This is a genomic window from Pseudomonas sp. PvP025, assembly GCF_017832155.1.
Taxonomy (GTDB): Bacteria; Pseudomonadota; Gammaproteobacteria; order Pseudomonadales; family Pseudomonadaceae; genus Aquipseudomonas.
In genome coordinates this window covers 5,455,870-5,566,799 of sequence record NZ_JAFIBJ010000001.1, presented here as the reverse complement: position 1 = coordinate 5,566,799, position 110,930 = coordinate 5,455,870, and the positions used below count along the sequence as shown (strand labels likewise).

Below are 110,930 nucleotides of genomic sequence, written 5' to 3'. Positions count from 1 at the left end.
GTGACGCGGGAACGCGGCCTCCACCTGCGGCCAGACGAAGGTCAGCAAGGTCAGCACATCCATGCGGCGCATGGCCTGGCCCTTGGGCGAGGCCACGGTGACGTCGGTGTCCCCCAGGCGCACGCGGCGGCTGCCGAGGGTGCCGGCGAGCATCCAGCCGGTGGGCCGGTCGAACAGGCGCGACACATTGTCGATGCGGAATTTGTGCTTGCCGATGCGCGGCCAGGCGGTCTCGACGCTTTTCCAGCCAGGCGGCAGCTCGAACACCAGGCGCGAGACCAGTTCGACACCGTCCTGCTGGTCCAGGTGCGCGGTCGGCACCAGGTCTTCACCGCGAAACAGAGCCCAGCTCGGCGTCATCCGCGCTTCATAGGTACCCGGCTTGCGCGCATGGCTCAGGCGCACGCGGTAAGTGAGGCTGGCCTTGTCGGCATCGGGTTGCCACAGGCCACGGCTGCCGGTGACCTTCCACTGGCCGTCGGCCTTGAAGTCGCTGTAGTCGCCCGCTTGGCCCAGCTCGAAATTCAGGCTGCGCACCGCCGCGCCGTGGGACAGGCTTACGCGCACTTCGGCCTGATCGCTCTGGGGCAGCAGCTTGACGTGATAGTCCAGGTCGACCTTTTTCGCACACCAGGCCGAGCTGCTCATTGTCAGCAGCGTCAGGGCGACCGCCAGCTTGATCACTTCCCTCATACCCACTCCTGGTTCAGCCCGCGCGGAAAATCAGGTAATCCTCCCAGTCATCCTCGGGCACGCTGCCTTCGCTGAGCATGCGCCCGGACTGGGAAATGCGTTCGTGGTGCACGGCGTCGCGGTCGCCGCAGACCAGGTGGTGCCACAACGGCAGGTCCTTGCGCTCGCTGACCAGCCGGTAGCCGCAGGTGGGCGGCAGCCATTTGAACTGGTCGGCCTGGCCGGGGGTGAGCTGGATGCAATCGGGCACCGAGGCCCTGCGGTTGGGGTAATCGGTGCATTGGCAAGTGTTCAGGTCGAGCAGTTTGCAAGCGATGCGCGTGTAATAGACGCTGTTGTCGTCTTCATCTTCAAGCTTTTGCAGGCAGCACAGGCCGCAGCCGTCGCACAACGACTCCCATTCTTCCTGGTCGAGGTGTTCAAGGGTTTTGCGTATCCAGAAGGGTTCGACTTTGGCGGCCATGGCTCTGCATCGGTATCGGTAGGTGAAAAGGCCGCCAGTCTAGTGCCCAAGCCGCCTGGAACCAAGCGCTGGCGACTGGCGGTGTTACAAAGCTTGTCAGGCCAACGAGTGCGCAGTAGCGTTGAGCGCCACATTGACGATCAGGAGCCCCCATGACACGTGTTGCCGATTACCCGATCCACCCGCAGTTCACCGAGCGCTGGTCGCCCCGCGCCTTCACCGGCGAAAGCATTCCACAGGAGACCTTGCTGAGTTTCTTCGAAGCAGCTCGCTGGGCGCCGTCCGCGTACAACTCGCAACCCTGGCGCTTTCTCTACGCGCGCCGTGACACGCCGGACTGGGAGCGTTACCTGGGCCTGCTCAACGAATTCAACCGTAACTGGGCGCAGCATGCGTCGGCGTTGGTGATCATCGCCTCGAAAACCGACTTCATTGCGCCCGGCGCCAGCGAGGAAACTCCGGCGCTGTGGCACACCTTCGACACGGGTTCCGCCTGGGGCCACCTGGCGCTGCAAGCCAGCCTCAGCGGCTGGCATACCCATGGCATGGCCGGTTTCGATCAGGCATTGACCCGCAAGGAACTGAAGATTCCCGAGGGTTACGCGCTGCACGCGGCGGTGGCCGTGGGCAAGCTGGGCGACAAATCGACCCTGCCGGACTACCTGCAGGGCCGTGAAGGGCCGTGAAGTGCCGAGCCCGCGCAAGCCGTTGAGCGAATTAGTGTCCGAAGGCGACTTCAGCCTGTAAGCAGGCGGGCAGCCAATGTGGGGAGGCACTTTCCCCACATTGGCGATGGGTCAATAACCGCGTTCGAAGTCCACTTCACCGCGCAGGGCTTCACGGGCCTGATACGCGCGCAGGTTCTGCACAAACAAATCCACCATCATCGACGGCGAGGTCGGCGCCGAGCTGTGCCCGGTCAGCAGCAGGCCCCACGCGGTCCAGAACGGATGGCGTTGCGGCAGCGGCTCCTGGCGACACACATCGATCACCGCGCCAGCCAGGTGCCCTTCTTTCAGCGCCTCGACCAGGTCGGCGTCGACCACCGCCACGCCGCGCCCGACGTTCATGAACACGCCCGTCGGTTTGAACTGCTTGAACAGCGCCGCGTTATACAGGTCGTGGGTTTGCGCCGTGTTGGGCAGCAGGTTGATCACGTAGTCTGCCTCTCCCACCAGCCGCTCCAGTTGATCAAGCGCGGCCACTTCAACGAACGGCGCCTGCTCCCGCGCGGTGCTGGCGATGCCGTACAGCTTCACACCGAACGGCACCAGGAACTCGGCAACACGCTGGCCGATATCGCCGGTGCCGACGATCAGCGCCGTGCGCCCCGCCAGGCTCTGGCCGGTGCGATTGTCCCACTTGCGCTCCACCTGGCTGACCAGACGCGCCAGCACTTCACGCTCGTGGCCCAGCATGTAGGTGAGCACGAACTCGGCCATGACCTGGCCAAAGATGCCCACCGCACGGGTCAGGCGATAGCCGCGCGGCAGGCCGTCGGCCAGCAGCGGCGTGATGCCGGCCCAGGTCGATTGCAGCCACTGCGGCTGATGCCCCTGGCGCAGCAGGGTCGCCAGCAGGTCCGGCTGGCCCAGCCATACCGGGCAATCGGCGGCCAGGCGCGAGAGCTCGGCCGAGTCGCCGCTGGTCAGCACCTCAAGGTCCGGCGCGGCGTCGCGCAACAGTTGGGCGTAGAGCGGGTGATCCTGTTCAGCAATCAGAACACGCATGGTTAAAACCTTTCAAAAACAGTGCAGACGGCCGCCCGCATCCTTGCGGCCACCGCCCACTCATTACGATTGCGTTGAAGAAAGTGCCCCGGCAGGGCACCCACCGATCACATCGGGTCGTTGCGGCGCAGCAGCTCTTCGGGCAAGTGTTCGATGTACTCGTCCTCGGCCGGCGGCATTTGCAGGTGGTAGCCCTGCTTGTCGAGGTTTTCCAGGACCACCAGGATATCTTCGCGCGACAGCTTGCGCTCCGGGCTCAGCACCATGTCGAAGGCGTGGTGCGGCTTGCCGAAGGCGGCCATCAGGGGCTCGGGCACGCGCTCGAGGGCATCGCTTTTGAGCACGTAGAGGTACATGCCGTCTTTTTTCAGGCTGCGGTAGATGGAGCAAATACGTTTCAAGGCTGTTCTCCGGCAGAGGCCAGGCTGTCGAGCAGCGCCTGGCCCATCAACGCGCGGCGCCAGCCACGCAGCGAGTCGGGCAATGTATAAGGCCCATCGGGGTAGCCACTCTTGACCAGGGCTTCGAGGGTTTTCTTGCGCAGCATCAGCTCCGGCGCCATGTCCAGGCGTTCGGCTTCGGCCTGGCCAAGGGCGCGCAACTGCTTGATCAGCGCGGCGGCGTCCACCGGCAGCGGCTCGGCCACGGCCGGTGGCCATTGGTCCATGGGCACGCTGGCGGCGCGCTTGATCAGGTCGAGCAGGAACGGACCGTCCTGGCGCACGGTGCGCGGGTGCATGTCTTCGATCTTGCCCAGCGCGACCAGATTGTCCGGCTGGGATTTGGCCAACGGCCACAGCGAGTGTTCGCGAATGATGCGGTTGCGCGGCAAGTCGCGGGCCCGCGCCTGCTGCTCGCGCCAGGCGCACAGTTCACGCAGCACGGCCAGTTGCGCGCGGGACAGTTTCCACGCCAGCTTGGCATCGCGGTACAGCTCGTAGGGGTCGATCTCGCGGCGCAGGTTGGCCACCAGTTCGGCACCGTCTTCCAGCACCCAGGCGTATTTATCGTCGGACAACTGCGGACGCAGACGGATGTAGACCTCGGCCAGGTGCACCGCATCTTCGGCGGCGTAGCTCACCTGCGTGTCGGACAATGGCCGCTGCAGCCAGTCCGAGCGGGTCTCGCCCTTGGGCAGCTCGATATCGAGCACGGCCTGCACCAGGCGCGAATAGCCCATGGAGAAGCCGAGGTTCAGGTAGGCGGCCGCCAACTGGGTGTCGAACAACGGCACCGGCAGGCTGCCGGTCAGGCGCAGCAGTACTTCAAGGTCTTCGCTGCAGGCGTGCACCACCTTGATCACCGCCGGATTTTCCAGCAGCGCGGCCAGGGGTTGCCAGTTGTCGATGGTCAGGGGGTCGATCAGGTAAGCGCGTACGCCATCACCGATCTGGATCAGCCCGGCGATGGGATAAAAGGTGTCGACCCGCATGAATTCGGTGTCGAGGGCGACGAATGGCAACTGCTGCCATTCGGCGCAATGCTGGCCGAGGCTATCGTTGTCGCAGATCCAGTGAATATCGATGGCCACACGGCTCTCCCTTGAAGAATGGCGCGCAGTATATATCGCGAAAGGGCCTTGCGAGCATTCGCAGTGCACAGGCAATCATGAAAACTCGGACAGTCACTGAAGAATAGTCCGACAGGCGGGAGTTATCCCCTCTTACGCAGTACGTAAACCCGCCAAAGCCGGGAGCCCGGCATGAATTCCTGATGTTTCAGGACCTTGAAGCCTGCCTGGCGAAATTCGCCTTCCACGAAGGTACGTGAGGGCACGGAGACAATCACGGTGTCGCGGCTGACCCGGTGAAACTCGCGCAGCAACGCCAGACGCCCTTCTGCGCTGGGCACATGGCGAAACAACTCCAGGCAGAAAATGCAGTCCACTGCATTCGCCGACAAGCCGATGGAAAACGCTGATCCCTGGAAGGTCTTGACCCGCTTGAGCAATGCCGCCGGGTGGTGGGTAAGCGCGTGGTCGAGCATGTCCTGGGAGTTGTCCGAGGCGAGGATCACGCGGTTGATGTGCTCGCCCAGCACCGGCCAGAATCGCCCCGAACCGCAGGCCAGGTCGAGGATCAGGCCCGGTTCGCCGGCCACTTTCAGGGCCTGGCGCACCAGCCATTCGTCGCGCCACATCGCCAGGCGCCGCCGCAGCCTGGGCGGATGCGGGTCGCCGCAGACCCGCGCGTGCTCCTGGTCATAGCGCTCGGCGAAGTCAATCTCGATGGAGGATGGAGGTTGTGGCGACATCATGGGCTCATCAGGGTGGAACGGAAGTGAACGACCTTGGTGGACAGCTTAACCAGTGCAACGTGAAAAAAAGGTTGAAAGCCGCAGGCGTCGCGTCAATGCTCGCGCCTACAAAAAAACTGCCCCAAGGACCCGCCCCCATGAAAGCTTCCCTGGCCCTGTGTGTACTGGCGTGCTCGGCAACCACCGCCCTGGCCGACCCCGCCCCGTCACGCCTCGATGAGGTGATCCAGCGCGGCACGCTCAACGTGTGCACTACCGGCGACTACAAGCCCTACAGCTCGTTGCGCGCCGACGGCCGCTATGAAGGCATCGACATTGCCATGGCCGAGTCCCTGGCCCAGAGCCTCAACGCGAAGATCAACTGGGTGCCCACCACCTGGAAAACCCTGATGCCGGATTTTCTCGCGCAACGCTGCGACATCGCCGTGGGTGGTATTTCGCTGTCGCTGGAGCGCCAGAAAAAAGCCTTCTTCAGCGAATCCCTCGGCGTCGACGGCAAGATCCCGCTGGTGCGGTGCGCCGATGTGCAGCGCTACCAGACCGTGGAGCAGATCAACCAGCCGCAGGTGCGGGTGATCGAGCCGGCAGGCGGCACCAACGAGGTGTTCGCCCGCGCCCACCTTGCCCAGGCGCAGATCCGCCTGCATGACAACGTGACGATCTTTGACGAACTGCTGGCCGGCAAGGCCGACGTGATGATCACCGACGCCAGCGAGGCGCGCTACCAGCAAAAGCTCAAGCCCGGACTGTGCGCGGTCAACCCCGAGCGGCAGATGCAATACAGCCAGAAAGCCTTCCTGCTGCCGCGCGATGATGTGGCGTGGAAAAGCTATGTCGACCAATGGCTGCACCTGAGCGTGGCGACCGGGGTGTACGACGGCATCGTCAACCAATGGCTGGCGGCGCCCTGAGCCAAGTCCGTCTACGCTGCTGTCACATCAATAATAAAGAGGGATGAAACATGAAGGCATTGCTGCGAATCACCTGGCTGCTGCTGATCTGCGCCAGCCAGGTGCATGCCGCGACGGCGCAGGAAGAAGACGCCGAGGCGGCCAAGGCGTTGCTGCAAAAAGCCGTGGCCTACTATCAGAGCAATGGTGACAAGGCCCTCGCGGCATTCAGCCGCCAAGGGGAGTTTGTCGACCACGACCGTTATGTGTTCGTGGTTGACACTAAAGGCGTACTGCTGGCCAGTGGCGGCCCGTCCTCGGCGTTGATTGGCCGTGATGTGTCCGAAGTGCTGGGCCCGGAGTTGCGCCAATCGTTCAAGGACGCGCTCAAGGTGCCGGAAAACCAGGGCGTGCAGCAGGCCGACTACCGCTGGCAGAACTGGAACGACGGCAAGGTCGAGCACAAGCATGTGTTTTACCAGCGGGTGGGCGAGCGCATTCTGGCGGTGGGCTATTACCTGCCACGGGCCACCCCGGAGCAGGCGCGGGCGCTGCGCAACAAGGCGGTGAACGCGTTGGTGAAGGATGAGGCGGGCACGCTCAAATCGATCAACTCGTTGCAGGGCGGGTTCCTGCAGGACGACCTCTACGTGTTCGTGGTCGACCTCAATACCCGGCGCTACGTGGCCCATGGCACCACCCTGCGGCTGATCAACACCGACTTCAGCAAGGTCAAGGACCCGGACGGCAGACCGGTGGGCGAGCCCATCCTCAAAATAATGGCCGAGCAAGACCAGGGCGAATACAAATACCGCTGGCAGAACCCGGTGACCGGCAAGGTCGAGAACAAGCATGCCTATGTGCGCAAGAGCGGGCACTTCATGGTGGCGGTGGGTTATTACAGCCCATGATCCGGCGCTGAAATGCAGTTCCTTGTGGGAGGGGGCTTGCTCCCGATGGCGGGGTGTCAGGCACAGGTGCTTTAACTGAAGCACTGCTATCGGGAGCAAGCCCCTTCCCACCTGTGGATCTTCGCTGATCAGTCAGCCGGCTTTGTCTTCGCGGCCGCGCAGCACCTGATTGGGCATCGCAATGGCCGCCGCCAGGCCCAGCAGCGACACCGCCGCACTCACCATCAGCAAATGCCGGAACGTCACCGCCAGCTCCGCGCGCAGGGCGTCCTGCGCCGGGCCGGGGGCGGCGTTGAGGCCGTCGAGCAGCACGCTGCCGGAACTGCCTTCGGCCGCCAGCGCGCCACTGGCCATGTGGACGAAGCTGGAATCCTGTAACAGCGCCAGCAGCAGCGCCGACATGCAGGCCACCCCCACCGCCCCGCCGAGGGAGCGGAACAGGTTGGTGGTGCTGGTGGCCACGCCAATGTCGCGTTGCGCCACCGAATTCTGCGTGCCCACCAGTGAGGTAGGAAACTGCATGCCGGCGGCGATCCCGCACAGCACCATGAACAACGCCGTCATCCCGACCGCCTGCGGCGCACTCAAGGCCATGCCGAGGATCGCCAGGGGGCTCAACAGCGCACCGCTGAGGATCATCGGTTTGTAGCGGCCGGTCACCGAGGTGAGGCGCCCGGCACAATAAGCGCCCATCGGCAGGCCCATCGCCAGCGGCAACAGGTGCAGGGCCGCGCTGTCGGCGCCGGAACCGGTCACGGTCTGGTAACGCAGCGGCATCAGCACGGTCAGGGAAATCGCCTGGAAGCTGGTGATGAAAATCGTGCACCAGCACAGCACCGCGCTGCGGTTGGCGAACAGGTGCATCGGCAACAGCGGCTCGCGGGCGCGGCGCTCGTGCCACACGAACACCGACAGCGCCACCAGCGCACAGGTCAGCAGGCCCAGCACCTGCGGGTCACGCATGGCATGGCCCTGGCCGATTTCGGTGATGCCCAGCAGCAACGCGGTGAGGCCGATGATCATCAGCACGGTGCCCAGGTAATCGATGATCGGTTTGCGCTGCGGCGCCGGCAGCCCGCGCAGGGTGCGATGGGCCACGTACCAGGCGCCGGCGCCCAACGGCAGGTTGATCAGGAACACCCAGCGCCACGACAGGTACTCGGTCATCAGCCCGCCCAGCACCGGGCCGGCCACGCTGGCCACCGCATACATGCTGCTGAAGTAGCCCTGGTAGCGCCCCCGCTCGCGGGGCGCAATGATGTCGCCGATGATCGCCTGGCTCACCGAGATCATGCCGCCGGCGCCGATGCCCTGAAGAATCCGCGCCAGCACCAGTTGCTCCATGCTTTGCGCCATGCCACAGAACAGCGACGCCACGGTGAACAGGCCCATGCCGATCAGCATCATCGGGCGGCGCCCGTACAGGTCGCCGAGCTTGCCGTAGATCGGCACCGCCACCGTCATCGCCACCATGTAGCCAGAGATCACCCAGGCCAGCAGGTCGACGTCGTGGAACCGCGCGGAAATGGCCGGCATCGACACGGCGACGATGGTCTGGTCGAGCGCGCCGAGAAAGATCGCCAGCATCAACGCGATGAGGATGCTGCGCACGGCGGGAACCGGTGGAACGGGCTGATTGAGCTGAGTCACGGCAGAACCTTCGAGCAGGGCCCGCAGGAAAGACGGCCTGCGGGAATGCTCGATACGATAGCAGGCTATTCGATAGCCTCGTAAGGAAGTCCGACGTAATTTTCCGCGATGGTCTGGCGGCCCGCGCGGGAGTGGATGAAGTAATCCAGTTCACTCTCGGCGATGCGTTGAGTGAAGCTGTCGGCCTCGGGAAACTGGTGCAACATCGAGGTCATCCACCAGGAAAACCGCTCGGCTTTCCACACCCGGCGCAGGCAGATGGCCGAGTATTGCTCCAGCAGGTCGACGCGCCCTTCGCCATACACCTTGAGCAGAATGCGATACAGCGTGCTCACATCACTGGCCGCCAGGTTCAGGCCCTTGGCGCCGGTGGGCGGCACGATGTGCGCGGCGTCGCCCAGCAGGAACAGACGGCCGTACTGCATCGGTTCGACCACAAAGCTGCGCAGCGGCGCGACGCTTTTTTCGAGGGAGGGCCCGGTAATCAGCGCTTCCGCCAGCTCAGTGGGCAGGCGTTTTTTCAATTCGGCCCAGAATCGCTCGTCCGACCAGTCGCTGACCGGCTCGTCAGCGGGTACCTGCAGGTAATAACGGCTGCGCGTTGGCGAGCGCATGCTGCACAGCGCAAAACCTCGCGGGTGCCTTGCATACACCAGCTCCGGGTGCACCGGCGGCGTGTCGCAGAGCATGCCCAGCCAGCCGAACGGATACACCCGTTCGAACACCTGCAGCGATTCGGCCGGGATCGATTGCCGCGCCACCCCGTGGAAACCGTCGCAACCGGCGATGTAGTCGCAGTCCAGGCGAAACATCTCGCCCTGATGCTCGAAGCTCAGCCAGGGTCGCTCGGTTTTCAGGTCATGGGGCTGCACCTCGCGCGCCTCGTACAGCGTGGTGGCGCCGACCGCAGCTCGGGCGGCCATGAGGTCGCGGGTGACTTCGGTCTGGCCGTAGACCATCACCGACTGGCCCCCCGTGAGTGCCTTGAGGTCGATATGGGTCAGCCGGCCATTGAGCGCCAGTTCGAAGCCATCGTGCACCAGGCCCTCGGCATCCATGCGTTGGCTCACGCCAGCCTCGCGCAGCAGGTCGACCATGCCTTGTTCCAGCACCCCGGCACGGATGCGGCCCTGCACATAGTCGGCGCTCTGGCGCTCAAGAATCAGGGTCTGGATGCCAGCGTTGTGCAGCAACTGGCCCAGCAGCAATCCCGAAGGACCGGCGCCAATGATGGCGACTTGGGTTTTCAGCGTCTTCATTATTTTTATCGCCCGCAAGTTCCACCTCGAACGGATCGGGTGAAAGCGTTGTCATTGATCGTGCTGCTGACATTTTTCACTTGAGTGGCCGCTACAAGAAGGTGAAAACTGCGCCAAAAGCTGCGCTTTTTACCAATCTGGGCGATTACCGCACCACTATCCTGAGTATCGGATTGAAACCATGAGCCAAACCGCGATTCCAGTCTTCAAGCTGTACGGGGAAAGCCTGCAGTGGCCTACCCCCGATTTGCTGCACTGCGAAACCATTTCGCGACGTAGTCGGGAATACCAGTGGGAAATCCAGCCCCACCGGCACGCGGATCTGTGCCAGTTGCTCTACGTGCACAAAGGCCAGGCACACCTGGAAATCGAAGGCCAGCGCAGCACCCTCAGCGAAGCGAGCCTGCAGGTGCTGCCGCCGTTGTGTGTGCACGGGTTTCGGTTTGCCGAGGATGTGGAGGGTTACGTGGTGACGTTGTCTGCGCCGCTAATCAGCCATTTGCAGGGGCAGTTGGGCGCGACGGTCGACGGCTTGCAGACCCTGGGCAGCTACCCGGCCGGTAAGGACAGCGACTACCTCAACAGCCTGTTCGTGCGCCTGCAGGACGAATACGTGAACGAGCAACCGGCCCGCGACATGATGATGCACGCCGTGGTCAGCGTGCTGCTGGTGTGGGTCAGCCGCCAGGCCATCCAGCGTCGCCACCCGCGTGCCCCGCGTGGGCGCGAGTATTTTCGGCGCTTTACGCAGTTGGTCGAGCAGCATTACCGCGAGCACCCCAGGATCGAAGACCTGGCCCACAAGCTGGGCATCTCGGTGTCACACCTGAACGGCACCTGCCGCGAACTGGGCGGGCAGCCGGCGCTGCAGATCATGCACGACCGCCAGTTGCTGGAGGCCAAGCGCCTGCTGACCTATACCAGCATGACGATCAACGAGATGTCGGACGTGCTGGGGTTTTCCGACCCGACCAACTTCTCGCGATTGTTTCGTCGGCGCGTAGGGTTTTCGCCGAAGGCGTTTCGCGAGCAACTCAAGTCGGATTGACTTGGCCAGGTTGGATCTTCGGTGCCTCGCGATCAGCGCAAGGCACTGAAACTGCCGGTGTGCGGCACGCATTGATCCTGGTGGCAACTGATCGCAAAGCTTGGCTGCATGCGCGTTTGCTCGACGCGGTAGGCCGCCGTGCCGTACAGCGCGCTGGCCAGGGCGCAAAGGGCGAAAATCGTCAGGTACTTTCTGGTTTTGAGGGTCATGGCACAGACCTCTGGATGACTGTTTGAAGCATAGGTCAGCCAGGGCGAGTTGCCATTATTGGGCGATATTCAAACCGTTTATGTCGACTTACAGACCGATGTCCCAGATCGGCTCTTCCGGAAACCGCTCCACCAGAAAATCCAGCAGGCTGCGCAGCGCTGACGGCATGTGTTTGCGCGAGGCGTACACCGCGTAAATGTTCATTTGTCGAGGCTCGGCCTCGGGCAGCAGGCGCACCAGCTCACCGCGACGAATGTAATCGCCAGCCTGATAGCTGGGCAGCATCGCCACCCCTGCCCCGGCCAGTGTTACCCGCAGCAAGGTGCTGGCCTCGTTGGAGGTGATCGTGCCCGTGATGGGCACCGAGACGTGCTCACCGCCTTCCTCGAAATGCCACAGACTTTTGCCGAAGTAGGAGTGGGTCAGGCAGTTGTGCCGGGCCAGGTCTTCGACTTTTTGCGGCGCCGGGTGCTCAAGCAGATAGGCCGGCGTGGCGCACACCACCGAGCGACAGACGGTGAGGCGCCGGGCGATCAGGTTGGGGTCCAGGTCATTGCTGGTGCGGATGGCCAGGTCGATGCGCTCGTCCACCAGGTTCACCGTGCGGTCGAGCATTTGCAGGTCGACGGTCACCAGGGGGTAGCGCTTGACGAAGGCGGCGATGGCGTCGGCCAATTGCGCCTGGCCGAACGAGGTGCTCACGCTCAGGCGCAACAGACCGCGCGGCGCGTCATCCGGCGTGCCGACGGCGGCCTGCATGTCGCTGCACAGTTCCAGCAATTGCCGGCAGCGCGGCAGGGTTTCACTGCCGGCGGCGGTGAGGCTGAGCTTGCGCGTGGTGCGATGCAGCAGACGCGCGCCGACGAAGTCTTCGAGTTCGGCCAGGTAGCGCGACACCACCGGGCGCGAGAGGTCCAGGTGATCGGCGGCAGCCGACTGGCTGCCCAGCTCCACCACGCTTACAAACACGCGCATTGCCTGAAGACGATCCATGATCTGCCCACTTTTAGAAACAAACTATGTCCCAGCATGGCATTTTTTGTGATGTTTCAGGCAACTAAGCTGTGCGCATCCCTTATCGAATGCAGGAGCTGCCCGATGTTCTCAACCTTCAAGCGCTTGACGCTGGTAACCGCCGCCCTGGCCTTTGCCGCCCACGCGGCGGCGGCCGAGCTGAAGCTCGACGTGTACAACCCCGGTGAAGCGGCGATTTTCCCGGTGAGTTCGGTGCTGGTCAGCGGCGCCAAGGACGCGATCCTGGTGGACGCCCAATTCGGCAAGGGCCAGGCCGAGCAGTTGGTGCAGAAGATCCGTGCCAGCGGCAAGCACCTGACCACCATCTATATCAGCCACGGTGACCCGGATTACTACTTCGGCCTCGATACCCTCACCGCCGCGTTCCCGGACGCCAAGGTAGTGGCGCCGCAGCCGGTGGTCGACCATATCAAGGCGACCGTGGCCGGCAAGCTGGCGTTCTGGGGCCCGAAAATGGGCGCCGACAAGCCGGGCAAGACCCTAGTGCCGCAGGTACTTGAGGGCAATAGCCTGACGCTTGAGGGCGAGGCACTGCAGGTGATCGGCCTCGACGGCCCGCAGCCGGACCGCAGTTTTGTGTGGATTCCGTCGATCAAGGCCGTGGTGGGCGGGGTGGTCGTCTCCGAAAACATTCACCTGTGGATGGCCGACACCCAGGGCGCGCAGTCCCACAAGGATTGGCTGACCACCCTGCAGCGCATTCAGGACCTGAAGCCGAACACCGTGGTCCCGGGCCATTACCTGGGTACGCCATCGCTGGCCTCCGTGGCCTTTACCGCTGACTACATCAAGGCATTCGACCTCGAAACCGCCAAGGCCAAGGACTCCACCGGCCTGATCGCGGCGATGAAAAAACGTTACCCCGACCTTGCCGACGAAAGCTCGCTGGACCTGAGCGCCAAAGTCGCCAAGGGCGAAATGAAGTGGTGAAGCGTTTCAATCCTTAACCGAACCGGAGAACATCATGAGCAAGATCGCAATCATCGGGGCCACTGGCCGTGCGGGCAGTCAATTGCTGGAAGAGGCGCTGCGGCGCGGGCACAGCGTAGTGGCCATTGCGCGCAACACTGAAAAACTCGCCGCGCAGCCTGGTGTCACCGTCAAACAAGTGGACGCACTCGACGCACAGGCCTTGCAACAGGCCATCAGCGGCAGCGACGTGGTAATCAGCGCCGCGCACTTCGCCAGCCTGCCCGCCAGCGCCGTGATCGGGCCGGTGAAACAGGCCGGAGTACACCGCCTGCTGGTGGTCGGCGGCGCGGGTTCGCTGCTGCTGCCGGACGGTGGACGGGTGATCGATAGCGCCGGTTTCCCTGAGGAATATCGCGCCGAAGCCAGTGCAGGGGCTGAGTTTCTGGAAGCACTGCGCCAGGAGAAGGAGCTGGACTGGGCCTTTTTGTCGCCATCGGCCGAATTCGTGGAGGCTGCGCGCACAGGTACATTCCGCCTGGGTCAGGATGAGTTGCTGGTCAGTGCCGCAGGACGCAGCTGGATCAGCTTTGCTGACTACGCCATTGCATTGATCGATGAGGTGGAAACCCCAAGGCACTCGCGCCAACGCTTCACCGTCGGCTACTGACACACCGCGGTTAAACATGTGGGAGGGGGCTTGCTCCCGATGGCGGCGGGTCAGTTGAGACGTCTTTGGCTGACACACCGCTATCGGGAGCAAGCCCCTTCCCACATTTTGATTGGCAGTGGCTCAGGCCGCAGTTTTTCAATAGCCCCAGTGATTTTCTGATTTGCCGCCCTCCCCCAGCACGTGGCCTGATTCGCCCTAGTTCATTCAAGGCAGGCTCATGCAAAACGTGCAGACGAAACCCTCCACCGCCGTATGGCTGGTGATCAGTGTGATCCTGATCGCCCTCAACCTGCGTCCGTCGATGGCGGCCGTGGGGCCGTTGCTGGCGTCGATTCGCGCCGATGTGCCATTGAGCTTCAGCGACGCGGCGTTACTGACCATGCTGCCGGTGATGACCATGGGCCTGGCGATGTTCGTGGGCATGGGCCTGGTCAGGCGCTTTGGCGAGCACCGCAGTGTTGTCGCGTCGTTGCTGCTGATTGGCGTGGCGACGTTGTCGCGGCTGTTCCTCGATTCCGCGCTGGAGCTGATTGTCAGTGCAATGGCCGCCGGTATCGGAATTGCGCTGATCCAGGCACTGATGCCGGCGCTGATCAAGTCACGGTTCAGCACGAATGTCTCGCTGTTCATGGGGTTGTACGTCACTGCAATCATGGGCGGCGCGGCGCTGGCGGCGTCGCTGTCCCCGTTCGTGCAAATGTACACTGGCAGCTGGCGCGCAGGCCTCGCGATCTGGGCCGTGCTCGCGCTGCTGGCGGTGCTGGCCTGGTGTGCACAACGCGCGGCGCTACCCGCCCTGCCCCAGGCGGGTTCCGACACGCAGCGAGGTTTTTTCGGCAACGCCCGGGCCTGGCTGCTGGCGCTGTTTTTCGGCCTCGGCACCGCCTCCTACACCTGCGTGCTGGCCTGGCTGGCGCCTTACTACGTCGAGCAGGGCTGGAGCGAACAGCACGCCGGGCTGCTCCTGGGTTGGCTGACCGCCATGGAAGTGGTGTCCGGCCTGATCACCCCGGCCATCGCCAATCGTCGCGAGGATAAACGCGGCGTGGTCGCGGTGCTGCTGGTGCTGATCATCCTCGGTTTCTGCGGCCTGATCCTCAAGCCTCAGCACCTGAGTCTGTTGTGGCCTTGCCTGCTCGGCCTGGGCATCGGCGGGCTGTTTCCGATGAGCCTGATCCTCGCCATGGACCACCTCGACCACCCGCGCCGTGCCGGCAGCCTCACCGCCTTCGTGCAGGGCATCGGTTACCTGATCGCCGGCCTGTCGCCGCTGCTCGCGGGGATGATCCGCGAACGCTCGGGCAGCTTCACGTGGGCCTGGTGGTCGCTGACTGCGGTGGTCGTGGTGATGCTGCTGATGGTCACGCGCTTCAATCCACGGCACTACGCCCGACATATTCGCTGAGGTCGTGTTGTGGACATTATTTGTCCCACGACAAACATAGAAACGCCCTACAGAACTTTCTATTGGCACGACCGTTCCGTTAAGCTTTTGCACTGTCGTGTACTGAGTTCGGTACCGAAGGTTAGCGGACGGAACCGATGCTAAACAGTAACTTGCTCAGAAAACTCGATATGCAGGACCTGATGGTGTTTATCGCCGTCTACGACCAGAGCAGCGTTACCGACGTGTCTGAGACGCTGTTCGTCAGCCAGTCCACCGTGAGCTACAGCCTGAAGAAACTGCGCACCAGTTTCGAAGATGAGTTGTTTATCAACACCCGCGCGGGCATGCGTCCTACGTCCAAGGCCACGACCATGTACGGCCATGTGCAGAGGATCCTCGAAAGCATCAACCTGTGCCACGCCGGCGACCAGCCGTTCGACCCTGCGCAGAAGGCCGTAACGTTCAACGTGTGCGCCCCGGAATACTTCGAGCAATTGATCCTGCCGCGCCTGTTGAAGGACTTCGACCGCGCCGACCTGCCGGTGATCGTCAATGTGCAGCGACTCGAAACCGACATTCCCGCCGACGACCTGCGCGACGGGCGCCTGGACCTGGTGATCTGCTTCGGCCCGCACTTTCATCGCGCACACAAGGACTTCAAGACCCAGATGCTGCTGGAGGACGACCTGGTGTGTGTGTTCGACAAACGCGCGGCGCCGCCGGAGCCGGCGTTCAGCCTGCAAGCCTTCGTGGCCCGGCGCCACGTGTTCCCTACGCCGTGGACCTCGGCCACCAACATGATCGACGGCTGGCTCGCGCGCCAGGCCCACAAGCGCCAGGTGGTCGCGCGCGCCAACAGTTACAGCGCCGCGTTGAAGATGATCACCGGCACCGACTTCATCGTTACCCTGCCGCGCCGCGTGCAGAAGCTGCTGGCTCCCGCCACGGTGTTCGGCCACTGCGAGGCGCCGAGCGGTTTGCCGGGGTTTACGCTGGATATGCAGTGGAAGGAAGCCGGCGCGCAGGACAGCGCCAACAGCTGGTTTCGCGAACAAGTGGTGAAGGCCTGCGCCGACCAGGGCTTGCTCTAGAGCGGCGCGGCCAACCCGCGATCGCTCATGAACGCCTCCAGCCGCGAGCGCACCCAGCGCTCGGCCGGGTCGGTGTCGACGTGGCTGAGCCAGACCATGGACAGGTCCAGGGTTGGCGTCTGAAACGGAAACGGTTCGCAGAACAGTTTGCCCGACACCGCCATGGCTTCGGCGGTGTAGTCCGGCAGGCTGGCAATCAGGTCGGTGCCGGCCAGCAGCGCCGGCAGCGCACTGTATTGCGGCACCGACAGCACCACCTGGCGCTTGCGGCCGATTTCTGCCAGCCACTCATCGGCAAACCCTGCCACGTTGGCGGTGTGGGACACCAGCACATGGGGACGTGCGCAATATTCGTCGAGGGTCAGCGGCGTTTGCGAGGCGTCGGCGCGCAGGATGCGCGGGTGGATATGGCGCAACAGCTTGCGCTTGGCATTGGCCGGCAGGCCGCGTGTCTGGGTGATGCCGACGGTGATGTCGCCGGACGCGAGCAGGTCGGGAATGCGCCAGTAGTCGACATGCTGCACCACAAACACCACCTGCGGCGCCTCCTGGCGCAGGCTGCGCAGCAACGGCGGCAGCAGGCCGAACTCGACGTCATCGGACAGGCCGATACGAAAGGTCATGGTGCTGATGGACGGGTCGAAATCGTGGGTCAGGCTCAAGGCCGACGATAAGGAATCCAGGGCCGGCGACAGGTGCTGGATGATTTCTTCGGCACGCGCCGTGGGCTCCATGCGGTGGCCCACGCGAATGAACAGCGGGTCATTGAACAAGGTGCGCAAGCGGTTGAGCGCCGAACTGATGGTCGGCTGGCCAAGGAACAGCTTCTCGGCCACCCGCGTTACATTGCGCTCGAGCATCAACGCTTCGAAGACCACCATCAGGTTGATATCGGCCTTGCGTAATTCATTGCGATTCATCGGCGCCTGCCCCTTCCCCACGACAAGCCGCAGTGTAGAAAGCGCCGGGGCCGGCGTCTATGTACGCGGCGCATTCAGCCCGAATCAAGGGCCGCCGATGATCAGGGTGAGGTGTGGGCACAGTAGAACGCGCCGAAAGCTCACATCCAGACGGGAACGGGCTTTAGGGGTGGCGCCGAGGATTGATAGCGAACGCACATCAATCTATCCAAATTTGTCACTTATCATTTCTAAATGTGTCAGCCACTATCTTGAGTCTTAAGCGAAACAAGCACTTTAAAAAGAACGCTGGAGACACAAAACCATGACAAGCCCTTCCCGGCCCGCCTCTGCCTCCTCGAAAGTTGGCGCGGTTTTTCGCGTTACTTCGGGCAACTTCCTCGAACAGTTCGACTTCTTCCTGTTTGGCTTCTACGCCACCTACATCGCTGCCGCGTTCTTCCCCTCTGCCAATGAGTTCGCATCATTAATGATGACCTTCGCCGTATTCGGCGCCGGCTTCCTGATGCGCCCGCTCGGCGCCATTATTTTGGGTGCTTATATCGATGACGTGGGTCGTCGCAAAGGCCTGATCCTGACCCTGTCGATCATGGCCAGCGGCACGCTGTTGATCGTGCTGGTGCCGGGTTACCAGACCATTGGCCTGTGGGCTCCATTGCTGGTGCTGCTGGGTCGCCTGCTGCAAGGCTTCTCGGCCGGTGCGGAACTGGGCGGTGTATCGGTTTACCTGTCGGAAATGGCCACACCGGGCCGCAAGGGTTTCTACACCAGTTGGCAGTCGGGCAGCCAACAGATCTCCATCGTGGTCGCCGCCGCATTGGGTTACGGCCTGAACGTGTGGATGGAACCTGCAGTGGTGGCCGATTGGGGCTGGCGCATTCCGTTCGCCCTGGGCTGCGTGATCATCCCGTTCATCTTCATCCTGCGTCGCAACCTGCAGGAAACCGAAGAGTTCGCCAACCGCACGCACCGCCCGACCATGCGTGAAGTGATGGCAACCCTGGTGAAGAACTGGACTGTGGTCATCGGCGGTATGTTGATGGTGGCCATGACCACCACCGCGTTCTACCTGATCACTGTGTATGCGCCCACCTTCGGTAAGACCGTGCTGCAACTGAGCACCTCGGACGCCCTGCTGGTGACCTTGCTGGTGGCCATCTCCAACTTTATCTGGCTGCCGATCGGCGGCACCTTGAGCGATCGCTTCGGCCGCAAGCCGGTGCTGCTGGCCATGACCGTGCTGACCGTGCTGACCGCTTACCCGGCGCTGTCCTACGTGGTCAACGCACCGAGCTTTGCGCACATGCTGGAAACCCTGCTGTGGTTCTCCTTCCTCTACGGCATGTACAACGGCGCGATGATTCCGGCGCTGACCGAAATCATGCCAGTGGAAGTGCGCGTGGCGGGCTTCTCCCTGGCTTATAGCCTGGCGACGGCGATCTTCGGCGGGTTCACCCCGGCAATCTCGACCTGGTTTATCCATATCACTGGTGACAAGGCCTCGCCGGCCTACTGGATGATGTTTGCCGCGCTGTGTGCGCTGTGTTCGACCCTGGCGCTCTATCGTCGCGCCAACGCCCGCGGGCAAGTGATGCAAGGAGCGGTGTAATGAAGTTTCTCGCTAAAACCCTGACCGCCCTGGCCCTCAGTGCCCTGGCGCTGACGGCCCAGGCCGAACAACTCAAGGTGATGACCTCCGGTGGGTTCACCGCTGCCTACAAATTGCTCGGCCCGCAATACGCCAAGCAAAGCGGCGACACCCTCGACACCATCCTCGGCCCGTCCATGGGCAAGGCGCCGGAAGCGATTCCCAACCGCCTGGCCCGTGGCGAACACGCCGACGTGGTGATCATGGTCGGCTATGCGCTGGATGAGCTGATCAAACAGGGCAAGGTCGACCCGGCCTCCCGTGTGGAACTGGCGGACTCGCGTATTGGCCTGGTGGTCAAGGAAGGCGCGGCAAAGCCTGTGATCAACACCGATGCGGACCTGAAGGCGGTGCTGAGCAAGGCCAAGTCCGTGGCCTATTCGGACAGCGCCAGCGGCGTGTATGTCGAGAAAGAGCTGTTCAAGAAACTCGGCATGCCGGCCAAGGGCACGATGATCGAACGCGCGCCAGTGGCCGAACAGGTGGCCAAGGGTGATTACGAAGTGGGCTTGCAGCAGGTGGCGGAATTGTTGCCGGTCAAGGGCGTAACCTTTGTCGGCAAGCTGCCGGAAGACGTGCAATCGGTAACGCGCTTTGCGGCCGGTATCCCGGTCAACGCCGAACACAAGGATGAGGCCAAAGCGCTGCTCAAATTCCTCGCCTCCCCCGAGGCGCAACCGGTGGTGCAATCCACCGGCCTGGACTCGGTATCACGCTGACCGAAACGGCATCTCCCGCACCAACCGTTCCAACTCCAGCGCCGCTGGCGGCAATGTCCGCCCGCGGCGTTTTATCAAGCCCACGTTGCGCATCACCTGCGGCTCCACCAGCGGCACACTCACCAGAATCGGGTGCTCGCACGCCGGCATCGCAATCGATGGCACCATCGCCACGCCCAATCCCGCCTCCACTAGCCCGATCATCGTGGTCACGTGGTGCGTCTCGCAGATGCTCGGTTTTTTCACCCGCACCCCACGCAGGGCCTGGTCCAGCAGGAAGCGGTTGCCCGAGGTCTTGTCCACCGTGATGTAGTCGTGCTCATAGGCTTCGGCCCAGCTTACGTTCGCGCGTTCGGCCAACGGGTGATCACGCCGGCAGGCCAGCACGTAGCGCTCCTGCAGCAGCAACTCGAACTCCACCTCATCGGCCAGGCTGCCGCTGAAACTCACGCCAAAATCCGCCTCGCCGCTTTCTACCGCATTGCACACCTCACCTGCACTGGCATCGAGCACCCGCAGGCGGATCTTCGGATACAGCTTGTGGAACTCGGAGATCACGTGGGGCATGAAGTAATACGCCGTGGACGGCACGCAGGCGATGGTCACGTGGCCCATGCGCGTGGAGGCGACATTGCTGATGCCCATCAGCGCGATGTCGAGGTCGTCGAGCATGCGCTCGACCTGCGGCAGGAACGCGCGGCCAACCATGGTCAGGCTGACGCGGCGCGTGGTGCGCTCGAACAGCTTCACGTCCAGCGCCGATTCGAGTTTTTCGATGCGCCGGCTCAGGGCCGGTTGCGAGATGCGGATGGCCTCGGCGGCGCCGCGAAAGCTGCCCTTGTCCACCACGGCGCGGAAGGCTTGGAGGTCGTTGAGGTCGAAGTTGATGATCACGGGTCGACTGCTGGCTCAGAGTGAATCGCGATACTACCTTACAGGCACGGTTCACGCGCAGTCAGCCCGGCCGGGCGTTGCCATTGGATTCGCTGAAAAACGTTCCGAGCAATGCAATTTAGTATAAATTGCCATCACTTTATTCATGGCTTAAAGGAGATTACCCGTGGCAACTCTGCAGGCAAAAACGGTCCGGGCATTGCAAGACAATCGCATTGACCTGCTCAACGAATGGACGCACAGCCTGGAGGCCACGGGCGCCACACGCAACCTCAAGGGGGACGACGTCAAGCAACAGACCGGCGAGTTCCTCAACCTGCTCGCCGACGCGCTGCACAACGGCGGCTCGCAAAACATCAATCACGAAAACTGGGCACAGACCCGGCTGTTCCTGGAGAAACTGTCCCACAGCCGTGCGCTGATCGGCCAGGATTCCCAGCAGACCGCCAGCTTCATTTTCGCCCTCAAGGGCCCGGTGTTCGCCCTGCTGCAGCGCGAATACGCCAGCGACGGCGCGCAACTGGCCGAACAACTGTGGGAAGTGTCGGAACTGCTCGACGGCCTGGGCATGCACACCATCCGCACGTTCCAGAAGTCCCGTGAAGCGGTGATCAAGCGTCAGCAGGAAGAACTGCTCGAGCTGTCCACCCCGGTGGTCAAGCTGTGGGACGGCGTGCTGGCCCTGCCGATGATCGGCACCCTGGACTCGCAACGCACCCAGGTGGTGATGGAATCGCTGCTGCAGCGCATCGTCGACACCGGTTCCGAAATCGCCATTATCGACATCACCGGCGTACCGACCGTCGACACCCTGGTGGCCCAGCACCTGCTCAAGACCGTTACCGCCATCCGCCTGATGGGCGCCGACTGCATCATCAGCGGCGTGCGTCCGCAAATTGCCCAGACCATCGTGCACCTGGGGCTCGACCTGCAAGGCGTGGTGACCAAGGCCAACCTGGCCGACGCTCTGGCGCTGGCCCTCAAGCGTCTGGGCGTCAACGTCAGCAAGGCAGTCTAAGCATGGAACGCATCCCTATTTTGCAGATGGGCGAGTTTCTGCTCGTGACCATCCAGGTGGACATGCACGACCAACTCGCGCTGACCCTGCAGGACGACCTGTCGGAACGCATCAGCCGCACCTCGGCGCGCGGCGTGTTGATCGATATTTCGGCGCTGGACATGGTCGACTCGTTCATCGGGCGCATGATCGGCACCATCTCGGGCCTGTCGCGCATCATGGACGCGCAGACGGTGCTGGTGGGCATGCAGCCGGCCGTGGCGATTACCCTGGTGGAACTGGGCATGAACCTGCCGGGCGTGGCCACCGCATTGAACGTGGAGCGCGGCATGAAGCTGCTGCGCGACCGGGTTGAACACTCATGATCGAAGCCAGCAGCGGCACGCATCCCGTGCTGATCGAACAGGACGTTGTGCTGGCGCGACAATTGGTACGCAGACTGGCCCAGGAATGCGGCATGCGCCTGATCGACCTGACCAAGCTGGTCACGGCCGTCAGTGAGCTGGCGCGTAATACCGTGGTGTACGGCGGTGGCGGCTACATGGATTGGGCGGTGGTGGAAAAAGACCTGCGCCCCGGCGTGCGCCTGACCTTTCGCGACGAAGGCCCGGGCATTCCCGACCTCAAGCTGGCGATGACCGATGGCTGGACCTCCGGCGGCGGACTGGGCCTGGGGCTGACCGGTGCCAAGCGCCTGGTGGACGAATTCGAACTGGATACCGCGCCGGGTAAAGGCACCCGCGTGACGATCACTCGATGGTCCTGAATATCCACAGTGCACTGACCCAGGTGTTATTGGTCGAGGACGTCAGCCAGGTGGGCTACGCGCGCCGCACGGCGCAACTGCTGGCCGAGCAACTGGGCTTTGACGAAACCGACGCCGGGCGCGTGGCACTGGTGGCCACCGAGCTTGCCAGCAATATCCTCAAGCATGCCGATCACGGCCAGTTGCACCTGCGCGCCACCGGCAACGGCGGCGTGGAGATGATCGCCGTGGACCGCGGCCAGGGCTTCGATCTGGACAGCTGCCTGGTGGACGGTTTCTCCACGGGCGGCACCCAGGGCATCGGCATGGGCGCGATTTCGCGCCTGGCCCAGGTGTTCGATGTGCATGCCGACGCGCGTGGCACAGCGATGCTCGCGCGCCTGTATCCGCGAGCCTCGGCTGCCCGCGACATCCGCTATGGGGTCAGCCAGCATTCGTTGCACGACGACCCGCATTGCGGCGACGCCTGGCACCTGATGGTCGAGCCGGGGCGCTTCAGCGTGATGGTGGCCGATGGACTGGGCCATGGCATCGATGCCGAGCGCGCCGCGCAGGCCGGTGAGGCGGTGTTTGCGCAGGACGCATTTCTCGACCCAGGCGTACTGATGAACGACCTGCATGTGGGCATGAGCGGCACCCGCGGCGGCGCCATGGCGATTGCTCAATACGACGCCTCGGCCGACACCCTGCGCTTCACCGGTATCGGCAACATCGGCGCCAGCCTGATCGGCCACGGCAAGTCTCGGGGGCTGGCCTCCCATCCGGGGATCGTCGGCGTGCAATATCGCAAGGCCCAGCCCTTCGACTACGCTCAAGTGACCGGCCAGTTGCTGATCCTGTACAGCGACGGCTTGCAGTCACGCTGGAACCTTGCCGATTACCCGGGCCTCGTACACCGCCACCCGGCCCTGATCGCCGCCATTCTGCACCGTGATTTCTGTCGCGGCCGCGATGACGTTACCGTATTCGTGATTGCCCTGGAGGCTATCAATGGCTGAAACCACTGCCTCCCTTGCCGATGAAGTCAAACGCCTGCGCCTGGAAGGGGACGCCCTGCGCGCCGAACTGGACGAGACCAACCAGGGCGTGCTGGCGCTGTATGCCGAACTCGACATGCAGGCCGACCAACTGCGCCAGGCATCGGACCTCAAGAGCCGCTTCCTGTCGTACATGAGTCATGAATTTCGCACGCCGCTGGGTTCTATCCTGAGCATCACCAGCCTGTTGGCGGATGAACTCGATGGCCCGCTGAGCCCTGAACAACACACCCAGGTCGGGTTTATCCGCAGCTCTGCCCGCGAGCTGCGGGAAATGGTCGATGACCTGCTGGACCTGGCCAAGATCGAGGCCGGGCGCATTTCCATCTCGCCGGCGTGGTTCGACATGTTCGACCTGTTCTCGGCGCTGCGCGGGATGTTCCGGCCCATCGTCGATGCCTCGTCGGTGGACCTGATCTTCGAAGAGCCGGCCGGCCTGCCCAAGCTGTATACCGATGACAAGAAGCTGGCGCAGATCCTGCGCAACTTCATCTCCAACGCGCTCAAATTCACCCTGCAAGGCGAGGTGCGGGTTTCGGCCGGCATGGAGAACGACCGCGAGATCCGCTTTGCGGTGCAGGACACTGGCCTGGGCATTCCCGCCGAGCTGCACAACAACCTGTTCGAAGACTTTTCGCAGATCGATTCTCCGCTGCAAAAACGCCTGCGCGGCACTGGCCTGGGCCTGTCGCTGTGCAAACGCTTCGCCGAACTGCTGGGCGGCCGTGTGGGTGTGGAAAGTACGCCCGGCGTGGGCTCGCTGTTCTATGTGATCATCCCCCTGTCCATCGCAAACGAGAACGTCGATGAAGCGTGACATTCGATTACTGATCGTCGACGACAACGCCGCCACGCGCTATGCCCTGCGCCGCCGCCTGGAGCGTCACTATGGTCATGTGCTGGAAGCCGGCACCGGCCAGGATGGGCTGGACCTTATTGCTCGCGAAAAAATCGATGCGCTGATCCTGGACGTCAACCTGCCGGACATGAGTGGCTTCGATATCGTGCGTCGCTTGCGCGCTGACCCGTCCACCGCGTTGCTGCCGGTGGTGCATGTGTCGGCGGCGTCCATCGAGACCGGCGACATCATCACCGGCCTCGACGCCGGGGCCGACGCTTACCTGATCCACCCGGTGGACCCGGATGTGCTGCTGGCGACCCTGCGCACCCTGCTGCGGGTGCGTGACACCGAATATGCGCTGCGCGAAAGCGAGGCGCGCTTTCGCGAGATTTTCTTCAATATCAGCGCGCCGATTGCGGTGATGGACGCGCAGCTCAAAGTCCATGAATGCAACCACGCCTTCGCGCAATTGATTCATGACAACCTCAACCCCGACGCCCTGCTCGAATGCTTCGCCGACGGCCAGGGCGCCGTCATCGGCGAACTGTGCCAGCGCCTGTCGGCCGGCGAGCGCTGGAAAGGCACACTGCAGTTGAACGTGAATGGCGAGCTGCGCGAGACCGAGTGGCAGATTTCGCCGTACAACCGCGCCGAGCTGAGCCTGGTGTTCGTGGAGGACGTCACCGAGCATCGTCACCGCGAGCGCCATCAGCAGGCCGAACTGGCCAATGCCACGCGCCAGTTGGCCCGCACCGAAGCGCAACTGCTGCAGGCGCAGAAGATGGACGCCCTGGGCAAGCTCACCGGCGGCATCGCCCACGACTTCAACAACCTGCTGACCGGGATCATCACCAGCCTGGAGCTGATCAAAAAACGCATCGAGAGCCAGCGCACCGAGAAGGTTTTGGGTTACGCCGATGCGGCCCTGAGCTCGGCGCTGAGCGCGGCCGGCCTGACCAATCGCCTGCTCGCCTTTGCCCGCCAGCAGCCGCTGGACACGCGCCCCATCGACATCAACGCGCATATCCGCTCACTCGAAGAACTGCTGATGCGCACCATTGGCGAACACATCGCCCTGAAGCTGGAGCTGACCAGCAACCCGGCGGTGGCGCTGGTGGACCCGATCCAGCTGGAAAGCGCGGTGCTCAACCTGGTGATCAACGCCCGCGATGCCCTGCCCCAGGGCGGCATCATCTGGGTCACCACTTATCCGGCGTATTCTAATGGCAACCTCAAACTGGAAAACGGCCCCTATATTGCGCTGTCGGTGCGCGACAATGGCGTGGGCATCGACCACAGCGTGATCGACAAAGTGTTCGACCCCTTCTTCACCACCAAGCCGGTGGGCCAGGGCACGGGACTGGGTCTGTCGACCATCTACGGTTTCGCGCGCCAGTCCGGCGGCGATGCGCAGATCCGCAGCGTCACCCGCCAGGGCACCGAAGTCACCATCATGCTGCCGGCCGCCGAAGGCCCGGCCACCCTGGCAACAAAACTGCTGGCGGTGCCTGGATTGAGCCAGGGTGAGCACATTCTGATTGTTGAGGACATGCCTTCGGTGCGCAGCTTTGTCGCCGAAGTGCTGATGGATGCCGGCTACCAGTGCAGCCTGGCCGCCGACGGCGACGAGGCCATGGTGATCCTGCAGGCCGACCCGAGCATCGACCTGTTGCTGACCGATTACGGCCTGCCGTATATGACCGGCCGTGAACTGGCCGACCATGCACGCCTGCTGCGCGCTGACCTGCCGATTCTGTTCATGACCGGCTACGCGGAAAATGCGGCCAATCGTCAGAGCTTTCTGGGCGAGCGCATGGACTTGATCACCAAGCCGTTTCATATCGATGAGCTGCTGGAGAAGATTCGCCAGGGGGTGGAGCGCCAGGTCTAGGCCGACGCTCCACAGGCCCTACAAGCGGAACCGCGCCACGGCGTCGTTGAGCGCTACCGCCAGCCGCGCCAGCTCCTGGCTCGAACCGCTGACCTGCCCGGCGCCGGACGACGATTGCGCCGACAGGTCACGGATATTGACGATGTTGCGGTCGACTTCCTTGGCCACCTGGGCCTGCTCCTCGGCCGCACTGGCGATCACCAGGTTGCGCTGGTGAATCTCATCGATCGAATCGGTGATCCGACTCAGCGCGCCACCGGCCCCTTCGGCCAGGCTCAAGGTCTCGGTGGCGCGCTGGGTGCTTGACTGCATCGACGCCAGCGCATCGTTGGAGCCGGTGCGCATGGCGGTCACCATCTGGTCGATCTCCAGGGTCGATTGCTGAGTGCGATGGGCCAGCGCCCGCACCTCATCGGCCACCACCGCAAAACCACGCCCGGACTCACCCGCACGCGCCGCCTCGATGGCGGCGTTAAGCGCCAGCAGGTTGGTCTGCTCGGCGATGGAGCGAATCACGTCGAGCACCTTGCCGATGTCCCGCGATTGCTCGGCCAGGTTCTGCACCAGGGTGGAGGTCTCGCCAATGTTGCTGCTCAGGGCCTGAATCGCGCTGACTGTTTCGCCAACGCGGTGCTGGCCTTCGCGCGCGGTTTCATTGGAAAGCCTGGTGGATTCGGAGGTCGACACCGCATTGCGCGCCACCTCGTCGGCGGCCGAGGTCATCTCGTTGACCGCCGTAGCCGCCTGTTCGATCTCTGCCGTTTGCTGTTGCAGGCTGCGGCTGCTCTGGTCGGTGATGCCATTGAGGTCGGTGGCAGAGGCGGACATTTGCACCGCAGACTGGCGAATCAGCTGCAAGGTATCGCGCAGGTTGCCTTGCATCGATTGCAGGGCGACGAGCAAGCGGGTGACCTCGTCGTCGCCGCTGACTTCGACGGTCTGGGTCAGATCGCCGCGTGCGACGTTTTCCGCAGCGCGCATGGCCTGTCCCAATGGGCCGACGATGCTGCGCGTGAGCAGCCAGGCCAGGGCCACGGTGCTCACGCCGGCCAGGATCACAAAACCGAACACCATGGTGAGCGAGCGGCTGTACTGCGCCTCCGCCGCCTGGCCCAGCTGGTTGATCTGGCCGTTGTAGTAGTCGCTGAGCGCATTGAGCTGGGCCCCGGAGCCATCGACCACGGTTTTCATGTCCACCAGCAGCAGCTTGTTGAGTTCAGCGCCCTGCTGCTTGTCGGCCAGCACAAACGACTGCGCCAGCCCTTGCTGGTACTGGCGCAGCGAGACCTGGAACTGGTCGTAGAGCGCACGCACCTCAGGCGTGTCGACCAACGCGTCGAGCTCGGTCAGCTTCTTCGTCAGGTCCTGGCTGCGGGTGTCCATCTGACCGCGGTAGGTTGAAAGGTTAGCCGGGTTGGGGTCCAGCGCCATGCGCAACGAAATCGTGCGGATGCGCAGCATGATTTCGCGAATATCGGCCACCAGCCGCATCTTCGGCACCAGCCCACTCTCCACCTGCACCGCCCGGGCGCGAATACTCGCCATGTTCGACAGCGCGAAAAAGCCCAGCAGGGCCACGAGCAAAGCAATCAAGGCAAAACCCAGACCGGCACGGCGGGCGATGGACAGGCTGCGAAGGGACATTTTAAGGGCTCTTATTGGGGGGGATACGACATCGTATGACAGGGTTTCGGCCAGGCAGGCCTGGACTTGAGGGAATAAATCGGAAATAAACAATCCTGAATATCCGATGTGGATTCGAGCTGGAAGCATCACATCGATCACACTGATGATGACTATCGAAACGACCGCCTGCCGATTTGCCGGCGGTCATCCCTATAATCCCCTCCCACATCCCTCCCCCCGCCTGACGACAGGCGACATTCATCCTTGGAACCCAACACCATGCCAAGTGCCAGCCAGGCCTCCAGCGGCCTTCCCGAACATAATCAACAGAGCGTCAAGCAGCAGTGGCTGGCGATTCTGTCGGTTGCCGTGGGCGCATTCGCCCTGGTGACCAGCGAGTTTCTCCCGGTGGGCGTACTCAACGACGTCGCCAGCGACCTGGGCATCACGGCCGGCCACGCCGGGCTGATGGTGACCCTGCCCGGCATCATGGCGGCCCTTGCCGCGCCGTTTCTGTCGGTGAGCATTGGTGCGATGGACCGTCGCTATCTGCTGATCAGCCTGACGCTGATCATGATCATCGCCAATGGTATCGTGGCGTTTGCCAGTGACTTCAACGTGCTGTTGATCGGGCGTGTCCTGCTGGGCATCAGCATCGGCGGCTTCTGGGCCACGGCCATCGCCCTCAGCGGCCGCCTGGCGCCCAGGGGCGTCGATGTGGCGAAGGCTACGTCGATCATCATGATGGGCGTGACCCTGGCCACCGTGCTCGGTGTACCGGTGGGCACCTGGCTCAGCGGCCTGATGGGCTGGCGCATGACCTTTCTGGTCACCGCCCTGATGGGCGTACCGGTGCTGCTGGCTCAGGTGCTCCTGTTGCCGCGGCTCAACCCGGAAAAAGCGATTCGTGTCAGTGACCTCCCGGCGTTGTTTTACAACCCGCAGGCGCGGGTGGGCCTGATTGCGGTATTGCTGATCGGCCTGGCGCACTTTGCTGCTTACACCTATGTCGCGCCGTTCTTCAAATACAGTGCCGGCTTCGATGGGCCGACCATCAGCTCGTTGCTGCTGCTGTTTGGTGTGGCCGGCGTGGCAGGCAATGTTTTCGCCGGTTTCGCCGCCAACCGCAGCGTACGCAACACCCTGCTGCTGGTCGCGCTGATGATCGGCACCAGCACCGCGCTGTTCCCCCACTTCGCCACCGGCATGACCGGCGCCGCGATGCTGATCGCGCTGTGGGGCTTCGCATTCGGCGCGTTCCCGGCGTGCTCGAGTATCTGGATGTTCGTGGTGGCACCCAAGGATGTGGAGCGTGGCATGCCGCTGTTTGTCGCGCTGTTCCAGGTGATCATTGCCCTGGGCTCGTTCTTCGGCGGGCGCATCGTCGACCAGATGGGCAGCTCGGTGCTGTTGAGCCTCGCCACGGTATTGGTAGGCTTCGGGTTTGTGACGGTGCTGGTGTTGGGAAGGAATGTCAGTAACCGCCTGGTGGCGCAACCGGCCTGACGGTTAACTGTTGAAAAGGCCTGCCGAACGATGCGTTTGGCGGGCCTTTTTTGTTTTGGGCGCAGAGGTATTCGATCTGGAAAAACCTGGTAAAGAGAATGCCCGCACTGAAACTTGCGCGCGCAAGGCTGCGAGCTAGCCTCAAATGTGTCGCCGCTGTGGCGACCTACTGTCAGGGAGCTTATATGCCAACGCGATATCGTGATGCGGTTACAGGGGAATACGTGACGGAGGGTGAGGCCAAAAAAAGGCCGAGGGAGACGGTGAGGGAAACGGATAAAAAACCGTCGAAAAAATCGGAGGGTAAAAAGTAACGTCATTGTTTTAGCATGGTCCATGCAGATCTACCTTTACCCTTTTCGGAATGACTTTCCATGACGCCGGTTGAAATCAATGCATTCATTGAACGATGGCCCACTCTGGGCCTCACGCCTGTTGAGGCCTGGCGGGTGGCACAAGACTGTGAAAACCAGGTGATGGCGTTGCTGGAACGCCTCGGCAAGGGTTATCGGCGTCATGGAAACTGTGCCATCCACGAAAGTGCGGTTGTCGAGCAAGGCGCTGTGCTGAAGGGCGCGATCATCATCGGCGAAGGATCCTTCGTGGCGGCGGGCGCTTATCTGCGCGCAGGGGTGTACCTGGGCAAGAATTGCATCATCGGCCCAAGCTGCGAGCTTAAAAGCAGCTTCATGCTGGATGGGAGCAAGCTGGCACACTTCAACTTTGTCGGTGACTCGTTGCTTGGCGAGGGCGTAAATATCGAGGCCGGTGCGATCATTGCCAATTACCGCAACGAACTGAACGGGGCTCAAATCAAAATCCGTTATCTGGATCAGGTGATCGAGACGGGAGTAAACAAGTTCGGTGCCCTCGTGGGAGACGGCTGCAAGATTGGCGCAAACGCCGTTATTGCTCCTGGCGCGCTGTTGCGGCCCGATACTCATGTGCCTCGTTTGGGATTGGTTGATCAGTTCGCTTACGATTGAACGGCTCGACGCTGGTCGGAGTTAAACGCCTGGCCGCCTCCTTGAACGCTCCGCTCATCAGACACAACTCTCGGCAGCCTCCAGCTTAGGCTTCTTCACTTATTTCTATTTTCCTGAAAAATGCCTACTCAACGCTCGCACGTAGCTAAGCAGCTAAATCTTAAATTCTAGATACCGACATCATTTCTCCACCCGTACCTCAACGTGCCATTCTCGACTGCGCAGGACGGCACCCCTAGCTTGTAGGCGCAGGCATTCCCGACGGAAAGAATTGAAGCTATCGCAAAGGGTTGAGAGAAAAGGAGTAGTGGTGTAGAAAAGAGCGGCAATGCGCCATCACAGGCACAGCCTTCACGACACGGAGTCACTATGGACGTCGCCCGCTGCACTCTTAACAACCACGACTATGATATTCCCACCTTCGAAGCACTCAGCGATCACCAGATAGGCCATTACAGACGCTTCCTCGTATGCCCTGAGTGCAGTGGCCCTGGTTTTTATAGACGAGAGTCTAGGAGTGGCCAAGCTGCTTGCTTCGGCGCACGTCCTCACACTGCTAGATGTTCCATGGCAGCAGCAGAAGCAAGACGAGGCGGCGGCCTTGGCCCAGGTCAAGATGAACTCATTAATCGAGGTGACCGCATCGAGGTAGACTTCGACTATGGCGCTCACCCAATTGTTAACCCTCTTCCTGATGAACCAGCCAACCCAGGCGGACGAGGTGGAAGATTTGTTGTAGGTGGTGCAAGAAGAAATGCAGTCATGCATCGCCGCCTTAGCACTCTTCTCCGCAACCTAATGCATAGTGAAGACTTCCGCCGCTCAGACCAACTTATAGCTCTGCCCGAGGGCGAATTTCGAGTCAGAGACTTCTTCGTAGATTTTTCCGAGATCGGTGAAGATCTTGAAGATGAGTACCGGGGATACTGGGGAATGATCTCTGACGCGGGGCTATCTCGGGAAAACCCACCAAGCCTTTGGCTTAATAGTGGCGGACGCGACGACGTAAGCATTGTTGTCGGCGATGCTCTCTCCAACGTCTTCCTAGAACGCTTTCCATTCGATGAATTGGACGATCTGGCTGGCGCATATGTACTGATATTTGGACATTTAAGATTTTCTCAAAACGGAAAAAAATACATAGCACTAAGCAATATTGAGAAAATCACAATAAGTTTTTAATTGAAATAGTGAGGGACGAGGGCTATCTTCTCTCACTATTCATTAATTACTTGGATCTAATTTCAGAAATCACACCTAGCTTTCTTGCAACATCTTCTAGTCGCTTATTACTGAATTGCCAAGCTTTCCTGCCATTACCAATAGAAACATACTGTCCGTGCAAGCCCTCCCCCCATTCAAAATCAGGATCGCCAAAAAAACCATAGAAAACGCAGACACAATTCTGAATAAGGCATAAATTTAGTACTTGCTCGCACTAGGCTTGAGCTGACCATCAATATACACCACAGATATATTTGACCCCGCAATCGCTTGATGAACAGAGTTCATATTATCGACTTGCCTCTGATTCATACCCAAATCGAGTATTAAATAAATAGCCCTTCGGGATTTTTCAGATTTCATATACTCAGGGAGTTGACGGGTGATGCCGGTTTTCAAATGGGAATTGTCCGATTTCTTAATCTCAACCAACACACTATTCTCACCATTAGAACCAAACTTGAAGTCTACTGGCCCACGACCAGAATTTGACTCCCTTGCGATCATTATCTTATTTGCTTCACAATAAGATTCCGCCACACCATAAAATGCCAACTGGATTGCCGTCTCATTTTTTATTTTCGATTTATTGTCATAGAACAAAGTATTTAAGCCGTTATTCTCCACAAGATCCTTGAACTTCTCGCAAATTTTAAGCACCAGCTTATGGACCTCATCTAAATTTGGATGGGCGCTCAGCGATAGTTCTACAGGGTGCTCAGAGACAGCATCTACTGTTCTCTGGTACCACGAATACTCACCCTTTTTATCCTCGTTAAAATCGTAGGGCTTTATTTCTTTAGACGCATACTGATCAACCAAATCATCAATGAGATCAGGATATTTCAAGATCAACTTCTTGAGATCTTCTTTTTTCATGTTGGCTAGCGAACGCCAACTTGAACCTACCAAAGCATTGAGCGTTTCTCTTAGCTCCTCACTGCTGATACCAATTTCATCTGACCCGCTCCACTCAAATGCAGCCGGTAAATCTCTAAGCAGCTCTTTGGGGACTAGTAAGATAGGTTCGGCTGTAAATGGATTTGTAGGAAGGCCACTTCGTCTATCAATGGCGCCAGCCCACCCTTTAGGCAATATTTTTTTGTAGATATTATTCGAGTAAGTCAATATATCAGCTTGAATAATATTGGCAGTCATATCACTAATACGATCTGGCCCAAAATTATCCTCAAATAGTCCCACCAATTCAAAAAGTTCAGGATCGGTCTTTCCCGCATCTATAATTATTTTAGCAGTCTCTAAAATTCGATCCCTAAGCCCCTTACCAATTCCGCTTCCTGCAGTGCCACCAGCAGAGTAACCAATACAAAGTCCTCGCACTTCATGCCAACTCATCTTAGCGGCAGCCGACCTCCAGAAAACATCATGTTTTTCCTTGCTTGTTTGCAGCAACTTCCCAATTGCTAAAAACCTGCTTTGTAAATCTGAATAACTGGAGGCGAATTCGGGGGCTTTGCAGTGTTTCAGCAGGAGAGGGTCAATAAATAGGCGGGTATCGTGATCAAGAATCGGATCAAACACTCCAAGGGAGTCCAATGTCGCTTTGGGAATTCCGAGATATTTAGATAATGAGGTTGGCATGACAATCCTTTGCGCCTAGATATTTATGTCAAAATGCCATGATCATCTTTTTTATTCAAGCTCACAGCACACAGGCGCACCTGTATCTTGTGAATGACCCATTCATACCGCCGCTAACGCTTGTCTTGAGGAACCACATAGCTGGCTGCCGCTAGCTATCTGCCTGCCTGACTTAATCCGCAGAGCATGAAATCGAGTGCGTGAAGAAGCCTTAGCTCAGCGTGAGAAGCCCGACGCGGTGTATCTCGGATGCGAAACAGCACCTGTACTGAGGTCGGAGGCCACAATCCCACAAGCTTCATCATCTTTGGCCAGATAGAATTCTGACCAAAAAAAACCCCAATCCGAAGATCAGGGCTATTTTTTGGTACAAAGCGCTGGTACAAGAGCACTTCGCCAAAACCCTTATAAGTCATTGATTCATAAGGGTTTTTAATATGGCGGAGAGATAGGGATTCGAACCCTAGGTACCGGTGAAGGTACAACGGATTTCGAATCCGTCCCATTCGGCCACTCTGGCATCTCTCCAACGGCGCGCATCATAACAGCATGGTTCGTGGATGCAAAGCGCCGAGGCGATTTTTTTCCGTGCTATCAGATGCTTGCGTCGATTACAGCGGTACGCCGAGGCGATTGGCGACTTCTTCGTAGGCTTCGATGACGTCACCCAGGCCCTGGCGGAAGCGGTCCTTGTCCATCTTCTTGCGGGTGTCCTTGTCCCACAGGCGACAGCCGTCCGGGCTGAATTCGTCGCCCAGGACGATGGAGCCGTCGTGGAACACGCCGAACTCCAGCTTGAAGTCCACCAGCAGCAGGCCTGCGTCGTCGAACAGTTTGCTCAGCACGTCGTTGACCTTGAGGGACAGCTCCTTCATGCGCGCCAATTGCTCAGCGGTGCCCCAGCCGAACGCCACTACGTGGGATTCGTTGATGAACGGGTCGCCCTTGGCGTCGTCCTTGAGGAACAGCTCGAAAGTGTAAGGGTTGAGCTTGAGGCCCTCCTCCACGCCCAGGCGCTTGACCAGGCTGCCGGCGGCGTAGTTACGCACGACGCACTCCACCGGGATCATGTCGAGCTTCTTCACCAGGCATTCGTTGTCGCCCAGCAGTTTGTCGAATTGAGTCGGAATACCGGCTGCTTCGAGTTTCTGCATGATGAAGGCGTTGAACTTGTTGTTCACCATGCCCTTGCGATCAAGTTGCTCGATGCGCTTGCCGTCGAACGCCGAGGTGTCGTTGCGAAACAGCAGGATCAGGCGGTTGGCGTCGTCGGTTTTGTACACCGACTTGGCTTTGCCGCGGTAGAGTTCTTCACGTTTTTCCATGATGGGCTCCGCTTTGAGTGAGGTGGGCTAGGCGATGTGGCGCCAGTCGAGCCCTGAATCTTGATCGGCCAGTTGCAGCCAGTCCGGGTCGCACCCGAGGGTGTCGACGAAACATTGCCGGGCAAGCTGCGGCAGGTTGTTCTTGCTGCTCAGGTGGGCCAGGACCAGGTGCTGCAGGTCTTGCCAGCCCAACTCATACACCAGGTACGCCGCCTGATGGTTGTTCAAATGCCCCAGTTCGCCGCCTACCCGCTGCTTGAGAAAGTAGGGGTAATGACCGCGCGCCAGCAGGTCCCGACAGTGGTTGGACTCGATCATCAACGCATCGAGGTCGCGATAACCGTCCAGCACCTTGGCGCAGTAGGAACCCAGGTCGGTCAGCACGCCGAAGCGCCGCTGGCCGTCACTGAAGACATACTGCGTGGGTTCCTGGGCGTCATGGGCGACTGCGATCACATCGATGCTCAAGGCGCCGATGTGCAGTTGCTCACCGCCGGCCAGGAAACCTGCAGGTTCAATGGGTTTGCGCATCCCGCGCAGGGTGCCGCGACTCAGGTACACCGGAAGATTGTAGCGCCGAGACAGCAAACCCACGCCATGCACGTGGTCGGCATGTTCGTGGGTCACCAGAATCGCGCTCAGCTGCGCGGGGTGAACCCCCAGGCGCAGCAGGCGCCGCTCGGTTTCCCTCAGCGAGAAACCGCAATCGACCAGCACGTACGTGTCGTCATGAGCGACCAGCGTGCCGTTTCCCTGGCTACCGCTGCCGAGAACGGCAAAACGCATCGGATCAGCCCAGATTGTCCTGAATGACGCCCAACACTTTGCGCGCTGTTTCAGCGGGAGCAACGGTATTGATGTTCTTCTCGACGGTGACCTGCACGCTCTCGCCTACCTTGCTCAGACGAACCTGGTAGCGCTCGGCACGGGTTTCGACTTCTTCCTTGGTCGGCGTGCTGCCGAACAGTTTGCCGAAGAACCCTGGCTCGTCGTCTTTCTTCACGGCCTTTTCAGCCACGTTGATGTAGTACAGGCCAAGGCTGCGGTTGATATCTTCAACGCGCCATGGGCCTTGTTCCAACGCGCGACCGACACTGGCCCAGGCGCGATCCAGGTCTTCACCCAGGTTCAGCACCACGTTGCCGCTGCCGTCTTCGGTGAGGCTGACACGGCTCGGGGTGTCGTAATCGCGTGCGGCGAGCAGGGAAACGGAACCGCCCTTCTCGGAGATACGGCTCATGCTGGCCAGCATCTCGTCGACCAGGGCAGCGTCGACGCCGGTATTGACCGAACGATTGGTGAACTCGACATTGGCGGTGCTGCCGGCAGGACGCTCGGCGCTGACCACATAGACTTCACTGGTATTGCGTTGCACACCCGGCTCGATGCGCACGCGCACGCGGGTCTCGCCGTCGGCGGCTACGCCACTCGACTGCAGGCGCTTGGCCATGCTGGCGGACAGTTCGCTGCCGTGCTGCCATGCGGTGGTGAATTCACCGGTCTGCGGGCGCTGCTCGTCAATGCGGAACCCGTTGTCCTGGAAGAACTGCACCGCCACCGGCCAGACTTCGGCAGGTGGGCGCTGGGCCACGATCCAACGCGAATCGCCGCTCTTCTGCAGGCTGTAGTCGCTGGCGTCCGCCACGGCTGCGATCGGCTGCGGGCGCGGCACAACGTACTCACCCTTGGTGGTGTCGTCGGCAACGTTGCGCGGAATCGGCAGCAACGGGTCAAGGCGCTTGGCGACATTGACGTCCGGCGGCAGTTGCATCGGTTTGGTTGCTTGTGCTTCCAGGTAATCGCTGCCGCGGTCACGGAAGTAGCCTTCCGGGCCCCAGATCCAACCGCAGCCACTGGTGCTGGAGATAATCAAGGCAAGTGCGGAAAGTCCGGCCAATCGCTTCATGCGTAGTGCTTCCTCAATTAAACCAGGACGCCGGACTGGCGCAGGGCCTGTCGCAGCGGTTCGTGAAAGGCTTGGCTGAGCTGGGTGAGCGGCAGACGGATACCGTCCGGCATCATGCCCATCTCGACCAGCGCCCATTTCACAGGGATAGGGTTGGATTCGACAAACAGTGTCTTGTTGAGCGGCATCAGTTTTTCGTGGATCGCGCGCGCGGTCACGGCATCGCCGGCGATGGCAGCGGCGCACAGGTCACTCATGGCACGCGGGGCCACGTTGGCGGTCACCGAGATGTTGCCCTTGCCGCCCAGCAGCATCAGTTCGACCGCCGTGGCGTCGTCACCGGAATACAGCAGGAAGTCGCTGCTCACGCCGGCCAGAATGTCCTTGGCGCGTTGCAGGTCGCCAGTGGCTTCCTTGATACCAATGATGTTCGGTACGGTGGACAGACGGATGACTGTCTCGGCTTTCATGTCACAGGCAGTGCGACCGGGAACGTTGTAGAGGATCTGCGGGATATCGACGGCTTCGGCGATGGCCTTGAAATGCTGGTACAGGCCTTCCTGGGTCGGCTTGTTGTAGTACGGGGTCACCAGCAGGCAGGCGTCGGCGCCGGATTTTTTGGCGTTTTTGGTCAGTTCGATCGCTTCACGCGTGGAATTGGCGCCGGTACCGGCGATCACCGCGATACGGCCCGCCACACGCTTGACCACGAATTCGATGACCTTGATGTGCTCTTCCACATCCAGGGTGGCCGACTCACCGGTAGTGCCGACCGCCACGATGGCATTGGTGCCTTCTTGCAGGTGGAAGTCCACCAGTTTGCCAAGGCTGTCCCAGTCGAGATGACCTTGTGCATCCATGGGTGTGACCAGTGCCACCATACTGCCCGCAATCATGCAACCGCTCCTGCCGGAAAAAGAGAGCCGTAATGGTACTGGCGCCAAGATGCTTGTACAAGCGAAGTACCGCCTGAGGATGCGTTCTGGCGCAACTAAACGACGGGCAATGCCATCATTGGGCAAAAGCGCTGCCGCAAGCAGGCCATTCACACAATGAAAACGCCATCTCCTATCCCTTCGCGATGCTTTTCGCTACCCTTGATCCTTTGATCGATACAGCCCTCACAGTATCGACCGCTCATCGTTTTAGGAAGGCTGCATGTCCACCCCCACAGTTCGCGAACAATTCCTTGTTATCAGTGCCCTCGGCGCCAACCCCATGGAGCTGACCAACGTCCTGTGCCGCGCCAGCCATGAAAACCGCTGCGCCGTCGTAACCTCGCGCCTGACCCGTCACGGCGAATGCAGCGCGCTGGTGCTGCAGATCTCCGGCACCTGGGACGCCCTGGCGCGCCTGGAAACCGGCCTGCCGGGCCTTGCCAAGAAGCATGACTTCACTGTCAATGTGGTGCGCAGCGCCGCGCTGGAGAACCGCCCACAGGCCTTGCCTTATGTGGCGTATGTCAGCTCGGCGTACCGTTCGGACATCGTCAACGAGCTGTGCCAGTTTTTCATCGACCATAACGTCGAGCTGGAAAACCTTACCTGCGATACCTACCAGGCGCCGCAAACCGGCGGCACCATGCTTAATGCCACGTTCACCGTGACTCTGCCGGCCGGTGTACAGATCAGTTGGCTGCGCGACCAGTTCCTGGATTTCGCCGACGCGCTCAACCTGGACGCGCTGATCGAGCCGTGGCGCCCACAGAACCCAATGTAAGGAGGTTATTCATGGCGGTAGTCATCGATACACCGGTCACTGATTTCGAAGCCCCGGCCACCAGCGGGCAGACCTTCAGCCTTGCTGACCTCAAGGGCAAGCAAGTGGTGATCTACTTCTACCCCAAGGACAGCACGCCGGGCTGTACCACCCAAGGCCAGGGTTTTCGTGATCTGCATGAAGCGTTCAAGGCAGCCAACACCGAGGTGTTCGGCGTATCGCGCGACAGCCTCAAGTCCCACGAGAACTTCAAGGCCAAGCAGGCATTCCCGTTCGAGCTGATCAGCGACAAGGACGAAGCGGTTTGCCAGCTGTTTGATGTAATCAAGCTCAAGAAGCTGTACGGCAAGGAATACCTGGGCGTGGATCGCAGCACGTTCCTCATCGACAAGGACGGTGTTCTGCGTCAGGAATGGCGTGGCGTGAAAGTACCGGGGCATGTGGATGCGGTGTTGGCGGCAGCGCAGGCGCTGAACAAGGCTTGATGCGATTCAGGCCTTGCGCAACCAATAGCGGTAAACACCCGCCTCATCTTCTTCGCGTTCCAGGGTGTGGCCGGCCAACTTGGCGAAGGTGCGGAAATCGCGCTGGGAGCCCGCATCCGTAGCGGTCACCTTGAGCACCGCGCCGCTGGTCATTCGATTGAGTTCCAGCTTGGCCTTGAGCAAGGGCAGCGGACAATTGAGGCCGCTGGCATCGAGTTCGGCATCAAAGGGTGCAGCGTCGGTCATGGTCTTACTCCGGGCAAGCGTTGGGTTGCTTAGAATATCTGGTCCGAAGCTCAGTGTCCGGCTACAGTAAGCTCTTTGCCCAAAAGGCTTTGTGCATGACTTTTTTGCGCCCTACCCTGTTGACGCTGGCCTGCCTGCTGGCCTCCCCAGGCTTCGCCGACGACCTGCCGTCACTTGGCGACGCCAGTTCTGCCATTGTCTCGCCACAACAGGAATACCAACTGGGCCGTGCATGGCTGGCCTACCTGCGCGGCCAGGTGTCGCAACTGAACGATCCGCAACTGAAGGATTACGTCGAGACCAGCGTGTACAAGCTGGTGGAGACGAGTCAGGTGAATGACCGACGGCTGGAATTCATCCTGATCAACAGCCCGCAACTCAACGCCTTTGCCGCACCGGGCGGGATTGTCGGCGTGAACGGCGGGCTGTTTCTCAATGCTCAGACCGAAGGCGAGTATGCCTCGGTGATGGCTCATGAATTGGCCCACCTGTCTCAACGCCATTTCGCCCGAGGCGTTGAAGCGCAGCAGCGCATGCAACTTCCCATGATGGCGGCCCTGCTCGGCGGCATTATTGCGGCCGCGGCAGGCGCAGGCGACGCGGGTATCGCCGCCATCGCCGGTACCCAGGCCGCAGCGATCCAGGAGCAGCGACGTTTCTCCCGCCAGAACGAGCAGGAAGCGGACCGCATCGGCATCCTCAACCTGGAGAAGGCCGGCTACGACCCACGCTCGATGCCCACCATGTTCGAGCGACTGATGCGCCAATACCGTTTCGATGCCAAGCCGCCGGAGTTTCTGTTGACGCACCCGGTGACCGAATCGCGGATTGCCGACACCCGCAACCGCGCCGAACAGTCCAAGCCGGGCGGCAAGGAAGACAGCCTGCGTTATCAGTTGATCCGCGCGCGCGTGCAGTTGAAGTACGAGGACACGCCAGGTCTGGCGGCCAAACGATTCCAGGCTCAGTTGGACGAGAATCCGAAAAACGATGTGGCCCGTTATGGTCTGGCAATCGCTCAGATAAAGGGCACTCAGCTTAAGGAAGCCCGGGAAAACCTGGCGCCATTGCTGGCCAAGGCTCCCAATGACATCACTTACAATCTGGCGCAGATCGAGCTGGACATCATCAACAACCGCATGCCGGACGCGCAGCAACGCACCGACCGCATGCTGAGCCAGTACCCCAGCAATTACCCGCTGAACCAGGTTCGGGTGGACCTGCTGCTTAAACAGAACCGCACTGCCGATGCAGAGAAAGCCCTGGATGGCTTGCTCAAGTCTCGTCCGGATGATCCGGATGTCTGGTATCAGGTCGCCGAGACACGCGGACTGTCGGGAAATATCATCGGCCTGCATCAGGCGCGCGCCGAGTACTTCGCTTTGGTAGGCGACTTCCAGCAAGCAATCCAGCAACTGGATTTCGCCAAGCGTCGGGCTGGCAGCAATTTCCCGCTGTCGTCGCGGATCGACGCTCGCCAGCGTGAACTGATTGAACAGGAACGTCTGGTGAAAGGGATGATGAGTTAAACCCATCGCCCACAAAAAAGCCCCGCCATCGTTAACCGACGGCGGGGCTTTTTATTGGGCTAGCAGATTACTCGGCGAGCTTGAAGGTGATGAAGCTGGCTCGACCCTGACGCAGGACGCGCATCGACACCGTACGGTTCTTCGGCAGTGCCTTGGCAATGTCGGTGAACTCCTTGGTGCTGTTGATCGCCTGATTGTTCAGGTGGGTGATCACGTCGCCCGGCTGCAAGCCGATCAGGGAGGCAGGGCCATCCTGGACTTCCTTGATCACCACGCCGCTCTTGAGGTCGAAGCTTTTCTTCTGCTCATCGGTCAGCTCGGCCACGGCAATGCCCAGGCGATTGCTGCTGCGCTCGGCGCCCGGCTTGGCGTTGCCCAGTGCATCAAGGGCTGCGCCCTCTTCCGGGATGGCGCCTACGGTCAGTTCCACGTTCTGGCGCTTGCCTTCACGAATCACTTCCAGCTTGGCCTTGCTGCCGGCCTTGAGTGCGCCCACCAGATGCGGCAGGTCTGCCGACATGATGATTGGCTGGCCGTTCATGCTCAGGATCACGTCGCCAACCTGCAGGCCGCCCTTGGCAGCCGGGCCGTCGTCCTGAATCTGCGCAACCAGGGCGCCGGCCGGCTTGTCGAGACCGAAGGACTCAGCCAGATCCTTGTTCACTTCCTGGATGACCACGCCCAACCAGCCGCGACTGACCTTGCCGCCGCTCTTCAGCTGATTGGAAACGTCCATGGCCACATCGATCGGGATCGCAAAGGACACGCCCATGAAACCACCGGAACGGGTGTAGATCTGCGAGTTGATCCCCACTACCTCACCGGCCAGGTTGAACAGCGGGCCACCGGAGTTGCCTGGGTTGATCGGCACGTCGGTCTGGATGAACGGCACATAGTTTTCGTTCGGCAGGCTGCGGCCAATGGCGCTCACAATGCCTTGGGTAACCGTGTGGTCAAAGCCGAACGGCGAGCCAATCGCAACCACCCACTGGCCGGCTTTGAGGTCCTGGGACTTGCCCAGTTTCAGCACGGGCAGGTCCTTGCCTTCGATCTTCAGCAACGCAACGTCGGAGCGCGGGTCAGTGCCCACCAGCTTGGCTTTGAGTTCGCTGCGGTCGGCAAGGCGCACGAGGATCTCATCGGCATCGGCAATCACATGATTATTGGTGAGAATGTAGCCATCCGGCGAAATGATGAAGCCCGAGCCCAGAGACTGGGCCTCACGCTGACCACCGCCGCCGCCACGCGGAGCGCGCGGCTGGGGCATACCGCGCTCGAAAAACTCGCGCAGCATAGGCGGCAGGCCTTCCAGATCGGGCATCTGCTGGTTCGAAACTTTGCGATCCGGCAGCTTTTGCGTGGTGCTGATGTTGACCACGGCAGGCGAGGCCTGCTCCACCAATTGGGTGAAATCAGGCAGCTCGGCCGCTTGCGCAGGCAGGGCCTGGCCCAGCACCAATACCGTGGCGACTATGGATAGGTAAGACTTCAAACGTGGTATCGACATACAGCTCCCGTTACGACGAGCAGGGTTGAGCGACAGGGTTCAAGAGACGCCGGAAACCGAGACCGGCGCCTTTGTTCCGCGAACAAAACAAGGTCAGCGCTGACAAGCCCTGACCTATAAAAAACATGGAGATTTTTTGCAAGTGAAAATGCTGATCCATACATTTCATGGTCTCGCCAGCCAACCTGGCATGGACTTTAGACTGAAAGGTCAGGATGAACATAGGATTAACGAATCACGGCTGGGTAGTAGCCGTTTTCTCACTGCGTACGGACAGAGCGATGCGCTCGGCAGTACCGATGGGGATTTCGCCGACAACGGTCACTATCCTTTCACCGTCCACCGTATTCAAGCGGCGAGAAACCGCAACCGTAGGGCCAATTTGCGTGCGGGTTTCCGTCGCGCTGACTTCGCTGATGGGTTCGAGAAACACCGAAAACCGCGCAAGCCCGTCTTCATACATCAGGCTTTCGACCGTTGCTTTGGTCTGCGCATCTTTGCGCGCACTGCTCTTGATTAACTGAAAACCCGGTGGCACCCATTCAAGATGCCATGCCTCGGAGGACTTGACCTCTGGCGCCTGCTCCTGAACAACTGCGACAGGCTTGCACTCACCCGTAGGCTGCAAGTCGCGATCAATTGGGGTGGTAGACGTGTCCAGCCGGGTGAATTGAAAACGCTCCAGCAATTGCCCTTGATCATTCAACAGCAGGGATTTAAGCGGCAAAGCGGTTTCGCGATCCAGATGCAGTTCAAACCCGAAGCGGTACTGGTCACGCGGCGTGATCGAGACGATCACTGCATTACGACCGGCAACACGGGATTCACCGATAACTGCCAGCTCGTAGAATTGAGTAAGTTTCTTTGGGTCAAGCGCACGTGAAGGGGATTCACGCGAATTGCCAAGGCCTGCGACAAGGACGCCGCTGACGCATTGAGTACGACCATCTACACGCACGACTTCCTGAGCAGACCCGTCAAGCTGCAATAACCGCTCGCGGACTTGACCTTTTTGGACGCGATGCCAAATGTCGTGGGTAGAAAAACTGCCATTGCGCTCGTATACGAACGTGCCTTTAAAACTTTGTTGTTGCTCTGCACGCCCAAGTCGAGTCAGCCAGTTTTGAGCTTCATCGGCATGGGCGGGGAGTGCAGACCAACCACTGAGTAAAAGCGTAAGGAGCGATATGGCGCGCATAGGGCTCCTTAAAGGTTCAGCGGTTTTCCAGGCTTGCAGCACGAGCGTATGGCAGAGCGCTTTCAGTGCCTTTCAAGGCAGATTCCTGTGCGTGTTGGCGCAGGTAGCCTGGAAGACGCTGATCCTGCCAGCCGGATTGGCCTTGAAGCACACCGTTGGCCATGGGGCCTGTGGCATCAGAGCTTTCCTTGTAGCCGGCCAGCACTGCCGGGCCCTTGACCTGCGGACCGGCCATGACCGGTTGCTGGGTCTGTTGGGCCAGTTCGGCACCCGCGATTTCGTCCTGGTTGTACAGGCGAACACCGGCCAGAACCGCAACAGTTACCGAGGCAGCCACTGCCAGGCGACCCAGGCTACGCCATGGACCACGTGCAGCCTTTGCCGGAACGGCTTCGTCAGCCAGCGCAGCAGAAACGGCCGCAGCAATATCCAGACGAGGGATTAGAAGATCCTTGTGCATCACCGCCCGAGCGACTTGGTAACGAGACCAGGTATCACGGGTTTCGGCATCATCAAATGCGTTAAGCACTCGACGAAGTTCCAGTTCATCCGCTTCGTTATCCATCACTGCGGACAGCGATTCCTGCAGGGCATCACGACTCATGGCGGTTCCTCTCTTGGCTGTCGCCGCTGTCTTTAGTTTTCCTGCAACAACGGTTGCAAGGCTTTATCGATGGCTTCCCGGGCCCGGAAAATCCGTGACCTCACAGTCCCCACCGGACACTGCATGACGCTCGCAATGTCTTCGTAACTCAGACCATCGAATTCACGTAAAGTTAACGCCGTCCGTAAATCTTCTGGCAGTTGCTGAATTGTGCGATGGACGGTGCCTTCAATCTCGTCGCGCAGCAATGCACGCTCCGGCGACTCGAGATCCTTGAGGCCGTGATCACCATCGTAAAATTCAGCATCTTCTGAACTGACATCACTATCCGGCGGGCGGCGTCCGCGAGACACCAGATAGTTCTTCGCCGTGTTGATGGCGATACGGTACAGCCACGTATAAAACGCACTATCACCGCGAAAATTGCCCAGTGCACGATAGGCCTTGATAAAGGCTTCCTGTGCAACGTCCTGCGCTTCATGGGTGTCGTGCACAAACCGCACGATCAACCCGAGAATTTTGTGCTGGTATTTCAGCACTAGCAGATCAAATGCTCGCTTGTCACCGCGTTGAACGCGCTCGACCAGCTGCTGATCCTCTTCCTGGGTTAGCATGAACACTCCTCGTAGTGCTTGAAGGAGGCTTGCATAACTAAACGATCAGGCTTGCAAACATAGACTCGGTCTTTTCGCAAAAGTTCTCCCCCTTTCAAGCAAGTTTCCGGCATGCACTGATTTGGCACACACGAAAAACGCAGCACGGTCAAAGCCGACTGCGCGAATAATCTTGTCGCCGGTTTGATGACGCGTCCAATGCTCCCGACGGGCCAATAAACTCAACTTTTTCCAGGTTTTGGGCAACCGGCTATTGAGTGGGGGCTCATGCAAAAAGTTCCCACCTTACTAACCGGCCAAGTGAGACCGGAACCGCGCTCCGTAATCTCACATTGCCACAAACGCCCGGCTATTGTGCCGCGCGCCCCCTCTATATACTAGTGGCCCGTGTGCCCCTTTGATTCGCCGATCCAGGCGTTCCTGCTTGCGCCAGCCCTGTGGATCGCTTTTTGCGGAATCCTTCCAATGAGCCAACAGTTTCAACACGATGTTCTGGTGATCGGCAGCGGCGCGGCCGGCTTGAGCCTGGCACTGACCCTCCCCAACCATTTGCGCATTGCGGTGCTGAGCAAAGGTGACCTGGCCAACGGCTCGACATTCTGGGCCCAGGGTGGTGTCGCAGCAGTGCTGGACGAGCACGACACAGTGCAATCCCATGTCGACGACACCCTCAATGCCGGCGGCGGTCTGTGCGACGAAGACGCGGTACGTTTCACCGTGGAGCATAGCCGCGAAGCCATCCAATGGCTGATCGATCAAGGTGTGCCCTTCACCCGCGATGAGCATACGGGCAGCGACGATGGCGGGTTCGAGTTTCATCTCACCCGCGAAGGCGGCCACAGCCAACGCCGCATCATCCACGCCGCCGATGCCACCGGGGCTGCCATCTTCAAGACCCTGCTCGAGCAAGCGCGCCAGCGTCCCAACATCGAGTTGCTGGAGCAACGCGTCGCCGTTGACCTGATTACCGAAAAACGCCTGGGCCTGGACGGCGCACGCTGCCTGGGCGCTTATGTGCTCAACCGCGTCAGCGGCGAAGTCGACACCTACGGCGCACGCTTCACCATTCTCGCTTCGGGTGGCGCAGCCAAGGTCTACCTCTACACCAGCAATCCGGACGGTGCCTGCGGTGATGGCATTGCCATGGCCTGGCGCTCGGGCTGCCGGGTGGCCAACCTGGAATTCAACCAGTTCCACCCCACCTGCCTGTATCATCCGCAGGCGAAAAGTTTCCTGATCACCGAAGCCCTGCGCGGTGAAGGTGCGCACCTGAAACTGCCCAATGGCGAACGGTTCATGCAACGCTTCGACCCGCGCGCCGAGCTGGCGCCGCGAGATATCGTCGCCCGCGCCATCGACCATGAAATGAAGCGCCTGGGCGTCGACTGCGTGTACCTGGACATCAGCCACAAACCGGCAGAGTTCATCAAGGCGCACTTTCCCACCGTCTACGAGCGCTGCCTGGCCTTCAATATCGACATCACCCAGGGCCCAATCCCCGTAGTGCCGGCCGCGCACTACACCTGCGGCGGCGTGATGGTCGACCAGCATGGGCGCACCGATGTGCCTGGTCTGTATGCGATTGGCGAAACCAGCTTTACCGGCCTGCACGGCGCCAACCGCATGGCCAGCAATTCGCTGCTCGAATGCTTCGTCTACGCTCGCTCAGCGGCGGCGGACATTCTCGAACAATTGCCAAACATCCCGGTACCCGCCGCCCTGCCCCGCTGGGACGCCAGCCAGGTGACGGACTCGGACGAAGACGTGATCATCGCCCACAACTGGGACGAGCTGCGCCGCTTCATGTGGGACTACGTGGGGATTGTGCGCACCAACAAGCGCCTGCAACGGGCCCAGCACCGCGTGCGCCTGCTGCTGGATGAGATCGACGAGTTCTACAGCAATTACAAAGTCAGCCGCGACCTGATCGAATTGCGCAACCTCGCCCAAGTGGCCGAGCTGATGATCCGCTCAGCCATGGAACGCAAGGAAAGCCGCGGCCTGCACTATACCCTCGACTACCCGCAGATGCTGCCCGAGGCCCGCAACACTATTCTGGTGCCAACCACCTACGGCGGCTGAATTTCAGGCGAGTGCGCAGGCGCCGGTGCACATCGGCGACCTGCGAATCTCTGGGCACACAGATAGAGCGTACCCGCCATTGCCCCGGCAATCGAAAGCGCAACACCACGATCAGCGGCAACGCCAGGCTGTCGGGGCGCAGCTGCACACTGTGCCAACCGCGCTCGGCGCTGAATAATTGCCAGCCGTCTTCATCACGGCGCAGGCCCAGAATCGACGAACGGTGAGTCAGCAGAATCTGACGCGGCAACACCCAGACGGCATGGGCCACGCACGCCAGCATGCCAAGAGCGGCAAAAGGCACGTCGAGCACCAGCAAGGCGCCCAGCGCTAACAGCTGGGCGAGGACATACGCCGCCAGCAACAGCCGCGAGGCCTGCCAGCGACATTCAAAGCGATTACTTGGGCTGGACACGATCCAGGATCATCCGAACCATGCGTTGCAGCTCCGGATCTTCAGACTCGGCGCGCTCCATGAACCAGCCGAACATGTCCTGGTCCTCGCATTCCAGCAACCGCACGTACAGGTCACGATCCACCTTATCGAGCGTCGCGTACACCTCTTTGGTGAACGGCACCAGCAACACATCCAGCTCAAGCATGCCGCGGCGGCTGTGCCAGTAGAGGCGATTGATTTCTACGTCTTCGACCATGGAACGCTCCTCAAATAGCGCGCAAGTATACAGGCCCGGCGGCACCCGAACAGCCAGCGTTGGTCGCGCCCCGAGGAAACTATCCATTTGCCGGGCGCCCCTCTATGATGCACGCATGACTTTTTGACCTGCGATGACCCATGGCCGACTCTGCTTTCTTCTGCCCCCTGTCCCACGAAGGCGTTCTCGCCGTCCGTGGCGCCGATGCCGCCAAATTCCTGCAGGGCCAACTCACCTGCAACCTCAATTACCTGAGTGACACCCAGGCCAGCCTTGGCGCGCGCTGCACGCAAAAAGGCCGCATGCAATCAAGCTTTCGCATTGTGTTGCAAGGTGACGGCGTGCTGATGGCCATGGCCACTGAGCTGCTGGAGCCGCAACTGGCGGACCTGAAAAAATACGCGGTATTTTCCAAATCCAGGCTCACCGACGAAAGCGCCGCCTGGGTTCGTTTCGGTCTTGCAAATGCTGATAAAGCGCTGAGCAGCCTGGGCCTCGATCTGCCGGACGACACCGACAGCGTCGCGAGTACCGATGCGCTGATCGCCATTCGCGTCTCCCCTGCCCGCGCCGAACTCTGGGCACCTGCCGAACACGCTGAAGCCGTACGCAGCCACCTGGCCGCGCAGCTTGACGAAGCGGGTTTGAACGAATGGCTGCTGGGCCAGATCCGCGCAGGGATTGGCCAAGTGATGCCACAGACCCGCGAGCTGTTCATTCCGCAGATGCTCAACCTGCAGGCTGTGGGCGGTGTCAGCTTCAAAAAGGGCTGCTACACCGGCCAGGAAATCGTCGCGCGCATGCAGTACCTGGGCAAACTCAAACGCCGCCTGTATCGCCTGAGCCTTGATGCCACACAGACGCCAGAACCCGGCACTGCACTGTTCTCCCCCAGCCACGGCAGCTCGATTGGCGAAGTGGTGATTGCGGCAAAAGCCGACCTGTCGATTGAACTTCTGGCGGTGTTGCAAGCCGAAGCTGCCGATAATGGCGACGTGCATTTGGGCTCGCTGGAAGGGCCTGCCCTGCAGTTGCTCGACCTGCCCTATCAACTTGATCGAGATCGAGAGATTCAGCGCTGATCACCGTACTTTTTTGCAGCACCCTTGAGAGCATGAATGAACAAACTGGCGGATAAAGTCCAACAGGCTTTGGTAAAGGCCATCGATAACGATGACCTGGTTCTGCCGACATTGCCGGAGGTGGCCCTGAACATTCGTCAGGCCGCCGAAAACCCGGATATCAGCATCAGCCACTTGAGCAAAGTGATCGGTCGCGACACCGCGCTGTCCGCACGCCTGATCAAAGTGGTAAACAGTCCGTTGTTGCGTGCCACTCAGGAAGTCACCAACCTGCACACCGCCATTACCCGGCTGGGCACCAACTACAGCAGCAACCTCGCCATCGGCCTGGTGATGGAACAGATCTTCCATGCCCGCTCCGAGGTGGTCGAACAGAAAATGCGTGACGTGTGGCGCCGCAGCCTGGAAGTGGCGGGCGTCAGCTACGCCCTGTGCCGCAGTCACTCACAGCTCAAGCCGGACCAGGCCGCCCTTGGCGGGCTGGTACACCAGATCGGCGTGCTGCCGATTCTCACCTACGCCGAAGATCACTACCAGTTGCTGTCCGACCCGGTCAGCCTCAACCACGTGATCGACAGCATCCACCCGCTGTTGGGCGACAAGCTGCTGAGCGTCTGGGACTTTCCGGAAATGCTCGCCAAGCTGCCCGGCCAATACCTGAACCTGGAGCGCGATTCCGCCAGGCTCGACTACATCGACATCGTTCAGGCAGCTGTGCTGTATTGCCATCGCGGCACTGATCATCCGCTGGCTGACGTGCCGTTGCCCGACGTGCCGTCGATCATCAAGCTGCGCATTGACCCCGACAGCGAGACCCTGCGCGCGCAGCTGGATGAAGCACGCTCGATGTTCTACTGATTCAACCGGCGACAAAACTTACCCGCACCTTCAACCCCGCCAACTCGCCATCATGCAGGCTGATCTGCGCCAGATGCGCACGGCAGATCTCGCCGACGATCGCCAGCCCCAGGCCTGATCCCATGCCCTGCTGACTGCGCCGATAGAAGCGCTCGAACACCCGGTCGCGTTCATCCAGCGGGATACCGGGGCCATCGTCCTCGACTTCAAGCACCGCCGGCGCCATGACCCGCAGGATTACATTGCCACCCGGCGGCGTATGCGCCAGGGCGTTATCCACCAGGTTGCTCAAAAGCTCGTTAAGCAGCGTCGGTTCGCCGCGCAGCCACACCGGCTCATCGGCCTCCAGCGCCAGGGCCACGCCGCGCGCATGGGCCAGCGGTGCCATGGCCATGCCCAGCTCTCGGGCCAATTGGCTGAGGTCAAGCAACTGCGCGCCGCCTTCGGCAATCGCGCGGGCACCGTTCTCGATGCGGGCCAGGGACAATAACTGATTGGCCAGATGAGTCAGGCGGTCGGTGCCTTGGGCGGCGCTCTCCAGAGTGCTGCGCCACGTGGCGGGCGCGTCGCTGCGCAGGCCCAGCTCAAGCCGGGCCTTGAGCGCCGCCAACGGGGTGCGCAATTCGTGGGCGGCGTCGGCAATGAACTGCGCCTGACGCTCGAACTGGCCGCGCAGGCGCTCGGTGAAGTGGTTGAGGGACCGCACCAGCGGGCCGAATTCATGCTGCACTTCCACCAGCGGCAGCGGGCGCAGGTCGTCGGGCTGGCGTTCTTCCACCGCTGTACGCAGGCGCTCCAGCGGGCGCAGCGCCGCGCTCACGGCAAACCACACCAGCAGCAGTGCACCGACGCCCAGCATGCCCAGGCGCAACAACGTGTCGGCCGCCAGGCTGCGGGCCATGCTGACGCGTGCTTCATCGGTTTCGGCCACGCGAATTTCCGCCATGCCGTTCATGTTCGGCTCGGAGACGGCCTTGAGCAGGCTGACCACCCGCACTTCCTGCCCTTGATACACCGCGTTGTAGAAACGCGCCAAGGCCGGATAGTCGTCAGTTCGCGGCGTGCCCGGCGGCGGGCCGGGAAGGTGCTCGTAGCCGGAGATGAGCTTCTGATCAATATCATTGACCTGGTAATAAATGCGCCCGGCGCTGTCGTAGGCGAAGGTGTCCAGCGCCACATAGGGCACATTGGCGCTGAGGGTGCCGTCGACCTGGGTCAGGCCGGCGGCGATGGTGCGCGCCGAGGCCAGCAGCGTGCGGTCATACGCCGTGTCGGCGGCCTCGCGACCGTTCCAGTAAGCACTCAAGCCACTGGCAATCATCAACACCACCAGCAACAACGCGAGGTTCCACAGCAGGCGCCAGCGCAGGCTGCTGGGCTTATGCATCGCGGGCTTCCAACAGGTAGCCCAGGCCTCGGAAGGTCACGATGGCAATGGGCTGGCCGTCGAGCTTCTTGCGCAGGCGGTGCACGTAGATTTCGATGGCGTCGGGGCTGGCTTCCTCATCCAGGCCGAAGACCTGGGAGGCGAGTTGCTCCTTGCTCATCACCCGGCCAGGCCGTGCGATCAGCGCTTCGAGCACGGCCTGCTCGCGGGACGTCAGGGTCATCAGCTCGCCGCCGACGGTAAAGCGTCGCGTGTCGAGGTCGTAGACCAGCACGCCGCAGGCCTGCTGGCGCTCGCCGCCGAGCACACTGCGCCGCAGCAGCGCCTTGACCCGCGCCTCGAGTTCCGTCAGTTCGAACGGCTTGGCGAGGTAATCGTCAGCGCCCAAATTCAAACCATGCACACGGTCCTTCACATCACTGCGCGCGGTCAGCATCAGCACCGGCAGATTTTTCCCACGGGCGCGCAGCCGCGCCAATACCTCAAAACCATCCATGCGCGGCAGCCCCACGTCGAGGATCGCCACCGCGTAATCCTCACTGCTCAAGGCCAGGTCGGCGGCCACCCCATCGTGCAGCACGTCGACGGTCAAACCCGTGCTCTTGAGCGCCTGGGCGACACTTTCGGCGAGCTGCAAATGGTCTTCAACCAAGAGGACACGCATGGATTTCTACCTCATTCAGGAGTGGTCGATGCCACGCTTCGCCGGGCAGTTTACAGGCGCCGCTTGGCCTGTGAAGCCCGAAAACATTGAAAGGCTACTGAAAGGTTAGCGAAAGCTTCGCGCTTTAGGATCCAAACACGGTGGTTCCAGCCCGCCGAGCGACCTGACCGTCGCGCCCGAAAAACGCCTCGACGCGTTTTCGCCAAAAATAAGAACAATAACGGAGTGCACAACGATGCTGTCGACACAGCCCCAGGCTTGCCCGCCTGTTCGTTTTCCCCGCATGACCCACACTGCCCTTGCCAGCGCCGCGGCCCTTGCCGGTTTTTCACCGCTCGGCCAGGCTGCCTTCTTCGAAGACAGCAGCGCGACCCTCGAAACCCGCAACATGTACTTCAACCGCGACTTCCGCGACGGCACCAGCGCCCAGCAATCCAGGCGCGATGAATGGGCTCAGGGTTTCATGCTCAACCTTCAGTCGGGCTACACCGACGGCACCATCGGCTTTGGCGTGGATGCGCTGGGCATGCTCGGCGTCAAGCTCGACTCCAGCCCCGACCGCACCGGCACCGGCCTCTTGCCCACCCATGACGATGGCCGCGCCGCCAACGAATATTCCAAGCTGGGCCTGACGGGCAAGGTGAAAGTGTCCGCCACCGAGCTGAAAATCGGTGCGCTGATCCCCGAACTGCCGATCCTCAAGCCCAACGACGGGCGCATCCTGCCGCAGACCTTCAACGGCGGCCTGCTGACCTCCAGGGAATTCAAGAACCTGACGTTCACCGGCGGCCGCCTCGACAAGGCTAAGGACCGCGACGACAGCAACTATGAGGACATCGCCCTCAACAACAAGAACAGCCGCTTCCTCAGCGGCGCCACCGGCAAGCACTTCAACTTCGGTGGCGTGGACTATAAATTCGCCGACAAGATCACCGGCAGCTACCACTTCGCCCAGCTCGACGATGTCTACCGTCAGCACTTCCTCGGCCTGGTCGCCGCCCGTCCCATGGGCCCCGGCACGTTCGGCGCCGACCTGCGGCTGGCCATCAGCGACGACACCGGCGCCGCCCGCGGCGGCAAGATCGACAACACCTCCCTCAGCAGCCTGTTCAGCTATGCCCTCAACGGCCACAAGCTCAGCGCCGGTTACCAGCGCATGTCCGGCGACAGCGCGTTCCCTTATGTGGATGGCAGCGACCCGTACCTGGTCAACTTCGTGCAGATCAACGACTTTGCCGGCGCCGAAGAGCGCTCCTGGCAGGCCCGTTACGACTACGACTTCGCCAAACTGGGCATTCCCGGCCTGAGCTTCATGAGCCGTTATCTGTCGGGTGACAACATCCGGCTGAGGAACGGCGAGACCGGCAAGGAATGGGAGCGCAACAGCGAGATCAAGTACGTGGTGCAAAGTGGCACGTTCAAGGATGTGGCGGTACGCCTGCGTAACGCCACCTACCGCTCCAACTATTCAGCCCGTGATGCGGATGAAATGCGCGTGCTGGTGAGCTACAGCGTCGCACTCTGGTAAGCAACTCATAACAACAATGACGGAGAAACCCATGACCCTTTCACTGCGTAAACTGGCCCTCGCCGCCGGCTGCATGCTGTTCGCCGGCCAACTGCTGGCCGCCGACGAGCCCAAGCGCCCGGAGTGCATCGCCCCGGCCTCCCCCGGCGGGGGTTTTGACCTGACCTGCAAGCTGGCGCAAAGCGCGCTGGTCAACGAGAAGCTGCTGAGCAAGCCGATGCGCGTGACTTACATGCCCGGCGGCGTCGGTGCGGTGGCCTACAACGCCGTGGTCGCCCAGCGCCCTGGCGACGCCGGCACACTGGTTGCCTGGTCCAGCGGTTCGCTGTTGAACCTGGCCCAGGGCAAGTTCGGACGATTCGATGAAAACGCCGTGCGCTGGCTGGCGGCGGTGGGCACCAGCTATGGGGCCATCGCAGTAAAAGCCGATTCGCCCTACAAGAACCTCGATGATCTCGTAAAAGCCTTGAAGAAAGATCCGGGCAGCGTGGTGATCGGTTCCGGCGGCACCGTGGGCAGTCAGGACTGGATGCAAACCGCGCTGATCGCCAAGGCTGCCGGAATCAACCCGCGCGAACTGCGCTACGTGGCCCTCGAGGGCGGCGGTGAAATCGCCACTGCCTTACTCGGTGGTCACATCCAGGTGGGCAGCACCGACATCTCCGACTCCATGCCGCACATCCTCAGCGGTGACATGCGCCTGCTGGCGGTGTTCTCCGAGCAGCGTCTGGATGAGCCGGAAATGAAGAATATCCCCACCGCTAAAGAGCAAGGCTACGACATTGTCTGGCCAGTGGTGCGCGGTTTCTACCTCGGGCCAAAGGTCAGTGATGCCGACTACGCCTGGTGGAAAGAAGCCTTCGACAAGCTGCTGGCGTCCGAAGAATTCGCCAAGCTGCGTGATCAGCGCGAGCTGTTCCCGTTTGCCATGACCGGTCCGGAGCTGGACACCTACGTGAAGAAACAGGTGGCTGACTACAAAGTGCTGGCCAAAGAGTTCGGCCTGATCCAGTAAACGCCCGTCATGTAACGCCGCTTCGGCAAGCCTGCCGAAGTGGCCTTGGAGTTTCCCATGCTCTTACAACGCATTTTCGCCGCGATGATGCTGCTGGTCTGTGCCGGCCTGGCCTTGATGGCCTGGCCGTATCAGGCGGCGTTTTCCTACGAGCCGGTCGGGCCTCGCGCCTACCCGCTGCTGATGCTCGGGCTGATGAGCCTGGGCCTGATCTATATGCTGTTTCGCCCGCAACCCACCCGGCACACCGAAGAAGAACCGGCGCTGGACCGCGAAACCCTGGTCAAGATCGGCCTCTGCGTTGCGCTGCTGATCGTGTTTGCCGGCACCTTCGAACCCCTGGGTTTCATTCTCAGCAGCATGCTGATCGGCATCCCGATGGCGCGCCTGTACGGCGGCCGCTGGCTGCCCAGCGTGGTGATCGTGACCTTGATGGCTGTCGGCCTTTATCTGCTGTTCGATAAAGCCATGGATGTGCCGCTGCCCCTCGGCCTGCTCGACGTTCTGGAGAACTGATATGGATACTTTTGGCTATTTGGGCCAGGGTTTCGGCGTCGCGCTGAGCCCGTATAACCTGGTGACCGCCCTGTGCGGCACCTTGATCGGTACCGTCGTCGGCCTGTTGCCGGGCCTGGGCCCGATCAACGGCGTAGCGCTGCTGATCCCTATCGCCTTCGCCCTGGGCCTGCCGCCGGAGTCGGCGTTGATCCTGCTGGCTGCGGTGTACCTGGGTTGCGAATACGGCGGCCGTATCAGCTCGATCCTGCTGAACATCCCGGGCGAAGCCTCCACTGTGATGACCACCCTCGACGGTTATCCGATGGCCCGTAAAGGCCTGGCCGGCGTGGCACTGTCGTTGTCGGCATGGAGTTCGTTCATCGGCGCGTTTATCGCCACCTGCGGCATGGTGCTGTTTGCGCCGCTGCTGGCCAAATGGGCGATCGCCTTCGGCCCCGCTGAATACTTTGTCCTGATGGTATTCGCGATTGTGTGCCTGGGCGGCATGGCCGGCGACAAGCCGTTGAAGACCTTTGTGGCGGCGCTGATGGGCTTGTTCCTGTCGGCAGTGGGTATCGACGCCAACAGCGGCGTGTACCGGTTTACCGGCGACAACATCCACCTCACCGACGGCATCCAGTTTGTCGTGCTGGTGCTGGGCCTGTTCTCCATCAGTGAGATCCTGTTGCTGCTGGAAAAAACCCACCGCGGCCAGGAAGCGGTGAAGGCCACCGGACGCATGATGTTCAACCTGAAGGAAGCCGGTGCGGTCTTCGTCGTCAACATCCGTTGCGGCCTGCTGGGCTTCATCATGGGCGTGCTGCCGGGTGCGGGTGCCACGCTGGCCTCGGCGGTTGCCTACATGACCGAGAAACGTATCGCCGGCGCCAGCGGCAAATTCGGCCAGGGCGACATGCGCGGTCTGGCTGCGCCGGAAACCGCCATCGGCGCTTCCGCCTGCGGCGCGCTGGTGCCGATGCTGACGCTCGGTGTGCCCGGTTCAGGCACTACCGCGGTGATGATCGGCGCCCTGTCGCTGTACAACATCACCCCGGGCCCGCTGCTGTTCCAACAGCAACCGGACATCGTCTGGGGGCTGATCGCCTCGCTGTTCATCGCCAACATCATGCTGGTGATCCTCAACATTCCGATGATCCGTATCTTTACGCGCATCCTCGCCGTGCCTAACTGGGCGCTGGTGCCGGTGATCGCCATCATCACCGCGATCGGTGTATACGCGGTTCACGCCACCACCTTCGACCTGTTCCTGATGGTGGGTATCGGTATCTTCGGTTATATCCTGCGCAAGCTGGACTTCCCGCTGTCGCCGGTGCTGCTGGGCTTCATCCTTGGCGGTTTGATGGAGCAGAACCTGCGCCGGGCGCTGTCGATCTCCAACGGTGCGCTGGAGATTCTCTGGTCGAGCCCGATCACCCTGGGTGTGTGGGTACTGACCGCGTTGATGCTGATGTTCCCGCTGATCCGCATCTACCGTAAACGCGCCCTGCAACGTCGTGCCCTGGCCGATGTCTGACGTCACCTTCAAGCAATGGTGGGGAACACCACTGGTCGGCCTGGCCGGTGGTTACCTGGCCAGCCTCGTCGGCTGGCCTTTGCCGTACATGGTTGGCTCGTTGCTGGCGATCATCCTGGTGCGCTGCCTCACGCCCTGGCAGTTGGCCGAGATTCCCGGCGGGCGCAAGTGCGGCCAATGGGTGGTGGGCATCGGCATCGGCCTGCATTTCACCCCGGTGGTGATCGAGCAGGTGATGAGCCACTTCGGGCTGATTTTCTTCGGTGCCTTGATCACCAGCCTGTCGAGCGTGGTCGGCGTGTGGTTGATGCGGCGCAGCGGCGAAGACCGCGCCACTGCGTTTTTCTCCAGCATGCCGGGCGGTTCCGGTGAGATGGTCAACCTCGGCGCACGCAATGGTGCCGTGCTCAGCCGGGTGGCCGCCGGGCAAAGCCTGCGCGTGCTGGTGGTGGTGCTCTGTATCCCGGCGATCTTCAAGTATTTACTGGGCGGCGGTGCGCCACAGTTTCATCCGGCACCCGTCGACTGGGCCTGGCTGGCCCTGCTGTTCCCGTTAGGCGCGCTGGTCGCCTGGGGCTGGCAACGCTTGCGCCAACCCAACCCCTGGCTGTTCGGGCCGTTGCTGGTAAGTGCCATTGCCAGCGTGACCTGGGACCTGCACATTGGCCTGCCTGACGGCGGCAGTCAGGTTGGCCAGTGGCTGATCGGCAGTGGTTTGGGCTGCCACTTCAACCGTCAGTTTTTTCGCCGTGCGCCCTCCTTCATGGGCCGCACCCTGATCGGCACGGCCTTGACCATGGCGCTGGCGACACTGGCGGCGGTAGGGCTGAGCGCCCTGACCCAATTGGACCTGCGCTCACTGACCCTGGGCATGATGCCCGGCGGCATTGCGGAAATGAGCCTCACCGCAGAGACCTTGCAACTGTCGGTGCCGTTGGTGACGGCGATGCAGGTGATGCGCTTGTTGTTCGTGCTGTTTTTGGCCGAGCCGTTGTTTCGGCGCTGGGAGCGCCAACCCGACAACATGTGAAACCTTCGACGTTTTTCTGCCGCCGGCTTCAGATCGGCGGCAGCCGCCAGTCAATTGGCGCCTCGCCATTCTGCTCAAGAAACTTGTTGGTGCGGCTGAAGTGACCGCAGCCCAGAAACCCGCGATACGCCGACAAGGGCGACGGGTGCACCGAGGTCAGTACCAGATGCTTGGTGGCATCGATCAGCTTCTGCTTGCCCTGGGCATGGGCGCCCCACAGCAGGAACACCAGATGCGGCTGATGCTCACTGACCACTTCGATAATCCGATCGGTAAAGAACTGCCAGCCCTTGCCCGCATGCGCATTGGCGTTGGCGCGTTCCACCGTCATGGTGGTATTGAGCATCAGCACACCCTGGTCAGCCCAGCTTTGCAGATAGCCGTGGTTGGGAATGTCGATATTCAGGTCGCGCTTGAGTTCTTTGTAGATGTTGACCAGCGACGGCGGTGCCGGCACGCCCGGCTGCACCGAAAAACACAGGCCATGGGCCTGGCCGGGACCGTGATAAGGGTCCTGGCCGAGGATCACGACCTTGACCTTGTCCAGCGGCGTGGAGTTGAGGGCGTTGAAAATCAGCGGGCCCGGTGGATAGATCTCCTTGCCGGCCGCATGTTCCTGACGCAGAAACTCGCGCAATTGGGCCATATAGGGCTTGTCGAACTCCTCACGCAGGGCGTGCTTCCAGCTGGGCTCGAGTTTGATACGGTCGCCGTCGGTCATGTTGGGTTCATCGTGCAGAAAAAGAATGGGCGAACCCTAGGAAACGTGCCCCCGCTTGTCAATTGATCTGACACACCACCGGCACTTTCCCGTGGAGCGATCATACTGATCCTTCACCTTCTCGATTTGAGGTCACGATGAATCTGCACTTCGAAGAGCTGACCGGCAGCGGCGGCGCCCGTATCGGCATCGCCAGCCTGGACGCTGAAAAATCCCTCAATGCCCTTTCCCTGCCCATGATTCTGGGCCTTGGCGAACGCCTGGAGGCCTGGGCCAAAGACCCCAACATCGTCTGCGTGCTGCTGCGCGGCAACGGACCCAAGGCCTTTTGCGCCGGTGGCGAAGTGCGCAGCCTGGCCCAGGCGTGCCTTGAGCAACCCGGCGAAGTACCGGCCCTGGCCGCGCAGTTTTTCGCCGCCGAGTACCGCCTTGACTACCGTCTGCACACCTATCCCAAGCCGGTGCTTTGCTGGGGCCATGGCTACGTACTGGGCGGCGGCATGGGCCTGCTGCAAAGTGCGTCTGTACGCATCGTTACGCCCGGCAGCCGTCTGGCCATGCCGGAGATCAGCATCGGCCTGTACCCGGACGTAGGCGCCAGCCGCTTCCTGTCGCGCCTGCCCGGCAAACTCGGCCTGTTCCTGGGCCTGACCGGCGCGCACATCAATGGCCGCGACGCCCTGGACCTGGGTCTGGCCGACCGTTTCCTGCGCGACGATCAGCAAGACGAATTGCTCGAAAGCCTGCTGCAACTCAATTGGCAGGAACAGAGCGCGATGCAACTCAACAGCCTGCTCAAGGCCCTGGCCCGGGAGGCCGTCGACCAGCAGCCCGAAGCGCAATGGCTGCCACGCCGGGCGCAAATCGACGACTGGCTGGACGTGGGCGATGTGCGCTGTGCGTGGCGCGCCTTGAGCCAGCTAAGTGATCACGCTGACCCGCTGCTGAGCCGCGCCGGCAAGACCCTCAGCGAAGGCTGCCCGCTGACCGCACATCTGCTGTGGGAACAGCTGCAGCGCGCACGCCACCTGTCGCTGGCCGAGGTGTTCCAGATGGAGTACACCATGACGCTGAACTGCTGCCGCCATCCGGAATTCAGTGAAGGTGTTCGCGCGCGATTGATCGACAAGGATCAGAAACCCCGTTGGCACTGGCCCGATATCAACACAGTGCCAGAAGCCGTGGTGCAGGCGCATTTTCACAAGGCGTGGGAGGGACGACATCCCCTGGCGGATTTTTCCTACTTCTGACAGTTATAGCCTCGGCTTCGAGAGTGTGAATGCACAGTTGTCAGGCTGACTGTCCTGGCAGATATACACTTCTTGTTCAAGCGGGTCCTTGGCGATCTGCCAGTGCAAGGTGCTTGTCAATGAAAAGGCTTCGGCTACGTCAGCTTTTCCTGGGCGCAACGCCACGCTCTGGCCGCTGCCGGTACGGTAAACGCACTTATCCAAGCGACCGTTTTCGCGCTCTTGATCCTTCTCCGGGATGAAAATCGCACCAATGAAACGGTCGACAAAATCCCGGTGTTGGACTTTAGAACTCTGCCAGGGCAAACGCATATCGGACGTCAGGAAAAAGCCTTCGACATACCTGATTGTCGATGGGTAAGGACAGCCAAACTCGTCGTGGGCCTGGGCGAACCCGCCAACCATAAGCAAATACAGACAAATCACGTTTCTTATCATTTTAGAGTTCCATCCATTTCCCTGGGCATTTCGGGGGCACAACGGCCGTCCCCAGTGAAGTCCATTTGAGTCTTATAAGATACCTGTTAATTCTGACAGTGCCGACAAACGGTAGGCGTAAAAAAACGGCGCCTTTGGCGCCGTTTCCGTTAATAGAGCATTCATCGATGGCCGCCACGCCCTCCGCCATGGTCACCGCCGCGTCCTCGTCCACCGTTATGCCAACGGTCTCCCCAACCCTGATTCGGGTAAGGCCGGTATCCGGCGCGCGGCCCGTAGTAACGCGGCGACGGTTGGTAGTAGCGAGGGGCCGGGGTGTAGTAGCGCGGGGCCGGGTAGTAATCCCGCCGGTACTGATACGCCGGGCCGCCGCCGTAGTAATACACAGGCGCCGGCTCGGTGTAGACCTCGGAGCGATAGTAGGTGGTGGTGCCCTCGTAATAGGGCACACAGCCGGAAAGCGTCACGCCGAGCAATGCAGCAAGCAGCAGTCGTCGATACATGGCGGCCTCCTGGACCGCGGAAGAGCACCTCCAGCGACGCTGGAGAGCGGCATTCAGCCTTCACTGAATGACGAAATATCTGACATCAAAAACTGAATCTGGTGCGTTTTGGTAATAGCTTGATACATCTCCTTTGAACGCCCGACTGGCTTGAATATTGCGTCACCGCTGGTCGACTTGATCATTGAATAAAGGAACATTTCTGGACGAAATGAAACTTTAAATAATTCGATAATGTCACTATGACATCGCACAACAGCACGGAGGCTCTAGAGCGAGCATCCTACTCTTATACCCTCGGATTTCCGCCATGAAGATTTCAACCAAACTGCTGCTCTCATTTGTCATGTGTGCGTTTATTACCCTGGGCGTTGGCGCACTGGGCATCAAAGGCGTGATCCGTCTGGCTTCGGCCCTCGATTTAACGTTTTCCAACAATCTGGTCTCGGTCAGCAACACTGCAGCGACCCTCAATGGCCTGGTGTCACACAACCGTGGCTTGTACCGGTTGATGGACGCCAATAATGGCGACGTTGCGCGTGAAGATCGTGAGCGCGTGCGTCAAGATGTTGCCAATCAACTCAAGGCCGGCCTGAGCGCTTACGCCACTTACCGCGCGACACCGCTGGAAGATGACGAACGCGCCGCTGGGGACAAGTTTGATCAGATGTTGCCCGGCTATATCAGCAACTCCGAACGCATCGTTGCATTGCTCGACGCTGGCCAGACCGAACAGGCACGAGCACTACTCAACGGCACCAACAACGAAATGTTCAGGCAGGCCCGCGAACTGATCCGGGTCATGATCGATTCCAACAACCGCCAGATCAAAGAAGGCTCGGCCGCCGCCGATGACCTGCGCAGCAGCGCCATGAACTGGATGATCGGCGGTATCGTGCTGGCCTTTATCATCGCTATCACGGTCGGCCTGCTGATCACGCGCCTGATCACGCGGCCTATCGCCCACGCCGTGGAAAGCGCCCAGCGGATCGCCAAGGGCGACCTGACCCACGCGATCCTCACCGATCGCACCGATGAAGCCGGTCAACTGCTGATGGCAATTTCGGATATGCAGAGCGGATTGAAAAGCACACTACTGGAAATCGCCAATGCTTCGGATCAACTGGCATCCTCTGCTGAAGAGCTGAGCGCGGTGACCGACGAGAGCACGCGCAGCCTCACCCGCCAGAACGACGAAATCCAGCAAGCCGCCACAGCCGTCAACCAGATGACCGCAGCCGTCGACGAAGTGGCCAGCAACGCCGTGTCCACCTCGGAGGCTTCGAGCCAGGCCACCACAGAGGCTGAAGAAGGCCAGCAGCAGGTGCAACAGGCTGTTTCCGGCATGAGCTCGATGGTGGTGGAAATCAACGACTCAACGCAATCGGTCGCCGACCTCGCCAATCAGGTTCGCGAAATCGGCAAAGTGATCGATGTGATTCGCGGCATCGCCGACCAAACCAACCTGCTGGCGCTCAACGCGGCCATCGAAGCAGCGCGCGCGGGCGAGCAGGGCCGTGGTTTTGCGGTGGTCGCCGACGAGGTGCGCGCATTGGCCCATCGCACCCAGACCTCCACCGTGGACATTGAAAAAATGATCGGCGAAGTACAGGCCGGCGCCGACGATGCCGTGGCGGCGATGAACAAGAGCCTCACCTGGGCCAATAACACCCAGACCCTGGCGCAGAACGCCGGGCACGCGTTGCAGCGGATTACCAGCAGCGTGGCGAAGATCAACGAACGCAATCTGGTGATCGCCTCCGCGTCCGAAGAGCAGGCTCAGGTGGCCCGCGAGGTCGACCGCAACCTGCTGAACATCCAGGACCTGTCGGCCCAGACCGCCGCCGGTGCCAACCAGACCAACGCTTCCAGCCAGGACCTTTCACGCCTGGCGACCTCGTTCAATCTGCTGGTGAGCAAGTTCAAGCTGTAAGTAGCCTGGCGCGAGTGGGCGCTGTATCGTGCAATGCAACCTTGCTCGATACCGCCAGCCCCATGACCACGCCCTCCCTCTGCCCCGCCTGCGGCGCCCGCAATGATTGCACCCTGGCCGACCCGCGCACCGCAGGCATGGCCTGCTGGTGCTTCAGCGTTAGCATCGACCCGGCGCTGCTGCAGGCCCTTCCCGATGAATTACGCAACAAGGCCTGCCTGTGCCCGCGTTGCGCCCAGGTGGACGAACAATTGCGCAATCCCGATGCGCGTTGACCGCTTGCTCAGCAACCTGCCGCGCTTTAATCGCAAGCAGGTACGCCTGTTATTGGTGGAACGGCGGGTGAGCGTCGATGGGGTGGCGGTCAGCGATCCGCATCACGACGTGCGCGAATTCAGCCGGGTGTGCGTGGACGATGAGGTGGTGCAAGCCGGTAAACCGGCGCGCTATTTCATGCTGCACAAACCCCGGGGCTGCGTGAGCGCCACGTCGGACCCGCAACACCCCACGGTCCTCGACCTGCTGGATGAACCGGACAAGCATGAGTTGCATATCGCCGGTCGCCTGGACTTCAACACCACCGGCCTGCTGCTGCTCACCAACGACGGCCAATGGTCGCGGCGCCTGACGCAACCGACGACCAAGCTGCCCAAGGTTTACCGGGTGGAAACCGAGCAGGCCATCGGCGACGCGTACGCGGTGACGTTCAAGGCCGGCCTGTACTTTGCCTTCGAAGACCTCACCACCCAACCGGCCGAGCTGGAGCTGCTGGGGCCGAGAACCGCGCGACTGAGCATCATCGAAGGCCGTTACCACCAGGTAAAACGCATGTTCGGGCACTTCGACAACAAGGTACTGGCCTTGCACCGCGAGCGCATGGGGCCGCTTGAGCTGGATAGCGCGCTGGCGCCCGGCGAGTATCGCCCGTTGCACCCGCAAGAGATTCAGCACGTCTGAGGCCGTGTCAGCATTGCCTGCCTGTCATAAAGCACGTGCAGAGTGGTTTACGCGCTCTACCCGCTTGCCAGGAGTCTTACGACATGACGCCAGAAATCGCTGTGTTGGATATACAGGGTCAGTATCGGGTTTACACGGAGTTCTACCGCGCGGACGCGGCTGAAAAGACCATCGTCCTGGTCAACGGCTCGATGGCCACCACGGCCTCCTTCGCCCAGACCGTGAAAAGCCTGCACCCGCAATTCAATGTGGTTCTGTATGACCAGCCTTACGCCGGTCGTTCCCGAATCCACAACCGCCATGAGCACATGCTGACGAAGGAAGTCGAAGGCCGGATCCTGCTGGAACTCATCGACCACTTCGCCGCCGAACACGTGCTGTCTTTCTCCTGGGGCGGCACGGCGGCGCTGGTGGCCTTGTCCCAGCGGCCCCGGCGCGTGGAAAAGGCGGTGATTAGCTCCTTCTCCCCGCTGATCAACGCGCCCATGCGTGACTATCTTGAGCGCGGCGCCGATTACCTCGGCAACCGCGACCGCCACCGCGTCGGCCATCTGGTCAACAGCACCCTCGGCAAGCACCTGCCGTCACTGTTCAAACGCTTCAATTACAAGCACGTCAGCAGCCTGGCCGAGCACGAATACGGGCAGATGCATTTTCACATCAGCCGGATGCTGGACGGTGATCGACAGTGTTATCTCAAGGCGGCCAAGGCCATCGACATACCGGTGCTGTTCATCAATGGCGAATGGGACGAATACACCTGCCCCCAGGATGCCCGGTTGTTCGGACAGCACGTGGCGCATAGCAGCTTCGGCACGATTCAGGCAACCGGGCATTTCCTCGACATGGAGCACAAGGCGGCATGCCGGGACAGCCAGGAGGCGGTGGTGGGATTCTTGAAAGGGGAGCGGCCATTGAACCGGTTGAGAGGTCAGCAGGAACGGACGCAGCAGGCATTCGCAATCTGAAATGCCGTCCCTGTGGACGCGACAGTGAACTCATACATTTTTGAAGAAAAACTTCAAATCGCGGCGAACATCTGGTACAAAGTCAGCCGCTTTGAGCGGGTATAGTTTAGTGGCAAAACGAAAGCTTCCCAAGCTTTAGTTGAGGGTTCGATTCCCTCTACCCGCTCCACTCTTTTTGAGTCCGACGTCGCAAAATGTTGACGGAAGATGCAGGAAAAACCGGTCCGAATGGCCGGTTTTTTTATGGCTGCGATTTGAGTCAAGCGTCAGACTGCCCTTCAAGACCTGTACAAACCAATAATTTTGTACAACCATCAACCCTTGAGCGCCGGTAATACGCCGCGCGCGGTCGAGGAGCCAGGCCATGCCGCGCCTTCTGGTTTCACTGTTGCTAATATTGAGCCTGGGCGGCTGCGCCCATGTGGGCGTCGAGCACTATGCCAATCAGCAACCGCAATTGGATCTGCAGCGTTTCTTCAGCAAGCCCGTCAAGGCCTGGGGCATATTCGAGAAGCGCTCGGGCGAAGTGGCCAAGCGTTTCGAGGTAGACATCACCAGCAGGCGCGAGGGCAATGCGCTGATTCTTGACGAACGCTTTCTGTACAGCGATGGCACGCGCCAGCAGCGGGTGTGGACGCTCACCCCCGATGGCCCTGGGCGCTGGCGTGGACGCGCCGCTGATGTGGTGGGCGAAGCCATCGGCGAAGTGGCCGGCAATGCGCTGCGCTGGCGCTACCGGCTCAACCTGTCGGTGGATGGCTCGGTGTACGAAGTCAGTTTTGACGACTGGATGTACCTGATGGATGAAGACACGCTGATCAACCGCTCGAGCATGTCCAAGTTCGGCGTTGAGTGGGGCCAGGTCACGTTGTTCTTTCGTCGCCAATAAACCTGAACGCGAGGGTGAATCATGAATGTGCAAATGCTGACCGAACTGGCCGAGAAAGACGCAATACGGGAGCTGGAACTGCTGTCGCTGGAGGGCGGCTTCTACATTGCTCGTGTGACACTCGATGACGGTGAACTGACCTTGCTGGACGATGATGGCAAAACCCTGCGCCTGCGCTCCACCACCCACTTGCGCGACCTCTTGCAGCGCGTTCCGCCATTCCCCTGTGTGCTGGTGCAGCAGTGCGTGCATGACGAAATGTGTGGCACGCGCACCGGGCCTATCGGTGCCTTGCGCATTCCGTTTTCGCTCGCGGCAACGCACTAGACGCTTCGCCTGCGTAGCAAAACCTCGCAATACCTCTCTCCGGCGTCGTTCCCAGGCGCTCATACACTGCAGTGACCACTCACCGAAATACCGCTCATCAACTTCCGGTAGGTAGAGTGTTGATATTTTATTTTCTGTGGTTATAGTCACCACCAACACACGCCACAAGGAGGTGTTGTGGACAGTCGATATTTGATAGGTCATATCGTTGCGGATGGCTGGTACCTGGTGCGTATCAGAGGCAGTCATCATCACTACAAGCACCCGACCAAGCCGGGACTGGTGACGATTCCTCATCCAAAAAAGGATCTGTTGGACAAGACCGCCAAGAGCATTTTGAAACAGGCTCTGCTGAGTTGAACGTCTGTGGAGGACAAAAGCATGCTGTACCCCATCGCAATTTCAACCGGTGACAAAGACCACGCCTGGGGCGTGGAAGTCCCGGATATCCCTGGCTGCTATTCGGCCGGCGACGACCTGGACGACGCCATGGCCATGGCCCGCGAAGCCATTGAAGGGCACTTCGAAATCCTTGCCGAAGACGGCTCGCCGATTCCCGGCGCGCAAAAAGTCACCGTGCATGCCGCCAACCCCCAATACGCCGGCTGCACCTGGGCAGTGGTGGACATCGATGTCACCCGCTATTTGGGCAAGGCGCAAAAACTCAACATCACCTTGCCTGGCTATCTGCTCAATCGCATTGATGACTATGTGCTGCACCATCCGGAAGAAAAAAGCCGTTCAGGTTTTCTGGCATCGGCAGCACTCAAGGTACTGCAGAAGGGCCATTGACCCAGGAGCGTGCTGATGTCTCACGAATACATCCTCATGCCCTCGCCCGTCGGCCAACTCACCCTGGTGGCGCGCGCCGGCAAGCTCGCGGCCATCCTGTGGGAAACAGAGCGCGCCAACCGTGTACGCCTGGATAATCTGATCGAAGCCCGCGATAACCCGGTGCTGCTGGAAACCGAGCGCCAGTTGCACGAATACTTCGCCGGAACGCGCAACCACTTCGAACTGGAGCTGGATTTCGCCGGCACCGTTTTCCAGAAGCAGGTCTGTCAAGCGCTGCTGACCATTCCCTTCGGCGAAACCCGCAGCTACAGCCAGATTGCGCGGCAGATCGGCAACCCTACTGCCGTTCGCGCGGTAGGCGCTGCCAACGGTCGCAATCCCATCTCGATCATTGCGCCGTGCCATCGCGTCATTGGCGCATCGGGCACCTTGACCGGGTTTGCCGGAGGGCTCGAGGCCAAGCAGTATCTGTTGACGCTTGAAAACCGCAACCAGACCAACATGGGGTTCTGACTACGCCTGTGCAACCGGGCCCCGCACAAAGGTCTGATAATCGAACAACCGCTCGAAACCCAAGGCTCGATAGAGCGATGTGGCCGCTGAAGTCGCCTCCAGAAAACAGAACCGCCCGCCCAGGCGCCAGGCATGAAGCAGGGCTGTCTGGATCAATCGAGTGCCATAGCCTTTACCGCGAAAACCCGCGACGGTGCCAAAATCGTTGATGCGCGCCGCCCCGTCACACATCGACAACGTCAACGAAGAAGCTACCTGGCCGTCGGCAGACAACACGAAGTGGTACAGCGCTTCACCCGCCTCAAGGGCCCGTTCGTGCCGCTGTTGATAATGCGCGACCTCTACGGGGGTCGACGAGAACGCACTGACAAGCGGGACGGCCCATTGCGTGAGGTTGCGGGTCAGGCTGATCTGCACCGCGCCGTTGCATTGCATTGACGTAAACGGTAGCAATTGAAGGGCCATTGCGCTGGTCACGTCTGCAGCACGAAAGCCAAGGCCCGTGAGCAGCTCGCGTAACGTCTCAACCTTTTGCTCGTGCATCACCAGGCGTATCGGCAGCGTGGTACGGCGGATCAAAGCCAGCGCAGCGGCCAGTTCAGCGCTCGACGGTACGCAGCCCAACCGAACGATGAGCAGGTTCTGCGGGCCGTCGCTCTCATCGATGAAATAGGTGCTGACACACGAGCCATAGCAGCGATACGGCAAGCAGGTTGCGGAATAAAAATGCTCGTCGGTTTTTTGATAGAGCGCGCTCAGCTCACAGGCGCTGTCATTGGGCATGGGCAATATCCAGGCAAAAGCCCAGTCTTGGATGTGACGCAGCAACGCGCAGTAAGCCGTTTCCTAAAAGAGCATCAAAAAAGCCTCAACTGGCGTGGGAAGCTAATTGTAAAAAGAAATTTCACGGGCCAGTCACGGTCGATATGTTCATCACCCACTTCAAAGGAAAAAGGTCATGAAATTCGCCGCCATCTCACAATCCCTGTCCCGCTGGGCAGGCAGTGCCCGGACGTTCTATGCGGCCGTCGCATTGATTTGCTTGTGGAGCCTGAGCGGGCCGTACTTCCACTACAACGACACCTGGCAGCTGATCATCAATACCTCAACCACCATCATCACGTTTCTGATGGTGTTCCTGATCCAGAACACGCAAAACCGCGACAATGACATCCTGCACATCAAGATCGATGAGCTGCTGCGCGTCTCCAAGGACGCGCAGAACGCGGTGCTGAGCCTGGATGGCCTGGACCGCAAAGAGCTGGAAAAACTACGCCAGGAATACCGCAGCATCGGCAAAACCGGCACCGTCAGCTTGAACAGCAGTTGCGGCATGGCTGCAGACGATGCGGCACAGGTCAGAACCGACTTGAACCAGGCATGAAAAAACGGCGGTTGGATCTGCTCCAACCGCCGTTTTTCATTTCAGGCCGGCGTCTCAACCGTCGCCTTGGTGACCCTTGCCATAAGTCGACGCCAACGCACGCGCTTTTTGCAGACGCTCCTCCAGCTTGGGCAATGTCTCATCCACCAGTGCCTTTATCTCGGGAACGCTGGAAGCCGCGCCCTCGCGCTTGAACAGGGCGATGGCGTCTTCGTTTTCCTTGACCTGCTGCGCCGTGTAGGCGGCGTCGAACGAATCGCCGTCCTTGAGTTCGGGCATCAGGGTTTCGGCCTTGTCGACAATCTTTTCGCGCGGCGCCACGGGCAGATCGAGCTTCTTGGCGATGGCTGCCAAGTGCTGGTTGGCCAGCGTGCGCTCGTTGATCACCTCGATGGTGTAGTCCTTGATTTCCTGGGACGAGGTTTTGGAGTGGGCCATGCGACTGGTTTCGATATCGGCCATGCCTTTGGCCGAAGCCTGCTCGATGAATTCAGCAGGCGACTGGGCGAAGGCATTGCTGGCGCCGAGGCCCAGCAGCATCGCGAAACTGGCGGTGCGTAACCGGATAGCCATGCGGCTCATGATGGGTTCCTCCAGGGCAAAAATAGGTGCGAGGACAAACACCTCGCCCTGAATTCGAATTTTCAGGGCAGCAAAGGTTTAGAAAAAACTTGTCAGTGCGACGAACGGTCACCTTCGCGTCAGGCAGGTTTGCTGCCAAACAGGCCCGGCAACGCATGGGCCAGAGCATTGATAGCAAAGCCGATGAACATCACACCGCACAGCCGAGTGATCAATATTTCGTGGCGTTGATACACCGTGCGCACACGCTGGGCGCCGACCACGCCGATCAGAATCGCGTAGGCCAGCAGGCCGCCTACAAAGCTCAGGAAAATCAGCGACGGCAGCATCGCCCAAGTCAGCAATTCGGCGCGGCTGGAGAGTAATGCCGTGAACGTCGCGACTGCCACCGGGTACGCCTTGGGATTGGTCAGGCCAAACAGGATGCCGTGCCAAAACGGATGCCGCGCCGCGCCCTGGGGCGCATCACTGTTGCGACGCTGGGTGCGAATCGCGCGCCAGCCGAGCCAGAACAGATACAACCCGCTGAGCATGCCGAGCACGTCGAATGCCGTGCTGCCGACCTCGCGCGCGCCGACAATCGCAATCAGCGCGGTGCTGCACCACACCACATCCCCCAGCAAATGCCCGCACAAAAAACCCGCCCCGGCACGGCGACCACGGGAGGCACCGATGCCAAACACCGCCAGCACGCCCGGACCGGGCGTAATGCCATAGATGAATCCTGAAGCAAGGACAGCGAGCAGCAAGGATGGGGTCATGGGCGTGACTCTGACGGAGGGTTGAGGTGGAGGGATTCTGCACGTTCCGGCGTTATGGGTAAAACTTCATGCCTGCGTAAGGTTTTTCACGACAGGCTTGCAGGCGCGAAGCCAGATCGCCGACGTGAGCCTCGAGCTTGTGCCCATCAGGGTCGAGAAAATAGTAGGAAGCGCCCTCACTGCGGTTATCACGCCACTCCTGCACACCCGCGCCCCTGAGGCGTTCAACCAATGCATCAAAATCACGAGCATGCGTGCTGAATGCGTAGTGGGTGTAATCAACCACCGGCACAGGGTCGCGCAGCGGGTCGAGGGACAAACAGAGCCACAACCCAGGCAGCGAGAGGTAAGCGCCGTTGTCCCAAGTCGCCCCGAGCTGCAAGCGCAACAGCTCGTGGTAGAAGTGCAGGCTGCGTTGCAGGTCGACGACGGCCAGCGTGAGGTGATTGAGTCCCGAAAGCATGCTGTTGTTTCCTGTTATAAACGGCCATCGCACAATACACCCCGCACCTGCCCACTCAACCACTGCAACCCCGCATCCCCACCCCGCCGCGCATGCCACGCCAACTCAAAAGCAAACGTGGGGATATGAAACGGCGGCGGCACGGCCAGCAATTGCTCCTGATCAATGGCCAGGACTCCCCGCGATGACACCGTGAGGATCAGATCCGTGCCCTGAATCAACCGCGGCGCCACGCCCCAGTGGGGCAGGCTGATCGCCACATGCCGCCGCTCCCGAATCGCTTTCAAGGCGCGTTCGATTTCCGGAGTGCCGCTGCCGCGCATCTCCAGCAATACATGGGGCCGCGACAGGTAGGTCGGCAAGTCCAGCACGCCGCTGTCCGGCAGGCTATCGCGGTCCACCAGGCAGGTGTAGTGCTCTTCGAACAGCGGTGTAGTCCGCAGTTCGGCCGGCAGGTCAGGAAAGACGCCGGCGGCCAGGTCCAGATCGCCATTGAGCACACCGTCGACCATGCCTTCACGGCTGGCCTGGACGACCTGCAAGTCGATGCCCGGCGCCTCCCGACGCAACGTGCGCACCAGCGGTGGCAAAAAAATCGCCGCGCCGTAGTCCGACATCGCCATACGAAACCGACGCTTGGCGGTGGCCGGATCAAACCGGTTCGGCGCCAGCAATGCCTGCACCTGGGCCAGGGCTTCGGCCAACGGGGCGGCCAGCTCCAGCGCGCGGGCAGTCGCAACCAATGCACCGCCCTGCCGCACCAGCAATGGGTCGCCGAGCAGGTCACGCAAGCGCGCCAGCGCATGGCTCACGGCCGGCTGGCTCAGGTGTAGACGCTCGGCGGCACGGGTGACGTGTTGCTCACTGAGCAAGGCGTCGAGGATGACCAACAGGTTGAGGTCGATGCGTCGCAGATCATTCATCAGCTGCATGCCAGATATACGTAAATGGAATTTAAATTTGCGCGACGAATACCCTAGAGTCCAGCAAAACCTCTGGGAGATTCGACATGACGACGTTGCAGTGGGCCGGGTTATTGCTGTTGGCCGTAATCGCCGGGGCGGTGGTGCCGTTTCAAAGTGCGATCAACGCCAGCCTCGGGCGCGGCCTCGGCCATCCGCTCTGGGCCACGCTGGCGTCATTGCTGGTGAGCATCATTGTGCTGCTGCCGGTGATCCTTGCCCTGCGCCTGCCATTGCCAAGCCTGGCATTTATCACCCAGGCCCCGCTGTGGATGTGGGCCGGTGGCGCGTTCGGCGTGTGCTTTATTTCGCTGGCGTTGATGCTGCTGCCCAAACTCGGCGCGTCGGGGTTTATCGCCCTGGCCATGGCCGGGCAGATTCTCGCATCGCTGCTGCTTGACCATTTCGGCCTGTTCGGCCTGGTCGAGCGCCAACTGAATACACCTCGGGTGGTGGGCGCGCTGTTGTTGATGGGCGGCGTGGTGCTGATCCAGTTCAGCAGCACACCGGCACGGGCGCTGGCTGGCTGATCAGCGCCGCTCAGCCGGCAAACCATAGCTCTCGTCTTGCTCCACCAGAGGCTGGAGTGCGCCAATGCGCTGGAGGCTGTAAATCCAGCATACCAACGGCAAGACCTGATACATCTTGCCCTGTCGCTGGGTTTAGAGCTTAAGACCAACGGCGACCACTTCCTCAAAATGCGCGCCTCAATGAGGTCTCCCCATCATTTCGAAGGGAGCCGCCGCTTATGTAATTTAAGTTAAACAACATCAAGCCAAAGACTTCAATTGGCCATCAACAATGTAGGACCCTGCTCACATCAAAATTTCCAGCCAGTGTATTACGCATAGGAAACATCTGACTTACGCTATCTAGGTTTCCCCGCTATCGTTTTCTCTCCACTACCAAGGACGAGAAAAATGGAAAATACACAACACCCTCACTTGTACTCCAATTATAGAAACGTTATTAGCATTTCCGAAAAAGACTGGCACTCAGCTAAATCTGGACGAATTTGCGAACTTAACGTAAGCGTCAAAAAAAACAACTACCTGAGTGATCAATACGGTCGTGAACTCCACCACTTCTGCACCACTTCCTACTTAGGACTGGATTACAACCAAGAAATATTGGAGGGCGCCATACTCGGAATAAGGGAGGCAAAAACCCTCCGCATTGCAAATTCAAAAAATCGATGCAAACTTGACCTACTTGATCGATATGAAACCGAACTCTCTGAACATTTCGATTCGATTTGCCTGGCCACATTATCTTGCAGCGCAGCAAGTGCTGGATTACTGCCTCTTCTCGCCAGCGGCGCTCTTACAAACGATATACCTCCAACCATGGTTTTTGACAAACACGCCCACTATTCAATTAACCACATTAAAGCTGCCTGCGCAGATGAGACTGATGTGCAAACCTCACCTCACAACGACTTATGCTTCATTGAGAGTTTATGCAAGAAGCGCAACAAAGTAGCTTATATCGCGGACGGCATCTATAGCATGGGCGGGATTGCAGATATCGAAGGCTTGCTCTATCTTAAAAAGCGTTATGGGCTGTTCATTTATCTGGACGACTCCCACGCTCTTTCGGCATTTGGAGAGAGAGGGAAAGGTTTCATCCGACCCTACTATGAACAATTGGATGATCAAACAATAATAGTAGCTTCGTTGGGCAAAGCGTTTGGCGCGAGCGGAGGACTAATCATGTTTGGCAGCGAAAATCAAAAAACCCTGATGTCCCGATACGGCGGTCCCAGCAACTGGTCGCAAAGTCTTAATTCGGCCGCCATAGGAGCTGGCCTGGCCTCAATCAAAATACATAGAACAGCAGCGTTCTCAAAACTTCAAGAACAGCTCATCACCAACATACGACTTTTTGACAGCCTCATGCCCACTGAACAATGTGGCAGCCATACCGCAATACGACTAATAACCTGTGGTGAAGCTGAAAAAGCAAACACGCTCGCCAAACAACTCGCCAACAATGGATTCTTCACGTCCGCTGTGTTTTTCCCCGTAGTACCCAGAGGAAAATCGGCAATTCGTATAACACTTCGAGCAGACATGTCTCATGAAACAATATACCTCTTCTGCTCAACACTTGAAAAACTCATGCACAACAATACAACAACCCCCAACACAGACACCTTTAGCAAACCAGCCTAACTTAAACGCTCCTTACCTAAGAATTAATAATTAATCATTTAAGGTGAAGGATGATTTATTTTGAAAAACACCACCACACTCATCCTCGCCTGCAGCGCCGCCTTCCTTGCTCAAGCCGGCATCAGCAGCTACTTGCCGGCAGTCCCGGCCATCGCCCACTCACTGCCAGCCGCAGAAGAGCAGGTGGCAATGGCCATTGCGGTGTACCTGGTGGGCATGGCACTGCCGATGCTGCTATGGGGCAGCGCGGGCGAGCGGTTTGGCAGAAAGCGGGTATTGCTTGCAGCGTTGGCGGTGTACGCGCTGGCGAGTGCGGCAATTGCGTTGGCGGTCAATGTCGAATTCTTCCTGGCAATGCGGCTGATTCAGGGCCTTGGCGCGGGTGGCGTTGCGGTAATGGCGCGCGTGCTGGTGCGCGATGCTTTCAGCGGCGCACTGCTGGCCAAGGGGTTGTCATGGTTGGGAATGACTTTTGTGATTGCCTTGGGCCTGGGCCAGTTCGCAGGTTCGCTGTTGCAGGTGGCATTCGGTTGGGAGGCGATCTTTTATACCTTGGCGCTAGGGGCCGGTGTGCTGATGGTGGTGGTGCAGCGCATGATAGTTACGACGCGTATAAAAGCCGCCCCTTCGGTCTCGACATGGCGTGTTTACACACAGATTGTGCGACATCCCCCCTTCCTGTACGCGGCACTCGCTGGCGGGCTGGGCTACGGGGTGATCATCGCGTTCAACACATGTGCACCGTTGATCCTGCAAGGGCGCTTTGGCTGGAGCGCGGCGCAATATGGCTGGCTGGGCTGGCCGATCAGCGGCGCGTATCTGGCAGGGGCGCTGCTGGTCAATCACCTTGTCGCGCACGTGGGGCGATTGACGATGATGAGCGCCGGCAGTGCGCTGGTGTTGCTGGGCACCGCGATCATGCTGTTGGGCAGTGTATTTGCGAGCGCACTGGCGGTGCTGCTGTGGATGCCCTATTGCCTGGCATTGGTGGGACAGTCGATGAGTTATCCCACCAGCTTATCCATGGCCAATGATCAGTCCCCGGTCAGTGGCGCCTACGCCATGGCCTTGAGCGGCTTCATGCATCAATTGATCGCCGCGCTGATCGGCGGCGTGGCGAGCCTGCTTGTGAACGAGCAGGCATGGCCCTTTACGCTGCTGTGCGTGCTGCTGGCGAGTGCAGCCTGCGCCTGTGTGGCTCGCTGCCGAGCGATCTAAAACGCACTGCGAAAAACCTCCTCAATCTGCCGCTGATCCGCCCGACGAGGATTGGTCAGCCCGCATGCGTCCTTCAGCGCATTGCTGGCCAGCAGTGGAATGTCCTGCAACTTCGCGCCGAGTTCGCGCAGGCCGGCGGGGATCTCCACGTCGTGGGACAGTCTGCGGATCGCGGCGATGGCGGCCTGGGCGCCCTCTTCGGCGGTAATGCCGGTGACATCGGCACCCAGCGCGCGCGCCACATCACTCAGGCGCCTGGCGCAGACACTGGCGTTGAAGCTTTGCACGTGGGGCAGCAATACCGCGTTGCATACACCGTGGGGCAAGTCATAAAAGCCGCCCAATTGGTGCGCCATGGCATGCACAAAACCCAGTGACGCATTGTTGAAGGCCATGCCGGCGAGGAACTGGGCGTAGGCCATATTCTCCCGTGCGGTTTTGTCGCTGCCGTCGCGCACCGCCAGGCGCAGGTTGGCGCTGATCAGTTCGATGGCCTTGATCGCGCAGGCATCGGTAATCGGCGTGGCAGCGGTGGATACGTAGGCTTCGATGGCATGAGTCAGCGCGTCCATGCCCGTCGCGGCGGTGAGGCCCTTGGGCATGCCGACCATCAGCGCGGGATCGTTGACCGACAGCAACGGCGTAACGTTGCGGTCCACGATGGCCATTTTCACGTGGCGGGTTTCATCGGTGATGATGCAGAAGCGGGTCATCTCGCTGGCGGTGCCGGCAGTCGTGTTGATGGCCACCAGCGGCAGTTGCGGCTTGCTCGACCGGTCGACGCCTTCGTAATCGCCGATACGCCCGCCATTGGTGGCGCACAACGCGATGCCCTTGGCGCAGTCATGGGGCGAGCCGCCGCCCAGTGACACCACGAAATCACAGGCGCTCTGTTGCAGCAGCACCAGGCCTTTCTCGACGTTGTCCACGTTGGGGTTGGGCCTGGCACCGTCATAGATCACCGAGTCAATGTCCTGCAGCGCCAGCTTCTCGGCAATCATGCCGGCCACGCCCGCCCTGGCCAGGCCCGCGTCGGTCACGATCAGCGCCTTGCGAAAACCGTAGTTGCGGATGGCGAGCATGGCGTCGTCCAGGCAATCGGTGCCCATGATGTTGACGGCGGGAATGAAGAAGGTGCTGCTCATGGTCAATCCTCGGAGGCGTTAGGCCGACAGGATCAACCCTTGCCGCACGGCGCATGTTGACCAGGATCAATGCCCGCTCGTGATAAAGTCACCGTCCAGCCGATTTTGAGTAGACCCGCCGCAATGAAGGATTTCCAGGATATCGACGCCCACCTTGAAGACTGGAGCACGCTGCGTGCTGCCCTCGACTTCAGTGGGATTCTGATCGGCAACGGCGCCAGCCGCACGATTTGGGAAGACTTTGCCTACGACTCGCTGTTCGAAAACGCGCGCACCGTCGAAGAAAAACCCCTGGGCCCCTCCGAGCTCAGCGTGTTCGACGCCCTGCAAACCCGCAGTTTCGAGCAGGCCCTGGGCGCACTGAAAACCACCAGCCGGGTCAACAAGGCACTGGCCGTCAGCTCGGCGGCGCCGCGCAACCGCTACTACGCGATCAAGGAAGCGCTGATCAATACCATCCACGCCGTGCATATCCCGTGGCGCCTGGTGCAGCCATCGACACTGGCGACGATCAACCAGGAACTGCAGCGCTACCCGACGGTGTTCACCAGCAACTACGATTTGCTCAATTACTGGGCGATCCTGCACACGCCGGGCATCGACGACCTGTTCCGCAGTGCCGACGCCCACTTCGACCTGCGCGACACCCGCACCGACGCCACGCGCATTCTGTACCTGCACGGCGGCCTGCACCTGGTGCGCAACCTCGACGGCACCGCGCGCAAACTGGCGTCCACCGACAGCACCCTGCTCAGCAGTTTTGCCATCAACAACACGATCAAGACCCTCGACGACGTGCCGCTGTTCGTCAGCGAAGGCACGGTGCAGGAGAAGCTCAAGACCATCCGCAGCTCGGATTACCTGTCGTTCTGCTATGAACAATTGCTCAGCCACAAGGGCGCGCTGTGCATCTTCGGCCATGACCTGGGGCCGCAGGATCAACACCTGGTGGATGCGATTCGCCAAGCGGATGTGAGTACCCTGGCGATCGCGGTGTCGGGGCGCAGTGACGGGTTTATCCGTCAGCAGAAAAGGCGCTACTCGCAGTTGTTGGACGGCACGGGCATGGAAGTGCGGTTCTTTGCCGCACGTACCCATCCACTGGGCAACCCGGCACTCTCCGTCCCGGTTGAGCGCTGATCAAAAGGTGGGAGGCGCTTCGCGCCACAACGCGGGGCAAGCCCGCTCGCCATAGGGGGGGTGGTTGCCTGAAATAGCTCATGCGCAGTCGCGCAGTGCCTGCAGCGTCTGGAACAATTGCACGAAGTCCTCGCCGAACGCTCGCCCCGCAGGCGAGAAGCCCTTATGCTGCACCGCTTCGAGGGCATGAGCCAGGCGCAGATCGCCCTGCTGCATTGCAAAGGCGCCTTCAATCCGACCCCGGCACGGAGCAGCCAGAATGAACCGCCTGAGCGACACCGACGCCCTGGACATCGACGCACGCGACGCCATCGATGCACAGGCCGCCAGCTGGTTTGCACGCAACCGCAACCACCTGAGCCGCACCGAGCGCAAAGCCTTTGCCGCCTGGCAGTCGGTGCCTGCGCATGCGCATGCCTATGCCGAATTCGAACAGCTGTGGGCCGACCTCGCCCAACTTCAACAACTGAACAAGCCCGTGGCGCTGCCTGCACGCAAACCGTCCCTCTGGCGCCCGGCGCTGGCCGTGGCAGCCGGCGTGCTCTGTGCCGTGCTGGCCACGCACCTGGGCGCGCCCCGCGATCCGTATCACAGCCAGGTGGCAGTTCACGCCAAGGGCATGCGCACCCTCGCCCTGCCCGATGGCAGCACGCTGTACGTGAACGCCAACACCCACATCCGCGTTGACTTCACCGCGCATCAACGCATTCTTCACCTGGACCAGGGCCAGTTGTACATCGACGTCGCCGCTGACCAGGAACGCCCCCTGTACGTGCAGGCCGGCACCGCGACTGTGCGGGCAGTAGGCACCGGCTTCGATGTGCGCCGCAGCCAGCAGCAACTGGTGGTCAGCGTCGCCCATGGCCAAGTGGCGTTCGAGCCGGACGCAAACAAACCCGTCGCCCTGCTCGACGCCCGGCACCGCGCGATTTACCGCTACGCCCAAGGCTCGCTGCAACAGCAATCCCTCACCGCCGAAGAGGTGGCCGACTGGCGCAGCGGCCACTTGTCGTTTCGCAACCTGGAACTGGCCAGCCTGATCGACGAGTTGAGCCTGTACCGCCCTCAGGCGCAGTTGCAGGTCAACAAGGCAGTTGCGGCGCTCAAGGTGTCGGGCAACCTGGATGTGAATGATCCCGACGCCCTGCTCAATGCCCTGCCCGCGCTGCTGCCGGTGAAAACCGTGGCCTCGGCGGACGGCATCCTGCGGATCGAACCGAGCCCATAAACCCGCGCTTCAGCTCAACAAACCATCCGCGTGCAGCAGGGTTTCCAGGCAATGCTCAGTGATCTGATAGAACGCCTTCAGTTCCTGGATTTTCACCAGCAACTGCGCATTGTCCAACGGCTGCGCGCGTTTCACCGCGAGGATCATCTTGTTCTTGTTGGTGTGTTCCAGCGAGATGAACTCGAACACCTTGGTCTCATAACCACAGGCCTCGAGGAACAGCGCACGCAGGCTGTCCGTGACCATTTCCGCCTGTTGGCCCAGGTGCAGACCATATTGCAACATCGGCTTGAGCAGCGCGGGGCTCTGGATCTGCAGGCGAATCTGTTTATGGCAGCACGGCGAGCACATGATGATCGACGCGCCGGAGCGGATGCCGGTGTGGATCGCGTAGTCGGTGGCGATGTCGCAGGCATGCAGGGCGATCATCACGTCCAGTTCGCTCGGCGCCACGCTGCGCACGTCCCCGCATTTGAACAGCAGCCCGGGGTGTTCGAGGCGGGCAGCGGCGGCGTTGCACAGGGTCACCATGTCTTCGCGCAGCTCCACGCCAGTGACTTCGCCTTCGACCTTAAGGGTGTTGCGCAGGTAATCGTGGATCGCGAACGTGAGGTAACCCTTGCCCGAACCGAAATCGGCAACGCGCACCGGTTGGTCGAGTTTGAGGGGCGACGAGGTCAGCGCATGGCTGAACACTTCGATGAACTTGTTGATCTGCTTCCACTTGCGTGACATCGACGGGATCAGCGCCTGCCTGGCGTCGGTCACCCCCAGATCGGCAAGGAACGGCCGGCTCAGGTCGAGAAAGCGGTGCTTCTCACGGTTGTGCTCGGCCGACGGCGCCTCACGCAGCTGCTGCGGCTTGCTTTTGAACAGCGAGCTTTTGTTTTTCTTGCTGTATTCCAGTTGCACTTCGTCGGTCAGCGACAACAGGTGCGCGTTCTTGAACGAGGCCGGCAGCAGCTCGGCAATCGCCGCCACGCCGTCCGCCAGCGGCAGGTTGCGGGTGATATCGCGGGTCTTGTAGCGGTACACGAAGGACAGGCACGCCTGCTCCTTGACCGTTACCGGCTTGATGATCAGCCGTTGCAGCTCGGCTTCCTCACCGACGTACCTGGCCAGCACCAGCTTGATAAAGGCGTTTTGCGCAAGGCTTGCGTTCAGCAGTTCGATGAACCGGGCATGATGATCCGGCGCGGGGCTGGCGGGTTTAGCGGTGACGGACATGAACAAAAACGCCTCGGGCAGGAAATGCCGGGCATTTTAGGGGGGATGGCGGTTGGGGGCACGCAGTTATTTGATCAACGGTCAGTCAGTCAACATCAAGCCAGCTCCCACAGGGCTCATGGCGTGCCTGGATTATTCGAGCACGACCAGCCGATTGGGCAACTCATTACGCGTCTGCGTCACCGGCACATGCACCTTGAGCAACTCACCACACGCCTCGATACAGGCAATAAACCCGGCCAGGGTCTGCCCCTGTCTCACCTGCCGGGTAAACGCCTTGACGATGGCGTCCCAACTGCTGTCATCCAGGCGTTTGGATATGCCGTCGTCCACCAGGATTTCCACATAGCGCTCCGCCTCGCTGACAAAAATCAGCACCCCGGTGCTGCCCAGCGTGTGGTGCAGGTTCTGTTCGAGGAACTGGCGCCGCGCCAGGTTGGACGCGCGCCAGTGGCGCACCGAACGCGGAATCAGACGGGTGGTGACGCTGGGCAGACGAAACAGCAGGCACAGCATGATGAATGTCGCCCATTGCGCCAGCAGCAAGGTGTACATGGTCATGTAGCCCGACAGGTAATGCACGATACCCGGCACCACCAACGCGATCAGGCTGGCCCACAACAGCGGGATGTAGGCGTAGTCGTCGGCACGCGCCGCCAGCACGGTCACCAGCTCCGCGTCGGTCTGTTGCTCGACCCGCGCAATCGCTTCGGCGACCTGGCGTTGTTCGTGTTCAGTCAGTAATGCCATGGTTGTACATGTCCGTTTTTAGTTGTTGTCATCACCAGCCACCTGAAGCACCGCCGCCGCCAAACCCACCGCCGCCGCCCCGGAAGCCACCGCCGCCTCCCCCACCGCCGCCGCGACCGCTGCTGCTGAGGATCGCCAGCAAGATAGCGCCCACCGGCAGGCCCATGCGGTTGCACAGCCATAACACGCCGATCAGCAGCACAAACAGGCCGATGGAAAATCCGGGGTTATCCAGCGCAAAATTCGCGTCCGCCACATGGGCCGGCACGGCCAGCGGCTCACCGCCCACCACCTGGATCATCGCGGCCACGCCGTCGCTGATGCCCTGACTGAAATTGCCGGCCTTGAACTTGGGCGCGATCACCTGGTTGATGATCACCCAGGACTGCGCATCGGTCAGCACGCCTTCCAGGCCATAGCCGACTTCGATGCGCAATTTGCGCTCATCGCGGGCGACGATCAACAGCGCGCCGTTGTCCTTGCCCTTCTGCCCGATGCCCCAGGCGCGGCCCAACTGATAACCGAAGTCCTCAATGGGCACGCCCTGCAGGTCCGGCACAGTGACCACCACGATCTGCTCGCCCGAGGTTTGTTCCAGCGCCTGCAACTGCCGGGTCAACTGCTCGCGCACCGCCGGGTCGATCATCTGGGCGTTATCCACCACCCGCCCGGTCAGCGCCGGGAAGTTCAGCGCCGCCTGAGCTGCGCCCACGCAGGCCAACAGCCACAGCGCCAACCCTATCCGTAATAAACGCATCGACACCTCAGGAAAGTCTTATTTGAACTTCACTTGTGGCGCTTTATCGGCATCGGCACTGGTGGCTTCAAACGAAGCGCGCACCGGCAGGTCGCTGTACATCACGCTGTGCCACAGACGACCAGGGAAGGTGCGGATTTCGGTGTTGTAGGCCTGCACGGCCTGGATGAAATCGCGACGCGCCACGGCGATACGGTTTTCGGTGCCTTCCAGTTGCGACTGCAGGGCCAGGAAGTTCTGGTTGGCCTTGAGGTCCGGATACCGCTCGGACACCACCATCAAACGGCTGAGTGCACCGCTGAGGCCGTCCTGGGCCTGCTGGAACTGCTTGAGTTTTTCCGGGTTGTCGAGGGTGCTGGCATCCACCTGGATCGAGGTGGCCTTGGCCCGCGCTTCGATCACGGCAGTGAGGGTGTCCTGTTCATGGGCGGCATAGCCCTTGACCACTTCCACCAGATTGGGGATCAGGTCAGCGCGGCGCTGGTACTGGTTCTGCACCTGGCCCCAGGCGGCCTTGGCCTGCTCGTCCAGGGTGGGAATGGTGTTGATGCCGCAACCGCTCAGCAGCGTGCTGATCAATAACAATGCCGCGGCCTTGAAGCCCCAACGGTAAGGGAGTGCTGCTTGCATGGTGTTTCTCCTGACGAACCTTGATGGAATGTGACGACTCATCCCACAAGCAACACGCTTGGGGCATAATCCGCCACCACTGGCATGCATCGAGCCAATCAGCTACAAAGATGCCCAGCGCGAAAAAGAGTTCAGAGTGTGCTGCATTTATCTGAACAACACCCGAACAACAATAGACGCTCCCCACATTTCGGCCGATCAGCCCAGTGCTGTGCAGTGAGCCGAAAAAGGATATTCATGAAGAAGCTGTGTTTGCTCGGCCTTGTAGCCACTCTGGCCAGTCATCCCGCATGGGCGGAAACAAAGCCTGCTGCGCTTAAAGACAAGGACGCCTTCGTCAGCGACCTGCTCAGGCAGATGACCCTGGATGAAAAGATCGGTCAGTTGCGCCTGATCAGCATCGGCCCGGAAATGCCCCGCGAGCTGATCCGCAAGGAAATCGCCGCCGGCCGCATCGGCGGCACGTTCAACTCCATCACCCGCGCGGAAAACCGTCCTATGCAGGACGCGGCCATGCACAGCCGCCTGAAGATACCGATGTTCTTCGCCTACGACGTGATCCACGGCCACCGCACCATTTTCCCGATCAGCCTGGCCCTGGCCTCCAGCTGGGACATGGACGCCATCGGCCGCTCCGGGCGCATCGCCGCCCAGGAAGCCGCCGCCGACAGCCTCGACATCACCTTTGCGCCGATGGTCGATATCTCCCGCGACCCGCGCTGGGGCCGCACCTCCGAAGGCTTCGGTGAAGACACCTACCTGACCTCGCGCATCGCCGGCGTGATGGTCAAGGCCTTCCAGGGCACAAGCCCGGCCAATGCCGACAGCCTCATGGCCAGCGTCAAGCACTTCGCCCTGTACGGCGCGGTGGAAGGCGGGCGCGACTACAACGTGGTCGACATGAGCCCGGTCAAGATGTACCAGGACTACCTGCCGCCCTACCACGCGGCGATCAAGGCCGGTGCCGGCAGCGTGATGGTGGCGCTCAACTCGATCAACGGCGTGCCCGCCACCGCCAACACCTGGCTGATGAACGACCTGCTGCGCAAGGACTGGGGCTTCAAGGGCCTGGCCGTGAGCGACCACGGCGCGATCGTCGAACTGATCAAGCACGGCGTGGCCAAGGACGGGCGTGAAGCCGCCAAGCTTGCGATCAAGGCCGGCATCGACATGAGCATGAACGACTCGCTCTACGCCAAGGAATTACCGGGGCTGCTCAAGTCCGGCGAGATCGAACAGAGTGACATCGACAACGCCGTGCGCGAAGTGCTCGCCGCCAAGTACGACATGGGCCTGTTCAAAGACCCGTACCTGCGCATCGGCAAGGCCGAGGACGACCCGGCCGACACCTACGCCGAAAGCCGCCTGCACCGCAGCGATGCGCGCGATATCGCGCGCCGCAGCCTGGTGCTGCTGAAAAACCAGAACGACACCCTGCCACTTAAAAAATCCGCCACCATCGCCCTGGTGGGCCCGCTGGCCAAGGCACCGATCGACATGATGGGCAGTTGGGCCGCCGCCGGCAAACCCGAGCAATCGGTGACCCTGCTCGACGGCATGAACGCGGTGATCGGCGAAAAAGGCAAGATCATCTACGCCCGTGGCGCCAACATCACCAACGACAAGGCCGTGGTCGACTACCTCAACTTCCTCAACTTCGATGCCCCGGAAGTGGTGGATGACGCCCGCCCGGCCCAGGCAATGATCGACGAAGCGGTCAAGGCCGCCAAAGACGCCGATGTGGTGGTCGCCGCCGTGGGCGAGTCCCGTGGCATGTCCCACGAGTCGTCCAGCCGCACCGACCTGAACATCCCGCAAAGCCAGCGCGACCTGATCAAGGCACTCAAGGCCACCGGCAAGCCACTGGTGCTGGTGCTGATGAACGGCCGTCCACTGTCGATCGTCGACGAGAACAAGCAAGCCGACGCGATTCTGGAAACCTGGTTCGCCGGCACCGAAGGCGGTCATGCGATTGCCGACGTGCTGTTCGGTGACTACAACCCGTCGGGCAAGCTGCCGATCACGTTCCCGCGCTCGGTGGGGCAGATCCCGACCTACTACAACCACCTGAGCGTCGGCCGGCCGTTCACCCCGGGCAAGCCGGGCAACTACACCTCGCAGTATTTCGATGACACCACCGGCCCCTTGTTTCCGTTCGGCTATGGCCTGAGCTACACGCGGTTTACCCTGTCGGACATGGCGCTGTCGTCCACCACCCTGAACAAGACCGGCAAGCTCGACGCCAGCGTCACGGTGAAGAACACCGGCAAGGTGGATGGCGAAACGGTGGTGCAACTGTATATCCAGGACGTGGCCGGCTCGATGATCCGTCCGGTCAAGGAGCTGAAGAACTTCCAGAAAGTCATGCTCAAGGCCGGTGAAGAACGCACCTTGCACTTCACCATCACCGAGGAAGACTTGAAGTTCTACAACACCCAACTGAAATTCGCCGCCGAGCCGGGCGAGTTCAATGTGCAGATCGGGTTGGATTCCCAGGACGTGCAGCAGCAGACCTTCGAGCTGTTGTAATACGTGCAGCCCCTCTTCCCTGAAGAGGGGGCTTGCGTGGTGACACGTATCCGCAGCAGAAAAGTCACTTTCGCTCTGCGCTCCAAGCCTATCCCTACATCAATGCCCCCGCCCGTTCGCACACGCTGTCAGCCCATTTTTATGTGCAAGTGTGCGAACTATGTCACCTACGATTCGCCCTCGAACGGCCGCTGCAACAACGCCTGCTCAATCATCGTTCAAACGAAATGCGATCGCCCTCTGTGTGCTCGGCTGCCTGTGGGGTACGCCCGTTACCGCGGCGAACTACACCGAGCAGGGACGCCTGCACGATGCCGCCAGTTGGCGCAGTGAAGAGTTCAAGAGTAACTGGGGGTTGGGTGCAGTCGGTGCGGATTACGCTTATGCCCGGGGGTTGAGTGGCGCGGGGGTTCAAATAGGCATTTACGACTCCGGAACCGACTTGCGCCATAGCGAATTTGCCTGGAAGCCAACTATCGGCGTGCTCATGGCTGACAACGGCTGCCTGAGTGGGGCCTCGCTGGAAAATGGCTGCTTCTACGCCGAAGGTGATCGTGCTGCTGTAACCGTTATCGGCTCATTGCCACCCGACGCATTGGCGACCCTTGAAGAACTGATTGCCGACGGCAGCCTTACCCGGGAGCAACTTGATGAATATCTCGGCCTGGTAAGCACTACATACGATGCGCACGGCACCCATGTTGCCGGTATAGCAACTGCCAATCGCGATGGCTCCGGGGTCCAGGGTGTGGCTTACGGGGCTAATCTGAGTGCAGTGCGCAAGTTCGGTAATACCTATCTGGGAGGTCCCATTGCCATCACCGATATTTGGAGAGCCCCGCTTCCGACAGCAGCAGCGGTAGGCGCCGCCTATGCCGATTTGCACAGACAGAATGTGCGCGTCGTCAACCATAGTTGGGGGAGCCCATTTTCCCCTGCGAATGAAGCAGAGTTGGACAGTGTATTAAGCGATACCGGAACCGCCGTTTATACAGAACTCAAGGCCATAGCCGACAACGCCAGCAAGTATGGGATGCTGCACGTCTGGTCAGCAGGCAACCTGCCCACGGCAAACGCCTCCCCTCAAACAGCACCAAATGCCGGACTGCAGCCCAACCTGCCACGTGCCATTGCAGAGTTGGAGCCCTATTGGTTGACCGTCGTCAACTTGAACAGGGAGCTGACCTTGGGCGATTTTTCCAAACGCTGCGGCTTCAGCAAAGACTGGTGCCTGGCCGCGCCCGGAACGGACATGGGGCTTACCCTCGCCGATCCAACAGATTGACCACCAGCCGGTCGATCCAGCCCCACACCCGCTGCTTCACCCGCCGCCATAACGGCCGCGCTTTCCAGGCCTCCAGACTGACCGCCTGACTCTGGGTAAAATCGCGTTCGAAACTGCTCGCCACGGCCAGCGTCAGTGCCGGGTCCAGCGCTTCCAGGTTGGCTTCCAGGTTGAAGCGCAAATTCCAGTGATCGAAATTGCATGAGCCAATGCTCACCCAATCGTCCACCAGCACCATTTTCAAGTGCAGGAAGCACGGCTGGTATTCAAAAATCTGCACGCCTGCGCGCAGCAGACGCGGGTAGTAGCGATGCCCGGCATAACGTACCGAGGGATGATCGGTGCGCGGGCCGGTGAGCAACAGGCGCACATCCACCCCGCGCCCGGCTGCGCGGCGCAAGGCTCGGCGCACGCTCCAGGTCGGCAGAAAATACGGCGTGGCCAGCCAGATACGTCGCTGGCTGCTGTTCAAGGCGCGGATCAGCGACTGCAGGATATCGCGATGCTGACGGGCGTCGGCATAGGCGACGCGGCCAAGGCCCGCGCCGGTCGGCGGCACCTTGGGCAGGCGTGGCAAACCGAAATGGGTCGCCGGCTTCCACGCCCGACGCGCTGCGTTGGCGTGCCATTGGCGGTCGAACAGCGCCTGCCAGTCCAGCACCAGCGGCCCGCTGATCTGCACCATCACTTCGTGCCAGTCGGCGGTGTCCTGCCCTGGCGTCCAGAATTCATCGGTGACGCCCGTGCCGCCGACCACGGCGGTTGCCTGGTCGATCAGCAGCAGCTTGCGATGATCGCGGTACAGGTTGCGCATCCAACGGCGCCAGCTCAGGCGATTGTAGAACCGCAGCTGCACTCCCGCGTCGGTCAAGCGCTTGCGCAGCCCGAAGGTGAACGCCAGGCTGCCGTAATCGTCGAACAGGCAGCGCACCCGCACGCCGCGTTCGGCAGCGTGCACCAGCGCCTGCACCATCGCTTCGGCACACGCCCCCGCCTCCACCAGGTACAGCTCCAGGTCCACCTGTTGCTCGGCCCGGGCGATGCCCACCAACATCTGCGGAAAAAACTGCGGGCCGTCGATCAACAACTCGAAACGGTTGGCGCTGCGCCACGGGAACACCGCGCCGCTCATGTCAGCGCGCCGTGAAAATCAGCACCGCACCCACCGGCACCGACAAACTGATCGACTTGAGCCCCGCCGCCTTGCGCAGCGCGGCCACGCCCGGCATCAGGTCAAAATCCTCGGCATGCAGCACCACCGGCTCCAGCGTCACCACCTGAAAGCGCCGATCATCCAGGCGCGTGGCCAGCAGCTCGGCGCTGTAGGTCTGGGTCTTGCCATGCAGGGTGACGCTTATCGGCAGGCGCAGCTCGATTTGCGCCCCCGGCGCCAGATCGTTGATCGGCTGCAGATTGATCTGCGCATTGATCAGCGCTTCAGGGAACGTCTTGATCTCGAACAGCTCGTTGCGCATGCGCTCATCACGCAGCGGGATGGCGCTGTTGACCGACTCCAGCTCCACTTGCAACTGCGCCGCGCCCTTGCCGTCGACCTTGCCATGCAGCACCAGAAAGCGCTGCACTTCGGCGATCTCGGTGTTTTTGGTGGTGACGAACGACAGGCGCGAGGATTCGTTATCGAGGTACCAGGCGGCGTGTGCGGGTACGGCGGCGCAGGCCAGCAGCGCAAAGGCCAGGGGTTTGACAGAGAACATAGCGACTCATGGGGCAAAAAACCTGCACGAACCTTAAGCGCAATGTCACGAACCGCGCAAATCCATTGTCTCAGGGAGTCAGGCGACAGCCCTGGCGTTCGCCCAACCAGCGTGCACTGTGCGTGCGGCCCAACCCACTCGCCGTCACCTCACTGCGCTCCGGGTTGTCACGAAACGCACTGGTGGGCACGTACTGTTTCACGTAGCCCCGGCAATACTCCGCAGGATTATTCGCCACATAGCGGCACGAGCAATATTCCTTGGCAGTGTAGGCCGCAATGATGTCGGGGAAGGCTTGCAGATTGACGCGCTCATGCCACACCCAGCCGAGCAGGACGAGCAGCAGCACGGCAAAGAGGCTGAGAATCGGATGACGACGGATCATGGCTGCACCGCCGCGAGCACGCGTTTGAGCAGTTCGTTATGGCCGTACGTGCCGTCGCGGTCGTCGCCGTAGCGCACAATCACCACGTGTTCGTCGGGCAGGACGAACAGCGCCTGGCCCCAATGGCCCAGTGCGGCGAAGGTGTCGGCGGGGGCGTCGGGCCAGGGGCGTGGCGTGCCCTGGTTGAGCCACCACTGACCGCCCGGTACGGCTTCATCCTGGCCGGCCTTATAGCCGTCGAACGGCTTGCGGTTGAAAGCCACCCAGTCCTTGGGCAGCAGTTGTTCATCGCCCCAACGTCCCTCGCGCGCCATCAGCAGGCCGACCCGCGCCAGATCGCGGGCGGTGAGGTAGGCATAGGAGGAGGCAACGAAGGTTTCGTCGGCGTCGGTTTCCCAGGTGGCCGAGCGGATGCCCAGCGGCTCGAACAGCGCATCCCAGGGGTAACTCACGTACGCCTTGTGGCCGAGCATGCCCCTCAGCGCGGCAGAGAGGATATTGCTGTCGCCGCTGGAGTAACGAAAGGCCTTGCCGGGCGCCACGGCGGCGTCGGTGTCGGCGGCGAACTCGGCCATGTCGCCATGGCCACGGGTGTAGAGCATCGCCACCACCGAGGACTTCAGCGGCGCGTATTCGTAGTCTTCCTGCCAGTCCAGGCCCGAGGCCCAGTGCAGCAAATCGGCCATGGTCACCTTGGGGTGCTGTTTCATCGGCGGGTAAAAACGTGCGGCCGGGTCGCTCAGCTTGAAGCGATTTTGCCCGTAGGCCACGCCGAGCACCGTGGCCATCAGGCTCTTGCTGATGGACCAGGTCAGGTGTGGCGTGCTGGCGCTGGTGGGCGTGGCGTAGCGTTCATAGACGATCTGGCCATCGCGGATCACCAGCAGCGCGTCGGTGCGAACGCCCTGACGGGTCGCGTCGTCGCGCGCGGGAAACGCGTAGGCATCCAGTGCCTCGACGGCGGGCCCGGCCAGTGGCTCACCTCTGGCCCACTCCTTGCCGGGCCAGGTTTCTGCGTGGGCGGCAGCGGTGACTAACAGCAGGGCAACACACAACAGGCCTCTGACCATGGACGCAGACTCAAGGGGGCATTCAAGCCCGCGAGGCTAGCCCAGGCCCATGACAGTTTGGCGACACGGGGCGTGTCACCCAACCGTCACCGTAGCTTCATGGAGATGACACCGAGCCTACATAGCCTGAGTTTGGACAAACAAGTCGACCGGCCGAAACGTGGCTGGCACTCGGAGATTCGCCATGACTCAGATCGCCCGCATCAGCGACACCGGCAATGAACGCCGTCTGCAAGCCGAACGCCTGGTTGGCGCACAGGCTTTGCAGGAAGCACAGGCCCTGCGGTTCAACGTGTTCAGCGGCGAATTCAACGCCAAGCTGAAAGGCGCGGAACTGGGCCTGGACATGGATGACTATGATGTTCACTGCAGCCACATCGGCGTGCGGGATTTGAACAGTGGTCGACTGGTCGCCACCACCCGCCTGCTCGATCACCAGGCCGCCAGCACCCTGGGCCGGTTCTACAGTGAAGAAGAATTCAGCCTGCATGGCCTGCTGCACCTGCAAGGTCCGATCCTGGAAATCGGCCGTACCTGCGTCGACCCGGCCTACCGCAACGGCGGCACCATCGCCGTGCTCTGGGGCGAGTTGGCCGAAGTGCTCAACCAGGGCGGCTACAGCTACCTGATGGGCTGCGCGAGTATTCCGATGCACGACGGCGGCATCCAGGCCCACGCCATCATGCAGCGCCTGCGCGAACGCTACCTGTGCAACGAACACCTGCGCGCCGAACCGAAAAAACCGTTGCCGGCGCTGGACCTGCCGTCCAACGTCATCGCCGAAATGCCGCCGCTGCTCAAGGCCTACATGCGCCTGGGCGCAAAAATCTGCGGCGAGCCGTGCTGGGATGAAGACTTCCAGGTGGCCGACGTGTTCATCCTGCTCAAGCGCGACAACCTCTGCCCGCGTTACGCGCGCCACTTCAAGGCGGCTGTGTAATGGGCCGCCTGCGGGTGTACGGGCGCATTGCCCGGGTGCTGCTGGTGGTGGCGCTGGGCTTGAGCATGGCCAGTGTGTTTGGCCTGTTCGAGCGCCTGGGCGTGGCCAACTCGATGGTGCGGCGCCAGCGTTGGTCGCGCTTCTTCATGGCACGCTTGAGCAATGCCCTGCCCTTTCGCGTGACGGTGCATGGCGAGCTGCCGCGCACGCCGATGCTGTGGGTGAGCAACCACGTGTCCTGGACCGACATTCCGCTGCTGGGCATGGTCACGCCACTGTCGTTTCTGTCCAAGGCCGAGGTGCGCACCTGGCCGGTGGCGGGCTGGCTGGCAGCCAAGGCCGGCAGCCTGTTTATTCGTCGGGGCTCGGGCGACAGTCAGTTGATTCGCAAGCAGATGACCCGTCATCTCGAGCAACAGCACCCGCTGCTGATGTTCCCCGAAGGCACCACCACCGACGGGCGCAGCCTGCGCACGTTCCACGGGCGCCTGCTGGCCAGTGCGATCGATGCCGACGTGTCGCTGCAACCGGTGGCGATTCGTTACCTGCGCAACGGCCAGGTAGACCCGCTGGCACCGTTTATTGGCGATGATGATTTGCTGTCGCACCTGATGCGCCTGTTTGCCAATGATCAGGGCGATGTAGAAATTCATGTGCTCAAGCCGATCGCCTGCGCTGGGCAGGAACGCGCGGCGCTGGCATTCCAGGCGCAGCAGGCGGTGCAGAAGGCGTTGTTCGGGCCGTTGCCGGAGGCTGAGCACGTGGCGGCGCGACCTGCTTACGCTGCCTGAAGCGGGCACGGTCAAACATGTGGGAGGGGGCTTGCCCCCGAGGGCGGCGTGTCAGTCACTGCATGTGCTGGCTGAACCCTTGCTATCGGGGGCAAGCCCCCTCCCACAGTTAGTCTTGTGTTGTCAGTTGAGACTGTGCGAACACCTGCAATTCAGGGTAGAAACGCCGGAAGTCGTCACTCAACGGTTCGTATAACGTGCGCAACTCCTGCATGGCATGGCTCAGCTCTTCGGGCTGCGTCAGCCGCCGCGAAATCCCGCGCAATACCTGGTCCATCACCGCAAACTCGCGGTACGAACCCAACCAGTCATCCGCTGCCATCCAGGGCGCAATCTGCGCCAGCCGCCCCGGCAGTTGCGGTTCAGCCGCCAGCACGCGGTACACCTGGGCGGTGAAATGCTCCAGGGGCTGGTCGGCATACAGTGCCCAATCCCGCGCCAGGCAGTGATCGAAAAACACATCGAGGACGATCCCGGCATAACGTCGACGCGTGAGGCTGAAGCGCGACAACGCCTCCCCTATCAACGGATGGCTGTCGGTGAAACGGTCGATGGAACGATGCAGCTGGATCGCCGCTTCGATTGGCGGGCTGTACTGGCCCTGCAGGCGGCCTTTGACAAAGTCGCCATAGAGGCTGCCCAGCAGTTGCGCGGGAAGTTGGCCGCCCAGGTGCAGATGTGCGAGATAATTCATGGCGCGCAGTCTAGCACTGCCGTCAACGTATCGTTATAACCCGATATACCGATTTGAGCTGACCTCAGAGCAAAATCATATTGGTATATCGGGTTATAACGATTTAAGGTTCGCCTCATCGCGATATAACGCTACACGACACCGAGCACCTGCCATGTCCATCGACCTCGACGAAATAATAAAAGCCCTGGCGCACCCAGTACGACGAGACATCCTCACCTGGCTCAAAGACCCGAAAGTGCAGTTCCCCGAGCAACTGCACAACCACGAATACGGCATCTGTGCCGGGCAGATCGACCAGCGCTGCGGCTTGTCCCAGTCGACCGTGTCGGCCCACCTGGCCACCTTGCAACGGGCGGGTTTGATCAGCAGCCAGAAGGCCGGGCAGTGGCACTTTTTCAAACGCAACGAGGAAGTGATCCAGGCTTTCCTCGCGGCGCTCATCGCTGAACTCAGCGCAGCGCACTAACCCAGGACACCCCAATGCCCCTCTCGCTACTCATACTGGCCCTGAGCGCCTTCGCCATCGGCACCACCGAATTCGTCATCATGGGCCTGCTGCCCGATGTGGCGGCGGACCTTGGCGTATCGATCCCGGGCGCCGGCTGGTTGGTAACCGGCTACGCCCTCGGCGTGGCCATCGGCGCACCGTTCATGGCGCTGGCCACCGCCAAACTGCCACGCAAGGCAGCGCTGGTGGCGTTGATGGGCATTTTCATCGTCGGCAACCTGCTCTGCGCCCTGGCCAGCGACTACAACGTGCTGATGTTCGCCCGGGTGGTCACGGCGCTGTGCCACGGCGCGTTCTTCGGCATTGGTTCGGTGGTGGCGGCCAATCTGGTGCCGGCCAACAAGCGCGCTTCGGCGGTGGCCCTGATGTTTACCGGCCTGACCCTGGCCAACGTGCTCGGCGTGCCGCTGGGCACGGCGCTGGGCCAGCAGGCCGGCTGGCGCTCGACCTTCTGGGCGGTGACGGTGATTGGTGTGGTGGCGCTGATCGGCCTCATCCGCTTTCTGCCAGCCAAGCGTGACGAAGAAAAACTCAACATGCGTGCCGAACTGGCCGCCCTAAAGGGCGCCGGCATCTGGTTGTCGCTGAGCATGACCGCGCTGTTCGCCGCCTCCATGTTCACCCTCTTTACCTACGTTGCCCCGCTGCTCGGCGACGTCACCGGCGTCTCGCCCCACGGCGTGACCTGGACCCTGCTGCTGATCGGCCTGGGCCTGACCCTGGGCAACATCATCGGCGGCAAGCTGGCGGACAAGCGTCTGGCGGCCACCCTGATCGGCGTGTTCATCAGCATGGCGGTGATCTCCACGGCGCTGACCTGGACCAGCGTCGCGCTGATCCCCACCGAAATCACCCTGTTCCTGTGGGCCACCGCCTCATTTGCCGCGGTACCCGCGCTGCAGATCAACGTGGTGACGTTCGGCAAGGCGGCGCCAAACCTGGTGTCCACCCTCAACATCGGCGCTTTCAACATTGGCAACGCCCTCGGCGCCTGGGTCGGCGGCAGCGTGATCGCCCACGGCTTCGGCCTCACCAGCGTGCCGCTCGCGGCCGCAGCCCTGGCGATCCTCGCGCTGCTGGTGACCCTGCTGACGTTCCGTCAGAGCGGCGATGCCGACCTGGCCCCTGCGACGCATTGATCCACTTGAACAGACTGATCCACCTAAACAGAAAGGTATTTTCTCGATGACGACTATTTTCGATCCGATCAAACTGGGCGACCTGGAACTGTCGAACCGCATCATCATGGCGCCGCTGACCCGCTGCCGCGCCGATGAAGGCCGTGTGCCCAATGCGATGATGGCCGAGTACTACGTGCAACGCGCCTCCGCCGGGCTGATCCTCAGCGAAGCGACGTCCGTGGCACCGATGGGCGTGGGTTACCCGGACACGCCAGGCATCTGGTCCAACGACCAGGTACGCGGCTGGGCCAATGTGACCAAAGCGATTCACGGCGCGGGCGGCAAGATTTTCCTGCAACTGTGGCACGTCGGCCGCATCTCCCACCCGTCCTACCTGAACGGCGAAGCCCCGGTGGCGCCGAGCGCCGTGCAGGCGGCGGGCCACGTCAGCCTGGTGCGTCCGCTGGCCGACTACCCAACTCCGCGGGCCCTGGAAACCGCTGAAATCGCCGACATCGTCGACGCCTACCGCACCGGCGCCGAAAACGCCAAGGCCGCAGGCTTTGACGGCGTCGAGATCCACGGCGCCAACGGCTACCTGCTCGACCAGTTCCTGCAGAGCAGCACCAACCAGCGCACCGACCAGTACGGCGGCTCCCTGGAAAACCGCGCGCGCCTGCTGCTGGAAGTGACCGACGCGGCCATCGACGTGTGGGGCGCCGGCCGCGTCGGCGTGCACCTGGCACCGCGCGCCGACGCCCACGACATGGGCGACGACAACCCTGCCGAGACCTTCACCTATGTGGCTCGCGAATTGGGCAAGCGTGGCATCGCGTTCATCTGCTCCCGCGAAAAGGAAGCCGGCGACAGCCTCGGCCCGCGCCTGAAGGAAGCCTTCGGCGGTGTGTACATCGCCAACGAACGCTTCACTAAAGAGAGCGCCAATGCCTGGCTGGCGTCGGGCAAGGCCGACGCGGTGGCATTCGGCGTTCCGTTCATCGCCAACCCGGACCTGCCGGCGCGCCTGAAAACCGACGCACCGCTGAACGAGGCGCACCCGGAAACCTTCTATGCCAAGGGCCCGGTCGGCTATATCGATTACCCAACCCTGGCGCTGTAACCAAATAGGAGGGGGCTTGCTTGCGATAGCCGTGTGCCAGTCAGCTGATTTACTGACGGGTATACCGCCATCGGGAGCAAGCCCCCTCCACATTTTTTAAACCTGATGTGTCCCTTTGGAAACATTGCTTCACAGAACCGAAACAATAACGCTACAAAATACTTAGCCGGCTACCTATCAACTGCGCGCCAGCCCGTATATAAAGTCATCCCACGAATAGGCAGAGGGACGATTGACCGCCCCTGCGCTTTACTGTTGACACAACCTGATGCAATTACGCATTTTGTCTCAATTGCGCAGGCTCGGGCTCAGGCGCAGCATGTCCAGCCCTGCATCGACCCAACGCTCGGCGTCCTGATGCAGTTGAAAACTGTCGGGCACCAGCAACCATTGACCGATCAAGCCGTGAATGTAGGCGTGGATACACACCGCGCCGCGCGCTGTGTCGAGGTTTTCCGGGAGTTGCCCGCGATGCACCGCGTTACGCAATGTAAGCCCGATGCGCAGGTTGCATTCGAGCGTGTGCGTCTGGCGCTGGCGGCGCATGTCGCACATCTCATCGGTGAACTCGCACTTATGAAACAGGATCTCGTTGATACGCCGGGTTTTCGGGTCCAGAGCCACTTGATGATAAAGACGAATCAGCAACTTGCGCATGCAGCCCAATGGGTCAAGTTCATCCTCGCTTTCACTGGCCCGGGCCAAGTCATCCAGGGGTTCGTGCAACGTGTCGAGCAGCGCCTGCAGCAGATCGGACTTATTGCTGAAATGCCAGTAGATGGCGCCCCGCGTGACACCCGCCAGCGAGGCGATATCCGCCAGCGTGGTGCGCGCCACGCCGCGCTCGTAAAAAGCGTGCTCGGCGGCGTCGAGAATCTGGCTGCGCGTTTCCTGAGCTTCCTCTTTGGTGCGACGAACCATGGCAGTAAAACCTCAATCAGGGCACTTCAGACTATCGTTAACGCGCAGTTAATAGACGCTAACGATCATCCGTATATTTTTGGGACGACACCGTCATGGGCACCGAACGTAATGAAATCGAGGCTTCGCACGTTGCTTTGTCAACATTCCACGAAGCCTGTCAAGAGTTTACAAACAACCATGAACGTAAGTATATTGCGTAGCAAGCTACTTATCCACTCACTTGTTTTCCACCCTTCCACACTTCTTGTGCGCACTCAGCGCGCCTGACCCGAGGATCTTCATGCAACTTAAGCCAGCTGTTACCGCTCTGGTCACTGCCGTCGCCCTGGCATCGCTGCTCAGCGGATGTAAAAAGGAAGAAGCGGCACCGCCCGCTCAAACCCCTCAGGTCGGCGTAGTCACTATTCAACCGCAAGCCTTCACCTTGACCACCGAACTGCCAGGCCGCACCACGGCCTACCGCATCGCGGAAGTTCGGCCACAGGTCAACGGCATCATTCTCAAGCGCCTGTTCAAGGAAGGCGCAGACGTGAAGGAAGGCCAGCAGCTTTATCAGATCGACCCGTCGGTGTATGAGGCCACGCTGAAAAGCGCCCAGGCCAAGCTGACCCAGACCAAGTCGATCACCGACCGCTACAAGCAGTTGGTCGATGAGCAAGCCGTCAGCCGCCAGGAATACGACACCGCCCTGGCCAACCGCATGACCGCAGAAGCCGATATGCAAACCGCGCAGATCAACGTGCGCTACACCAAGGTGCTGGCGCCGATCTCCGGGCGCATTGGTCGTTCCGCAGTCACCGAAGGCGCACTGGTCAGCAACGGCCAGGCCGATGCCATGGCGGTGATCCAGCAACTGGACCCGATCTACGTCGACGTGACCCAGTCTTCGGCCGAAATGCTGAAACTGCGCCGCGACCTGGAAAGCGGCCAGCTGGAAAAAGCCGGCGCCAACGCCGCCAAGGTCAAGCTGACCCTCGAAGACGGCAGCGACTACAGCCATGACGGCAAGCTGGAATTCTCCGAAGTGTCGGTTGACCAGACCACCGGTTCGGTCACCCTGCGCGCAGTCTTCCCCAACCCTGACCACACTCTGCTGCCCGGCATGTTCGTGCACGCCCAGTTGCAGGCCGGTGTGAACAGCAAGGCCATCCTCGCACCGCAGCAAGGCGTGACCCGTGACCTCAAGGGCATCCCGACCGCGCTGATCGTGAACAAGGACAACAAGGTCGAGCAACGCACCCTGGTCGCCAACCGCACCGCCGGTGCCTACTGGCTGGTGGAAAAAGGCCTCGACGCCGGTGACCGTGTGATCACCGAAGGCCTGCAGTACGTCAAGCCGGGTGCCGAGGTGAAGGTCAAGGAGGCTGACAACGCCAAGCCTGCCGGCGCTGCCGCTCCTGCTGCCGCAGCCGGCAAAGGGGAGTAATCCATGTCGAAATTTTTTATCGACCGTCCCATTTTCGCCTGGGTGATCGCCCTGGTGATCATGTTGGTCGGCGCACTCTCGATCCTGAAGCTGCCCATCAATCAGTACCCGGCCATCGCGCCAACCGCCATCGACATCCAGGTGACCTACCCGGGCGCGTCCGCACAAACCGTGCAGGACACCGTGGTGCAGGTGATCGAGCAACAGCTCAACGGTATCGACAACCTGCGCTATGTGGCCTCGGACAGTAACTCCGACGGCAGCATGACCATCACCGCGACGTTCAACCAGGGGACCAACCCGGACATCGCCCAGGTGCAGGTGCAGAACAAGCTGAACCTGGCGACCCCATTGCTGCCGCAGGAAGTGCAGCAGCAGGGTATCCGCGTGACCAAGTCGGTGAAGAACTTCCTGATGGTAATCGGTCTGGTGTCCGAAGACGGCAGCATGACCAAGGACGACCTCTCCAACTACATCGTGTCCAACATCCAGGACCCGATTTCGCGTACTTCGGGCGTCGGTGACTTCCAGGTGTTCGGCTCGCAGTACGCGATGCGCATCTGGCTGGACCCGGCCAAGCTGAACAACTTCCAGCTCACCCCGGTTGACGTCAGCAACGCCATCGCCGCGCAGAACGTGCAGGTGGCCACCGGCCAACTGGGCGGCCTGCCTGCCCTGCCCGGCACCCAGCTGAACGCGACGATCATCGGCAAGACCCGTCTGCAAAACGCCGAGCAGTTCGGCAATATCCTGATGAAGGTAAATGCCGACGGCTCCCAGGTGCGCCTGCATGACGTGGCCCGCATCGAACTGGGCGGCCAGAACTACAGCATCAGCGCGCAGTTCAACGGCAACCCGGCATCCGGTATGGCGATCAAGCTCGCCTCGGGCGCCAACGCCCTGGACACCGCCAAGGCCATCCGCGCCACGGTGGCGTCGCTGGAACCGTTCTTCCCGCCAGGCATGAAGGCAGTGGTGCCGTATGACACCACGCCAGTGGTCACCGAATCGATCTCCGGTGTCGTACACACCCTGATCGAAGCGATCGTGCTGGTGTTCCTGGTGATGTTCCTGTTCCTGCAGAACTTCCGCGCCACCATCATCACCACCATGACCGTACCGGTGGTATTGCTGGGCACCTTCGGTATCCTCGCGGCGTTCGGTTTCACCATCAACACCCTGACCATGTTCGGCATGATCCTCGCCATCGGCCTGCTGGTGGACGACGCTATCGTGGTGGTGGAAAACGTCGAGCGGGTGATGGCCGAGGAGCACCTGTCGCCCAAGGAGGCGACGGTCAAATCCATGGGCCAGATCCAGGGCGCTCTGGTGGGTATTGCCCTGGTGCTCTCGGCGGTACTGTTGCCGATGGCGTTCTTCGGCGGCTCCACCGGTGTGATCTACAAACAGTTCTCCATCACCATCGTTTCGGCCATGGCGCTGTCGGTACTGGTTGCGCTGATCTTCACCCCGGCGCTGTGCGCCACCATGCTCAAGCCGATCGATCCGGAAAAACACGGCCAACCCAAGCGCGGTTTCTTCGGCTGGTTCAACCGCACCTTCGACCGTGGCGTACTGAGCTACGAGCGCGGCGTGGGCAACATGATCAAGCACAAGATCCCGGCGTTCCTGGTGTACCTGCTGATCTTCGCCGGCATGATCTGGCTGTTCATGCGTATCCCGGCCGCGTTCCTGCCCGACGAAGACCAGGGCGTGATCTTTGCCCAGGTGCAGACCCCGGTCGGCTCCACGGCTGAACGCACGCAAAAAGTCATCGACGACATGCGTATCTACCTGCTCAACGACAAGGAAGGCGAGCCGGGCGAAGGCAAAGGCGTGAAATCGGTATTTACCGTGAACGGCTTCAACTTCGCCGGTCGCGGCCAGAGCTCGGGCCTGGCCTTCGTGATGCTCAAACCGTGGGATGAGCGTGACGATTCCACCTCGGTGTTCGAGATCGCCAAGCGCGCCCAGGGCTACTTCATGCAGACGTTCCAGGACGCCATGGTGTTTGCCATCGTGCCGCCGTCGGTACTGGAGCTGGGTAACGCCACCGGTTTCGACGTGTTCCTGCAGGACCAGGGTGGTGTCGGCCATGAGAAATTGATGGCTGCACGCAACCAGTTCCTCGGCATGGCCGCCCAGAGCAAGATCCTCGCCGGTGTACGCCCCAACGGTGTGAACGATGAGCCGCAGTACGAGCTCACCGTCGACGACGAGAAGGCCAGCGCCCAGGGGATCACGCTGTCGAACATCAACCAGACCCTGGCGATTGCCCTGGGTGGCAGCTACGTCAACGACTTCATCGACCGTGGCCGTGTGAAGAAGGTGTACGTACAAGGTGAAGCGGCCAGCCGCATGTCGCCTGAAGACCTGAACAAATGGTACGTGCGCAGCGACTCCGGGAAGATGGTGCCGTTGTCGGCCATCGCCTCGGGCAAGTGGATCTACGGCTCGCCGAAACTGTCGCGCTATAACGGCGTGGCGGCGATGGAAATCCTCGGCACCCCGGCACCGGGCTACAGCACCGGTGACGCGATGACCGAGGTCGAGCGTATCGCCAAGCAATTACCGGCCGGTATCGGCTACGCATGGACCGGCCTGTCGTACGAAGAACGCCTGTCCGGCTCGCAGGCGCCTGCGCTGTACGCGCTGTCGCTGCTGGTGGTGTTCCTGTGCCTGGCGGCACTGTACGAAAGCTGGTCGATCCCGATAGCGGTGGTCCTCGTGGTGCCGCTGGGCGTGGTGGGGGCGTTGATCGCCACCAGCATGCGCGGCTTGTCCAACGACGTGTTCTTCCAGGTAGGCTTGCTGGTGACGGTAGGCCTGGCGGCGAAAAACGCCATCCTGATCGTGGAGTTCGCCAAGGAACTCCACGAACAGGGCAAGGGCATCGTCGAGGCGGCCATCGAGGCCTCCCGCATGCGTCTGCGCCCGATCATCATGACCTCCATGGCGTTCATCCTCGGCGTACTGCCGCTGGCGATCTCCTCGGGCGCAGGTTCAGGCAGCCAACATGCCATCGGTACCGGCGTGATCGGCGGTATGATCACCGCAACCGTGCTGGCGATCTTCTGGGTGCCACTGTTCTTCGCAACCGTGTCGGCCATCGGCAAGCGCAAAAAGACTGAAACCACGCAAACCCCTAACGAGGCTGGCCAATGAGCAAGTCGCTACTTTCCCTAGCCGTCACCGCCTTCGTGCTCAGTGGCTGCTCGCTGATACCTGACTATCAGCGCCCCGAAGCGCCGGTGGCCGCGCAGTACCCGCAGGGGCCGGCGTATTCGTCGGCCCAGGCGCCGGGCCAGGCGGCTGCCGAACAGGGCTGGAAGCAGTTTTTCCACGATCCTGCCCTGCAGCAACTGATCCAGACCGCCCTGGTGAACAACCGCGACCTGCGCGTCGCGGCGCTGAACATCGACGCGTATGCCGCGCAGTACCGCATCCAGCGTGCCGACCTGTTCCCGGCCGTGTCGGCCAACGGTGCCGGCAGCCGCCAGCGCACCCCGGCACGTATGTCGCAGACCGGTCAATCGGGCATCACCAGCCAGTACTCGGCCACACTCGGGATCAGCTCATACGAGCTGGACCTGTTCGGCCGTGTGCGCAGCCTGAGTGAAGAGGCCCTGCAAAAATACTTCGCCACCGAAGAAGCACGGCGCAGCACGCAGATCAGCCTGGTGGCCAGCGTGGCCAACGCCTACCTGACCTGGCAGGCCGACAAGGAACTGCTCAAGCTCACTCAGGACACCCTGGGCGCGTTCGAACAGAGCTTCAAGCTCACCTCGCGCAGCAGCGAAGTCGGCGTGGCCTCGGCCCTCGACCTCAGCCAGGCACGCACCTCGGTGGAAAACGCCCGGGTGCAACTGGCACGCTACACGCGCCAGGTGGCCCAGGACGAAAACAGCCTGACCCTGCTGCTGGGCACCGGGCTGCCGGCGAATATCGCCAGCAAGCCACTGTCCGATGACCTGCTCGCCGAAGTGCCGGCCGGGTTGCCCTCGGACCTGCTGCAACGACGTCCCGACATCGTGCAGGCCGAGTACAACCTCAAGGCGGCCAACGCGAATATCGGCGCAGCCCGCGCGGCGTTCTTCCCGAGCATCAGCCTGACGGCCAACGCCGGCACCCTGAGCCCGGACCTGGGCGGCCTGTTCAAGGGCGGCTCGGGTACCTGGTCGTTTGCCCCGCAGATCAACATCCCGATCTTCAATGCCGGCAGCCTGCGCGCCAGCCTGGACTACTCGAAGATCCAGAAAGAAATCAACGTGGCCAACTACGAGAAGGCCATCCAGACCGGCTTCCAGGAAGTGTCCGACGGCCTCGCCGCGCGTGAGACCTACAAGCAGCAACTGGACGCCCAGCGCGGCTTCGTCGCGGCCAACCAGGATTACTACCGCCTGGCCGAACGTCGCTACCGCATTGGCGTGGACAGCAACCTGACCTTCCTCGACGCCCAGCGCCAGCTGTTCAGTGCCCAGCAATCGCTGATCACCGACCGCCTGGCGCAGCTCACCAGCGAGGTCAACCTGTACAAGGCCCTCGGCGGTGGCTGGAATGCGCAGACCGCGCAGAACGAGCCCGTGAAAGAAGAAGCCCCGACGTTGAAGTTGTTCTGACCGCCCGGGTGTAATCAAAAACCGCTTCCGTCATCGGAAGCGGTTTTTTTATGCCCCTCTTTTAACCGCGCCAACTTGCGTTCGATCATCGCCCAAAACCCGCCCTGCCCCACTTTCATCGCTCCCGCACCGCCCCGCACCATGCGCGCACCTGCATAACCCCAATAACAACAGGTCCTACGCCATGAGCACGTTTCGCCCGCGCCAGCTATTGCTGGCAACCGCTGTCGCAAGCCTTGCCCTGCCCGTCTGCGCCGAGGAACACGGTTTTCTCGAAGACGCCAGCGCCAACCTCAACTTGCGCAATTTCTTCTTCAACCGCAATTTCACCAACCCGACCAGAGCCCAGGGCGGCGCGCAGGAGTGGACGCAGAGTTTCATCCTCGATGCCCGCTCCGGTTTCACCCAGGGCACGGTCGGCTTTGGCGTGGATGTGCTGGGCCTGTACTCGCTCAAGCTCGATGGCGGGCGCGGCACTGGCGGCACCCAGTTGCTGCCGCTGGACCGTGATGGCCGCCCGGCGGACGACTTCGGGCGCCTGGGCGTGGCGTTCAAGGCGCGCATTTCCAAAACCGAAGTGAAGGTCGGCGAATGGATGCCGGTGCTGCCGATCCTGCGCGCCGACGATGGCCGCTCCCTGCCGCAGACGTTGCGCGGCGGGCAGATCACCGCTAAGGAAATCGACGGCCTGACCCTCTATGGCGGCCAGTTCCGCGCCAACAGCCCGCGTGACGACAGCAGCATGACTGACCTGTCGATGGTCGGCAGAACCGCGTTCACCTCCGACCGCTTCAACTTCCAGGGCGGCGAATACGCGTTCAACGACAAGCGCACCCAGGTCGGCCTGTGGAATGCCCAGCTCAAGGACATCTACAGCCAGCAGTTCATCAACCTGATCCACAGCCAGCCCCTGGGCGACTGGACCCTGGGCGCCAACCTCGGGTTTTTCTACGGCACCGACGACGGCAGCGCCCGCGCCGGCAAGCTGGACAACAAGACCTGGTCCGGCCTGTTCTCCGCACGCTACGGCGGCAACACCTTCTATGTGGGCCTGCAAAAACTCAGCGGCGACAGCCAATGGATGCGCGTCAACGGCACCAGCGGCGGCACCCTGGCCAATGACAGCTACAACTCGAGCTACGACAACGCCGAGGAAAAATCCTGGCAGGTGCGCCATGACTACAACTTTGCCGCCCTCGGCGTGCCAGGGCTGACCTTGATGAACCGCTACATCAGCGGCAGCAACGTGCACACCGGCAGCGTGACGGACGGCAAGGAATGGGGCCGCGAAAGCGAATTGGGCTACACCGTGCAAAGCGGCAGCCTGAAAAACCTGACGATGCGCTGGCGCAACTCCAGCATGCGGCGTGACTACAGCAACAATGAGTTCGACGAAAACCGCTTGATTGTCAGCTACCCCATCAGCCTGCTGTAACCCCCGCAACAGCCACGATCTGATGGGTCGTGGCTGTTTTTGTAGCAAATTGCCTCATTTACCGCATGAACGTTTCCCTGCCATGGCACGACTGAGGGGCATGCGCTGTAAGACGGCGCTACACATCACCTTATCCGACACACAGGTACAGGCCATGACCACAGTCACTTCCCATCACAACCACGCCATGGCGCCCGAACGACCGTCGGCCAACACACCGTCCGGCCCACCGCCTGTTCAGACCCACAGAAGGGTGTTGGTGGATGATGGAAATCTGCGCGCCGGTCAGGCACTCACCCTGGGCCTGAAAAACCCTGAGCGTCCAGAGACGCTGGCGAATGTTCTGTTCCTCGAAACAGATGAACGCGCCGACCGGATTCATATCAGCCAACGCCCTGATGGCCAGCTGTACGCTCAGGTGAACGGTCGTGATTACGTACTCGATACCCCAGACGGGCGCTCGAACATTCCAACCCTGCTCCACATCAAGTCCGCCGCGGGCGACGACCGTATTACCATTGCCCCCAACGTCAACGTACGTGTCGAGATCGACGCCGGAGACGGCAATGATGTGGTCCAGGCGGGCGGCGGCAAAACCTGCGTGTATGGCGGGCGTGGCGATGACGATATTACCCTCGGCAGCGACACCGGCTACGCCGAAGGCAATGAGGGCAACGACATACTCAAAGGTGGCCGGGGCCACACGGTAATGTACGGCAATGCCGGCAATGATCGCCTGTACGCCGGCAGCGGGCCGGCCGATAAACAGAGCCACCTTGATGGCGGTGCAGGCAACGACCACCTGTACGCAGGCAACGGGCACACGGTGCTCAACGGTGGCCTGGGTGACGACCTGCTGGTGGGCCACGGCAACACCACATTTTACTCAGGGCCAGGGCGCAACACCCTGCGCGCGACTGCGATCAAGGCGCGCATCCATGCACAAGCGACAGATCGCCTGATGAAAACACAAGGCTCAACGGTCACCCGTGTGACACCTACCGACGCAGGCCGACAAGCCTTCAGTATCCAGGGGCCACCTGACTTCGTTGCGCGGGTCGAAGACGATCTGACCTTGCTTCGCGCATCGCCACAAGGGCAAAAGATGCTGAAAGCGCTGGATGAGATGGCCGTAAAAAATGGCGGTCCGGTTCTCATCGTGCCCAGTGATCGCGGTAACTCCTACCGTTTCTGGAGCACCGAGCTGCAACACCTGGCTCAGGACAATCAGGTTCCCACTGAACGCACTGACCCAAAGTGGGGTTACATACAGGACGGGGTACCGGGGTCACGGGCCGACAAAGGCACGATTTTCTACAACCCGGCCACTATTTACGGGACGGACCCGCTGTTCTTGCCGCTCAACCAGCTTTTCCATGAAATGGCGCACGCCTGGAATGGCGCCAACGGCACCTTCCTGCCAGGTGCGAGCGCGCCGACCAGCGATCAACCCGAGCGCCCGGGCCCACCCAACAGCGAACTGCAAGCCGTCGGCCTGGTGAGCAACGCGCCGCCTTTCGACTTCGACAACAACGCCTCCACCCCTCCCACCTCAACCAACCCAGCCCCGTTTACCGAAAACACGCTAAACGCAGAAATGGGCCTGGCGCTGCGAACCCGCTACGCCTGAATCAGACTCGCCTGGCCAGGCGGCCATTTATACCGGTGATCGCGGCGTGTGCATGCTGTATCGTGCTCGCGCCCTCACACGGTAAAGGAACCTCAACGACACGGACGCCTACCTCTTCGCCAAGGCCGCCATGAAATACCTCATTGTCCTTTTGTCGGTTCTGCTCAGCGGCTGTATCGGCCAACCCATCGCCCTCACGCCGCAGACCGCGCAGCGTTTGCAGGCCCAGGCGCCGATCCGTTTTCTCATCACCTTCGATGACGGCCCCAGCGCCTCGGGCTACAACAACCCGAGCCGTTCGGTGTTGGGTGACCTGGCGCACAACCCGATTTTGCCGGGTATCAAGGCAGTGTTTTTCGTGCAGACCGAGGGGGCGCGTTCCGGCGGCAGTCCGCGCGGGCGCAAGACCCTGGTGCGTGAATTCGCCGCCGGGCATGTGCTGGGGTTCCACACCGCCACCGCGTTTCATACCAACCACCGCTGGTTGAGCGATGCCGAACTGGCGCGCACCCTCAGCCTGGGCGCAGCGGACATTGCCGGGATCACCGGCGCACCGCCCGTGCTGGTACGTCCGCCGTTCTGGAATTACGACAAGCGCACCTTCGCCGCCTACCAGCGCCATGGCATGGCCGTGTTGCTCACCGACCTGAGCGCCAACGACGGCAAGATCTGGGGCTTCAACGCCAGCCCCCGGCGGCGCGCCAACCTGTACCGGCAGTTGTCGGTGGTGCGCGAACACATTGCCCTGGGTGAGCTGCCGACGGTGGACGGGGTGATTCCGGTGGTGGTGACCTTCCACGATATCAACCGCTATACCGCGCGGCATCTGCAGGAGTATCTGCAGATCCTGCTGGACAGCGCGCGCGTCAACGGCATGAAGACCGCCGCCGAGCCGTTCTACACCGACACCGCCGCCCTGCAACGCGCGGCGCTGGCACGCACGGTCAAGGATGTGAATGCGCCGGTGCACCTGCCGGGGGTGTGGAATTGGGTGTGGGATGCCGATTCACACTGATGTGTTGAGCCTGTGAGAATCCCCTGCGGGAGGGGGCTTGCTCCCACCTTTCTGAGCGTATTTCACGTCGGATCTTGTTGGCGAGACTCAACCCCCAACTCATCCCACACCGATTCGGCCAGGTGGAACGTGGCGTTCGCCGCTGGAATCCCGCAGTAGATCGCGCTCTGCATCAGCACTTCCTTGATCTCGGCACGGGTCACGCCATTGCTCGCGGCGGCGCGCAGGTGCAGTTTCAACTCTTCACTGCGGTTCATGCCGATCAGCATGGCGATGGTGATCAGGCTGCGGGTATGCCGAGGCAAGCCCGGGCGGGTCCAGATATCGCCCCAGGCGTGACGGGTGATCATCTCCTGGAACTCGCCGTTGAACTCGGTCAGGGCGTTGAGGCTGCGATCGACATGGGCATCGCCGAGCACTTCGCGGCGCACCTTGAGTCCCTCGGCATAACGTTGTTTCTCGTCCACAAAAAGCTCCTCTGAACAGGAAATGTGGCGAACGGATTTTTTGTGGCAAGCCCGCTCACCACAGCCACACCGCTCGCCATTGCAAGACCAGCCATCACTGGGTCAGTGGGCCAGCAGAAACTCGATAACGCGGTCGCTGAACGCGGCGCCCGCTTGAACGTTGGACAGGTGCGCCGCATAGAACTCGGCGTACTCGGCGCCCTGCACATGGTTCTGGATAAAGTGGCCGCCGGCCGGCGGTGTCACGGCATCTTCAGTGCCGGCGATCACCAGCGTCGGCACCTTGATCGAGACCAGTTGCGCGCGCAAATCCGCGTCGCGCACGGCGGCACAGTTGGCGGCGTAGCCCTCGGGCGAGGTATTGGCGAGCATGTCGGTGATCTGTTGCGCCTGATGCGGATTCGCCGCCGCAAAGTCAGCGGTGAACCAGCGGGCAATCGACGCATCGCGCAGCGCCACCATTGCCGCCGCGCCGTCCCGCAGCACGGTCTCGATGCGCGGGTCCCACACCTCGGGGGTGCCGATCTTCGCAGCGGTATTGCACACCACCAGGCGCTGCAGGCGTGTGCCGGCGTTGATGCCCAGCCATTGGCCGATCAGCCCGCCCATGGACAGCCCGCAGAAATGTGCGCGCTGGATACCCAGCCCATCCAGCAGCGCCAGCACGTCGCGGCCCAGTTGCTCGATGCTGTAGGGCCCCGGCGTGACCAGTGACTTGCCATGACCACGGGTGTCGCAGCGCAGCACACGAAAATGCCGGGTAAACGCTGGCATCTGGATATCCCACATATGCAGGTCGGTGCCCAGGGAGTTGGACAGCACCAGCACGGGGGCATCGGCAGGCCCGTCGAGTTGGTAATGCAGTTCGCCGTCGGCGAGTTGGACAAAGGGCACGGCAGCCTCCTCAGGCGTTCAAGGCAAAATGTTCGGTGACGGCGCGGCTGACCCAGGTGTGTGCCTGGCCCAGGTAGTGCGCCGGATCGAGCAGGCGGTCCAGTTCGGTGGCTGACAGCTCGGCGGTGATCTGCGCTTCATCGGCCAGCACTGCGCGCAAATGCCGACCCTCGGCGACCGCACGCTGGCAGCATTGCTCCAGCAGATGATGCGCGGTTTCGCGGCCCAGGCGTTGGGCGAGCACGATGCTGACTGCTTCGGCGAGCACCAGGCCCTGAGTGAGGTCGAGATTGCGCGCCATGCGTTCAGCGTCGACCTCCAGGCCTTCACTCATCAGTAGCGCCTGCTTCAGCGCACCGGACACCAGCCGGCAGATGTCCGGCAGGGTTTCCCATTCGGCGTGCCACAAGCCCAGGCTGCGTTCGTGCTCCTGGGGCATGGCGCTGAACAGGGTCGCCACCAGCCCCGGCACGCGGGTGGCGGCGCTGATCAGCACGGCGGCGCCCACCGGATTACGCTTGTGCGGCATGGTGGATGAACCGCCCTTGCCCGGCGCCGACGGCTCGAAGACTTCAGCGGCTTCGGTCTGCATCAGCAGGCTGATGTCGCGGCCCAGCTTGCCGAGGCTGCCGGCGATCAGGCCAAGCACCGCAGCGAACTCCACCAGACGGTCACGCTGGGTGTGCCAGGGTTGTTCGGGCAGGCTCAATTGCAACTCCGTCGCCAGCGCCTCGGCCACCGGCATGGCCTGCTCACCCAGCGCCGCCAGGGTGCCGGACGCACCGCCAAACTGCAGCACCAGCACGCGTGGCTTCAACTGCGCCAGGCGCTGTCGACTGCGAGTCACCGCTCCCAGCCAACCGGCGATTTTCATCCCCAGGGTGACCGGCGTGGCGTGCTGCAGCCAGGTGCGCCCGGCCAGTAGCACCGCTGCGTAGCGCTGGGCCTGGGCAGCGAGAACGTCCCCCAGGCGCGCCAGGTCCGCGTCGATCAATGCCAGTGCCTGGCGCACCTGGAGAACCAGGCCGGTGTCCATCACGTCCTGGCTGGTTGCGCCCAAATGCACATAGCGCTCGGCCCCGGCGTCCTCGCTGGCAATCAACTTGCCCAGTGCCTTGACCAGCGGGATGGCCGAATTCCCCGAGGTGGCAATCGCCACGCTCAGGGCGTCGACGTCGTACAGCGAGGCCAGGCACGCCTGGGCAATCGGCGCGACGGCGGCCTGCGGAATCAACCCGACCCGGGCCTGCGCGCGGGCCAGCGCCGCCTCGAAATCCAGCATGCCCTGCAAGCGGCCCTGGTCGCAGAACACCTCGGCCATGCTGTCGGTGGTGAAGTAGGCGTCGAACAATTGGTTGCTCGTGCGCAGCGTCATAACGGATCCCTTACAAATCGTGGTGCAGGTACTCTGCCTGTTTCGGCAGGCGCAGGCTGAACAGGAACGCCACGGCCATCATGCCGGTGACGTACCAGTAAAAGGTGTTTTCCATGCCCAGGGACTTGAGGCCCAGCGCCACGTACTCCGCCGAACCGCCGAAGATCGCGTTGGCCACGGCGTAAGCGAAGCCTACGCCAAGGGCGCGTACGTGGGGCGGGAACATCTCGGCTTTGACCAGCCCGCTGATCGAGGTATAGAAGCTGACGATAGCAAGCGCCAGGGAGATCAGCACAAACGCCAGGAACGGGTTTGTCACGGTTTTCAGGGTCATCAGGATCGGCACCGTGCACAGGGTGCCAAGGGCGCCGAACCAGAGCATCGAAGTGCGCCGGCCGATCCGGTCCGAGAGCATGCCGAACAGCGGCTGCATGCACATATACACAAACAGCGCGCCGGTCATGATGTAGCTGGCGGTCTTGGCGTGCATGCCGGCGGTGTTCACCAGGTATTTCTGCATATAGGTGGTAAAGGTGTAGAAAATCAGCGAGCCGCCGGCGGTGTAGCCGAGCACGGTGATGAATGCCCCTCGGTGATCGCGGAACAACGCGGCTATGCTGCCGGCGTCCTTGTCCTGGCGCACTTGCGTGCTGGCGGTTTCCTTAAGGGTGCGACGCAGCAACAGGGAGATGACTGCTGCAATGGCGCCGATCACGAACGGAATGCGCCAGCCCCAGGCATGCAACTCTTCGTCGCTGAGAATCTGTTGCAGGATCACCAGCACCAGCACCGCCAGCAGTTGCCCGCCGATCAGGGTCACGTACTGGAACGAAGCGAAGAAACCGCGCTGGCCCTTGAGGGCGACTTCACTCATGTAGGTGGCGGTGGTGCCGTATTCGCCCCCCACCGACAAGCCCTGGAACAGCCGCGCCATCAGCAGCAGCACCGGCGCCCAGACACCGATGTCCTTGTAGGTGGGCAGAAAGGCGATAACCAGTGAGCCGGCGCACATCATCAGCACCGAAATCATCATCGAGTTCTTGCGCCCGTGCTTGTCGGCCACCCGGCCAAACAGCCAGCCACCGATGGGCCGCATCAGGAACCCGGCGGCGAACACACCGGCGGTGTTGAGCAACTGCACCGTGGGTTCGTCCGAGGGGAAAAACGCCGGGGCAAAGTAGATGGCGCAGAAGGCGTAGACATAGAAGTCGAACCATTCGACAAGGTTGCCGGAGGACGCGCCGACGATTGCAAAAATACGTTTGCGGCGTTCTTCCCCGGTGTAGTGAATCGTTGTTGTTGTCATGGTTTTTTACTCAGTGGGACGGGTATAGCCTAGACATACTTTGCAACAACCATGTCTTGCAAGAAGAGTTTGAGGAGGTTCTGACTCAAAGGGTCTCATCGGGAGCAAGCCCCCTCCCACATTTCTGAATGTATTCACCAATCAAAATGTGGGAGGGGGCTTGCTCCCGATTGGATTTCAGGCCAACTCAGTAATCGAAAAACACTGTTTCCCTGTCGGTGCCCTGCAAAATCACATTCCACTGATACACACCGGCCCCATCCTGCTCGGCAATCAACGTCGCGCGCCGCTCGGCCGGCACACAGGCCAGCAACGGGTCATCCCCATTCAACGCCTCGCCGGCAAAATAAATCCGTGTAAGCAAGTGCTTCACCAGGCCCCGTGCGAATACCAGCACCACCAGGTGCGGCGCCTGCGTCGTACCCTTGAGCCCGGGAACGCTGCCCGGCTTGATCGTGGTAAAGCGGAACCGCCCTTCGGCATCCACCGGCACGCGGCCGAAGCCTTCGAAGTTCGGGTCGACGGGTTTGGCCTGCTCATCCTCCGGGTGGTCGTACTTGCCGGCGGCGTTGGCCTGCCAGACCTCCAGCATGGCGTCGTTGACGACATCGCCGTTGCCGTCCACCACTTGCCCGCTGATCGCCACGCGGTCGCCCAGCGTGGCGGCGACGGTCAAGTCCTCGCGGTTCAGCCAGGTCAGGCCGATGTGGTAGTAAGGCCCCACCGTGTGGGACGTGGTTGCATACAGGCTCATCTCATTTCTCCATCGGCGTGGCGTCGCGGCCGCGCAGGACGATGTCCCAGCGGTAGCCGAGGGCATAGGAAGGAATGGTTTTTTCCAGGTCGAAGCTGGCGATCAGGCGCTGCTTGGCCGAGGTGTCCGGCACGCAGTTGTAGATCGGGTCGTATTCCAGCAGCGGGTCGCCGGGGAAGTACATCTGCGTCACCAACCGGGTCAGCACGCTGGGGCCGAACAGCGAAAAGTGGATATGCGCCGGGCGCCATGCGTTGTGGTGATTGCCCCACGGGTAGGCACCGGGCTTGATGGTCTGGAACTGGTACCAGCCATCGGCGTCGGTGACGGTGCGGCCGGTGCCGGTAAAGTTGGGGTCCAGCGGCGCATCGTGCAGGTCGCGCGGGTGGTTGTAGCGGCCGGCGGCGTTGGCCTGCCAGATTTCCACCAGAATGCCCGGCACCGGCAAACCGTTTTCGTCCAGCACACGGCCATGGATGATGATGCGTTCGCCTTGCGGCTCGCCGTCATGCTGGGCGGTGAGGTCGTTGTCGGTCTCATTGACCCGCTCGGCGCCGATGCTCGGGCCGGTGATTTCCGACAGGGAATGGGGCAGGAACACCAGCGGCCGGGACGGCGAACGCAGGTTCGTCGACTGGTAGGCCGGGTGCAGGTAATCAGGTTGAGTGCCCGCTTGCGGGCGCCGGTAACCGGGCTTGTCACTCATGGAGCAATCCTCTCTTATTAGACGCGTTCAATCGCCAGGGCCAAACCTTGGCCGACGCCCACGCACATAGTCGCCAGGCCTTTATGGCCTCCGGTTTTTTCCAACTGATGCAGGGCTGTCAGTACCAACCGCGCACCGCTCATGCCCAACGGATGGCCAAGCGCAATGGCGCCGCCGTTCGGGTTGACCTGCGGCGCGTCGTCGGCAATCCCCAGCTCACGCAGCACCGCCAGGCCCTGGCTGGCAAAGGCTTCATTGAGTTCGATCACATCGAAATCGCTGACGGCCAGGCCCAGGCGCTCCACCAGCTTGCGCACCGCCGGCACCGGGCCGATGCCCATCACACGCGGCGCAACACCGGCGCTGGCCATGCCCAATACCCGGGCGCGGGCCGTGAGGCCGTGTTTTTTCACCGCGTCGGCGGACGCCAGAATCAGCGCCGCCGCACCGTCGTTCACGCCTGACGCGTTGCCGGCGGTGACGGTCTTGTCAGGGCCGTTGACCGGCTTGAGTTTGGTCAGCGCTTCAAGGGTGGTGTCGCGTGGATGCTCATCGTGCTCCACCAGGGTTTCGCCTTTTTTATGGGCGACCCGCACCGGCACGATTTCTTCGGCAAAGAAGCCGGCAGCCTGGGCAGCGGCCGTGCGTTGCTGGCTGCGCAGGGCAAAGGCGTCCTGATCGGCGCGGGACACGTTGTAGTCATCGGCAACGTTGTCGGCGGTCTGCGGCATCGCGTCCACGCCGTACTGGGCTTTCATCAAGGGGTTGATAAAACGCCAGCCGATGGTGGTGTCTTCAAGCTTCATGTTGCGCGAAAACGCGGCGTCGGCCTTGCCCATCACGAACGGTGCACGGGACATCGACTCGACGCCGCCGGCAATCGTCAGCTCCATTTCGCCGCTGGCGATGGCGCGAAAGGCAGTGCCGATGGCGTCCATGCCCGAGGCGCACAAGCGGTTGAGGGTTACGCCGGGAATGCTCTGCGGCAGTCCGGCCAGCAACAGCGCCATGCGCGCGACGTTGCGGTTGTCTTCGCCGGCCTGGTTGGCGCAGCCGAGGAACACCTCGTCCACCGCGTTCCAGTCCACCGACGGGTTGCGCTCCATCAGCGCCTTGATCGGCAGCGCGGCCAGGTCATCGGCGCGTACTGTGGACAAGCCACCACCAAAGCGGCCGATGGGGGTGCGAATGGCATCACAGATAAATACGTCGCGCATCAGGCTTCTCCAGGCGCTTGGCCGTGGGCGGCGGCCGTGCGGGCTTCAAGGTCACGCAGGGCGGTCAGTTCGACCTCTGTCGGTGCGGCACTGGTGTCGACCTGATCGGCAAAGCGAATCGCCCAACCGGTGGCGGCCATTACTTGCTCGCGGGTGACCCCGGGGTGCAGCGCGGTGACCACGAACTCATGGGTGCCCTCTTCCGGCTCCATGATGCACAGGTCGGTAATAATGCCCACAGGTCCGGCACCCGGCAGGCCCAGGCGCTTGCGTGAATCACCGCCTTCGCCGTGACCGACCGAAGTGATGAAGTCCAGCTTGTCGACAAACGAGCGCGCCGACTGCTTGAGGATGATCAGCACACTCTTGGCGGAGCCGGCGATTTCCGGCGCGCCACCGGCACCCGGCAGGCGTACTTTGGGCTGGTGATAGTCACCGACCACGGTGGTGTTGATGTTGCCGAAACGGTCGACCTGGGCCGCACCGAGAAAGCCGACGTCGATGCGTCCGCCTTGCAGCCAGTAGCGGAAGATCTCGCCGGTGGGCACCACGGTGTCAGCGGTTTCCGCCAGTTCGCCATCGCCGATGGACAGCGGCAACACGGAAGGCTTGGCGCCAATCGGGCCGGACTCGTAGATCAGCACCACATCGGGCGATGAGGTCAGGCGCGCCAGGTTGGCGGCCTTGGACGGCAGGCCGATGCCGACAAAGCATACCGAGCCGTTCTTGAGGCGGCGCGCGGCGGCGACGGTCATCATTTCGTTGGTCGAGTAAGCCATTACTTGGCCTCCTGCGCGGTGGCCAGCTTGGCCTGGAATTCACTGAAATCGGCAGTGCCGTGGATGTATTCGTCGATCCAGGCGGTAAAGGTCCCACGGTCGCGGGCAATCGGGTCCCACGCCTGATAGAAACGATTGTCGCGCTCGTTGTAGCCGTGGG

At 61.3% G+C, this 110,930-nt stretch carries 112 protein-coding genes, 2 tRNA genes and 3 pseudogenes (2 of these 117 only partly in view); 61 read left to right on the top strand and 56 right to left on the bottom strand.

Going from position 1 to position 110,930, the window contains the following annotated elements:
• Both JOE32_RS24390 and JOE32_RS24385 read right to left on the bottom strand, forming a co-directional pair.
• Nucleotides 1-693: the 5' portion of a hypothetical protein gene (locus tag JOE32_RS24390; RefSeq protein WP_209990031.1), read on the bottom strand. It extends 528 nt beyond the left edge of the window; 693 of the gene's 1,221 nt are visible here — the first part of the coding sequence; its start codon is at nt 691-693; its stop codon lies beyond the left edge, outside the window.
• 13 nt (nt 694-706) lie between these two features.
• A complete protein-coding gene (locus JOE32_RS24385; protein WP_209990028.1) occupies nt 707-1,156 on the bottom strand; it encodes a YcgN family cysteine cluster protein in 450 nt (149 codons plus the stop codon).
• Nucleotides 1,157-1,308: 152 nt separating this feature from the next.
• Here JOE32_RS24385 and JOE32_RS24380 point away from each other — a divergent pair.
• Nucleotides 1,309-1,903: pseudogene (locus JOE32_RS24380) on the top strand (nitroreductase family protein).
• Nucleotides 1,904-1,953: 50 nt separating this feature from the next.
• Here JOE32_RS24380 and JOE32_RS24375 read toward each other — a convergent pair.
• The 4 genes from JOE32_RS24375 to JOE32_RS24360 all read right to left on the bottom strand — a co-directional run bounded on the left by JOE32_RS24375 (nt 1,954) and on the right by JOE32_RS24360 (nt 5,139).
• Complete coding sequence (locus JOE32_RS24375; protein ID WP_209990025.1) at nt 1,954-2,886, bottom strand: D-2-hydroxyacid dehydrogenase; 933 nt, start codon at nt 2,884-2,886, stop codon at nt 1,954-1,956.
• A gap of 107 nt (nt 2,887-2,993) precedes the next feature.
• Nucleotides 2,994-3,287 carry a YcgL domain-containing protein gene (locus tag JOE32_RS24370; protein ID WP_209990023.1) on the bottom strand — a complete coding sequence of 98 codons (294 nt, stop codon included), beginning with the start codon at nt 3,285-3,287 and terminating at the stop codon, nt 2,994-2,996.
• On the bottom strand, nt 3,284-4,417 hold the full coding sequence (gene rnd, locus JOE32_RS24365) for a ribonuclease D (RefSeq protein ID WP_209990019.1): 1,134 nt from the start codon (nt 4,415-4,417) through the stop codon (nt 3,284-3,286). Before rnd ends, JOE32_RS24370 begins: the two co-directional genes overlap by 4 nt.
• Before the next feature lie 122 nt (nt 4,418-4,539).
• Nucleotides 4,540-5,139, bottom strand: a complete 600-nt coding sequence (locus JOE32_RS24360) for a class I SAM-dependent methyltransferase (protein WP_209990016.1) — start codon at nt 5,137-5,139, stop codon at nt 4,540-4,542.
• 140 nt (nt 5,140-5,279) lie between these two features.
• Here JOE32_RS24360 and JOE32_RS24355 point away from each other — a divergent pair, with 140 nt between their 5' ends.
• On the top strand, nt 5,280-6,053 hold the full coding sequence (locus JOE32_RS24355; protein WP_209990014.1) for a transporter substrate-binding domain-containing protein: 774 nt from the start codon (nt 5,280-5,282) through the stop codon (nt 6,051-6,053).
• 50 nt (nt 6,054-6,103) lie between these two features.
• Nucleotides 6,104-6,943 (top strand): cache domain-containing protein, encoded by an 840-nt coding sequence (locus tag JOE32_RS24350; RefSeq protein WP_209990012.1) that lies wholly within the window; start codon nt 6,104-6,106, stop codon nt 6,941-6,943.
• Between the two features lie 132 nt (nt 6,944-7,075).
• Here JOE32_RS24350 and JOE32_RS24345 read toward each other — a convergent pair whose 3' ends face one another.
• Together JOE32_RS24345 and pobA are read right to left on the bottom strand one after the other, a co-directional pair.
• Nucleotides 7,076-8,593 (bottom strand): MDR family MFS transporter, encoded by a 1,518-nt coding sequence (locus JOE32_RS24345; RefSeq protein WP_209990010.1) that lies wholly within the window; start codon nt 8,591-8,593, stop codon nt 7,076-7,078.
• 65 nt (nt 8,594-8,658) lie between these two features.
• Nucleotides 8,659-9,843, bottom strand: coding sequence for a 4-hydroxybenzoate 3-monooxygenase (gene pobA / locus JOE32_RS24340; protein ID WP_209990728.1), 1,185 nt, complete (start codon nt 9,841-9,843; stop codon nt 8,659-8,661).
• A gap of 190 nt (nt 9,844-10,033) precedes the next feature.
• Between pobA and JOE32_RS24335 the strand changes: the two genes are divergently transcribed.
• Nucleotides 10,034-10,900 (top strand): helix-turn-helix domain-containing protein, encoded by an 867-nt coding sequence (locus JOE32_RS24335; protein WP_209990008.1) that lies wholly within the window; start codon nt 10,034-10,036, stop codon nt 10,898-10,900.
• Nucleotides 10,901-10,932: 32 nt separating this feature from the next.
• Here the strand turns inward: JOE32_RS24335 and JOE32_RS24330 are convergent, their stop codons facing one another.
• Nucleotides 10,933-11,109, bottom strand: coding sequence for a hypothetical protein (locus JOE32_RS24330; protein WP_209990006.1), 177 nt, complete (start codon nt 11,107-11,109; stop codon nt 10,933-10,935).
• A gap of 88 nt (nt 11,110-11,197) precedes the next feature.
• Nucleotides 11,198-12,103, bottom strand: coding sequence for a LysR family transcriptional regulator (locus JOE32_RS24325; protein WP_209990004.1), 906 nt, complete (start codon nt 12,101-12,103; stop codon nt 11,198-11,200).
• Nucleotides 12,104-12,208: 105 nt separating this feature from the next.
• Here JOE32_RS24325 and JOE32_RS24320 point away from each other — a divergent pair, with 105 nt between their 5' ends.
• The 4 genes from JOE32_RS24320 to JOE32_RS24305 all read left to right on the top strand — a co-directional run bounded on the left by JOE32_RS24320 (nt 12,209) and on the right by JOE32_RS24305 (nt 16,205).
• Nucleotides 12,209-13,075: an MBL fold metallo-hydrolase gene (locus JOE32_RS24320; RefSeq protein ID WP_209990002.1), complete on the top strand. Its 867-nt coding sequence runs from the start codon at nt 12,209-12,211 to the stop codon at nt 13,073-13,075.
• Between the two features lie 34 nt (nt 13,076-13,109).
• Nucleotides 13,110-13,724, top strand: a complete 615-nt coding sequence (locus JOE32_RS24315) for an NAD(P)-dependent oxidoreductase (RefSeq protein WP_209989999.1) — start codon at nt 13,110-13,112, stop codon at nt 13,722-13,724.
• A gap of 220 nt (nt 13,725-13,944) precedes the next feature.
• Complete coding sequence (locus JOE32_RS24310; protein ID WP_209989997.1) at nt 13,945-15,132, top strand: cyanate transporter; 1,188 nt, start codon at nt 13,945-13,947, stop codon at nt 15,130-15,132.
• A 137-nt stretch (nt 15,133-15,269) separates the two neighbouring features.
• Nucleotides 15,270-16,205 (top strand): LysR family transcriptional regulator, encoded by a 936-nt coding sequence (locus tag JOE32_RS24305; protein WP_209989995.1) that lies wholly within the window; start codon nt 15,270-15,272, stop codon nt 16,203-16,205.
• Here the strand turns inward: JOE32_RS24305 and JOE32_RS24300 are convergent.
• Nucleotides 16,202-17,125 (bottom strand): LysR family transcriptional regulator, encoded by a 924-nt coding sequence (locus tag JOE32_RS24300; RefSeq protein ID WP_003233981.1) that lies wholly within the window; start codon nt 17,123-17,125, stop codon nt 16,202-16,204. The genes JOE32_RS24305 and JOE32_RS24300 overlap by 4 nt on opposite strands.
• A 304-nt stretch (nt 17,126-17,429) precedes the next feature.
• On the opposite strand from JOE32_RS24300, the gene JOE32_RS24295 reads away from it, so the two are divergent.
• Nucleotides 17,430-18,734 carry an MFS transporter gene (locus JOE32_RS24295; protein WP_209989993.1) on the top strand — a complete coding sequence of 435 codons (1,305 nt, stop codon included), beginning with the start codon at nt 17,430-17,432 and terminating at the stop codon, nt 18,732-18,734.
• A complete protein-coding gene (locus tag JOE32_RS24290; protein WP_209989992.1) occupies nt 18,734-19,492 on the top strand; it encodes a substrate-binding domain-containing protein in 759 nt (252 codons plus the stop codon). The genes JOE32_RS24295 and JOE32_RS24290 overlap by 1 nt, the downstream gene beginning before the upstream one ends.
• Here JOE32_RS24290 and JOE32_RS24285 read toward each other — a convergent pair.
• Nucleotides 19,484-20,386 carry a LysR family transcriptional regulator gene (locus tag JOE32_RS24285; RefSeq protein ID WP_209989989.1) on the bottom strand — a complete coding sequence of 301 codons (903 nt, stop codon included), beginning with the start codon at nt 20,384-20,386 and terminating at the stop codon, nt 19,484-19,486. The two genes, JOE32_RS24290 and JOE32_RS24285, sit on opposite strands and share 9 nt — an antisense overlap.
• A 166-nt stretch (nt 20,387-20,552) precedes the next feature.
• Here JOE32_RS24285 and JOE32_RS24280 point away from each other — a divergent pair, with 166 nt between their 5' ends.
• The 6 genes from JOE32_RS24280 to JOE32_RS24255 are packed head-to-tail and all read left to right on the top strand — an operon-like array spanning nt 20,553 to nt 25,939.
• Nucleotides 20,553-21,404, top strand: coding sequence for an STAS domain-containing protein (locus JOE32_RS24280; RefSeq protein ID WP_209989987.1), 852 nt, complete (start codon nt 20,553-20,555; stop codon nt 21,402-21,404).
• A 2-nt stretch (nt 21,405-21,406) separates the two neighbouring features.
• Nucleotides 21,407-21,769, top strand: a complete 363-nt coding sequence (locus JOE32_RS24275) for an STAS domain-containing protein (RefSeq protein WP_003233973.1) — start codon at nt 21,407-21,409, stop codon at nt 21,767-21,769.
• The gene (locus JOE32_RS24270; protein ID WP_209989985.1) at nt 21,766-22,170 is read left to right on the top strand and encodes an anti-sigma regulatory factor; all 405 of its coding nucleotides are present in this window, start codon (nt 21,766-21,768) and stop codon (nt 22,168-22,170) included. Before JOE32_RS24275 ends, JOE32_RS24270 begins: the two co-directional genes overlap by 4 nt.
• Complete coding sequence (locus JOE32_RS24265) at nt 22,161-23,168, top strand: ATP-binding SpoIIE family protein phosphatase (protein WP_209989983.1); 1,008 nt, start codon at nt 22,161-22,163, stop codon at nt 23,166-23,168. The genes JOE32_RS24270 and JOE32_RS24265 overlap by 10 nt, the downstream gene beginning before the upstream one ends.
• Nucleotides 23,161-24,024 carry an ATP-binding protein gene (locus JOE32_RS24260; protein ID WP_209989981.1) on the top strand — a complete coding sequence of 288 codons (864 nt, stop codon included), beginning with the start codon at nt 23,161-23,163 and terminating at the stop codon, nt 24,022-24,024. Before JOE32_RS24265 ends, JOE32_RS24260 begins: the two co-directional genes overlap by 8 nt.
• A complete protein-coding gene (locus JOE32_RS24255; protein WP_209989979.1) occupies nt 24,014-25,939 on the top strand; it encodes a response regulator in 1,926 nt (641 codons plus the stop codon). The genes JOE32_RS24260 and JOE32_RS24255 overlap by 11 nt, the downstream gene beginning before the upstream one ends.
• Before the next feature lie 18 nt (nt 25,940-25,957).
• On the opposite strand, the gene JOE32_RS24250 is transcribed toward JOE32_RS24255, so the two are convergent.
• Complete coding sequence (locus JOE32_RS24250; RefSeq protein WP_209989976.1) at nt 25,958-27,583, bottom strand: methyl-accepting chemotaxis protein; 1,626 nt, start codon at nt 27,581-27,583, stop codon at nt 25,958-25,960.
• Between the two features lie 261 nt (nt 27,584-27,844).
• Here JOE32_RS24250 and JOE32_RS24245 point away from each other — a divergent pair, with 261 nt between their 5' ends.
• From JOE32_RS24245 to JOE32_RS24235, 3 genes are all read left to right on the top strand, one after another.
• Nucleotides 27,845-29,071, top strand: coding sequence for an MFS transporter (locus JOE32_RS24245; protein WP_209989973.1), 1,227 nt, complete (start codon nt 27,845-27,847; stop codon nt 29,069-29,071).
• Between the two features lie 374 nt (nt 29,072-29,445).
• On the top strand, nt 29,446-30,057 hold the full coding sequence (locus JOE32_RS24240; protein WP_209989970.1) for a DapH/DapD/GlmU-related protein: 612 nt from the start codon (nt 29,446-29,448) through the stop codon (nt 30,055-30,057).
• Nucleotides 30,058-30,624: 567 nt separating this feature from the next.
• Nucleotides 30,625-31,239, top strand: coding sequence for a hypothetical protein (locus JOE32_RS24235; RefSeq protein ID WP_209989967.1), 615 nt, complete (start codon nt 30,625-30,627; stop codon nt 31,237-31,239).
• A 240-nt stretch (nt 31,240-31,479) separates the two neighbouring features.
• Here JOE32_RS24235 and JOE32_RS24230 read toward each other — a convergent pair whose 3' ends face one another.
• The 6 genes from JOE32_RS24230 to dapA all read right to left on the bottom strand — a co-directional run bounded on the left by JOE32_RS24230 (nt 31,480) and on the right by dapA (nt 37,010).
• Complete coding sequence (locus JOE32_RS24230; protein ID WP_209989965.1) at nt 31,480-32,883, bottom strand: hypothetical protein; 1,404 nt, start codon at nt 32,881-32,883, stop codon at nt 31,480-31,482.
• A gap of 438 nt (nt 32,884-33,321) precedes the next feature.
• Nucleotides 33,322-33,411, bottom strand: a tRNA-Ser gene (locus JOE32_RS24225).
• An 83-nt stretch (nt 33,412-33,494) separates the two neighbouring features.
• Nucleotides 33,495-34,208: a phosphoribosylaminoimidazolesuccinocarboxamide synthase gene (purC, locus tag JOE32_RS24220; protein ID WP_003211975.1), complete on the bottom strand. Its 714-nt coding sequence runs from the start codon at nt 34,206-34,208 to the stop codon at nt 33,495-33,497.
• A 27-nt stretch (nt 34,209-34,235) separates the two neighbouring features.
• Nucleotides 34,236-34,994: an MBL fold metallo-hydrolase gene (locus tag JOE32_RS24215; RefSeq protein WP_209989962.1), complete on the bottom strand. Its 759-nt coding sequence runs from the start codon at nt 34,992-34,994 to the stop codon at nt 34,236-34,238.
• A 4-nt stretch (nt 34,995-34,998) separates the two neighbouring features.
• Nucleotides 34,999-36,114 (bottom strand): outer membrane protein assembly factor BamC, encoded by a 1,116-nt coding sequence (gene bamC / locus JOE32_RS24210; RefSeq protein ID WP_209989959.1) that lies wholly within the window; start codon nt 36,112-36,114, stop codon nt 34,999-35,001.
• A 17-nt stretch (nt 36,115-36,131) separates the two neighbouring features.
• A complete protein-coding gene (gene dapA, locus JOE32_RS24205; RefSeq protein WP_209989953.1) occupies nt 36,132-37,010 on the bottom strand; it encodes a 4-hydroxy-tetrahydrodipicolinate synthase in 879 nt (292 codons plus the stop codon).
• Nucleotides 37,011-37,272: 262 nt separating this feature from the next.
• Here dapA and JOE32_RS24200 point away from each other — a divergent pair, with 262 nt between their 5' ends.
• Both JOE32_RS24200 and JOE32_RS24195 read left to right on the top strand, forming a co-directional pair.
• Nucleotides 37,273-37,833 carry a glycine cleavage system protein R gene (locus JOE32_RS24200; RefSeq protein WP_003172487.1) on the top strand — a complete coding sequence of 187 codons (561 nt, stop codon included), beginning with the start codon at nt 37,273-37,275 and terminating at the stop codon, nt 37,831-37,833.
• Between the two features lie 11 nt (nt 37,834-37,844).
• Nucleotides 37,845-38,318, top strand: coding sequence for a peroxiredoxin (locus tag JOE32_RS24195; RefSeq protein ID WP_209989950.1), 474 nt, complete (start codon nt 37,845-37,847; stop codon nt 38,316-38,318).
• A gap of 6 nt (nt 38,319-38,324) precedes the next feature.
• Here the strand turns inward: JOE32_RS24195 and JOE32_RS24190 are convergent, their stop codons facing one another.
• The gene (locus JOE32_RS24190) at nt 38,325-38,564 is read right to left on the bottom strand and encodes a sulfurtransferase TusA family protein (RefSeq protein WP_209989948.1); all 240 of its coding nucleotides are present in this window, start codon (nt 38,562-38,564) and stop codon (nt 38,325-38,327) included.
• Nucleotides 38,565-38,659: 95 nt separating this feature from the next.
• Here JOE32_RS24190 and JOE32_RS24185 point away from each other — a divergent pair, with 95 nt between their 5' ends.
• Nucleotides 38,660-40,093, top strand: coding sequence for a M48 family metalloprotease (locus JOE32_RS24185; protein WP_209989945.1), 1,434 nt, complete (start codon nt 38,660-38,662; stop codon nt 40,091-40,093).
• Nucleotides 40,094-40,160: 67 nt separating this feature from the next.
• Here JOE32_RS24185 and JOE32_RS24180 read toward each other — a convergent pair whose 3' ends face one another.
• From JOE32_RS24180 to rpoE, 4 genes are all read right to left on the bottom strand, one after another.
• Entirely contained in the window at nt 40,161-41,600 is a 1,440-nt protein-coding gene (locus tag JOE32_RS24180) for a DegQ family serine endoprotease (protein WP_209989942.1), read from the bottom strand.
• 235 nt (nt 41,601-41,835) lie between these two features.
• Nucleotides 41,836-42,798: a MucB/RseB C-terminal domain-containing protein gene (locus JOE32_RS24175; RefSeq protein WP_209989940.1), complete on the bottom strand. Its 963-nt coding sequence runs from the start codon at nt 42,796-42,798 to the stop codon at nt 41,836-41,838.
• 16 nt (nt 42,799-42,814) lie between these two features.
• Complete coding sequence (locus JOE32_RS24170) at nt 42,815-43,402, bottom strand: RseA family anti-sigma factor (protein WP_034096393.1); 588 nt, start codon at nt 43,400-43,402, stop codon at nt 42,815-42,817.
• A gap of 32 nt (nt 43,403-43,434) precedes the next feature.
• Nucleotides 43,435-44,016 carry an RNA polymerase sigma factor RpoE gene (gene rpoE, locus JOE32_RS24165; RefSeq protein ID WP_003172477.1) on the bottom strand — a complete coding sequence of 194 codons (582 nt, stop codon included), beginning with the start codon at nt 44,014-44,016 and terminating at the stop codon, nt 43,435-43,437.
• A 465-nt stretch (nt 44,017-44,481) separates the two neighbouring features.
• On the opposite strand from rpoE, the gene nadB reads away from it, so the two are divergent.
• The gene (gene nadB / locus JOE32_RS24160) at nt 44,482-46,098 is read left to right on the top strand and encodes an L-aspartate oxidase (protein ID WP_209989936.1); all 1,617 of its coding nucleotides are present in this window, start codon (nt 44,482-44,484) and stop codon (nt 46,096-46,098) included.
• On the opposite strand, the gene JOE32_RS24155 is transcribed toward nadB, so the two are convergent.
• Together JOE32_RS24155 and JOE32_RS24150 are read right to left on the bottom strand one after the other, a co-directional pair.
• A complete protein-coding gene (locus JOE32_RS24155; protein ID WP_209989934.1) occupies nt 46,067-46,513 on the bottom strand; it encodes a protein YgfX in 447 nt (148 codons plus the stop codon). The genes nadB and JOE32_RS24155 overlap by 32 nt on opposite strands.
• Nucleotides 46,497-46,751: a succinate dehydrogenase assembly factor 2 gene (locus JOE32_RS24150; protein ID WP_003233917.1), complete on the bottom strand. Its 255-nt coding sequence runs from the start codon at nt 46,749-46,751 to the stop codon at nt 46,497-46,499. Before JOE32_RS24150 ends, JOE32_RS24155 begins: the two co-directional genes overlap by 17 nt.
• Nucleotides 46,752-46,891: 140 nt before the next feature.
• Here JOE32_RS24150 and JOE32_RS24145 point away from each other — a divergent pair, with 140 nt between their 5' ends.
• Both JOE32_RS24145 and JOE32_RS24140 read left to right on the top strand, forming a co-directional pair.
• Nucleotides 46,892-47,833, top strand: coding sequence for a folate-binding protein YgfZ (locus JOE32_RS24145; RefSeq protein ID WP_209989931.1), 942 nt, complete (start codon nt 46,892-46,894; stop codon nt 47,831-47,833).
• Between the two features lie 36 nt (nt 47,834-47,869).
• Complete coding sequence (locus JOE32_RS24140; RefSeq protein WP_209989928.1) at nt 47,870-48,691, top strand: HDOD domain-containing protein; 822 nt, start codon at nt 47,870-47,872, stop codon at nt 48,689-48,691.
• Nucleotide 48,692: 1 nt separating this feature from the next.
• Here the strand turns inward: JOE32_RS24140 and JOE32_RS24135 are convergent, their stop codons facing one another.
• Both JOE32_RS24135 and JOE32_RS24130 read right to left on the bottom strand, forming a co-directional pair.
• Nucleotides 48,693-50,078: a sensor histidine kinase gene (locus JOE32_RS24135; protein WP_209989925.1), complete on the bottom strand. Its 1,386-nt coding sequence runs from the start codon at nt 50,076-50,078 to the stop codon at nt 48,693-48,695.
• Complete coding sequence (locus JOE32_RS24130; protein WP_027604325.1) at nt 50,071-50,742, bottom strand: response regulator; 672 nt, start codon at nt 50,740-50,742, stop codon at nt 50,071-50,073. The genes JOE32_RS24135 and JOE32_RS24130 overlap by 8 nt, the downstream gene beginning before the upstream one ends.
• A gap of 235 nt (nt 50,743-50,977) precedes the next feature.
• Here JOE32_RS24130 and JOE32_RS24125 point away from each other — a divergent pair, with 235 nt between their 5' ends.
• From JOE32_RS24125 to JOE32_RS24105, 5 genes are read left to right on the top strand one after another with little or no spacing between them, the layout of a single operon-like run.
• Nucleotides 50,978-52,270, top strand: coding sequence for an OprD family porin (locus tag JOE32_RS24125; RefSeq protein WP_209989922.1), 1,293 nt, complete (start codon nt 50,978-50,980; stop codon nt 52,268-52,270).
• Nucleotides 52,271-52,301: 31 nt separating this feature from the next.
• Nucleotides 52,302-53,285 (top strand): tripartite tricarboxylate transporter substrate binding protein, encoded by a 984-nt coding sequence (locus tag JOE32_RS24120; RefSeq protein WP_209989919.1) that lies wholly within the window; start codon nt 52,302-52,304, stop codon nt 53,283-53,285.
• A gap of 57 nt (nt 53,286-53,342) precedes the next feature.
• Nucleotides 53,343-53,801 carry a tripartite tricarboxylate transporter TctB family protein gene (locus tag JOE32_RS24115; protein ID WP_209989916.1) on the top strand — a complete coding sequence of 153 codons (459 nt, stop codon included), beginning with the start codon at nt 53,343-53,345 and terminating at the stop codon, nt 53,799-53,801.
• Nucleotide 53,802: 1 nt separating this feature from the next.
• On the top strand, nt 53,803-55,317 hold the full coding sequence (locus tag JOE32_RS24110; protein ID WP_057007900.1) for a tripartite tricarboxylate transporter permease: 1,515 nt from the start codon (nt 53,803-53,805) through the stop codon (nt 55,315-55,317).
• On the top strand, nt 55,310-56,347 hold the full coding sequence (locus tag JOE32_RS24105) for an AbrB family transcriptional regulator (RefSeq protein WP_209989913.1): 1,038 nt from the start codon (nt 55,310-55,312) through the stop codon (nt 56,345-56,347). Before JOE32_RS24110 ends, JOE32_RS24105 begins: the two co-directional genes overlap by 8 nt.
• A 28-nt stretch (nt 56,348-56,375) precedes the next feature.
• On the opposite strand, the gene ung is transcribed toward JOE32_RS24105, so the two are convergent.
• Complete coding sequence (gene ung, locus JOE32_RS24100) at nt 56,376-57,068, bottom strand: uracil-DNA glycosylase (RefSeq protein ID WP_003233900.1); 693 nt, start codon at nt 57,066-57,068, stop codon at nt 56,376-56,378.
• A 137-nt stretch (nt 57,069-57,205) separates the two neighbouring features.
• On the opposite strand from ung, the gene JOE32_RS24095 reads away from it, so the two are divergent.
• Complete coding sequence (locus tag JOE32_RS24095) at nt 57,206-58,318, top strand: enoyl-CoA hydratase/isomerase family protein (protein WP_209989909.1); 1,113 nt, start codon at nt 57,206-57,208, stop codon at nt 58,316-58,318.
• A gap of 3 nt (nt 58,319-58,321) precedes the next feature.
• Here the strand turns inward: JOE32_RS24095 and JOE32_RS24090 are convergent, their stop codons facing one another.
• Nucleotides 58,322-58,756: a DUF3757 domain-containing protein gene (locus tag JOE32_RS24090; RefSeq protein ID WP_209989906.1), complete on the bottom strand. Its 435-nt coding sequence runs from the start codon at nt 58,754-58,756 to the stop codon at nt 58,322-58,324.
• A gap of 161 nt (nt 58,757-58,917) precedes the next feature.
• Nucleotides 58,918-59,259, bottom strand: a complete 342-nt coding sequence (locus JOE32_RS24085) for a hypothetical protein (protein WP_209989903.1) — start codon at nt 59,257-59,259, stop codon at nt 58,918-58,920.
• Nucleotides 59,260-59,569: 310 nt separating this feature from the next.
• On the opposite strand from JOE32_RS24085, the gene JOE32_RS24080 reads away from it, so the two are divergent.
• From JOE32_RS24080 to JOE32_RS24035, 10 genes are all read left to right on the top strand, one after another.
• The gene (locus JOE32_RS24080; protein ID WP_209989900.1) at nt 59,570-61,192 is read left to right on the top strand and encodes a methyl-accepting chemotaxis protein; all 1,623 of its coding nucleotides are present in this window, start codon (nt 59,570-59,572) and stop codon (nt 61,190-61,192) included.
• 62 nt (nt 61,193-61,254) lie between these two features.
• A complete protein-coding gene (locus JOE32_RS24075) occupies nt 61,255-61,467 on the top strand; it encodes a cysteine-rich CWC family protein (RefSeq protein WP_209989897.1) in 213 nt (70 codons plus the stop codon).
• A complete protein-coding gene (locus JOE32_RS24070) occupies nt 61,457-62,149 on the top strand; it encodes a pseudouridine synthase (protein ID WP_209989893.1) in 693 nt (230 codons plus the stop codon). Before JOE32_RS24075 ends, JOE32_RS24070 begins: the two co-directional genes overlap by 11 nt.
• Nucleotides 62,150-62,232: 83 nt before the next feature.
• On the top strand, nt 62,233-63,117 hold the full coding sequence (locus JOE32_RS24065) for an alpha/beta hydrolase (RefSeq protein WP_209989891.1): 885 nt from the start codon (nt 62,233-62,235) through the stop codon (nt 63,115-63,117).
• Nucleotides 63,118-63,212: 95 nt separating this feature from the next.
• A tRNA-Gly gene (locus JOE32_RS24060) sits at nt 63,213-63,286 on the top strand.
• 195 nt (nt 63,287-63,481) lie between these two features.
• On the top strand, nt 63,482-64,006 hold the full coding sequence (locus tag JOE32_RS24055) for a DUF3833 domain-containing protein (protein WP_209989889.1): 525 nt from the start codon (nt 63,482-63,484) through the stop codon (nt 64,004-64,006).
• 21 nt (nt 64,007-64,027) lie between these two features.
• Nucleotides 64,028-64,333: a DUF6482 family protein gene (locus JOE32_RS24050; protein WP_209989886.1), complete on the top strand. Its 306-nt coding sequence runs from the start codon at nt 64,028-64,030 to the stop codon at nt 64,331-64,333.
• Nucleotides 64,334-64,510: 177 nt separating this feature from the next.
• Complete coding sequence (locus JOE32_RS24045) at nt 64,511-64,693, top strand: type II toxin-antitoxin system HicA family toxin (protein ID WP_003233882.1); 183 nt, start codon at nt 64,511-64,513, stop codon at nt 64,691-64,693.
• A gap of 21 nt (nt 64,694-64,714) precedes the next feature.
• Complete coding sequence (locus JOE32_RS24040) at nt 64,715-65,125, top strand: type II toxin-antitoxin system HicB family antitoxin (RefSeq protein ID WP_057007889.1); 411 nt, start codon at nt 64,715-64,717, stop codon at nt 65,123-65,125.
• Nucleotides 65,126-65,140: 15 nt separating this feature from the next.
• Entirely contained in the window at nt 65,141-65,641 is a 501-nt protein-coding gene (locus JOE32_RS24035; protein ID WP_209989883.1) for a methylated-DNA--[protein]-cysteine S-methyltransferase, read from the top strand.
• On the opposite strand, the gene JOE32_RS24030 is transcribed toward JOE32_RS24035, so the two are convergent.
• Complete coding sequence (locus JOE32_RS24030) at nt 65,642-66,424, bottom strand: GNAT family N-acetyltransferase (RefSeq protein ID WP_209989880.1); 783 nt, start codon at nt 66,422-66,424, stop codon at nt 65,642-65,644. It lies immediately after the preceding gene.
• Between the two features lie 175 nt (nt 66,425-66,599).
• Between JOE32_RS24030 and JOE32_RS24025 the strand changes: the two genes are divergently transcribed.
• Entirely contained in the window at nt 66,600-67,025 is a 426-nt protein-coding gene (locus tag JOE32_RS24025) for a low affinity iron permease family protein (RefSeq protein ID WP_057007886.1), read from the top strand.
• A 54-nt stretch (nt 67,026-67,079) separates the two neighbouring features.
• Here JOE32_RS24025 and JOE32_RS24020 read toward each other — a convergent pair whose 3' ends face one another.
• The 4 genes from JOE32_RS24020 to JOE32_RS24005 all read right to left on the bottom strand — a co-directional run bounded on the left by JOE32_RS24020 (nt 67,080) and on the right by JOE32_RS24005 (nt 69,763).
• Nucleotides 67,080-67,607 (bottom strand): DUF4142 domain-containing protein, encoded by a 528-nt coding sequence (locus JOE32_RS24020; protein ID WP_209989876.1) that lies wholly within the window; start codon nt 67,605-67,607, stop codon nt 67,080-67,082.
• Nucleotides 67,608-67,726: 119 nt separating this feature from the next.
• The gene (locus JOE32_RS24015; protein WP_209989872.1) at nt 67,727-68,368 is read right to left on the bottom strand and encodes a LysE family translocator; all 642 of its coding nucleotides are present in this window, start codon (nt 68,366-68,368) and stop codon (nt 67,727-67,729) included.
• Nucleotides 68,369-68,420: 52 nt separating this feature from the next.
• Nucleotides 68,421-68,831 carry a fosfomycin resistance glutathione transferase gene (fos, locus tag JOE32_RS24010; protein WP_209989869.1) on the bottom strand — a complete coding sequence of 137 codons (411 nt, stop codon included), beginning with the start codon at nt 68,829-68,831 and terminating at the stop codon, nt 68,421-68,423.
• A 14-nt stretch (nt 68,832-68,845) separates the two neighbouring features.
• Nucleotides 68,846-69,763: a LysR family transcriptional regulator gene (locus JOE32_RS24005; RefSeq protein WP_209989867.1), complete on the bottom strand. Its 918-nt coding sequence runs from the start codon at nt 69,761-69,763 to the stop codon at nt 68,846-68,848.
• 77 nt (nt 69,764-69,840) lie between these two features.
• On the opposite strand from JOE32_RS24005, the gene JOE32_RS24000 reads away from it, so the two are divergent.
• The 3 genes from JOE32_RS24000 (at nt 69,841) to JOE32_RS23990 (ending at nt 73,185) form a co-directional block, all read left to right on the top strand.
• Nucleotides 69,841-70,323: a DMT family transporter gene (locus JOE32_RS24000; RefSeq protein WP_209989863.1), complete on the top strand. Its 483-nt coding sequence runs from the start codon at nt 69,841-69,843 to the stop codon at nt 70,321-70,323.
• 390 nt (nt 70,324-70,713) lie between these two features.
• Nucleotides 70,714-71,967 carry an aminotransferase class I/II-fold pyridoxal phosphate-dependent enzyme gene (locus JOE32_RS23995; RefSeq protein ID WP_209989860.1) on the top strand — a complete coding sequence of 418 codons (1,254 nt, stop codon included), beginning with the start codon at nt 70,714-70,716 and terminating at the stop codon, nt 71,965-71,967.
• Nucleotides 71,968-72,027: 60 nt separating this feature from the next.
• Entirely contained in the window at nt 72,028-73,185 is a 1,158-nt protein-coding gene (locus JOE32_RS23990; protein WP_209989856.1) for an MFS transporter, read from the top strand.
• Here JOE32_RS23990 and yiaY read toward each other — a convergent pair.
• Nucleotides 73,182-74,330 carry an L-threonine dehydrogenase gene (yiaY, locus tag JOE32_RS23985; RefSeq protein ID WP_209989799.1) on the bottom strand — a complete coding sequence of 383 codons (1,149 nt, stop codon included), beginning with the start codon at nt 74,328-74,330 and terminating at the stop codon, nt 73,182-73,184. The two genes, JOE32_RS23990 and yiaY, sit on opposite strands and share 4 nt — an antisense overlap.
• Before the next feature lie 123 nt (nt 74,331-74,453).
• Between yiaY and JOE32_RS23980 the strand changes: the two genes are divergently transcribed.
• The 3 genes and pseudogenes from JOE32_RS23980 (at nt 74,454) to JOE32_RS23970 (ending at nt 76,698) form a co-directional block, all read left to right on the top strand.
• Complete coding sequence (locus tag JOE32_RS23980) at nt 74,454-75,470, top strand: DUF4917 family protein (protein WP_209989796.1); 1,017 nt, start codon at nt 74,454-74,456, stop codon at nt 75,468-75,470.
• Between the two features lie 90 nt (nt 75,471-75,560).
• Nucleotides 75,561-75,733, top strand: a pseudogene (locus JOE32_RS23975) (sigma factor-like helix-turn-helix DNA-binding protein); the annotation flags it as partial.
• Nucleotides 75,730-76,698 (top strand): FecR domain-containing protein, encoded by a 969-nt coding sequence (locus JOE32_RS23970; protein WP_209989793.1) that lies wholly within the window; start codon nt 75,730-75,732, stop codon nt 76,696-76,698. The pseudogene JOE32_RS23975 and the gene JOE32_RS23970, both read left to right, overlap by 4 nt.
• Before the next feature lie 9 nt (nt 76,699-76,707).
• On the opposite strand, the gene JOE32_RS23965 is transcribed toward JOE32_RS23970, so the two are convergent.
• The 4 genes from JOE32_RS23965 to JOE32_RS23950 form a co-directional block, all read right to left on the bottom strand.
• Nucleotides 76,708-77,925, bottom strand: coding sequence for an SAM-dependent methyltransferase (locus tag JOE32_RS23965; protein WP_209989790.1), 1,218 nt, complete (start codon nt 77,923-77,925; stop codon nt 76,708-76,710).
• 132 nt (nt 77,926-78,057) lie between these two features.
• The gene (locus tag JOE32_RS23960) at nt 78,058-78,675 is read right to left on the bottom strand and encodes a TPM domain-containing protein (RefSeq protein ID WP_209989787.1); all 618 of its coding nucleotides are present in this window, start codon (nt 78,673-78,675) and stop codon (nt 78,058-78,060) included.
• Between the two features lie 31 nt (nt 78,676-78,706).
• On the bottom strand, nt 78,707-79,432 hold the full coding sequence (locus tag JOE32_RS23955; protein ID WP_209989784.1) for a TPM domain-containing protein: 726 nt from the start codon (nt 79,430-79,432) through the stop codon (nt 78,707-78,709).
• A gap of 18 nt (nt 79,433-79,450) precedes the next feature.
• Nucleotides 79,451-80,062 carry a LemA family protein gene (locus JOE32_RS23950; protein ID WP_209989781.1) on the bottom strand — a complete coding sequence of 204 codons (612 nt, stop codon included), beginning with the start codon at nt 80,060-80,062 and terminating at the stop codon, nt 79,451-79,453.
• A 237-nt stretch (nt 80,063-80,299) separates the two neighbouring features.
• Between JOE32_RS23950 and bglX the strand changes: the two genes are divergently transcribed.
• The gene (gene bglX / locus JOE32_RS23945; protein ID WP_209989778.1) at nt 80,300-82,591 is read left to right on the top strand and encodes a beta-glucosidase BglX; all 2,292 of its coding nucleotides are present in this window, start codon (nt 80,300-80,302) and stop codon (nt 82,589-82,591) included.
• A gap of 280 nt (nt 82,592-82,871) precedes the next feature.
• Nucleotides 82,872-83,876, top strand: a pseudogene (locus tag JOE32_RS23940) (S8 family serine peptidase); the annotation flags it as partial.
• On the opposite strand, the gene JOE32_RS23935 reads toward JOE32_RS23940, so the two are convergent.
• The 4 genes from JOE32_RS23935 to JOE32_RS23920 form a co-directional block, all read right to left on the bottom strand.
• Nucleotides 83,851-85,008 carry a phosphatidylserine/phosphatidylglycerophosphate/cardiolipin synthase family protein gene (locus tag JOE32_RS23935; RefSeq protein WP_209989772.1) on the bottom strand — a complete coding sequence of 386 codons (1,158 nt, stop codon included), beginning with the start codon at nt 85,006-85,008 and terminating at the stop codon, nt 83,851-83,853. The pseudogene JOE32_RS23940 and the gene JOE32_RS23935 overlap by 26 nt on opposite strands.
• A gap of 1 nt (nt 85,009) precedes the next feature.
• Nucleotides 85,010-85,591 carry a YceI family protein gene (locus tag JOE32_RS23930; RefSeq protein ID WP_209989769.1) on the bottom strand — a complete coding sequence of 194 codons (582 nt, stop codon included), beginning with the start codon at nt 85,589-85,591 and terminating at the stop codon, nt 85,010-85,012.
• A 70-nt stretch (nt 85,592-85,661) separates the two neighbouring features.
• Nucleotides 85,662-85,976, bottom strand: a complete 315-nt coding sequence (locus JOE32_RS23925; protein WP_209989766.1) for an amidase — start codon at nt 85,974-85,976, stop codon at nt 85,662-85,664.
• Nucleotides 85,973-87,046 carry a serine hydrolase gene (locus tag JOE32_RS23920; protein WP_209989763.1) on the bottom strand — a complete coding sequence of 358 codons (1,074 nt, stop codon included), beginning with the start codon at nt 87,044-87,046 and terminating at the stop codon, nt 85,973-85,975. The genes JOE32_RS23925 and JOE32_RS23920 overlap by 4 nt, the downstream gene beginning before the upstream one ends.
• 184 nt (nt 87,047-87,230) lie before the next feature.
• Between JOE32_RS23920 and olsB the strand changes: the two genes are divergently transcribed.
• Together olsB and JOE32_RS23910 are read left to right on the top strand one after the other, a co-directional pair.
• On the top strand, nt 87,231-87,986 hold the full coding sequence (gene olsB, locus JOE32_RS23915) for an L-ornithine N(alpha)-acyltransferase (protein WP_003233840.1): 756 nt from the start codon (nt 87,231-87,233) through the stop codon (nt 87,984-87,986).
• A complete protein-coding gene (locus JOE32_RS23910; protein ID WP_209989760.1) occupies nt 87,986-88,777 on the top strand; it encodes a lysophospholipid acyltransferase family protein in 792 nt (263 codons plus the stop codon). Before olsB ends, JOE32_RS23910 begins: the two co-directional genes overlap by 1 nt.
• A 109-nt stretch (nt 88,778-88,886) precedes the next feature.
• Here JOE32_RS23910 and JOE32_RS23905 read toward each other — a convergent pair whose 3' ends face one another.
• Nucleotides 88,887-89,471 carry an ACP phosphodiesterase gene (locus JOE32_RS23905; protein WP_209989757.1) on the bottom strand — a complete coding sequence of 195 codons (585 nt, stop codon included), beginning with the start codon at nt 89,469-89,471 and terminating at the stop codon, nt 88,887-88,889.
• A gap of 154 nt (nt 89,472-89,625) precedes the next feature.
• Here JOE32_RS23905 and JOE32_RS23900 point away from each other — a divergent pair, with 154 nt between their 5' ends.
• The 3 genes from JOE32_RS23900 to JOE32_RS23890 are packed head-to-tail and all read left to right on the top strand — an operon-like array spanning nt 89,626 to nt 92,223.
• Nucleotides 89,626-89,940: a helix-turn-helix transcriptional regulator gene (locus JOE32_RS23900; RefSeq protein ID WP_209989754.1), complete on the top strand. Its 315-nt coding sequence runs from the start codon at nt 89,626-89,628 to the stop codon at nt 89,938-89,940.
• Between the two features lie 14 nt (nt 89,941-89,954).
• Nucleotides 89,955-91,121 carry an MFS transporter gene (locus tag JOE32_RS23895; RefSeq protein WP_209989751.1) on the top strand — a complete coding sequence of 389 codons (1,167 nt, stop codon included), beginning with the start codon at nt 89,955-89,957 and terminating at the stop codon, nt 91,119-91,121.
• Between the two features lie 46 nt (nt 91,122-91,167).
• Complete coding sequence (locus tag JOE32_RS23890) at nt 91,168-92,223, top strand: alkene reductase (RefSeq protein ID WP_057007861.1); 1,056 nt, start codon at nt 91,168-91,170, stop codon at nt 92,221-92,223.
• Nucleotides 92,224-92,511: 288 nt separating this feature from the next.
• Here JOE32_RS23890 and JOE32_RS23885 read toward each other — a convergent pair whose 3' ends face one another.
• Nucleotides 92,512-93,144 carry a TetR family transcriptional regulator gene (locus tag JOE32_RS23885; protein WP_057007860.1) on the bottom strand — a complete coding sequence of 211 codons (633 nt, stop codon included), beginning with the start codon at nt 93,142-93,144 and terminating at the stop codon, nt 92,512-92,514.
• A gap of 283 nt (nt 93,145-93,427) precedes the next feature.
• Between JOE32_RS23885 and JOE32_RS23880 the strand changes: the two genes are divergently transcribed.
• The 6 genes from JOE32_RS23880 (at nt 93,428) to JOE32_RS23855 (ending at nt 103,272) form a co-directional block, all read left to right on the top strand.
• A complete protein-coding gene (locus tag JOE32_RS23880) occupies nt 93,428-94,573 on the top strand; it encodes an efflux RND transporter periplasmic adaptor subunit (RefSeq protein WP_209989748.1) in 1,146 nt (381 codons plus the stop codon).
• A gap of 3 nt (nt 94,574-94,576) precedes the next feature.
• Nucleotides 94,577-97,738 (top strand): efflux RND transporter permease subunit, encoded by a 3,162-nt coding sequence (locus JOE32_RS23875; RefSeq protein ID WP_209989745.1) that lies wholly within the window; start codon nt 94,577-94,579, stop codon nt 97,736-97,738.
• Nucleotides 97,735-99,192, top strand: a complete 1,458-nt coding sequence (gene adeC, locus JOE32_RS23870; protein WP_209989743.1) for an AdeC/AdeK/OprM family multidrug efflux complex outer membrane factor — start codon at nt 97,735-97,737, stop codon at nt 99,190-99,192. Before JOE32_RS23875 ends, adeC begins: the two co-directional genes overlap by 4 nt.
• Before the next feature lie 184 nt (nt 99,193-99,376).
• Nucleotides 99,377-100,627, top strand: a complete 1,251-nt coding sequence (locus JOE32_RS23865) for an OprD family porin (protein WP_209989738.1) — start codon at nt 99,377-99,379, stop codon at nt 100,625-100,627.
• Nucleotides 100,628-100,781: 154 nt separating this feature from the next.
• Complete coding sequence (locus JOE32_RS23860) at nt 100,782-102,257, top strand: M91 family zinc metallopeptidase (protein WP_245229109.1); 1,476 nt, start codon at nt 100,782-100,784, stop codon at nt 102,255-102,257.
• A gap of 130 nt (nt 102,258-102,387) precedes the next feature.
• Complete coding sequence (locus JOE32_RS23855) at nt 102,388-103,272, top strand: polysaccharide deacetylase family protein (RefSeq protein ID WP_209989735.1); 885 nt, start codon at nt 102,388-102,390, stop codon at nt 103,270-103,272.
• A gap of 62 nt (nt 103,273-103,334) precedes the next feature.
• Here JOE32_RS23855 and pcaC read toward each other — a convergent pair whose 3' ends face one another.
• The 9 genes from pcaC to JOE32_RS23810 all read right to left on the bottom strand — a co-directional run.
• A complete protein-coding gene (pcaC, locus tag JOE32_RS23850; protein ID WP_057007855.1) occupies nt 103,335-103,739 on the bottom strand; it encodes a 4-carboxymuconolactone decarboxylase in 405 nt (134 codons plus the stop codon).
• 102 nt (nt 103,740-103,841) lie between these two features.
• The gene (gene pcaD, locus JOE32_RS23845) at nt 103,842-104,633 is read right to left on the bottom strand and encodes a 3-oxoadipate enol-lactonase (RefSeq protein WP_209989733.1); all 792 of its coding nucleotides are present in this window, start codon (nt 104,631-104,633) and stop codon (nt 103,842-103,844) included.
• Between the two features lie 10 nt (nt 104,634-104,643).
• A complete protein-coding gene (locus tag JOE32_RS23840) occupies nt 104,644-106,008 on the bottom strand; it encodes a 3-carboxy-cis,cis-muconate cycloisomerase (protein ID WP_209989730.1) in 1,365 nt (454 codons plus the stop codon).
• A 10-nt stretch (nt 106,009-106,018) separates the two neighbouring features.
• On the bottom strand, nt 106,019-107,314 hold the full coding sequence (locus tag JOE32_RS23835) for an MFS family transporter (RefSeq protein WP_209989727.1): 1,296 nt from the start codon (nt 107,312-107,314) through the stop codon (nt 106,019-106,021).
• A gap of 187 nt (nt 107,315-107,501) precedes the next feature.
• Nucleotides 107,502-108,068 carry a protocatechuate 3,4-dioxygenase subunit alpha gene (pcaG, locus tag JOE32_RS23830; protein ID WP_209989725.1) on the bottom strand — a complete coding sequence of 189 codons (567 nt, stop codon included), beginning with the start codon at nt 108,066-108,068 and terminating at the stop codon, nt 107,502-107,504.
• A 1-nt stretch (nt 108,069) separates the two neighbouring features.
• Nucleotides 108,070-108,774: a protocatechuate 3,4-dioxygenase subunit beta gene (pcaH, locus tag JOE32_RS23825; RefSeq protein WP_209989722.1), complete on the bottom strand. Its 705-nt coding sequence runs from the start codon at nt 108,772-108,774 to the stop codon at nt 108,070-108,072.
• Between the two features lie 17 nt (nt 108,775-108,791).
• Nucleotides 108,792-109,994, bottom strand: coding sequence for a 3-oxoadipyl-CoA thiolase (gene pcaF / locus JOE32_RS23820; protein WP_209990721.1), 1,203 nt, complete (start codon nt 109,992-109,994; stop codon nt 108,792-108,794).
• On the bottom strand, nt 109,991-110,770 hold the full coding sequence (locus tag JOE32_RS23815) for a CoA-transferase subunit beta (protein ID WP_209989718.1): 780 nt from the start codon (nt 110,768-110,770) through the stop codon (nt 109,991-109,993). The genes pcaF and JOE32_RS23815 overlap by 4 nt, the downstream gene beginning before the upstream one ends.
• Nucleotides 110,770-110,930 carry the 3' portion of a CoA transferase subunit A gene (locus JOE32_RS23810; protein ID WP_209989716.1) on the bottom strand. 697 nt of this gene lie beyond the right edge of the window, so 161 of the gene's 858 nt are visible here — the last part of the coding sequence; the start codon falls outside the window, past its right edge; its stop codon occupies nt 110,770-110,772. Before JOE32_RS23810 ends, JOE32_RS23815 begins: the two co-directional genes overlap by 1 nt.

Excerpts from the sequence above, each read along its gene's own strand:
- JOE32_RS24385 (WP_209990028.1), bottom strand. The coding sequence starts at position 1,156 with ATGGCCGCCAAAGTCGAACCCTTCTGGATACGCAAAACCCTTGAACAC.
- JOE32_RS24375 (WP_209990025.1), bottom strand. The coding sequence starts at position 2,886 with ATGCGTGTTCTGATTGCTGAACAGGATCACCCGCTCTACGCCCAACTG.
- JOE32_RS24360 (WP_209990016.1), bottom strand. The coding sequence starts at position 5,139 with ATGTCGCCACAACCTCCATCCTCCATCGAGATTGACTTCGCCGAGCGC.
- JOE32_RS24355 (WP_209990014.1), top strand. The coding sequence starts at position 5,280 with ATGAAAGCTTCCCTGGCCCTGTGTGTACTGGCGTGCTCGGCAACCACC.
- JOE32_RS24350 (WP_209990012.1), top strand. The coding sequence starts at position 6,104 with ATGAAGGCATTGCTGCGAATCACCTGGCTGCTGCTGATCTGCGCCAGC.
- JOE32_RS24335 (WP_209990008.1), top strand. The coding sequence starts at position 10,034 with ATGAGCCAAACCGCGATTCCAGTCTTCAAGCTGTACGGGGAAAGCCTG.
- JOE32_RS24330 (WP_209990006.1), bottom strand. The coding sequence starts at position 11,109 with ATGACCCTCAAAACCAGAAAGTACCTGACGATTTTCGCCCTTTGCGCC.
- JOE32_RS24325 (WP_209990004.1), bottom strand. The coding sequence starts at position 12,103 with ATGGATCGTCTTCAGGCAATGCGCGTGTTTGTAAGCGTGGTGGAGCTG.
- JOE32_RS24320 (WP_209990002.1), top strand. The coding sequence starts at position 12,209 with ATGTTCTCAACCTTCAAGCGCTTGACGCTGGTAACCGCCGCCCTGGCC.
- JOE32_RS24315 (WP_209989999.1), top strand. The coding sequence starts at position 13,110 with ATGAGCAAGATCGCAATCATCGGGGCCACTGGCCGTGCGGGCAGTCAA.
- JOE32_RS24310 (WP_209989997.1), top strand. The coding sequence starts at position 13,945 with ATGCAAAACGTGCAGACGAAACCCTCCACCGCCGTATGGCTGGTGATC.
- JOE32_RS24305 (WP_209989995.1), top strand. The coding sequence starts at position 15,270 with ATGCTAAACAGTAACTTGCTCAGAAAACTCGATATGCAGGACCTGATG.
- JOE32_RS24300 (WP_003233981.1), bottom strand. The coding sequence starts at position 17,125 with ATGAATCGCAATGAATTACGCAAGGCCGATATCAACCTGATGGTGGTC.
- JOE32_RS24295 (WP_209989993.1), top strand. The coding sequence starts at position 17,430 with ATGACAAGCCCTTCCCGGCCCGCCTCTGCCTCCTCGAAAGTTGGCGCG.
- JOE32_RS24290 (WP_209989992.1), top strand. The coding sequence starts at position 18,734 with ATGAAGTTTCTCGCTAAAACCCTGACCGCCCTGGCCCTCAGTGCCCTG.
- JOE32_RS24275 (WP_003233973.1), top strand. The coding sequence starts at position 21,407 with ATGGAACGCATCCCTATTTTGCAGATGGGCGAGTTTCTGCTCGTGACC.
- JOE32_RS24270 (WP_209989985.1), top strand. The coding sequence starts at position 21,766 with ATGATCGAAGCCAGCAGCGGCACGCATCCCGTGCTGATCGAACAGGAC.
- JOE32_RS24265 (WP_209989983.1), top strand. The coding sequence starts at position 22,161 with ATGGTCCTGAATATCCACAGTGCACTGACCCAGGTGTTATTGGTCGAG.
- JOE32_RS24260 (WP_209989981.1), top strand. The coding sequence starts at position 23,161 with ATGGCTGAAACCACTGCCTCCCTTGCCGATGAAGTCAAACGCCTGCGC.
- JOE32_RS24255 (WP_209989979.1), top strand. The coding sequence starts at position 24,014 with ATGAAGCGTGACATTCGATTACTGATCGTCGACGACAACGCCGCCACG.
- JOE32_RS24250 (WP_209989976.1), bottom strand. The coding sequence starts at position 27,583 with ATGTCCCTTCGCAGCCTGTCCATCGCCCGCCGTGCCGGTCTGGGTTTT.
- JOE32_RS24245 (WP_209989973.1), top strand. The coding sequence starts at position 27,845 with ATGCCAAGTGCCAGCCAGGCCTCCAGCGGCCTTCCCGAACATAATCAA.
- JOE32_RS24240 (WP_209989970.1), top strand. The coding sequence starts at position 29,446 with ATGACGCCGGTTGAAATCAATGCATTCATTGAACGATGGCCCACTCTG.
- JOE32_RS24235 (WP_209989967.1), top strand. The coding sequence starts at position 30,625 with ATGGCAGCAGCAGAAGCAAGACGAGGCGGCGGCCTTGGCCCAGGTCAA.
- JOE32_RS24230 (WP_209989965.1), bottom strand. The coding sequence starts at position 32,883 with ATGCCAACCTCATTATCTAAATATCTCGGAATTCCCAAAGCGACATTG.
- purC (WP_003211975.1), bottom strand. The coding sequence starts at position 34,208 with ATGGAAAAACGTGAAGAACTCTACCGCGGCAAAGCCAAGTCGGTGTAC.
- JOE32_RS24215 (WP_209989962.1), bottom strand. The coding sequence starts at position 34,994 with ATGCGTTTTGCCGTTCTCGGCAGCGGTAGCCAGGGAAACGGCACGCTG.
- bamC (WP_209989959.1), bottom strand. The coding sequence starts at position 36,114 with ATGAAGCGATTGGCCGGACTTTCCGCACTTGCCTTGATTATCTCCAGC.
- dapA (WP_209989953.1), bottom strand. The coding sequence starts at position 37,010 with ATGATTGCGGGCAGTATGGTGGCACTGGTCACACCCATGGATGCACAA.
- JOE32_RS24200 (WP_003172487.1), top strand. The coding sequence starts at position 37,273 with ATGTCCACCCCCACAGTTCGCGAACAATTCCTTGTTATCAGTGCCCTC.
- JOE32_RS24195 (WP_209989950.1), top strand. The coding sequence starts at position 37,845 with ATGGCGGTAGTCATCGATACACCGGTCACTGATTTCGAAGCCCCGGCC.
- JOE32_RS24190 (WP_209989948.1), bottom strand. The coding sequence starts at position 38,564 with ATGACCGACGCTGCACCCTTTGATGCCGAACTCGATGCCAGCGGCCTC.
- JOE32_RS24185 (WP_209989945.1), top strand. The coding sequence starts at position 38,660 with ATGACTTTTTTGCGCCCTACCCTGTTGACGCTGGCCTGCCTGCTGGCC.
- JOE32_RS24180 (WP_209989942.1), bottom strand. The coding sequence starts at position 41,600 with ATGTCGATACCACGTTTGAAGTCTTACCTATCCATAGTCGCCACGGTA.
- JOE32_RS24175 (WP_209989940.1), bottom strand. The coding sequence starts at position 42,798 with ATGCGCGCCATATCGCTCCTTACGCTTTTACTCAGTGGTTGGTCTGCA.
- JOE32_RS24170 (WP_034096393.1), bottom strand. The coding sequence starts at position 43,402 with ATGAGTCGTGATGCCCTGCAGGAATCGCTGTCCGCAGTGATGGATAAC.
- rpoE (WP_003172477.1), bottom strand. The coding sequence starts at position 44,016 with ATGCTAACCCAGGAAGAGGATCAGCAGCTGGTCGAGCGCGTTCAACGC.
- nadB (WP_209989936.1), top strand. The coding sequence starts at position 44,482 with ATGAGCCAACAGTTTCAACACGATGTTCTGGTGATCGGCAGCGGCGCG.
- JOE32_RS24150 (WP_003233917.1), bottom strand. The coding sequence starts at position 46,751 with ATGGTCGAAGACGTAGAAATCAATCGCCTCTACTGGCACAGCCGCCGC.
- JOE32_RS24145 (WP_209989931.1), top strand. The coding sequence starts at position 46,892 with ATGGCCGACTCTGCTTTCTTCTGCCCCCTGTCCCACGAAGGCGTTCTC.
- JOE32_RS24140 (WP_209989928.1), top strand. The coding sequence starts at position 47,870 with ATGAACAAACTGGCGGATAAAGTCCAACAGGCTTTGGTAAAGGCCATC.
- JOE32_RS24135 (WP_209989925.1), bottom strand. The coding sequence starts at position 50,078 with ATGCATAAGCCCAGCAGCCTGCGCTGGCGCCTGCTGTGGAACCTCGCG.
- JOE32_RS24130 (WP_027604325.1), bottom strand. The coding sequence starts at position 50,742 with ATGCGTGTCCTCTTGGTTGAAGACCATTTGCAGCTCGCCGAAAGTGTC.
- JOE32_RS24125 (WP_209989922.1), top strand. The coding sequence starts at position 50,978 with ATGCTGTCGACACAGCCCCAGGCTTGCCCGCCTGTTCGTTTTCCCCGC.
- JOE32_RS24120 (WP_209989919.1), top strand. The coding sequence starts at position 52,302 with ATGACCCTTTCACTGCGTAAACTGGCCCTCGCCGCCGGCTGCATGCTG.
- JOE32_RS24115 (WP_209989916.1), top strand. The coding sequence starts at position 53,343 with ATGCTCTTACAACGCATTTTCGCCGCGATGATGCTGCTGGTCTGTGCC.
- JOE32_RS24110 (WP_057007900.1), top strand. The coding sequence starts at position 53,803 with ATGGATACTTTTGGCTATTTGGGCCAGGGTTTCGGCGTCGCGCTGAGC.
- JOE32_RS24105 (WP_209989913.1), top strand. The coding sequence starts at position 55,310 with ATGTCTGACGTCACCTTCAAGCAATGGTGGGGAACACCACTGGTCGGC.
- ung (WP_003233900.1), bottom strand. The coding sequence starts at position 57,068 with ATGACCGACGGCGACCGTATCAAACTCGAGCCCAGCTGGAAGCACGCC.
- JOE32_RS24095 (WP_209989909.1), top strand. The coding sequence starts at position 57,206 with ATGAATCTGCACTTCGAAGAGCTGACCGGCAGCGGCGGCGCCCGTATC.
- JOE32_RS24090 (WP_209989906.1), bottom strand. The coding sequence starts at position 58,756 with ATGATAAGAAACGTGATTTGTCTGTATTTGCTTATGGTTGGCGGGTTC.
- JOE32_RS24085 (WP_209989903.1), bottom strand. The coding sequence starts at position 59,259 with ATGTATCGACGACTGCTGCTTGCTGCATTGCTCGGCGTGACGCTTTCC.
- JOE32_RS24080 (WP_209989900.1), top strand. The coding sequence starts at position 59,570 with ATGAAGATTTCAACCAAACTGCTGCTCTCATTTGTCATGTGTGCGTTT.
- JOE32_RS24075 (WP_209989897.1), top strand. The coding sequence starts at position 61,255 with ATGACCACGCCCTCCCTCTGCCCCGCCTGCGGCGCCCGCAATGATTGC.
- JOE32_RS24070 (WP_209989893.1), top strand. The coding sequence starts at position 61,457 with ATGCGCGTTGACCGCTTGCTCAGCAACCTGCCGCGCTTTAATCGCAAG.
- JOE32_RS24065 (WP_209989891.1), top strand. The coding sequence starts at position 62,233 with ATGACGCCAGAAATCGCTGTGTTGGATATACAGGGTCAGTATCGGGTT.
- JOE32_RS24055 (WP_209989889.1), top strand. The coding sequence starts at position 63,482 with ATGCCGCGCCTTCTGGTTTCACTGTTGCTAATATTGAGCCTGGGCGGC.
- JOE32_RS24050 (WP_209989886.1), top strand. The coding sequence starts at position 64,028 with ATGAATGTGCAAATGCTGACCGAACTGGCCGAGAAAGACGCAATACGG.
- JOE32_RS24040 (WP_057007889.1), top strand. The coding sequence starts at position 64,715 with ATGCTGTACCCCATCGCAATTTCAACCGGTGACAAAGACCACGCCTGG.
- JOE32_RS24035 (WP_209989883.1), top strand. The coding sequence starts at position 65,141 with ATGTCTCACGAATACATCCTCATGCCCTCGCCCGTCGGCCAACTCACC.
- JOE32_RS24030 (WP_209989880.1), bottom strand. The coding sequence starts at position 66,424 with ATGCCCAATGACAGCGCCTGTGAGCTGAGCGCGCTCTATCAAAAAACC.
- JOE32_RS24025 (WP_057007886.1), top strand. The coding sequence starts at position 66,600 with ATGAAATTCGCCGCCATCTCACAATCCCTGTCCCGCTGGGCAGGCAGT.
- JOE32_RS24020 (WP_209989876.1), bottom strand. The coding sequence starts at position 67,607 with ATGAGCCGCATGGCTATCCGGTTACGCACCGCCAGTTTCGCGATGCTG.
- JOE32_RS24015 (WP_209989872.1), bottom strand. The coding sequence starts at position 68,368 with ATGACCCCATCCTTGCTGCTCGCTGTCCTTGCTTCAGGATTCATCTAT.
- fos (WP_209989869.1), bottom strand. The coding sequence starts at position 68,831 with ATGCTTTCGGGACTCAATCACCTCACGCTGGCCGTCGTCGACCTGCAA.
- JOE32_RS24005 (WP_209989867.1), bottom strand. The coding sequence starts at position 69,763 with ATGCAGCTGATGAATGATCTGCGACGCATCGACCTCAACCTGTTGGTC.
- JOE32_RS24000 (WP_209989863.1), top strand. The coding sequence starts at position 69,841 with ATGACGACGTTGCAGTGGGCCGGGTTATTGCTGTTGGCCGTAATCGCC.
- JOE32_RS23995 (WP_209989860.1), top strand. The coding sequence starts at position 70,714 with ATGGAAAATACACAACACCCTCACTTGTACTCCAATTATAGAAACGTT.
- yiaY (WP_209989799.1), bottom strand. The coding sequence starts at position 74,330 with ATGAGCAGCACCTTCTTCATTCCCGCCGTCAACATCATGGGCACCGAT.
- JOE32_RS23980 (WP_209989796.1), top strand. The coding sequence starts at position 74,454 with ATGAAGGATTTCCAGGATATCGACGCCCACCTTGAAGACTGGAGCACG.
- JOE32_RS23970 (WP_209989793.1), top strand. The coding sequence starts at position 75,730 with ATGAACCGCCTGAGCGACACCGACGCCCTGGACATCGACGCACGCGAC.
- JOE32_RS23965 (WP_209989790.1), bottom strand. The coding sequence starts at position 77,925 with ATGTCCGTCACCGCTAAACCCGCCAGCCCCGCGCCGGATCATCATGCC.
- JOE32_RS23960 (WP_209989787.1), bottom strand. The coding sequence starts at position 78,675 with ATGGCATTACTGACTGAACACGAACAACGCCAGGTCGCCGAAGCGATT.
- JOE32_RS23955 (WP_209989784.1), bottom strand. The coding sequence starts at position 79,432 with ATGCGTTTATTACGGATAGGGTTGGCGCTGTGGCTGTTGGCCTGCGTG.
- JOE32_RS23950 (WP_209989781.1), bottom strand. The coding sequence starts at position 80,062 with ATGCAAGCAGCACTCCCTTACCGTTGGGGCTTCAAGGCCGCGGCATTG.
- bglX (WP_209989778.1), top strand. The coding sequence starts at position 80,300 with ATGAAGAAGCTGTGTTTGCTCGGCCTTGTAGCCACTCTGGCCAGTCAT.
- JOE32_RS23935 (WP_209989772.1), bottom strand. The coding sequence starts at position 85,008 with ATGAGCGGCGCGGTGTTCCCGTGGCGCAGCGCCAACCGTTTCGAGTTG.
- JOE32_RS23930 (WP_209989769.1), bottom strand. The coding sequence starts at position 85,591 with ATGTTCTCTGTCAAACCCCTGGCCTTTGCGCTGCTGGCCTGCGCCGCC.
- JOE32_RS23925 (WP_209989766.1), bottom strand. The coding sequence starts at position 85,976 with ATGATCCGTCGTCATCCGATTCTCAGCCTCTTTGCCGTGCTGCTGCTC.
- JOE32_RS23920 (WP_209989763.1), bottom strand. The coding sequence starts at position 87,046 with ATGGTCAGAGGCCTGTTGTGTGTTGCCCTGCTGTTAGTCACCGCTGCC.
- olsB (WP_003233840.1), top strand. The coding sequence starts at position 87,231 with ATGACTCAGATCGCCCGCATCAGCGACACCGGCAATGAACGCCGTCTG.
- JOE32_RS23910 (WP_209989760.1), top strand. The coding sequence starts at position 87,986 with ATGGGCCGCCTGCGGGTGTACGGGCGCATTGCCCGGGTGCTGCTGGTG.
- JOE32_RS23905 (WP_209989757.1), bottom strand. The coding sequence starts at position 89,471 with ATGAATTATCTCGCACATCTGCACCTGGGCGGCCAACTTCCCGCGCAA.
- JOE32_RS23900 (WP_209989754.1), top strand. The coding sequence starts at position 89,626 with ATGTCCATCGACCTCGACGAAATAATAAAAGCCCTGGCGCACCCAGTA.
- JOE32_RS23895 (WP_209989751.1), top strand. The coding sequence starts at position 89,955 with ATGCCCCTCTCGCTACTCATACTGGCCCTGAGCGCCTTCGCCATCGGC.
- JOE32_RS23890 (WP_057007861.1), top strand. The coding sequence starts at position 91,168 with ATGACGACTATTTTCGATCCGATCAAACTGGGCGACCTGGAACTGTCG.
- JOE32_RS23885 (WP_057007860.1), bottom strand. The coding sequence starts at position 93,144 with ATGGTTCGTCGCACCAAAGAGGAAGCTCAGGAAACGCGCAGCCAGATT.
- JOE32_RS23880 (WP_209989748.1), top strand. The coding sequence starts at position 93,428 with ATGCAACTTAAGCCAGCTGTTACCGCTCTGGTCACTGCCGTCGCCCTG.
- JOE32_RS23875 (WP_209989745.1), top strand. The coding sequence starts at position 94,577 with ATGTCGAAATTTTTTATCGACCGTCCCATTTTCGCCTGGGTGATCGCC.
- adeC (WP_209989743.1), top strand. The coding sequence starts at position 97,735 with ATGAGCAAGTCGCTACTTTCCCTAGCCGTCACCGCCTTCGTGCTCAGT.
- JOE32_RS23865 (WP_209989738.1), top strand. The coding sequence starts at position 99,377 with ATGAGCACGTTTCGCCCGCGCCAGCTATTGCTGGCAACCGCTGTCGCA.
- JOE32_RS23860 (WP_245229109.1), top strand. The coding sequence starts at position 100,782 with ATGACCACAGTCACTTCCCATCACAACCACGCCATGGCGCCCGAACGA.
- JOE32_RS23855 (WP_209989735.1), top strand. The coding sequence starts at position 102,388 with ATGAAATACCTCATTGTCCTTTTGTCGGTTCTGCTCAGCGGCTGTATC.
- JOE32_RS23840 (WP_209989730.1), bottom strand. The coding sequence starts at position 106,008 with ATGACGCTGCGCACGAGCAACCAATTGTTCGACGCCTACTTCACCACC.
- JOE32_RS23835 (WP_209989727.1), bottom strand. The coding sequence starts at position 107,314 with ATGACAACAACAACGATTCACTACACCGGGGAAGAACGCCGCAAACGT.
- pcaG (WP_209989725.1), bottom strand. The coding sequence starts at position 108,068 with ATGAGCCTGTATGCAACCACGTCCCACACGGTGGGGCCTTACTACCAC.
- pcaH (WP_209989722.1), bottom strand. The coding sequence starts at position 108,774 with ATGAGTGACAAGCCCGGTTACCGGCGCCCGCAAGCGGGCACTCAACCT.
- JOE32_RS23815 (WP_209989718.1), bottom strand. The coding sequence starts at position 110,770 with ATGGCTTACTCGACCAACGAAATGATGACCGTCGCCGCCGCGCGCCGC.